Source organism: Candidatus Schekmanbacteria bacterium (assembly GCA_016219965.1).
Taxonomy (GTDB): Bacteria; Schekmanbacteria; GWA2-38-11; order GWA2-38-11; family J061; genus JACRJM01.
Genome location: JACRJM010000007.1, coordinates 115343 through 230685 on the forward strand (window position 1 = coordinate 115343; position 115343 = coordinate 230685).

At 39.2% G+C, this 115343-nt stretch carries 110 protein-coding genes and 1 tRNA gene (1 of these 111 cut by a window edge); 46 read left to right on the forward strand and 65 right to left on the reverse strand.

Annotation, left to right across the window (positions count from 1 at the left end; genetic code table 11):
• Positions 1-82: 82 nt before the first annotated feature.
• Positions 83-1279 (reverse strand): hypothetical protein, encoded by a 1197-nt coding sequence (locus HZA77_08995; GenBank protein ID MBI5375559.1) that lies wholly within the window; start codon positions 1277-1279, stop codon positions 83-85.
• Positions 1280-1734: 455 nt separating this feature from the next.
• Positions 1735-2826 (reverse strand): SGNH/GDSL hydrolase family protein, encoded by a 1092-nt coding sequence (locus HZA77_09000; GenBank protein MBI5375560.1) that lies wholly within the window; start codon positions 2824-2826, stop codon positions 1735-1737.
• Positions 2827-3078: 252 nt separating this feature from the next.
• On the opposite strand from HZA77_09000, the gene HZA77_09005 reads away from it, so the two are divergent.
• The 8 genes from HZA77_09005 (at position 3079) to HZA77_09040 (ending at position 12851) form a co-directional block, all read left to right on the forward strand.
• Positions 3079-4857, forward strand: coding sequence for a YfhO family protein (locus tag HZA77_09005; GenBank protein MBI5375561.1), 1779 nt, complete (start codon positions 3079-3081; stop codon positions 4855-4857).
• Positions 4858-4953: 96 nt separating this feature from the next.
• Positions 4954-6087 carry a glycosyltransferase family 4 protein gene (locus HZA77_09010; GenBank protein ID MBI5375562.1) on the forward strand — a complete coding sequence of 378 codons (1134 nt, stop codon included), beginning with the start codon at positions 4954-4956 and terminating at the stop codon, positions 6085-6087.
• Between the two features lie 188 nt (positions 6088-6275).
• Complete coding sequence (locus HZA77_09015; GenBank protein ID MBI5375563.1) at positions 6276-7256, forward strand: glycosyltransferase family 2 protein; 981 nt, start codon at positions 6276-6278, stop codon at positions 7254-7256.
• On the forward strand, positions 7253-8380 hold the full coding sequence (locus tag HZA77_09020; protein ID MBI5375564.1) for a glycosyltransferase: 1128 nt from the start codon (positions 7253-7255) through the stop codon (positions 8378-8380). The genes HZA77_09015 and HZA77_09020 overlap by 4 nt, the downstream gene beginning before the upstream one ends.
• Before the next feature lie 150 nt (positions 8381-8530).
• Entirely contained in the window at positions 8531-9118 is a 588-nt protein-coding gene (locus tag HZA77_09025; protein MBI5375565.1) for a methyltransferase, read from the forward strand.
• A gap of 137 nt (positions 9119-9255) precedes the next feature.
• The gene (locus HZA77_09030) at positions 9256-10194 is read left to right on the forward strand and encodes a radical SAM protein (GenBank protein ID MBI5375566.1); all 939 of its coding nucleotides are present in this window, start codon (positions 9256-9258) and stop codon (positions 10192-10194) included.
• Positions 10173-11327 carry a radical SAM protein gene (locus HZA77_09035; protein MBI5375567.1) on the forward strand — a complete coding sequence of 385 codons (1155 nt, stop codon included), beginning with the start codon at positions 10173-10175 and terminating at the stop codon, positions 11325-11327. Before HZA77_09030 ends, HZA77_09035 begins: the two co-directional genes overlap by 22 nt.
• Before the next feature lie 75 nt (positions 11328-11402).
• The gene (locus tag HZA77_09040) at positions 11403-12851 is read left to right on the forward strand and encodes an oligosaccharide flippase family protein (GenBank protein ID MBI5375568.1); all 1449 of its coding nucleotides are present in this window, start codon (positions 11403-11405) and stop codon (positions 12849-12851) included.
• A 97-nt stretch (positions 12852-12948) separates the two neighbouring features.
• Here the strand turns inward: HZA77_09040 and HZA77_09045 are convergent, their stop codons facing one another.
• Positions 12949-14922 (reverse strand): hypothetical protein, encoded by a 1974-nt coding sequence (locus HZA77_09045; protein ID MBI5375569.1) that lies wholly within the window; start codon positions 14920-14922, stop codon positions 12949-12951.
• Positions 14923-15032: 110 nt separating this feature from the next.
• Between HZA77_09045 and HZA77_09050 the strand changes: the two genes are divergently transcribed.
• Positions 15033-16139, forward strand: coding sequence for a radical SAM protein (locus HZA77_09050; GenBank protein ID MBI5375570.1), 1107 nt, complete (start codon positions 15033-15035; stop codon positions 16137-16139).
• A 5-nt stretch (positions 16140-16144) separates the two neighbouring features.
• Positions 16145-18349: a glycosyltransferase family 39 protein gene (locus HZA77_09055; protein ID MBI5375571.1), complete on the forward strand. Its 2205-nt coding sequence runs from the start codon at positions 16145-16147 to the stop codon at positions 18347-18349.
• Positions 18350-18358: 9 nt separating this feature from the next.
• On the opposite strand, the gene HZA77_09060 is transcribed toward HZA77_09055, so the two are convergent.
• The 13 genes from HZA77_09060 to HZA77_09120 all read right to left on the reverse strand — a co-directional run bounded on the left by HZA77_09060 (position 18359) and on the right by HZA77_09120 (position 35631).
• Positions 18359-19666, reverse strand: a complete 1308-nt coding sequence (locus HZA77_09060) for an NAD(P)/FAD-dependent oxidoreductase (protein ID MBI5375572.1) — start codon at positions 19664-19666, stop codon at positions 18359-18361.
• A gap of 8 nt (positions 19667-19674) precedes the next feature.
• On the reverse strand, positions 19675-21066 hold the full coding sequence (locus HZA77_09065) for a B12-binding domain-containing radical SAM protein (GenBank protein ID MBI5375573.1): 1392 nt from the start codon (positions 21064-21066) through the stop codon (positions 19675-19677).
• Between the two features lie 75 nt (positions 21067-21141).
• Positions 21142-23046 (reverse strand): hypothetical protein, encoded by a 1905-nt coding sequence (locus HZA77_09070; protein ID MBI5375574.1) that lies wholly within the window; start codon positions 23044-23046, stop codon positions 21142-21144.
• Positions 23046-24545 carry a glycosyltransferase family 39 protein gene (locus tag HZA77_09075; GenBank protein MBI5375575.1) on the reverse strand — a complete coding sequence of 500 codons (1500 nt, stop codon included), beginning with the start codon at positions 24543-24545 and terminating at the stop codon, positions 23046-23048. Before HZA77_09075 ends, HZA77_09070 begins: the two co-directional genes overlap by 1 nt.
• A gap of 6 nt (positions 24546-24551) precedes the next feature.
• Complete coding sequence (locus HZA77_09080; protein ID MBI5375576.1) at positions 24552-26009, reverse strand: radical SAM protein; 1458 nt, start codon at positions 26007-26009, stop codon at positions 24552-24554.
• 10 nt (positions 26010-26019) lie between these two features.
• Entirely contained in the window at positions 26020-27297 is a 1278-nt protein-coding gene (locus tag HZA77_09085; GenBank protein ID MBI5375577.1) for a glycosyltransferase family 4 protein, read from the reverse strand.
• 7 nt (positions 27298-27304) lie between these two features.
• Positions 27305-28576 carry a glycosyltransferase family 4 protein gene (locus HZA77_09090; protein ID MBI5375578.1) on the reverse strand — a complete coding sequence of 424 codons (1272 nt, stop codon included), beginning with the start codon at positions 28574-28576 and terminating at the stop codon, positions 27305-27307.
• A gap of 70 nt (positions 28577-28646) precedes the next feature.
• Positions 28647-30356, reverse strand: coding sequence for a cobalamin B12-binding domain-containing protein (locus HZA77_09095; protein MBI5375579.1), 1710 nt, complete (start codon positions 30354-30356; stop codon positions 28647-28649).
• Positions 30353-31522: a glycosyltransferase family 4 protein gene (locus HZA77_09100; protein ID MBI5375580.1), complete on the reverse strand. Its 1170-nt coding sequence runs from the start codon at positions 31520-31522 to the stop codon at positions 30353-30355. Before HZA77_09100 ends, HZA77_09095 begins: the two co-directional genes overlap by 4 nt.
• Complete coding sequence (locus HZA77_09105; protein MBI5375581.1) at positions 31519-32646, reverse strand: glycosyltransferase family 4 protein; 1128 nt, start codon at positions 32644-32646, stop codon at positions 31519-31521. Before HZA77_09105 ends, HZA77_09100 begins: the two co-directional genes overlap by 4 nt.
• A gap of 2 nt (positions 32647-32648) precedes the next feature.
• Entirely contained in the window at positions 32649-34046 is a 1398-nt protein-coding gene (locus tag HZA77_09110; GenBank protein MBI5375582.1) for an ABC transporter ATP-binding protein, read from the reverse strand.
• 28 nt (positions 34047-34074) lie between these two features.
• On the reverse strand, positions 34075-34869 hold the full coding sequence (locus HZA77_09115; GenBank protein ID MBI5375583.1) for an ABC transporter permease: 795 nt from the start codon (positions 34867-34869) through the stop codon (positions 34075-34077).
• Positions 34870-35004: 135 nt separating this feature from the next.
• Complete coding sequence (locus HZA77_09120; GenBank protein ID MBI5375584.1) at positions 35005-35631, reverse strand: hypothetical protein; 627 nt, start codon at positions 35629-35631, stop codon at positions 35005-35007.
• A 193-nt stretch (positions 35632-35824) separates the two neighbouring features.
• Here HZA77_09120 and HZA77_09125 point away from each other — a divergent pair, with 193 nt between their 5' ends.
• The 4 genes from HZA77_09125 (at position 35825) to HZA77_09140 (ending at position 40855) form a co-directional block, all read left to right on the forward strand.
• The gene (locus HZA77_09125; protein ID MBI5375585.1) at positions 35825-36727 is read left to right on the forward strand and encodes an ABC transporter permease; all 903 of its coding nucleotides are present in this window, start codon (positions 35825-35827) and stop codon (positions 36725-36727) included.
• Complete coding sequence (locus HZA77_09130; GenBank protein MBI5375586.1) at positions 36720-37553, forward strand: ABC transporter permease; 834 nt, start codon at positions 36720-36722, stop codon at positions 37551-37553. Before HZA77_09125 ends, HZA77_09130 begins: the two co-directional genes overlap by 8 nt.
• Positions 37554-37571: 18 nt before the next feature.
• Positions 37572-38672 (forward strand): beta-N-acetylhexosaminidase, encoded by a 1101-nt coding sequence (gene nagZ, locus HZA77_09135; protein MBI5375587.1) that lies wholly within the window; start codon positions 37572-37574, stop codon positions 38670-38672.
• A gap of 77 nt (positions 38673-38749) precedes the next feature.
• Positions 38750-40855, forward strand: a complete 2106-nt coding sequence (locus HZA77_09140; GenBank protein MBI5375588.1) for a tetratricopeptide repeat protein — start codon at positions 38750-38752, stop codon at positions 40853-40855.
• Positions 40856-40912: 57 nt separating this feature from the next.
• Here the strand turns inward: HZA77_09140 and HZA77_09145 are convergent, their stop codons facing one another.
• From HZA77_09145 to pilM, 6 genes are all read right to left on the reverse strand, one after another.
• On the reverse strand, positions 40913-41701 hold the full coding sequence (locus HZA77_09145) for a PEP-CTERM sorting domain-containing protein (GenBank protein MBI5375589.1): 789 nt from the start codon (positions 41699-41701) through the stop codon (positions 40913-40915).
• Between the two features lie 412 nt (positions 41702-42113).
• Positions 42114-42632, reverse strand: a complete 519-nt coding sequence (mreD, locus tag HZA77_09150) for a rod shape-determining protein MreD (protein MBI5375590.1) — start codon at positions 42630-42632, stop codon at positions 42114-42116.
• A complete protein-coding gene (gene mreC, locus HZA77_09155) occupies positions 42629-43450 on the reverse strand; it encodes a rod shape-determining protein MreC (GenBank protein ID MBI5375591.1) in 822 nt (273 codons plus the stop codon). Before mreC ends, mreD begins: the two co-directional genes overlap by 4 nt.
• An 18-nt stretch (positions 43451-43468) precedes the next feature.
• Entirely contained in the window at positions 43469-44497 is a 1029-nt protein-coding gene (locus HZA77_09160) for a rod shape-determining protein (GenBank protein ID MBI5375592.1), read from the reverse strand.
• A gap of 8 nt (positions 44498-44505) precedes the next feature.
• On the reverse strand, positions 44506-45042 hold the full coding sequence (gene pilO, locus HZA77_09165) for a type 4a pilus biogenesis protein PilO (GenBank protein ID MBI5375593.1): 537 nt from the start codon (positions 45040-45042) through the stop codon (positions 44506-44508).
• Positions 45020-46633, reverse strand: coding sequence for a pilus assembly protein PilM (gene pilM / locus HZA77_09170; protein ID MBI5375594.1), 1614 nt, complete (start codon positions 46631-46633; stop codon positions 45020-45022). The genes pilO and pilM overlap by 23 nt, the downstream gene beginning before the upstream one ends.
• Positions 46634-46748: 115 nt before the next feature.
• Here pilM and HZA77_09175 point away from each other — a divergent pair, with 115 nt between their 5' ends.
• The 4 genes from HZA77_09175 to HZA77_09190 all read left to right on the forward strand — a co-directional run bounded on the left by HZA77_09175 (position 46749) and on the right by HZA77_09190 (position 51462).
• Positions 46749-47216: an RrF2 family transcriptional regulator gene (locus HZA77_09175; GenBank protein MBI5375595.1), complete on the forward strand. Its 468-nt coding sequence runs from the start codon at positions 46749-46751 to the stop codon at positions 47214-47216.
• A gap of 29 nt (positions 47217-47245) precedes the next feature.
• Complete coding sequence (gene nifS / locus HZA77_09180) at positions 47246-48412, forward strand: cysteine desulfurase NifS (GenBank protein MBI5375596.1); 1167 nt, start codon at positions 47246-47248, stop codon at positions 48410-48412.
• An 81-nt stretch (positions 48413-48493) separates the two neighbouring features.
• Positions 48494-50806, forward strand: a complete 2313-nt coding sequence (locus HZA77_09185) for a PBP1A family penicillin-binding protein (protein ID MBI5375597.1) — start codon at positions 48494-48496, stop codon at positions 50804-50806.
• A gap of 20 nt (positions 50807-50826) precedes the next feature.
• On the forward strand, positions 50827-51462 hold the full coding sequence (locus HZA77_09190) for a thiamine diphosphokinase (protein MBI5375598.1): 636 nt from the start codon (positions 50827-50829) through the stop codon (positions 51460-51462).
• 36 nt (positions 51463-51498) lie between these two features.
• On the opposite strand, the gene HZA77_09195 is transcribed toward HZA77_09190, so the two are convergent.
• From HZA77_09195 to HZA77_09250, 12 genes are all read right to left on the reverse strand, one after another.
• Complete coding sequence (locus tag HZA77_09195) at positions 51499-51921, reverse strand: hypothetical protein (protein MBI5375599.1); 423 nt, start codon at positions 51919-51921, stop codon at positions 51499-51501.
• A complete protein-coding gene (locus HZA77_09200; GenBank protein MBI5375600.1) occupies positions 51918-52133 on the reverse strand; it encodes a hypothetical protein in 216 nt (71 codons plus the stop codon). Before HZA77_09200 ends, HZA77_09195 begins: the two co-directional genes overlap by 4 nt.
• 177 nt (positions 52134-52310) lie before the next feature.
• Positions 52311-53714, reverse strand: a complete 1404-nt coding sequence (locus HZA77_09205; protein MBI5375601.1) for a DUF1566 domain-containing protein — start codon at positions 53712-53714, stop codon at positions 52311-52313.
• A gap of 151 nt (positions 53715-53865) precedes the next feature.
• On the reverse strand, positions 53866-54252 hold the full coding sequence (locus HZA77_09210; protein MBI5375602.1) for a hypothetical protein: 387 nt from the start codon (positions 54250-54252) through the stop codon (positions 53866-53868).
• Positions 54253-54356: 104 nt separating this feature from the next.
• On the reverse strand, positions 54357-55598 hold the full coding sequence (locus tag HZA77_09215; GenBank protein MBI5375603.1) for a tetratricopeptide repeat protein: 1242 nt from the start codon (positions 55596-55598) through the stop codon (positions 54357-54359).
• Positions 55599-55702: 104 nt separating this feature from the next.
• Positions 55703-57013 carry an MBL fold metallo-hydrolase gene (locus HZA77_09220; protein MBI5375604.1) on the reverse strand — a complete coding sequence of 437 codons (1311 nt, stop codon included), beginning with the start codon at positions 57011-57013 and terminating at the stop codon, positions 55703-55705.
• Between the two features lie 27 nt (positions 57014-57040).
• The gene (locus HZA77_09225) at positions 57041-57232 is read right to left on the reverse strand and encodes a hypothetical protein (protein ID MBI5375605.1); all 192 of its coding nucleotides are present in this window, start codon (positions 57230-57232) and stop codon (positions 57041-57043) included.
• 157 nt (positions 57233-57389) lie between these two features.
• On the reverse strand, positions 57390-58523 hold the full coding sequence (locus tag HZA77_09230; protein MBI5375606.1) for a hypothetical protein: 1134 nt from the start codon (positions 58521-58523) through the stop codon (positions 57390-57392).
• Between the two features lie 13 nt (positions 58524-58536).
• On the reverse strand, positions 58537-60918 hold the full coding sequence (gene dnaE, locus HZA77_09235; GenBank protein MBI5375607.1) for a DNA polymerase III subunit alpha: 2382 nt from the start codon (positions 60916-60918) through the stop codon (positions 58537-58539).
• A gap of 38 nt (positions 60919-60956) precedes the next feature.
• Complete coding sequence (locus HZA77_09240; protein ID MBI5375608.1) at positions 60957-61937, reverse strand: WYL domain-containing protein; 981 nt, start codon at positions 61935-61937, stop codon at positions 60957-60959.
• Complete coding sequence (locus HZA77_09245; GenBank protein ID MBI5375609.1) at positions 61934-62440, reverse strand: DnaJ domain-containing protein; 507 nt, start codon at positions 62438-62440, stop codon at positions 61934-61936. Before HZA77_09245 ends, HZA77_09240 begins: the two co-directional genes overlap by 4 nt.
• Positions 62441-62665: 225 nt before the next feature.
• Positions 62666-62932 (reverse strand): hypothetical protein, encoded by a 267-nt coding sequence (locus HZA77_09250; GenBank protein MBI5375610.1) that lies wholly within the window; start codon positions 62930-62932, stop codon positions 62666-62668.
• Positions 62933-63272: 340 nt separating this feature from the next.
• Between HZA77_09250 and HZA77_09255 the strand changes: the two genes are divergently transcribed.
• From HZA77_09255 to alr, 13 genes are all read left to right on the forward strand, one after another.
• Positions 63273-64049: a hypothetical protein gene (locus tag HZA77_09255; protein MBI5375611.1), complete on the forward strand. Its 777-nt coding sequence runs from the start codon at positions 63273-63275 to the stop codon at positions 64047-64049.
• Positions 64050-64089: 40 nt separating this feature from the next.
• The gene (locus HZA77_09260) at positions 64090-64956 is read left to right on the forward strand and encodes a 4-(cytidine 5'-diphospho)-2-C-methyl-D-erythritol kinase (protein MBI5375612.1); all 867 of its coding nucleotides are present in this window, start codon (positions 64090-64092) and stop codon (positions 64954-64956) included.
• 30 nt (positions 64957-64986) lie between these two features.
• Positions 64987-65262 carry a septation regulator SpoVG gene (gene spoVG / locus HZA77_09265; protein MBI5375613.1) on the forward strand — a complete coding sequence of 92 codons (276 nt, stop codon included), beginning with the start codon at positions 64987-64989 and terminating at the stop codon, positions 65260-65262.
• A gap of 56 nt (positions 65263-65318) precedes the next feature.
• Positions 65319-65390, forward strand: a tRNA-Gln gene (locus HZA77_09270).
• 30 nt (positions 65391-65420) lie between these two features.
• Entirely contained in the window at positions 65421-66359 is a 939-nt protein-coding gene (locus tag HZA77_09275) for a ribose-phosphate pyrophosphokinase (GenBank protein ID MBI5375614.1), read from the forward strand.
• Between the two features lie 11 nt (positions 66360-66370).
• Complete coding sequence (locus HZA77_09280; GenBank protein MBI5375615.1) at positions 66371-67069, forward strand: 50S ribosomal protein L25; 699 nt, start codon at positions 66371-66373, stop codon at positions 67067-67069.
• A gap of 21 nt (positions 67070-67090) precedes the next feature.
• Positions 67091-67696 (forward strand): aminoacyl-tRNA hydrolase, encoded by a 606-nt coding sequence (locus tag HZA77_09285; protein ID MBI5375616.1) that lies wholly within the window; start codon positions 67091-67093, stop codon positions 67694-67696.
• The gene (gene rpsF / locus HZA77_09290; protein ID MBI5375617.1) at positions 67693-68067 is read left to right on the forward strand and encodes a 30S ribosomal protein S6; all 375 of its coding nucleotides are present in this window, start codon (positions 67693-67695) and stop codon (positions 68065-68067) included. The genes HZA77_09285 and rpsF overlap by 4 nt, the downstream gene beginning before the upstream one ends.
• On the forward strand, positions 68064-68468 hold the full coding sequence (ssb, locus tag HZA77_09295) for a single-stranded DNA-binding protein (protein MBI5375618.1): 405 nt from the start codon (positions 68064-68066) through the stop codon (positions 68466-68468). The genes rpsF and ssb overlap by 4 nt, the downstream gene beginning before the upstream one ends.
• 23 nt (positions 68469-68491) lie before the next feature.
• Positions 68492-68740 (forward strand): 30S ribosomal protein S18, encoded by a 249-nt coding sequence (locus tag HZA77_09300; GenBank protein ID MBI5375619.1) that lies wholly within the window; start codon positions 68492-68494, stop codon positions 68738-68740.
• A 25-nt stretch (positions 68741-68765) separates the two neighbouring features.
• Complete coding sequence (locus tag HZA77_09305; protein ID MBI5375620.1) at positions 68766-69224, forward strand: 50S ribosomal protein L9; 459 nt, start codon at positions 68766-68768, stop codon at positions 69222-69224.
• Positions 69225-69240: 16 nt separating this feature from the next.
• Positions 69241-70587, forward strand: a complete 1347-nt coding sequence (gene dnaB / locus HZA77_09310) for a replicative DNA helicase (GenBank protein ID MBI5375621.1) — start codon at positions 69241-69243, stop codon at positions 70585-70587.
• 51 nt (positions 70588-70638) lie between these two features.
• Positions 70639-71757: an alanine racemase gene (gene alr, locus HZA77_09315; protein ID MBI5375622.1), complete on the forward strand. Its 1119-nt coding sequence runs from the start codon at positions 70639-70641 to the stop codon at positions 71755-71757.
• Positions 71758-71786: 29 nt separating this feature from the next.
• Here the strand turns inward: alr and plsX are convergent, their stop codons facing one another.
• From plsX to galU, 6 genes are read right to left on the reverse strand one after another with little or no spacing between them, the layout of a single operon-like run.
• The gene (gene plsX / locus HZA77_09320; protein MBI5375623.1) at positions 71787-72857 is read right to left on the reverse strand and encodes a phosphate acyltransferase PlsX; all 1071 of its coding nucleotides are present in this window, start codon (positions 72855-72857) and stop codon (positions 71787-71789) included.
• Between the two features lie 22 nt (positions 72858-72879).
• Entirely contained in the window at positions 72880-73068 is a 189-nt protein-coding gene (gene rpmF / locus HZA77_09325; GenBank protein MBI5375624.1) for a 50S ribosomal protein L32, read from the reverse strand.
• A 23-nt stretch (positions 73069-73091) separates the two neighbouring features.
• Positions 73092-73628 (reverse strand): DUF177 domain-containing protein, encoded by a 537-nt coding sequence (locus HZA77_09330; GenBank protein ID MBI5375625.1) that lies wholly within the window; start codon positions 73626-73628, stop codon positions 73092-73094.
• Complete coding sequence (gene lon / locus HZA77_09335) at positions 73606-76017, reverse strand: endopeptidase La (GenBank protein MBI5375626.1); 2412 nt, start codon at positions 76015-76017, stop codon at positions 73606-73608. The genes HZA77_09330 and lon overlap by 23 nt, the downstream gene beginning before the upstream one ends.
• A 21-nt stretch (positions 76018-76038) precedes the next feature.
• Positions 76039-76485 carry an Hsp20/alpha crystallin family protein gene (locus HZA77_09340; GenBank protein ID MBI5375627.1) on the reverse strand — a complete coding sequence of 149 codons (447 nt, stop codon included), beginning with the start codon at positions 76483-76485 and terminating at the stop codon, positions 76039-76041.
• A 2-nt stretch (positions 76486-76487) separates the two neighbouring features.
• The gene (gene galU, locus HZA77_09345; protein MBI5375628.1) at positions 76488-77354 is read right to left on the reverse strand and encodes a UTP--glucose-1-phosphate uridylyltransferase GalU; all 867 of its coding nucleotides are present in this window, start codon (positions 77352-77354) and stop codon (positions 76488-76490) included.
• Between the two features lie 185 nt (positions 77355-77539).
• Between galU and HZA77_09350 the strand changes: the two genes are divergently transcribed.
• The 3 genes from HZA77_09350 (at position 77540) to HZA77_09360 (ending at position 79576) form a co-directional block, all read left to right on the forward strand.
• Positions 77540-78112, forward strand: coding sequence for a hypothetical protein (locus HZA77_09350; GenBank protein MBI5375629.1), 573 nt, complete (start codon positions 77540-77542; stop codon positions 78110-78112).
• A 143-nt stretch (positions 78113-78255) separates the two neighbouring features.
• Positions 78256-79338, forward strand: a complete 1083-nt coding sequence (locus HZA77_09355) for a hypothetical protein (GenBank protein ID MBI5375630.1) — start codon at positions 78256-78258, stop codon at positions 79336-79338.
• A 13-nt stretch (positions 79339-79351) separates the two neighbouring features.
• A complete protein-coding gene (locus HZA77_09360; protein ID MBI5375631.1) occupies positions 79352-79576 on the forward strand; it encodes a hypothetical protein in 225 nt (74 codons plus the stop codon).
• Between the two features lie 8 nt (positions 79577-79584).
• Here the strand turns inward: HZA77_09360 and HZA77_09365 are convergent, their stop codons facing one another.
• The 12 genes from HZA77_09365 to dnaK all read right to left on the reverse strand — a co-directional run bounded on the left by HZA77_09365 (position 79585) and on the right by dnaK (position 91423).
• Positions 79585-80241: a 1-acyl-sn-glycerol-3-phosphate acyltransferase gene (locus HZA77_09365; GenBank protein ID MBI5375632.1), complete on the reverse strand. Its 657-nt coding sequence runs from the start codon at positions 80239-80241 to the stop codon at positions 79585-79587.
• 18 nt (positions 80242-80259) lie between these two features.
• Positions 80260-80694, reverse strand: a complete 435-nt coding sequence (locus HZA77_09370) for a DUF1844 domain-containing protein (GenBank protein MBI5375633.1) — start codon at positions 80692-80694, stop codon at positions 80260-80262.
• A 17-nt stretch (positions 80695-80711) separates the two neighbouring features.
• On the reverse strand, positions 80712-82085 hold the full coding sequence (locus HZA77_09375; protein MBI5375634.1) for a DUF4340 domain-containing protein: 1374 nt from the start codon (positions 82083-82085) through the stop codon (positions 80712-80714).
• The gene (locus HZA77_09380) at positions 82082-83629 is read right to left on the reverse strand and encodes a GldG family protein (protein MBI5375635.1); all 1548 of its coding nucleotides are present in this window, start codon (positions 83627-83629) and stop codon (positions 82082-82084) included. Before HZA77_09380 ends, HZA77_09375 begins: the two co-directional genes overlap by 4 nt.
• A 2-nt stretch (positions 83630-83631) precedes the next feature.
• On the reverse strand, positions 83632-84411 hold the full coding sequence (locus HZA77_09385; GenBank protein MBI5375636.1) for an ABC transporter permease subunit: 780 nt from the start codon (positions 84409-84411) through the stop codon (positions 83632-83634).
• A 2-nt stretch (positions 84412-84413) separates the two neighbouring features.
• On the reverse strand, positions 84414-85349 hold the full coding sequence (locus HZA77_09390) for an ATP-binding cassette domain-containing protein (GenBank protein MBI5375637.1): 936 nt from the start codon (positions 85347-85349) through the stop codon (positions 84414-84416).
• A 117-nt stretch (positions 85350-85466) separates the two neighbouring features.
• Positions 85467-86576 carry a molecular chaperone DnaJ gene (dnaJ, locus tag HZA77_09395; protein MBI5375638.1) on the reverse strand — a complete coding sequence of 370 codons (1110 nt, stop codon included), beginning with the start codon at positions 86574-86576 and terminating at the stop codon, positions 85467-85469.
• Between the two features lie 23 nt (positions 86577-86599).
• Entirely contained in the window at positions 86600-87214 is a 615-nt protein-coding gene (locus HZA77_09400; protein MBI5375639.1) for a nucleotide exchange factor GrpE, read from the reverse strand.
• A gap of 70 nt (positions 87215-87284) precedes the next feature.
• Positions 87285-87839, reverse strand: coding sequence for a nucleotide exchange factor GrpE (gene grpE / locus HZA77_09405; protein MBI5375640.1), 555 nt, complete (start codon positions 87837-87839; stop codon positions 87285-87287).
• A gap of 12 nt (positions 87840-87851) precedes the next feature.
• The gene (gene dnaJ / locus HZA77_09410) at positions 87852-88970 is read right to left on the reverse strand and encodes a molecular chaperone DnaJ (protein MBI5375641.1); all 1119 of its coding nucleotides are present in this window, start codon (positions 88968-88970) and stop codon (positions 87852-87854) included.
• 57 nt (positions 88971-89027) lie between these two features.
• On the reverse strand, positions 89028-89477 hold the full coding sequence (locus HZA77_09415; GenBank protein MBI5375642.1) for an Hsp20/alpha crystallin family protein: 450 nt from the start codon (positions 89475-89477) through the stop codon (positions 89028-89030).
• Between the two features lie 26 nt (positions 89478-89503).
• The gene (gene dnaK / locus HZA77_09420) at positions 89504-91423 is read right to left on the reverse strand and encodes a molecular chaperone DnaK (protein MBI5375643.1); all 1920 of its coding nucleotides are present in this window, start codon (positions 91421-91423) and stop codon (positions 89504-89506) included.
• 434 nt (positions 91424-91857) lie between these two features.
• Between dnaK and HZA77_09425 the strand changes: the two genes are divergently transcribed.
• Together HZA77_09425 and HZA77_09430 are read left to right on the forward strand one after the other, a co-directional pair.
• Positions 91858-92526, forward strand: a complete 669-nt coding sequence (locus HZA77_09425; GenBank protein ID MBI5375644.1) for a DUF169 domain-containing protein — start codon at positions 91858-91860, stop codon at positions 92524-92526.
• A gap of 22 nt (positions 92527-92548) precedes the next feature.
• On the forward strand, positions 92549-93355 hold the full coding sequence (locus tag HZA77_09430) for an SDR family oxidoreductase (protein MBI5375645.1): 807 nt from the start codon (positions 92549-92551) through the stop codon (positions 93353-93355).
• 291 nt (positions 93356-93646) lie between these two features.
• On the opposite strand, the gene HZA77_09435 is transcribed toward HZA77_09430, so the two are convergent.
• Together HZA77_09435 and HZA77_09440 are read right to left on the reverse strand one after the other, a co-directional pair.
• The gene (locus HZA77_09435; GenBank protein ID MBI5375646.1) at positions 93647-93853 is read right to left on the reverse strand and encodes a type II toxin-antitoxin system RelE/ParE family toxin; all 207 of its coding nucleotides are present in this window, start codon (positions 93851-93853) and stop codon (positions 93647-93649) included.
• Positions 93854-93945: 92 nt separating this feature from the next.
• Positions 93946-94134 (reverse strand): hypothetical protein, encoded by a 189-nt coding sequence (locus tag HZA77_09440; GenBank protein MBI5375647.1) that lies wholly within the window; start codon positions 94132-94134, stop codon positions 93946-93948.
• Between the two features lie 234 nt (positions 94135-94368).
• Between HZA77_09440 and HZA77_09445 the strand changes: the two genes are divergently transcribed.
• The gene (locus HZA77_09445) at positions 94369-94524 is read left to right on the forward strand and encodes a hypothetical protein (protein MBI5375648.1); all 156 of its coding nucleotides are present in this window, start codon (positions 94369-94371) and stop codon (positions 94522-94524) included.
• Between the two features lie 117 nt (positions 94525-94641).
• Here HZA77_09445 and HZA77_09450 read toward each other — a convergent pair whose 3' ends face one another.
• Complete coding sequence (locus HZA77_09450; GenBank protein ID MBI5375649.1) at positions 94642-95364, reverse strand: hypothetical protein; 723 nt, start codon at positions 95362-95364, stop codon at positions 94642-94644.
• Positions 95365-95531: 167 nt separating this feature from the next.
• Here HZA77_09450 and HZA77_09455 point away from each other — a divergent pair, with 167 nt between their 5' ends.
• Positions 95532-96758 carry a metallophosphoesterase gene (locus HZA77_09455; protein MBI5375650.1) on the forward strand — a complete coding sequence of 409 codons (1227 nt, stop codon included), beginning with the start codon at positions 95532-95534 and terminating at the stop codon, positions 96756-96758.
• 101 nt (positions 96759-96859) lie between these two features.
• Here HZA77_09455 and HZA77_09460 read toward each other — a convergent pair whose 3' ends face one another.
• Together HZA77_09460 and HZA77_09465 are read right to left on the reverse strand one after the other, a co-directional pair.
• The gene (locus HZA77_09460) at positions 96860-97774 is read right to left on the reverse strand and encodes a 4Fe-4S binding protein (GenBank protein MBI5375651.1); all 915 of its coding nucleotides are present in this window, start codon (positions 97772-97774) and stop codon (positions 96860-96862) included.
• 116 nt (positions 97775-97890) lie between these two features.
• On the reverse strand, positions 97891-98547 hold the full coding sequence (locus HZA77_09465; GenBank protein MBI5375652.1) for an MBL fold metallo-hydrolase: 657 nt from the start codon (positions 98545-98547) through the stop codon (positions 97891-97893).
• A gap of 94 nt (positions 98548-98641) precedes the next feature.
• Here HZA77_09465 and HZA77_09470 point away from each other — a divergent pair, with 94 nt between their 5' ends.
• Genes HZA77_09470 through HZA77_09485 form a run of 4 tightly spaced genes read left to right on the forward strand, consistent with a single transcriptional unit; the run spans position 98642 to position 101909 of the window.
• Positions 98642-99691 (forward strand): hypothetical protein, encoded by a 1050-nt coding sequence (locus HZA77_09470; GenBank protein ID MBI5375653.1) that lies wholly within the window; start codon positions 98642-98644, stop codon positions 99689-99691.
• Entirely contained in the window at positions 99688-100401 is a 714-nt protein-coding gene (locus HZA77_09475) for a PHP domain-containing protein (GenBank protein MBI5375654.1), read from the forward strand. Before HZA77_09470 ends, HZA77_09475 begins: the two co-directional genes overlap by 4 nt.
• Positions 100398-101231, forward strand: coding sequence for a site-2 protease family protein (locus tag HZA77_09480; GenBank protein MBI5375655.1), 834 nt, complete (start codon positions 100398-100400; stop codon positions 101229-101231). The genes HZA77_09475 and HZA77_09480 overlap by 4 nt, the downstream gene beginning before the upstream one ends.
• Positions 101232-101234: 3 nt before the next feature.
• Positions 101235-101909, forward strand: coding sequence for a rhomboid family intramembrane serine protease (locus HZA77_09485; GenBank protein MBI5375656.1), 675 nt, complete (start codon positions 101235-101237; stop codon positions 101907-101909).
• Positions 101910-101933: 24 nt separating this feature from the next.
• Here HZA77_09485 and HZA77_09490 read toward each other — a convergent pair whose 3' ends face one another.
• Positions 101934-102614: a hypothetical protein gene (locus tag HZA77_09490; GenBank protein MBI5375657.1), complete on the reverse strand. Its 681-nt coding sequence runs from the start codon at positions 102612-102614 to the stop codon at positions 101934-101936.
• A 135-nt stretch (positions 102615-102749) separates the two neighbouring features.
• On the opposite strand from HZA77_09490, the gene HZA77_09495 reads away from it, so the two are divergent.
• Entirely contained in the window at positions 102750-103742 is a 993-nt protein-coding gene (locus tag HZA77_09495) for a flippase-like domain-containing protein (protein ID MBI5375658.1), read from the forward strand.
• On the opposite strand, the gene HZA77_09500 is transcribed toward HZA77_09495, so the two are convergent.
• Together HZA77_09500 and pgeF are read right to left on the reverse strand one after the other, a co-directional pair.
• The gene (locus HZA77_09500) at positions 103739-105214 is read right to left on the reverse strand and encodes a radical SAM protein (protein MBI5375659.1); all 1476 of its coding nucleotides are present in this window, start codon (positions 105212-105214) and stop codon (positions 103739-103741) included. The two genes, HZA77_09495 and HZA77_09500, sit on opposite strands and share 4 nt — an antisense overlap.
• A gap of 72 nt (positions 105215-105286) precedes the next feature.
• Positions 105287-105958, reverse strand: coding sequence for a peptidoglycan editing factor PgeF (gene pgeF / locus HZA77_09505; GenBank protein MBI5375660.1), 672 nt, complete (start codon positions 105956-105958; stop codon positions 105287-105289).
• A gap of 126 nt (positions 105959-106084) precedes the next feature.
• On the opposite strand from pgeF, the gene HZA77_09510 reads away from it, so the two are divergent.
• From HZA77_09510 to HZA77_09520, 3 genes are all read left to right on the forward strand, one after another.
• The gene (locus HZA77_09510; protein MBI5375661.1) at positions 106085-106552 is read left to right on the forward strand and encodes a cyclic nucleotide-binding domain-containing protein; all 468 of its coding nucleotides are present in this window, start codon (positions 106085-106087) and stop codon (positions 106550-106552) included.
• On the forward strand, positions 106545-107639 hold the full coding sequence (locus tag HZA77_09515) for an AI-2E family transporter (protein ID MBI5375662.1): 1095 nt from the start codon (positions 106545-106547) through the stop codon (positions 107637-107639). The genes HZA77_09510 and HZA77_09515 overlap by 8 nt, the downstream gene beginning before the upstream one ends.
• Positions 107640-108296: 657 nt before the next feature.
• The gene (locus tag HZA77_09520) at positions 108297-109466 is read left to right on the forward strand and encodes a tetratricopeptide repeat protein (protein ID MBI5375663.1); all 1170 of its coding nucleotides are present in this window, start codon (positions 108297-108299) and stop codon (positions 109464-109466) included.
• Positions 109467-109604: 138 nt separating this feature from the next.
• Here the strand turns inward: HZA77_09520 and HZA77_09525 are convergent, their stop codons facing one another.
• The 5 genes from HZA77_09525 to HZA77_09545 form a co-directional block, all read right to left on the reverse strand.
• Complete coding sequence (locus HZA77_09525; protein ID MBI5375664.1) at positions 109605-111011, reverse strand: sigma-54-dependent Fis family transcriptional regulator; 1407 nt, start codon at positions 111009-111011, stop codon at positions 109605-109607.
• Positions 111008-112105, reverse strand: coding sequence for a PAS domain-containing protein (locus tag HZA77_09530; GenBank protein ID MBI5375665.1), 1098 nt, complete (start codon positions 112103-112105; stop codon positions 111008-111010). Before HZA77_09530 ends, HZA77_09525 begins: the two co-directional genes overlap by 4 nt.
• An 11-nt stretch (positions 112106-112116) precedes the next feature.
• Positions 112117-113499 (reverse strand): class II fructose-bisphosphate aldolase, encoded by a 1383-nt coding sequence (locus tag HZA77_09535; GenBank protein MBI5375666.1) that lies wholly within the window; start codon positions 113497-113499, stop codon positions 112117-112119.
• 44 nt (positions 113500-113543) lie between these two features.
• A complete protein-coding gene (locus tag HZA77_09540) occupies positions 113544-115097 on the reverse strand; it encodes a DegQ family serine endoprotease (GenBank protein ID MBI5375667.1) in 1554 nt (517 codons plus the stop codon).
• Between the two features lie 76 nt (positions 115098-115173).
• Positions 115174-115343 carry the final stretch of an OsmC family protein gene (locus HZA77_09545; protein MBI5375668.1) on the reverse strand. The gene runs 223 nt beyond the window's last position, so only the last 170 of its 393 coding nucleotides appear in the window; its start codon lies beyond the right edge, outside the window — the gene reads right to left on this strand; it ends in the stop codon at positions 115174-115176.

A 115343-nucleotide genomic window follows, 5' to 3' on the forward strand; every position in this document is an offset into this window, starting at 1 on the left:
AAGGTGTAAGGCAATCCCCATTCTAAACCATAAAATCTAAGACAAGTCCCAAATAGAATTATTACCAGAAGGGAGTAGTTATTTACCATATTGGAGTTGGCGACACGGTAGTAAAATCTTTAGTCAGTTTTATTATTATGTGGATATTATTGAATATCAGGAATGCAAATATTATAAGAAATATCGACCTTATCCAAAGTCTTGTCCTTGAAACAAATATTAATGTAGCGATAATTAACGGCAATATTATAAGCATCAAGTGCTTTGTTTGCCTCCAGTCAGTAAGAGAGAAAATTATACCGCCAATAATAAACCATAATCCCAAAATTGCTTTTTTTTCATTAATTTTAAAAATGCTATAGATAGTCAAAGGCAAAGCTACAATCAGGAACGGAAAACCGAGATGGTCACCAAACTCTTTCCATAATCCTACGATTGAAGGATATTCTAAATTCTTCGCATCATTAACTATCTGAGAGCTAGTCACCCTGACATCGTTTAGAGAAAATCTTTGGACTAAATGATAGGTGATCTGATCTTCAATGAATGCCTTGGGATTTACAAGGAAACCATATGTCCAAAATATCAATATTCCCAGAATAAAGCCCTGTATCATCCTGTCATATAGAGGTGATGTTAGTTTTGCAAACAAATTGCCTCTTTCATTAAGGATTCTCATTAAAGCAACAGCCAAGATGAATATTACCATTTTTTGATCCATTAACGCTGCAAAACAACCTGATAAAAACAGCAAAACCTCAAATAATTTACCCTGTTTTTCATTTACGTTATTATGCATGTACAGATAGATCATTATTAATAAACAAAAGGTATCTACCGCCATATATCCGCCGTAAGATAACCTTACAAATACTTCTGGAATCGTGAAAAAAATAATTGGTCCAATTACAGAAAAGAAAAATGATTGCGTCAGTGTGTAAAGCAAATAAAATAAAATTATCAGGCTCAAACTGCTAAAGAAGATATTGGGCATCCTCGTTGCGAGCAAATGAGGTTCAGCATAGAATTTATGCAAGTCGTTGCGCCAATTTTTAAAAACCATTTCTTTAGTGTTTTTCTCCTCGAGTTCCTTTTCAGCAGATATGGCTGACTGATAGTAGTAGGATAACCCATCTAATTGATCTAAAAACAAGGAAGTATAACCTATATAAAGATGAAGCATTAAAGGGTGAGCAAAGTAATAAACAGTCCCTCTGTTAGTTACCATATAAGGTTTCATATGGTGCATGATACCGTAAGCAGTACCTTGCGTTTCCATATCCTGATCCTCTAAAGGAGGAACATATCTCGTGGCACCCATGTATAGAATTGAATATATAACAATTGAAATAATTAGAATAAAAACAAGGTGCTTGGATTGGATCTTTCGCTTTAATATATCTTCAGTTCTTTTAGGTAATAAAATCCCTATGTTGCTAACAAGGAATAAATAAATCAGCATGTTGGTTGAAGATATTCTTATTTGAGAAATGTAAAAAAAAACACACCCGGAAATCAATATTAGAGAAGATATGCAAACAGTGAGAAAGATAATAAGTATTAAATCATTCGTTTTTTCCTTAAAGAAAACAGCCCAGCAATATCCCGGAATAATAAAAATCATCAGACCTATTAAAATTGAAAAAGCCGACTTGGGAATGAAGTGGATAAAATAGTGAAGGTAATAGACAAGAAAAATAAGGTTGCAGGCAATAAACAATTTTAATTTCTTTATCATTTTTCCTTAAAGTAATTTTCGATTATACTGTTGGCTATATTCTCTCCAATAAACATTGCACCTATGTCATTGAAATGCACATAATCATCGAAATACTCCAGGGACTGAGGCATAATCTTATCAAAATCTACAAGTGGGATATTCTCTTCCTCTGCTAATTCTTTCGCAGCATTGTTATATTTTGTTCTTGCATCTAAAACACCTTGATAAGTCAGCGTAGGAGTAAAATACAAAAGCGCTTTGAACATTTCAGGATTTTTTTTAAGATTAGTATCGTTTAATGGTATTACAAATGTTGAAAGAATGACCTTTATATTCCTTGATTTAGCGATATCTATCATGCTTTTTAAATTTCTTTCAAAAGCCTTAACTCCTTCAATAGAAACTGTATCAAATCTTTTCAGCTCAGGAAAGGAAGAATCCTGATTCTTTGGAAGATATTTTAAAATAAGGTTTCTTAGCTTAGTATAAAACCTAAAATTGTCTAAAAAAGGACGTCCTATATAAATTGGTTCCCGATATCTCCAGTGAGAATAATCACTTTTAAAATTAGGCATCCTGTTTGGTTTAAAATCATTATATCCATGGTAGATGAATATTAAATCAGGAGATAAATCCAAAAGCCGTAATTCTATATCTATAAGGCTTTCCGCTGTAGTATAACCTGGAACGCCTGCATTAATGACTTCAAACTTCTTACCGGATATTTTTTTGTTTAATACATCCTCCAGTAACTGAGGAAAAGTGGTTTTATCTGAGGATGACCCGATACCAAAAACTGTTGAACCGCCTATACAGACGATACGAAATGTACCCGGAGTTTTTATTATTTTAAAATCCTTACCGCGGTATCCTAATGAATTTATATTTATATTACGCGGTCTAAAAGCTGTATTAGGTTTAAGTATAATAGGAATGTAGGGATGAGTGTCGTATATTACATCAGGGAAATCTGCAACGTAATGCCTGTTCTTAATATAATCAATGATTCTTGCTGCCGATTCTAAAGAAACAAAAAAAAGAATTATTACAACGAATGAGAATAAAACTTTTTTTTCCAGAGAAATATCTTTTTTATTACTTTGCATTTTATTCCCGGGATACAAATCCTATTTTAACGAGATTGCATATCTCCCATAACAAAGCTTTTATTGTAAGTAAATTCAAAATCCATAAGCTGATATTTTCAGATTGTACTTAAATTTATTGCTGTTGCTATCCCATTAATTCATAATCATAAATAAATTGAGAGTATTATAACTCTTGCTACAGTTAATTTTATATGGCTACGATTATCGTAAAGTCGATTAACAAAAAAAATGTTTTAATTTTTTAAACAAATGGAAAATAATAATTTAAACAAAACGAACATATATTATAAAAATTCTTTTATAAAAGTTATTCTATTTATAATTATAATCTTTGCTATTTCACCAATATTTAAAGATTTTTCAAATATCAGTACTAAAGAAGACTACTTAATCTGCTTTTCCTACGAATACTACAGTATTAAGTCTATATTGGAATTTCATGAGTTCCCATTATGGTCACCATACTTTAATGGAGGTTATCCAATATTCGCTCACCCTGAAGCATCTGCTGCTAATCCATGGTTATTCCTTTTTTTATGTTTTGATGAAGTAAAGGGAATCAAAATTTCTATAATATTATCAGCGCTTATTGGGGCTTTCGGAATGTTTTATCTGACAAAATCAGTACTTAAGTTCAATAATGCCAGCGCTTTTTTTTCTTCCCTACTTTTTACTTTAAGCGGCTTCAACATAACCATTTTAACTGAATATTGGTCACAGACTATTTATTTCTATTATTTTTTACCACTAATTCTTGCAACTTTTATAAAATCCAAAGAAGATAAAAAATTTCTAATCATTACCTCGCTTCTAACGCTCCCTATTTTAGTCTGCGGAGCCCTGTCTTTCGTAATATTATGTTTATTTTTATTTCTATTTTCTGTTTTTGATGCTTTTTCAAAAAGTGATAGTAAAGTTCAGTTCAAATTAACCCTTCTAAAAAATCTTTTAATAGTTCTAACGCTGACAAGCGCAATCGGAATGTTCAAGATCCTGCCGATGGTGCAGCTTCTTGCAAGGAATATCAGGGCAATTGATAATTATTCAATGCTTGATAAGTTTTGCATTGATTTTAAAATATTATTTGACCAATTAATTAATCCTCTAAATATTCTCCCTGCTTATCCAAGCATATACTTTGGCTATATACCAATTCTATTCTGCCTCTTATCTCTCGTTTTTTATACCAAACAATTATGGCGAATTTTCTTTGTACTTTTTATTTTTATAATTCTAACGCTTGGCTCCAAAAGTCCAATTAACATATTAAAATTGTTATGGCATCTACCCTTCTATCATTCAATATTGGATATTAAAGAATATTCCTATCCTGTAATATCATTTCTGATAAGCCTTCTATCAGGAAAATTTCTACAGATAACAGATGATAAAAAGAGGCTTAAAGTTTTAAAAGCAGTAGTAATATCAGCAGCTCTTTTGAGCGTAGGAGAACTTCTATTTATCTACCAGTCATCATTCACAGATATTTTTAATGCCAAAAAGCCTGAAGTGACATCAAACAAGTTATTTTATCAGGTCAGAGTTATCCCCCAAAATAATTACAATATGAGGGCATTCCTCCAATACAAAAATTTATTCAATAATGTTGGAACTCTAAATTGGGAATCTGACATTCCTTTACCAATAAATGCAGAACCAAAGTTTATGCAGGATTCAGGTAATAATTTTAACCTGATCCCCAATCCACGTTATAAAGGTGAAGCTTATTTTCTCAATCCTGAAAATAAAGCAGCAATCACCAAAATAACAAGCAATTTAATTACAGTAAAAATCAACGCTAATTCTCCTGATAAACTTATTATCAATCAAAATGCATTTCCGGGATGGAGATGCAGCTCAGGCGAAATAAAGCCTTATAATAATCTGCTATCCGTTGATATTTCAAAAGAAGGAAGTCACGAGGTCATTTTTAAATTCATGCCACGCTCGTTTTATTTAGGGCTATTAATTAGCGCGATTTCTTTTGTAATTTCTATGCTATATCTTTTTTGGTTTTCCCGAGTTTAGTATGGTATATACTTTCACAGTCGATAATTTAAATAAATTAATATGCATTTCCCCAACTTTTCAAAACAAACAACATAACATAGAGCTATAGTCATTATGAAAATCGGAATAAATGCTCTCTATTCCATGAGTGGCGGATATGGCGGAATGCAAGTTTATTTTGAAAATCTTACCAAATCACTATTAGAAATTGATAGAAAAAATACATACATTTTTTTCTGTAATGCTCAAAACTACAGGGAATTAAATTTTGAGGAACATAACGCCAGCAAAGTGTTCTGCCGTGCATCGAGAGGGTTGAGTTTATCAAAAACCTTATGGGAGCAATTTGTCCTTCCGCTTCAGACTATTGCTTATGGGATAGATATCCTTTTTTCACCTGCCTATATTGCACCAGTTTTGATAAGTTGCAAATCTGTCGTAACCATTCACTGCACAAAATACATCAAGCACCCTGAGGATTTCGACTCAACTGGTCTTTTTGTTCTGAAAACATTTATTCCTCTCTCAGCAAGAAAAAGCGACAAGATCATAACTGTTTCTAACTGTACAAAATCCGAAGTTATAGATAGTTATAAAGTTCCCCCGGGAAAGGTGGCTGTAATTCCATATGCTGCGGCAAGCCATTTCAATCCTTCAGGCAATATGGCTGAGTTTCTCAATGAAAAATATGGGATTAGCGGTAAATATATCCTTTCAGTGGCAAGCACCAAACCTCATAAAAATGTTCAGGGGCTTATTGAAGCTTATATAAAGCTGAAAGAAGAAAGAGGAATAGAGCATAAACTTGTTTTAGTTGGCGATAAGAGACCCCTTTTAAAGCATAACTGGTTCAGTAAATATTCTAACTGGCAGGATCATATCCTTTTTACGGGTATTATCCCCAATAATGAGCTCCCTCCGCTTTACAGCAATGCAGATGCCTTTGTTTTCGTCTCAAAATACGAGTCCTTTGGGATACCTATAATTGAGGCCATGTCATGCGGTACCCCGGTGGTTACTTCAACATCGTATGCCATGCCGGAAGTAGCGGCGGGCTGTGCTCTACTTGCAGACCCTGATAATACTAATGACATTGCAGAAAAAATTTATGAACTCTTAACAAAAGAAGACTTAAAAACTAAGCTCGTGGAGACAGGGAAAAAACATGCCGGCACGTTCTCATGGAAGAGAACGGCAGAGATGACATTGAAGGTCTTTGAGGAAATATGCAATGTGAAGCAATATTAAGAACTATTCTCCACTATTCTCATTAATGCTCATAAAATCCAACTGTACAAAGGAGAGAATTAACATTTTCAAATACAAGCCTGAAATTATAAAAGCTATAGTACACAATGAATATTAGCGAAAAGACTGTAAATTTTGTATCTTATGGCTATAATAGATAGATAAATTACGGAACACCTAAATATTCAATGACAAAACTTATTATACAGATCCCCTGCCTCAATGAGGAAGAATCACTTCCTGTAACCCTATCCGCGCTCCCAACAAAAATCGAAGGAATAGATAAAATTGAAATTCTCATTATAGACGACGGCAGTATTGATAAAACAGCAGATGTAGCGAAAAAATATGGAGCCCATCACATTATACGATTCGCAAGGCACAAGGGGCTTTCAGAGGCATTTATGGCAGGAATGGATACTGCGCTGAAACTCGGAGCTGATATAATTGTAAATACCGATGCTGATAACCAGTATTGTGCTGACGACATAGGAAAACTTATCAGACCTATAATGGAAGGGAAAGCTGAAATAGTAGTCGGGGACAGACAAATAACCAAGGTTGAGCATTTCTCAGGAACAAAAAAATTGCTTCAAAAACTTGGAAGCTGGGTCGTGAGGCAGTTATCCGGGACTTCAATTCCTGATACTACAAGCGGGTTCAGGGCATTCTCCCGGGAAGCTGCACTGAAACTAAACGTACTCTCCCGTTTTACTTATACTCTGGAAACCATAATTCAAGCCGGGAAAAAAAATATAGCCATCTGCCATGTCCCGGTAAGAATAAATCCAACAACCAGAAACTCAAGGCTCTTTAGCAGTATATGGAGTTATATTAAGAGGTCACTTTCCACGATATTGAGAATTTATACTATCTATGAACCGCTGAAAATATTCATGTATATAGGCGGTTCAGTGTTCCTGGCAGGTCTTATATTATTAGGGAGATTCCTCTATTTTTATTTCTTTAACATCAGACCATACGGACATATTCAATCAGTCATCATAGCAGGAGTACTTCTGATAATAGGGTTATTAATAGGAGCCATAGGTATTCTCGCAGACCTGATATCAGCTAACAGGAAACTCATAGAAGAATCCCTCTATAGAATCAAGAAAATAGAGCTCCAGCACACCGGAGACAGGGAGCGCCCGGGGAAGGATAAATGAGAATAGCTTTGATAGGTCCATCCTATCCTTTCAGAGGCGGTATATCGTTAAATACTACACTTCTTTACAGGGCTCTTAAGTTAAAAAATGATCTGTTATTCATATCTTTTAAAAGACAGTACCCAAAAATCCTATTCCCGGGGGAATCTGACAGAGAGCCTGATTTTACTTTCATACAGGAAAAAGATGCAAAACCGCTTTTAGATTCAATGAACCCTTTCTCATGGTTTGCGACAGCCTTTAAGTGCAGTCGCTTCAAGCCTGATGTAACTATCATACCCTGGTGGGTTGTCTTCTGGTTCCCGCATTTTATAACTATTATTTATATAATGCGTCTTTTCTCAAAGACAAAAATCATGATAATATGCCACAATCTCTTTGAACATGAAAAAAACTCTATAAAAAAAGCTCTCTCTCTTGCCATCCTCAGGAAGGCTGACTATATTGTCGTCCATTCCTCTGAAGAGAAAAAAAAGATTGAATCGCTGAATATGAAAGCAAAGGTTTCAAGACTCTGGCTCCCGGTTTTTGAATATGAGCCATGGCACATAACAAAAGAGGTTGCCAGAAAAGAACTTGGATTTGAGAGAGAAAAGAAACTATTGCTCTATTTTGGAATCATTCGTCCCTATAAAGGGCTTAATCATCTGTTAAAAGCAATTGCAACAGTCAAAGGAAGATTTGATTTGACTCTTATGATTGTCGGAGAATTCTGGACAGGAAAAGAAGAGTTTGAAAAGGAAGTGGATACACTTGGCATAAAGCAGAACATTCATGTTGTTGACCACTTCATTCCAAGTGATAAGATAGGAGTGTATATGGCAGCAGCGGATGCCGTAGTGTTTCCCTATATATCTGCAACCGGAAGCGGAGCCCTCCAGATAGCTATTTCATGCGGAAAATCCGTAATTACCACAAATGTGGGATGTTTTCCTGATATTGTGAAAAATGGGATAAATGGTTTAATAGTTGAAGCCGGAGACTCTCAAGACCTTGCTGATAAGATAATAAAATTTTATAAAGACGATATGGAAAAGGTCTTTGCCAATAAGATAACAGATCTATCACAAGAGCTTTCCTTAGAAGCGATAGGAAATGCAATTGATAACATCATCAAAGCTTAAGAAAAAATTTTTACACAGGAAAATCATATGAAGGGTGGTAAAAAACTTAGCATTCCGAGACGTTTATACAAGTTTGTTAAATACAGAATTCTTAAACTGCTTTTTTTCAGAAAATCGCAACCAACACTCCATAAAATAAGAGGTAGGTACATGGCCGTTCTTCCTGAGGTATTTCACCCGGGATTATATACCACAAGTCCTCATTTGGCAGACATGATAAATAGCTTGGGTATCAGGGAAAATGACAGGGTGCTCGATCTTGGCACAGGCTCAGGGATAGGTGCAGTTTTTTCTGCGCAGTTCACAAAACATGTTGTAGCAGTTGACATCAATCCCAATGCAGTAAGATGTGCAAAAATCAATGCACTCATTAACGGTTATGAAGAAAGGATTTCTGTTAGGTTGGGAAACCTGTTTGAACCAGTAAGAGATGAGGTATTCGACCTGATTTTTTTCAATCCTCCTTTTTATCTTGGAAAGCCCAAAAACTGGCACGAAACTGCTTTTAAAGGAGGGGATTATCCTGACCATATATGTCATACTTTTTTAAGAGATGCACCCAAACATCTTGCATCTGATGGAAAGATTCATATTTTATGGTCATCTATTGCAGATTACCCCGGACTTGATGAAGAGATAAAAGAGAATGGATTAGAAACTGCAAAAATTACCCTAAAGGACACCATCACTGAGGTAATCCAGATTTATGAGCTCAGACACCAGAAAAAACAAAAATAGTGATTAGATCAACCGCCAAAATTGATTTTACGCGCGTCCAATTATAAAAAAATAATCTTTTCTTGAAATAATTAAAAGGTAAAGATAATGTTAATGTATTGGTTACATAGACTAATTTACTCAGAAAGATGCAAATTATGAGAACACATAATAATCCCATTGAAGATTATATTAAAAAGATATCCCAGAATAAATACTGGGTCTACTTCAATTATAAATTCAGGAAAAAGGTAAATCTTTTAACTCTTCTGATAGAATTCACTCCTATTTGTAATCTAAAATGCAGGATGTGTACATTAGACCATTCTCAAAAAGGATTTATGGATCCTTTGCTTTTAGAAGAAATAGTAAAACAGATTTCTGATGATTCTAAATATAATATCGACAATATTTCTTTATGGCAGGGAGGAGAGACACTACTACACCCCAAATTTGGTTTAATGCTTGATATTTTAGCAAAGGCAAAAAAAAGAAGTAAAGTATTTCCAAAAATAGCTTTGCTTACAAATGCAACAGTTTTAGATGAAAAGAAAACTGATATAATTTTAACAAGTGATGCAGTTGATTTAATGCTTTTCAGCGTTGATGGAGGAACCAAAGAATCATTTGAAGATTTAAGAGTCGGAGCAAAATGGGATGAAGTCTTAAATAATATAAATCATTTTTTAAAACAAAATAGGGATTTGAAGAAAAATATCCGTACAGGAATAATAAGCATAATAAAGCCCGGATTACAATTATCAGAAGAATTTAAAAAGTTAGTAAACAGTGTTGATGAATATATGCCCAGGAGTATGCACAGTTGGGATGGGTCAGAAGAGCTTGGGATAGAAACAGATGCCTGCAAGGAAGAAAAATATGGTCTCTGCTATTTTGTTTTAAGAGAGCTGGTTGTCCATTGGGATGGTAACGTAAGTCCATGCTGTATAGACTTAAATAAACGAGGTATTTTAGGTAATCTAAATAACAATTCACTCTATGAGATCTATCATTCAGCTAATAGAAAATTTATGATTGATAAGATGCAAAAAAAATTACGGAAAGAGATTGAGCTGTGCAAAAAATGCAATCTTTAATTGATCCCCTCTTTATAGAACTAACAAATCATTGTAATTTCAAATGTACTTTTTGTCCCGACGACGTCATGAAACGTAAGAGAGGATACATGGATTTTGGCCTCATTGAAAAAATCTTCCATGATATTAAAAAAACCAATTTAGTTAGCTATGTAATACCATCTTTAATGGGAGAGCCATTACTTCATCCACAATTTTTCGACTTCCTGGATTTAGCAAAAAAAAATAACATAAAAGTCCATTTAATTACTAACGGTAGTTTAATTACTTCTAATGAAAAGATTGAGAAGCTTTTTTCTTCAACTATTTTTGAATTAGTTTTGAGCTATCAAACGCCCTGGGAAGATATGTTTTATTTGAGAAAAGCCGGAAATCTTAAATTGGATACTTATAGGGAAACATTGATTAATATTATCTGTAAAAAGTTTGAGATGAAGGCAAGTACAGCTATAGAGTTACATTTTCTTGATACTGCTGAGAGGTCAGTCAGGGGAATTGACTTTGTAAACAGTCCTGAAGAAATGCTGAAAGTGATACAAGGCTGGAAACCGATTTTTGAAGAGATAGCAAATAAATTCCATCTTAAAAACAGAATTAATGAATATACACTTAGAGAAATAAAGAAGAGAATAAGAAATAATATTTTATATATGACAAAATTTGAGATTCTGCCGGACGTGTATATGGTTCTGAAAAAAACAGTCCTTTATGGAAACTACTTGCTGCCCGAAGGAATTAGTGTAAAGGAAAAACCAAAAGGGAAATGTTCTGCTTCTTTTAAATCATTGGCAGTTCTATGGAACGGTGATTGCACTTTTTGCTGTGAAGATTTTAATGGAGAATTAATTGTAGGTAATATAAAAGATAATTCCCTGGAAGAAATCTGGTATGGGGAGAGATTAAATAATGCAAGAAAGGAGATGCATAATCTTATCCTTTCAAACAAATTCTGCCAGAGATGCAAAGGAGAGCTTTATGATTGTAATGGTAATAGAATTGATCTTGTGAAGAAATATTCTTTTCCCCTGCAACTAAACCATTCTTATTTGAGACTCCTGAAAGCTTATAAAGATTATGGAATTACAGGTACATTTTCAAAAAAAATAAAAAAGTTTTTTAAGCACACCACTTAATGATAATGATACTTTTAAGATGAATTATTTTTTGTGTCCGATATCCCGGAGATTATTTATTTCCATTGAAATTCAATGACTAATACTTCAAAAAAAACTTCCAGTGTTATGGGGAAAGGAATTCTTTATCTTACTTCCAGTAAGATTATATTTGCCGTGAGTGCTTTTCTTATGCACATCGGACTTGCAAGGATTTTAGGGGTTGAGGATTATGGTGTTTACGGCGTCATAATGGCATTTCTTGGTATAACATATACCTTATTTCAGCCTGGAGTACAGACTTCAGTCATCAAATTTGCGGCTGAGGACATTAGCAGAGTATCTTTAGTGCTTAAGGCAGGGGTCAAGTTGCAATTGATACTCTCAGTGACTCTCACATTGTTAATATTTGCGGCAGCACCGCTTATAGCCTTTTTTCTTAAAGATGATTCACTGATTTCTTACATTCGTTTAGCTTCACTTGTTATAATTCCAGCTGCTCTCGATACAGTTTATCTTGCATCTCTCAACGGCATACGTTTTTTTGGTCAGCAGGCGATTTCAGTAATATTTCATTCATTAACAAAATTATTTTTGGTATTCATAATAATATTTCTCGGCTTTAGGGTTAAAGGGGTCTTGGCTGGGATGATAGCTTCAACCATTATAGGAATGATTATTTCCAGAAGTTTTTGTAAATTTAAAAATGAAGGCGGAGAATTTGGAATAAAAAAACTTTTAATATTCACTACGCCTGTATTACTTTATGTTTTCTGCGTAACTTCAATAGCAAGCTTGGATTTACTTTTTGTAAAATCACTTCTAAATAGCAACAAAGAAGCCGGATTATATACTTCTGCAGCTAACATTTCCAAACTGCCATTTATTCTGTTCTCAAGTTTCCAAGCAGTTTTACTTCCTTCAGTATCAAGGGCTTTTTCTATGAACAATATGGAATTGTTCAAAAAATATATAAATCAGACCTTGAGATATCTCTTGTTACTGATGCTCCCTATCGTAACAATCCTAAGTGCTACTGCTGGTACAGTGCTGGAGATATTTTATTCAAGCAAATATTCTGGAGCAGAGTCAGCTTTAAGTATTTTACTTTTTGGAGGGGCTTTTTCAATTATATTATCAGTTCTTGCCTCGGTTATAATAGGATGTGGAAGACCAAAGGTTAGCCTGTTTTTTGCATTGATTTTATTTCCTATGGATATAATTTTGAACCTTATATTAATACCCATATACGGATTGAGTGGCGCAGCAATTTCCACTACAATAACTTTCATCTCAGGAAGTATAATGGCAGGAGCTTATATCTATTATAATTTTGGCGCATTGATGGAGGTTTTATCTTTTTTGAAAATAAGCTTAGCATCAGCAATTGTGTATATAATCTCAATAAAATATTCTATTACAGGAATTCTTATATTTGGAGAATATCTTATTTTATTTATTGTATATTTTTTATTGCTTCTCCTTTTTAGAGAGATCAAGAAGGAAGATATACAGATGCTCAGGGATACAGTCAGGACTGCATAGAATTTCTTATCCCACTTATTTTGCACACAGCAGAACATGCCGGAAACAATATCTTTTGATTTACCAGAAATTAGATAAATAGACATTTCAGGTTATTTCATGACTCTTCTGGCAATAATGGAGTTTTGGAAGACTGATATTGATAAAGTGAAGGCGCTGTTACCACTTTATCCTCTGGTTTTTTACTTAAAATCTCATAAAGCAGGATATCACCATTTGCTATTTTTTTAAGAACATATTTTTTGCCAAAACTATTCTTTATAGCCTTTTCATCACCAGAGTAGGATAAAACATAACTATGGATATTTCTCACAAGGAATGAATTAATAACTGTCTCATACATCAACAAATCATTTACAGGAATATAGGCAATCCTGACATTTTTCAATGCCTTTATAGGTAATATTTCCACAGTTTTATCTGAAGTCATACATATTAAAGAGTTATCTTCAATGTGGGTATTGAGCGAATTATAGATTGAATAATTGTTAAGCCTTATTCTCCGCGAAGCCTGAACATCTCCAGCCCAAGCTGCACAAACACTATAAAAAATAGAAATAAGCAGCAATAGCTTATAGGAAAACCGCACAGAGATTTTATCAGAAACTGATCGTTTCGAATAAACAAAAAGAAGCAGGAGCACGGCTGAAAGGAAAAGAGGTATATATAAAATTAGATTTTCAAAAAATATATTCCCCACCTTCTGGTAATAGAAAAGAATAAGAAAAAAAGAAGATATCAATCCTGCAGCCGTTATCTCCCATTTCCCAAACCTCATATCTCTGATTAACCAGCAAAAAGATATTATTCCGAACGGGATAAGCTCTAATGCGTACCTGATATTAAAGGCAAAACCTCCATGGAAAAAAAATGAAGACATAAAAAGTATGGGGATTATGAATAAAAAATATGTATATAAAGTTCTTTTTTTAGTGACTCCTTCCTTCAACATAAAAATAAAACCTAAAAAACTCAAAATCAGATAAGGACAGGATTGGATCAATGCTTTTTTTACTATTCCGCTAAAAAGCATGCCTCCGCTTTCATCTTTTGCCAGGTCATAATGGAAACTCGAAATGTCAAATATGTTGCAATAACAAGTATAGAGCCAGAAAAAAGTTATATTTCTGAACTCAGTGTTAACAACCAGTAAAAAAACAAGTGCAACAGAGAATACACCACTCATATAAAGAAGTTTTTTACCGGAAAATAATTCTTCCTTTTTTATGACAAGAAAAATAACAAATGCCATAAAAATAAAAATAATGGACAATTCTGGATGTAACAAATAATAGGAAAAATTTCTGTTCTTGTAATGCCCATAACTGAAAGGGTCAAAGATGCCAAATCTCGAACTATTTATTGCTCCCTGCAATAGAAGAGATGGGACAGCGCTTAAAATAAATATGATAGCAGGTATTATTTTCCGCTGTACAAACAAGATAAGCATCGCAGCAACAACCAGAAACTCAAGATTAAGCAGACGTATCCCTATGGAAAATGAAAGAAGAGCAGAACTTGCAATAAGTACAGAAAAACTGCCTTTGTCCGGTAAAAAATATGAAAGGAAAAGATACATTCCTGCCATAACGAGAAAAACCGAGAGCATGTGGGGCCATAAGCCAATTGCATATTCCATGGCAAAAGTTGACAGGGCATACAAATAAACTGACCTTGCAGCAACCAGCCTGTCATCAAAAAGTTTCATGGCAATCAGATATATAAAATAAAGTGCACCGGCAAAAGAGATGATATTAAGCAAAAACAGTCCCTGAAAACCCAAAACCCTGTAAAATGGAAAAGCTACGATCGGATAATATGGAGGATATTTTGCATACATAGCATTTCTATAGTAAACAGGTTGAAATACCCCAAAAACCGTAGATTTATATTCCTCGTAACCATTCGAGATCCTGTAAGAAAAGGAATCATTGAATGATTTTGCCATCAGGAAATAACTGGCATCATCAATGCTGAAAAGACTCGGAATATAAAGAAACAATGCAATAAAAATGATTACCGCTATGAAAAGAAAAACGATATATTTGTTTGAAAATTCCATCTTTACCATTGAGATTTTATATTCATTGTTAGTTAAACATTTTTATGAAAGCCCATATTTATCGGTAGTCTAACGTAAAATAGTTTATAATGTAAATTAAAGGAAATAACATTAATTTTATGACTTTTTATAAATCTACCCAGATACAAAGCGCCTTAAAAAATCCACTGTATGCATCTTCTACAATCCTGTCTAAAATAAAAAACCTTGCCATGCTGGACTTCAGATTTTTGAATGGTTACAGTTTCCTTCCTGACACAATAAGGATTGACCTCACATACAATTGTAATCTGAGATGCAAACTTTGTTTTGAATTCGGGAAAAGCGCTGAAGAACTTTCTTCAATTCCTCGCAACGAAGAGATAAATTTTGGACAGCTTAAACATTTTTTGCTTGATGTAAAATCTTTTTATCCCACTATTTATCTGTCAGGAGGGGAGCCACTTCTTTATTCTCACATATTAGACCTTCTCGACTTTCTCCGGCAAAACAGGCTTTATACTCTTGTAAATACCAACGGAGTCCTTCTGGAAGGCTTTGCTGACCAACTGGTTGATACTGGTGTTGATAAACTTGTTATATCTATTGATGGACCGGAAGAAATTCATGACAAGAACAGGGGGAAGACGTTCAAAAAAATAGTAAAAGGTATTGAGAAACTTAATGCAAAGAAAAAAGATGAGAGAAAGCCCTTCCCTCTTATCAGGATAAACTGCCTTATTACACCGTTTAATTTTAAAGTCCTCGAAGAAGTTGTAAATATCGCCAGGCAACTTGAGGTTGAATCTCTTTCATTTCAACATCCCATGTTCGCCACAGACGAAAGAAAGAATGAAAAGAGCAGTGAGGGTTCAATAGATATACTCGGTTATGTTTATGAGGGAGAGATAAATCCTGATATACTTCTACAGCAGATGAATAAAATAGCTGCAATAAGAGTACCATTTAAAAAATATTTCTATCCATCAGTCCCAAGGGAACACATTCGAGAATATTATAATGATATAAACTATCCATTTAAAAAGGCATGCCTCACTCCATGGAGAAAGCTTATGTTAACTCCGTCTGGAGATATTGGGCCTTGTGTGCATTACCCGATTGCTAATTTGTCCAGTAAAAGTTTCAATGATATTTGGAACAGCAAAGATTACCGCAAATTCAGAAACTCTATCAGAAAGGCAGGACTTTTTAAAAACTGCGTTCGCTGCTGCCTGAGAGAATACTAAGAAAGATGGATAAAAAAACAGCCCTCCCCTCAAGTGTTATAAAAACAGTATTGTTCGTCCTGATAAATTGCATCATTGTGTTATCTTCAGTTCTCATTGCTAAGAAAATAAGAGTTAATCCTTCATACCATGCAGATGAATTCATCATTATCACTCTTTCAGTTTATTATCCGGTAATCTGGAGTTTATTAGTTAAAAACTTCAAATCCGATATCAACGGATTTTTTCGCTGGACTGTTTTTTTACCCACTGCACTTTCTTTGTCGCTTTCAACTTCATTTCTTTCTCTTTTTAAAATATTCATTCCCCTTTCAGTTTGCCTGTCCTATTTTCTGATATTAATTTCTATTTTGTTCCTGATTTCAGTATTCATTACAGTTAAACCCAAGCACATGACAGAAACGGAGAGAACTTTCTTTTTCCAGTCCCTCATCCTGCTGGCTTCAGGTATATGCTTCATAATATCTGATAAAATAATCAATAAGCTCTCATCTGCTTTCACTATAAACAGAATAAATGAGATTATAATGCTCTCAGGGATGTTTTTCTTTTCATTATTTATAGCCAATTCAATACCCGCCTTATTAAAAGATATCTTCACCTCTGGGAAGAGAACTTTGTCAAAACCATGGATAATTCCGGTCTTCCTGAGTATTTATGTGATAATTCCTGTTGCAATATTCTTCAAAGTTTTAGGTGGAATCCCCCATGTCCAGGATGAAATAGCTTACCTTTTCCAGGCAAAAATATTTGCTTCAGGAAGACTTTTCACTGATGCACCGCCTGTGCAGAAGTTTTTTGATTACGAATTCATAATAATAGACGGCGTCAAATGGTATGGAAAATATTTCTTTGGTTTTCCGCTCCTTCTTGCCATCGGGTTGCTGCTTAAAACTCCGTGGATTGTAAATCCTCTCTTAGGGGCAGGGGCAGTATTTCTTTTTTATCAGATATTAAAAAAGTTTTTGGGAGAAGAATGTCTCTCATCATATATGCTTGTACTTCCTCTTTTTTCACCTTTCATTTTATTTATCAATGCATCATATCTTTCACATACAAGTTCTCTTTTCTTTTTGACCCTCTTCATCTATCTTTTCTTTAAAGCCATTGAAAAACATTCAATTGTTCTTTCAATGCTTTGCGGACTGAGTCTCGGATTTGCCTACAACATAAGACCACTTACTGCCGTAACATTCACATCTCCTTTTCTTGTCTATGGTACTTATTTGCTGTTCAGAAAGAAAATTAAGATCACACAGGTAATTATCTTCTCAATTGCAGTAATTCTCTTAATGGTTGGATATTTCTCATACAACTACATGCTTACAGATGACATCTTCCTTACACCTTTCAACAAATACTGTCCCACAGACCACCTTGGCTTCGGCAAAGACATCGGGCTCCCATATCTATCAGAATATGGCCATGATTTTGCCGATGGCTGGCAGAACACAAGAGATAACCTAAGAGAACTTTCAAGCGACCTCCTGGGGTTCCCAAAAATATCTTTTTTACTCGTAATAGTCCCCTTCCTAATTGGCGGAACAACACTCTTTGAGAAATTCTTTCTGGGAGCTTTTGTAATAAATATTGCAGGTTATTTCTGCTACTACTTTAACGGGATTGCCTACGGGCCAAGGTATTACTTTGAAACTGTATTTTTTCTGCTGTTCCTTTTTCTGAAAGGATTAATAAGAGTAAAAGAATTTGTCACAAAAAAACTTTCAGGAAAAAACATCATGGCATCTCAGGAAAGTGCTCAGTTTATAATACCATTAATATTTATTTTGCTGTTACTCCGGACATGTATAGTATCCATTCCCGAAAAAGTTCAAATCTACGGAAACCGCTTCTGGAACCTCGACAATACCTTGGAACATACTATGGCAAATTCAGGATTACATAATGCAGTTGTATTCATAAGGTCAGGATATTTCAGAGAGCGCGAAGCAGCACCAAACTACTATGGCGCCGGTTTTATAAAGAATAGCCTAAAGCTAGACAACGACATCGTTTATGCAAGAGATTTTGGCGATGAAGAGGATCTGAATCTTATGAAGCACTTTCCGGGAAGAAGGCCATACAGGTTTGTATTCAACGAATCACTTATAACAGCAAACCGTTACTATGCGGATAACCTCAGCCCTTATCTTTATCCTATACCAAAACCTGAGGTTGCTTACAGCAGCAACATAAACATTATTCCCTGAACTTATCAATTACTTTGAAATCATCTTTGCGGCAGTTCTTCCAAGGTTGATGCTGTTGGCGATAGTCCTGTCATCAGGATGAAGCTGGCAGGAATCTGTTATGTAAAGTCCGTCCATTGAAGTTTTTATTCCGGGAATAAGTTGCCTAAAACCAATATCGCATATTGGCTGTGCAAATCGATCCCTGAAAACAAAGCTCTTCAATATCCAGTCATCCGAAAATTCTGGTTTTATCAGTTTCAGATAAGAGGAATATTCTTTCACTATATCCTCTGAAGACTTCTTGAATATTGGACTGTCTGAAGATATATACTGCGGCATATAAATTACTCTTGCTCCCTTAAGGAAGCCGCAGGGATTAAGGTTGGAATATTCAATTATTCCGGCAAGTTTTATTCTACTATCATTTATGTTCAGCCAGAAATTCTCTGAAATAGAGTCTTTAATAAGGAGCAAAGCACATACCACGCCAATCGATTCAATCTTCCTGATTTTTTCCCAATAGTCGCCATTCACATCCGGGAGAATCTCAAGGAGTTCCGGAGAAGGAACTGTGGATATCACTGCATCGCTTTCAATCTCTTCTCCGTTAGCCTCAACCGCACAAACCGTATTATTTTTATGGACAATTCTTTCAACCTTGGTGCTCGTTACTATTTTTCCGCCATTCGCTGTTATCCTTCGGCTGATCTCATCTACAAGTGTTTTTGTCCCGCCTTCTATAAAACCAAGTATCTCTCTTTGCAAAATCTTTGTCCGAGATTTTCCAATCCTATGTATCCTTGCCCACATCCATGCAGCTGAAAGTTTATCAGCATAATCACCAAACTTATGCCTTATGAGAGGTTCATGAAGTATTTTATAAACATTTTCTCCGAATTCTTTCTTAAGCCATTCATCAGCACGCACATTTTCTATATCTAACCACCCCTTTTCACTCTGACTTTTTACTGCCATTAGCCCTAAACCAAATTTCATTTTTTCAGCAAAGCTTAAATATGGAAACTTCAAAAGGTCAACAGCCCTGCCGAATGGCAATAGACTACTGTCATAAAAAATCCCCATTTTAGTCTTCACCCAATGAAGCTTATCAGCCATATCAAACTCATTAAGCATTTCAAATAGGGGATAATCATTGAGACAAACAAAGTGATAATACCGCTCTATAAATCCTTCTTCTAAAGGAAAGGAGCTTGCAAGTCCTCCAAGAGCCGGAGACTTTTCGATAAGGGTAACATCATAATCTTTTTTAGAGAGGTCATATGCAGCCGCAAGTCCTGCCACTCCCCCTCCTATGATTGTAACTTTCAACTTCAAGCTCCTCCCTACGTTGTAAAAAGATAATCCCACATTCTTTTTACCAAAGACTGTATGTGTCTTAAAGATTTTATTTCAGATAGCATACCAATTATTATACGCCATCTCAGATGAAAAGAAATAAATGCTTTTCTCTGCAGCGCCTTAAGTCTTTCTTTTGAAATCCCGGGAGGGCTATAGGGAACTCTGGAATAAAAAAGCTCTCCCCATTTTATTTCTCCAACTTCACCTGTACTTTGAAGCACTCTTGTAGCCTCAGTCCCGGGAAGTGGAAGAAAATTACTGAAGTGCGCCCTCTTTATCTTGAGCTTCTTTGCAAACTTTATTGTTTCTTTTATATCATCTTCTGTCTCTGCCGGGTAGCCGATAATAAAAAAACCGCTCGGGTGCAAACCTGCCTCATTTATAAGGTTAACTTTATCCTCAATCTCTTCGAGAGTGAGGCTTTTTTTCATATGGTTAAGTATCCTCTGCGATCCTGACTCTATTCCAACAGTAAAAGAATAAACTCCAGTCTCTTTCATTGCCTGAAGCACCTCTCTATCAAGAGTATTAAGCCGTATACCGTTCGGGAAAGTATAGCTTATGTCCCAATTCCTCTCTCTTAACGCCTGACAAAATTCATAGACCCGTTCCTTATAAAGGTTGAAAACATCATCGATTATATGAAATTCCCTTACATTGTAATCATAGTAGAGCTGATCCATTTCTTTCATAACATTTTCAATGGATCTGAACCTCACCATTCGCCCCATATTGGTATGTGAAGCACAGAATGTACAAAGATAAGGGCATCCCCTTGAAGTTGAAATAGGCGCTATGGGGAAATTCTTAAAAAACGCACCCTGCGGATTTTCAGGATAGGTCCTCGGATCCATTAAATCCCATGCAGGAAATTCAATGGCATTTAAATCTTCAATATAAAGACGCTGATTCACTATTGTCTTCCCATTTTCCTTTCTCACAAGTCCTTCGATTGAATCAAATGGTATATCCTCTTTTCCTGATATCTTATTCATAAACTTGGGAAGACTTACTTCGCTTTCCCCGCAAAAACCGTAATCAGCAAATTTTGCATCATCAAGTACCCGTTCGCTTGTTGTGGAAACGTGCACTCCGCCAATGATCACAATGGTTTCAGGGCGGTTTTTCTTAACGATCTCCATCTGTTTTATTGTAGTTGCGAAATCGCATGAGAATATCTGGAAGCCAACAACATCATGAGAATTTTTCTCAATGAACTCTTCAAATCTCCTCAAGTTCATCTTTTCCTTTATGCAATCGAGAATTCTTACTTCATTAAAGCCGTTCCTGCGTAGAGCTGAAGCAAGGTAACCCAGACCGATAGGAGGAACAACGTAATGTGTATCACTTATAGGAGTTACAAGCAGTATCTTCATGGCCCCTGTTTTTTTTTGAACTAATTCTTTAAGACTTAAAAAAGATTATGTCAATTCCTTAACAATAAGCCTGCGTTATCGGGCATCAATCTTATACACTTTATATGTCGTATTGAGCGAAGTTATATTCCCGTAGAAAGGGTCATCCCTTGGAGGTTTCTTTCCTTTCAGGAACTCAGCATATTCATCAAATGCCATTTTTATAGCTGGTCTTGTACTTTTATCATTCTGATAAACAAGCTGGAGTTTAAAAATTCTGTTAAGATAACCGTCTATGTTCTCAAGCTTTTCAGGCGTCATGTGGGTGAAAACCCTCTCATACACCTCATCAAGGACTATATATTTCACATTAAAATGTTTAATAAATTCGGCAGAATACACCATATCACTTTCAATAGACTTTTCGTCCGGCACTTCTCCATACTCTATTTTCACAAGTGTACTGATGATGGGAGTCTTTGCAAAATAATCGGTGTTACGCTGCAAAGTCCTCGCAAGCATTCCATCCAAAATTCGCTTGCCGTGATAAGTCTGATAATACTGGAACCTTGTAAAATTATATCCTAGGTGATAAGTCCCCTTGGCACGCCACCCTAATGGTACGTGAAGGATTGCAAAGTCGCCACTTTCGTTTTTTATTTGAGTATATACAGGAGGGACCTGCATATCAGAAATAAAAGTAAACGGAGCTGTCCATAATTCGAAGACAAGAACTGCCATTACCGGATACACGACAACATTTCTTTTTTTTATTTTATCACAAATATATTTTATCCCAAATCCGGCAAGAATTGAGATAAAAAGCATCACCATGACACCATATCTCCCAGGAATCCGCACTGCGCTGAAAAAGGGGAGATAATAGGAAAGAATGTATGGCATTGGTATTCTCAAATGGCTTTCAAAGAAGCTTGCTTTGCCTCCTATATGCAAATAGGGACCCAGGCTCATGACCGCTGAAAAAGCAAAAAGAGAGAAATAAAATATTATTTCCTTGTCTCTCCATTTATAAATCATGAGAAGCAAAACTATCATAAGAGTCAAATATCCCGGGAATATTACTGTCTCCTGGAATACCCCGGAAAAACGGCTCATCATCATTGCCGACCTATCACCCCAGACAGGATGGAGAGGGTTGGGAATAAAATAGGCCAGAAGATCAATAGACTCACTTTCAGCATTTTCGAGCGTTGAAGAAAGTATCCCGCTCCCTTCAGATGCAATGAAATCAATCATCCTGTAAATTACCGGAGAAAACATGATAAGAAAAAGGATAAATACTGCACTGACCTTAATTATATTTTTTTTAAAACCGTCACCTTCTGCTTTAAAGCTGAAGAATATCAGGAATGGAATGGTATAGAGTATAGCGTAGAAACCATAAATCTCGCAGGAAAGCGCATTAAACAACAAAAATAATGCGCACCAGAATATATTACTTTTCTTCAATCCCTTTTCATTCAGGATTTTTAAAATAAAAAAGAAATATAGAGGCATCCATTGAGTAGACAGATAGTTTATAAACGATACCCTGAACATCCTGAACGGTGAAAAGGCATATATGATACCGCCAATCAACGCTGCCCACCGGCTGCCGGTAAGATACTCTATTAGAATAAATGCACCGTATCCTGATAAAATAAAAGTAAGAAATGTAATTATGTTAAAGGCAACCAGTGTGTCAGCGACAGGTGAAATTATAAGGGCAAAAATGCCGTTTATAATTGTAAGAGTGTGGAAAACAAGGGTTGTTCCAATTGGATAAAATATATACTTTGTAAAAAAGATACTCTCCCCATAAGAAAGCAGAGCTTTTTTAACCCACCATACATTCCAGACAAGCATGGACCCGTCAATATCATCACCAAGCTTGTGGGTCGTAAATTTAAAAATCCATGGGTAGGTTAAGACAACAGTAAGGATTGAATAGAAAAGGAGAACAGGGATGTCTTTTATTATCTTCCTGCAAAAGTCCTTCATCAGGCAATATTTCTCCTGCTATATTGGAATATGAAAATCCCCTTAAATCTTTTTTCCCCCTCAAGATAAAAATGACCGTCCATCCAATCTTTTAATTCTTTTGAAATTGGATCAAGATGGTCAAGAGGATCCCACCATGAAAGGACAAGCCAGATTCGCCCTTTCCCCCTAACAGAATCAGGAACAACATCGGGAAGGAGATTAGAATGTTTCCAATCAGAGGGCTGCGGGTATCTTTCAAACATGGAAGTAGCCAGAAGTTTTTGTTCCGGAGAATCTTTCCAATAATACTCAAAACTCAGGAGGGTTGACCTGCAGGAGTGACCCACTATATCTCCGGATTCCCATTTAGATTGAAGGTACTCAACTGGCTCTCTCATTTGGATCCTTGCATGTTCCCCAGGGGCCTGCTGTATATATGGGATTTCTTCATACATATTCTTATAGCCAAAATAGGAAAAGATAGTTACCGCCATCAATATAACGACAACTCCACCTTTTTTGATTTTTTTTACTTCCCCTGCGACAATGAGAAGAAATAATGGAAGAATAAATGATATATATCTATCAAGATAAACAGGATGATACAGGGAAACAACAAAGAGAATAAGCGGAGTTAAAATGACAAAAAAAGGAAGTAAAAAGTATTCTTTTGATCTTTCCTTTATGATTCCATACAAACCTGTTACAAACATTATCCCATAAACGAATGATGCAATAAAGTAGTTAATCCGCGGAGAGCTGAACCCTACAGAGAAATTCTTAAGTGTATTAAATAAGCTTTTTATTCCAGGCCTTGGTATCCACGTTGAAACAAAACCTGAGGTATTAAAAAAATGTTCTTTAAGCATGACCGGAATCCATGGAAGATATGCAATCCCCACAGTTATAAGAGAGATTGCTAAACTCGTCAGCACTTTCCTTTTTTCTTTCATGAGGAAAGTGCAAAACGCCAGAGAGATGACCTCGATGGATACAACATACATCCCAAAATAATGTGTATACAGTAACAAAGCAGTAGAAAGAAAATAAAAGAAACAATACCTTCTTTCACCTGTTTTTATTGCAAGCAGCAGCGATGAAAAGGATAAGAATGATAGGAGGATAAAAAGGGAATACATTTTAACCTCCTGACTGTAATAGATGTGAAATGGTGAAATTGCAAGCAGGAATGATGCGGCTTGTGCTGTCTGCTCATCAAATAACTTTTTTGCTACTGCATAGAGTGCATAAATATTGAAGACCCCAAAAATAACAGATGGCAGTCTAAGCCAGAATTCTCCGCTCCCAAACTTTCCCCATAGATTCAATAACAGAAAATATAAAGGTGGATTGCTATCAAGCACCCTTCCATTGAGAATCCCGCCAAGTTCTTCTTTCTGGAAAACGCACAAAACCTCATCAAACCAGAAGTCATAAGTCCCAAGCCTGTAGATTCTGAGGATTATACTTAATGTTATTATAAAAAAAATGGTTAGCCGGGAAGGGAGGCTTGTCATAAGTATTTATTTTTTGGCGAAAAGCTCCCAGAATCTTTTCGCTCCATGAAATGGACTGACAATTCCTCTTATAATATATTTCCATGGATGAACTTTCATATCTTTTTTCATATGATGTTCTATCCATGATTTATTAGCATATCTCAAACCAGATTCAAGGTCACAACTGTCAAGCATTTCAGTTCTTATAACTGCCCTGTTATAGCCGTCATATTCCTCCCAGTTTTTGCTGAGGATAAAACCTTTCCTGTCTAGATCCTCAAAATACCTGCTCCCCGGAAAAGGAGTAATTATTGAGAACTGCAGGGAATCAGGATCCTGTTCTATTGCAAAATCGACTGTCCGTTTAATCGTATCCATTGTCTCCCCGGGAAGTCCAAATGCAAAGGTAAGATGAATCTTTATCCCAAGTTCTTTGGTTATCCTGATATTTTCTTTTGCTTTGGCAAGATCAAGATCTTTGCCGCAAACCTTTACAATGTCTTGAACGCCAGACTCAATCCCATATTTTAGAGCATAAAGTCCGGCATCAACCATCGCTTCCAGCATTTCGCGGTCTGAAGTATCAGCCCTTGCCATTATGGCCCATGGAACTTTCAAACCCTTTTTCTTTATTTCATCACAAATACTGATAATTCTTTTTTTCCCAATGTTAAATGTATCATCATCGAAGTAGATTGATTTAAAACCCTTCTCATTAACCAACCAGGCCATTTCATTTACAACATCCACCGGGTTCCTTGTGCGGTAAGAGTTCCCGCCGTACATTATCTGAGGCCATGAACAGAAGATACACTTGAAGGGACATCCTCTGCTTGCCCACATCTGGACACTCGGTTTTGGGATATTGCCGGGGGTATCATTATATTTCCCCATCTGGAGTTGATGTCTGGCCGGCCATGGGAAAAGATCAAGGTCAGTTACCAGCTTGCGCTCACCAGTAAAAATCACTTTACCATTTCTGTCTCTGAAGAAAAGCCCTTCTACGCTATTAAGATCTTTCTTCTCATCAAGGTGTTGAACCATTTCAAGAAGGGTAAATTCATACTCGCCTTTTAGTACGATATCCACACATTTAATGTTCTCGAGAAAACTGGCTTTGTACATGTTCATATCAGGACCGCAAAATACCACCGGAACATTTTCTCCCAGCATCTTTTTGGTCATTTCGGCAAATTTCAGGTCAATATCTATGCTGTTGGTCGAAACCTCAAAGACTACGATGTCAGGTGCGTAGTCTGTCAGCTTTTTAAAGAATTTTTTATCATCGTCACGGTTAGCAATGCCGTCAACAAGCCTGACGTCAATTGAGTTCTTTTCCAGAAGGGCAGCAGCATAAGCAAGGAAAAACGGAAACGGCATATATTCCGACTCTTCTTTCTCAAAGTGAGGCCAGCGGCTTCCAGCTCTCACTCCATAGAAACCCTCTTTTGTCCATGGGGCATTTCCAAGAAATACTTTCATCTAACTTTCCTTACGAAAATAATGGAACATAATATTTATCTATAATCTTATCCCAACTGTAAAGAGATTCAGCAAGTTTTCTTCCTTTTTTCCCCATGCTTTCCCTGAGATCAGGTGAATCAAGAAGAAGCTCGATCTTGTCCATAAGCGCTTTTTCATCACCAGGAGTGACTAAAAAACCTGTTTCGCCATCAACAACTATATTCTGTAATCCACCGACAGCGGAGGCAATAACCGGCAATCCGCATGCCATAGCCTCTACGGCAACAATCCCAAAAGGCTCCATCCACAGAGATGGAACAACCACTATATCTGCCTCATTATAAATCGCAGGAAGATTATCCTGATCTACCCATTTTATCAATTTGAAATATTCCCCCTGAAAACGGTTCTCATAAGGCTTGAAATAATCATCCACTGTCAACATAAGCATAATATCATTACGTTTTGAAAGAAGTAACTTAAATGCATTCTCAAGGATTGTAAGCCCCTTTGCATATTCTGCAACCCTTCCTGCCATAAGTATCTTTTTAATACCATTATCTCTTTTTTTCTCAAGGGGAACAAATTTTTCAGTATTAACCCCAGATGGTATCATTTCTACCTGCTTGTTTAATTTTGTGACAACATCTTTAACGTAATCATTATACACTACAATTCGCGAGACCCCTTTAATGCTCTCAGACACAACATATTTATAATAATTCAAAAAAACCACGGAGAAAAGATATTCCTGGGTAAAATGGAACATAATTCTGCTAAAAGGATATGCATTAATTTTCCAATTAAGTATTATCTTCGCACACTCTTTTAATAAACTTATATTCCCGAACCGGCATTTTTTACATTTTACTGAATCATCAAAAATATTATTTGAGCAAATTTCACTGTCGGCAAAAAAGAGCTTGTTGTTAGAACATATAATTTCGTAGGAATAAAATCTGAAAATCTGAGGATAGTCCTTTAAAGCTTTTGAAACATAAGGCTTTAGAAAATATCCATCACCTAAAAAGACATAGTCTGGCTTAAACTTATCTATTGCTTCCTTAAACTTCCTGGGGACATTTACAAAATTAAAAGTGAGCTTGTTAAAAGGGATATGGCATACTTCAAAAGGAAGCTCTGATTTTATTACACCGCGGGGAAAATAGAGGTCAAAATCAGGGACAAAGAGTTTTACTTCAAACCCTCTCTTTTTCATTCCGGAAGCAATCTGAAAAAGGTCATTCCACGATCCTCCTCCCGCAGGCCAGTGGAAAAGAAGATCTACAAAAGCTATTTTTTTCATACTGAAATCAAAGTGCCTCTATAAGTGGAAAATAATATTTTTTCATTACTATATCCCAATCGTAAAATTCCGTAGCTCTTTTTCTCCCCTCATTCCCCATATTTATCATTAATCCTCTGTCATCCAAAAGTTGTTTCAATGCATTGCAAACCCCTTCAACATCATTTGGTTTTACAAGAAATCCGGTCTTCCCATTTTCCACAATACCGCTTAATCCGCCAACGCTTGATGCAATTACCGGCTTCCCGCAGGCCATTGCCTCGACAGCAGTGATGCCAAAAGGCTCATGCCATGTTGAAGGGACCACGCATATATCTGCCATTTCATAAAGCATTGGAAGTTTTTCCTGATTCATCCAGTTTAAAAAGACAATGTGGTCACAAAAAGGTTTAGGTATCGCATCCATTGTCATATCAACGTCAGCAGTACAAAAAAGCATAAAATCATCTCTTGTTTCAAGAAGCTTCCTGCATGCCGCCTCTATTATTTTAAAACCTTTAGGCGGATAGGAAATTCTTCCCGTCATAAGTATCGCTGTCTTTTCCCCTTTCTTTTTATTCCCCGGCATAAAACGCAATGTGTCAACACCAGAAGGGAATACATTCACATTTGAGCTGATTCCATTTAGCAGGTCTTTTGTGAAAGGATTATAAACGATAATTTCAGATGCACCTCCAAGAAGTTTTTTTGCAGTCTTCTGATATGAACCGGAATAAGCACCGCTTGAAAATATTTCCTGAGTATTTAACAGGTAAAACAGGTCATTTACATTGTAATTTAAATATACCCCGGCAAGCGCTTTAAAGAAGCTTCCTCCAGGGTATTTGCAATCTTTACATTGTTCAATATTCAAAAACAAATTGTTAGTGCAATTTTCACCCCTGTTGTTGATGAGATTAAAGGTATAACAGAAAACTTCATATGCATAGAATCTGACAATAGTTTTATAATCTTCAAAAGCACTGAGAAGCATCGGCTTCATATTATACCCATCCCCTATGAAAACAATATCAGGACTAAAGCCTTCAACAGCTCTTCTAAACCTTGAAGGAAGAGTATATTTATTAAAAGAATATTTGTTGAAATTTATTTTTTCAACAGGGAACGGAAGAGATTCATCGATGACTCCCCGCGGTAAATAGTCAGGGAAATCAGGAACAAAAAGCTTTACTTCATATCCGCATTCACTAAATCTTGTAATGACTTCTTTGAGGTCAGTTGTCGCCCCTCCTGAAGGAGGCCACATAAACATAAGATCAATAAAAGCTATCCGTTTCATAAAATTACAAAAATAGTTAAATGGAAAAATGACTTTAAAATGAGGAAGATTTTTTTTTGGAGCAGGAATATCACCGTTTTATAAGGAAACAGTATATTTTAAGAAATGCTGTTGCAAGAATTCTCTTTATTGTTTTATTTACACCCTTCTCCCATGGAATAGTTACCTTCTTTTTTCCCATTTCAAGGTCCTGCTGGTAAAGTGCAGACCTTAACAATCCCATCTGCGCTAAGACAAGACAAGAAAAAGCTGCAAACTTAAAGCTTTTTTTAGAACTTATGTTAAGAAATCCTGCAACTTCTGTAGCAATCATTCTTAGCGTCCTGTTGCCGTCGCATCTTATATAAAATGACTGGAGAAAACGTATATATTGATACTGTTCAGTAAATCTTTCAAGCCTGGGCAGTGAAAATGACGCAAAATCCCATATGCCAGCCCATGCAGCATAAACCGCGATAAGCAGGTCATTGGGATCAAGTCTCTCCTGCGTGCGCATTGGAACGTCGTCAAGAAGAGAGTTAGGGACAAAATTTATGTTATGATGGAAACAGTCATCCCATGTATCTACAAGAACCATACCGAGACTGCGTGCATCCTCCATCAGCTGAGTTTTCGGATAAGCAGTTGAAAACTGCCCAATATAAATCGGGAAAGGCAGAGGATGAAAATGTTCAAGCCAGGGAAGGTCGTTAAGGAGTTTATCTATGAACTTAGATTGCATATAATAACCATTTATTGTTTCACCAGGATTAAATGCCATATAAGTAAAAAGAGGGAACATCCCGTACTTCTTCTGGAGCGCAGCAATCTCTTCTATAACAGCAAGACTTTCTTCTTTATGTATCTGGATGAAAGTTTCAGGATTTGCACTCTCAATGCCAACTTCAAGCCCTATGCACCCTGATTTAGCCAAAAGCTCTATTAAATCTTTATTTTTCTGGACATGAGAAGCTCTTGTAAGCCCGGTCCATTTGACCTTCAAGCCTTCTCTCAGGATACCCTCGCAAAGTCCTATAACGTACTTCCTGTTTAGAAGGAAGTTGTCATCCCAGAAATGAAACTGGCATATGTTAAGGTCGGTTATCGATTTCTTCATTTCCTCAATAACATTCTCCGGGTTTCTCCAGCGTACCTTTCCCATCCACATCAAAGGTGAAACGCAATATGTGCAGTTGTAGGGACATCCCCGTGAACCTACTATGGGCAGTCTTCTGCCGCCTACTACATGAAGCGGCGTTGAATAACAATCCATTGAAAGAAGATCCCATGCTGGGAACGGGATAGTATCGAGATTATCTATAAGCGGTCTTGCAGGGGTCTGTATAAATTTCCCATCTTCTCTGAAAGCTACTCCGCTTATGTCATCAAACTTTCTGCTATCCTGTAATCTTTTAAGAACTTCAGTGAATGTAATTTCTCCCTCATGAAGAACGCATAAGTCTGAATACTCCGTAGCTTCCTCGGGACAAAGTGACGTATGAACTCCGCCAAACACAATAAGAGCTTCAGGAATATGCACTTTTACTGCGCTGGCAATATTATATACAAATGGTGCCTGTGCAGTCCAAAATGAAAATCCAACTACATCCCATTTTTCCTTGATTATTTCGCAAATCGTTTGAGAATAGTTCATATTCATTACATGAGCATCAAGGATCCTTACATCAATATCAGGAAGTTCTTGCCTTATATAGGAGGCAAGATACCCGATACCTAATGGCAAAATCCTTTTGTGACGCTCATTGCACGGTAAAGGCGGTTGAATTAAAAGTACTTTCATGCTAATTCCTTTAGCTCTGATATGACGCTATATAGTTTTTTCCCTAAAACATTTAAAGAGTAATTATTCACTATCTTTTCCCGCGCTTTTTCCCCCATATCTTTGCGCAGTTTCTCGTCAGTTATAAGCATTTCCATTTTCTTCAGAAACTCATCTTTGCCTGAAGCTAAAAAACCATCTTTCCCGTCATCAATGACGTAAACATTCTCACCTGTCCTGCTTGCAATAACAGGCTTTCCTGAAGACATAAATTCAAACAGTTTTGTAGGACTCTTGGAATTGACCCACAGATCGTTTGACTGAATCATGGGTACCACTCCTATGTCTATCCCTGAAAGAAATTGAGGAACTTCATCCGGCTTTATAGTTCCAAGAACTTCTATCCCATCATTGTTATATACTGATTCAACAACTTTTTTTACTCTTCCCATATATTGTCCACCACCCAGTATTTTAAGCCTGATATTAGGATATTTGCTTCTTAGTGCTGAAAAGCAGTGAAGAAGAAATAACATATTATCAAAAATAACATCGCCCCATACAATCCCTGTCCAGGAGAACGTTATCGTATTTCCATCTTTTTTAGTAGAGTTATTATTAAACTTCTCGTCATCAACACCTGTTGGAACGTAAAAAGTCCTGTCATTGACCTTAGACATTATATCAAGCAAACTGTGGCTCGCAACAACACAACCGAGAGCTTCTCCCGCATATTTCATGAGCACTTTATTATAATCCTCTGGGGCAATGTTCCCATAAGAATCTGACCTTGCAGGGATATCAAAGAAAAACCTGTTGAGCTCCCTGCTCTTATAAAGCGTTCCGTACTGGGCATCCCAGTCATCACAATCAAGTATATACCGGTTTCTTCCCAAACGTGAAAGCAGGAAAGGTATAGCTGCATGGAAAAGAAGTTTCTGGACGTAAAATATATTTCCCTTTTCACCCAAAAGTCTCAAAAAAGCTTTTAAGGTCAACTGAATCTTTCTCCTGTCCCTTAGAGCATACATTGTCTCCTCGCTGTATTGAGGCGGGAGAAGGTGGTCTTTAAATGACAGAACTTCAGTTTCCATCCCCATTTTTTTTAAGACCGATGCAAAGTGATAACATCTTATTCTTACATGGGGATATTGGTATCCGCTATGTCCTATAAAAATAATCTTCATGGTTTTATTGTCTTTAATATCTGTGATAGTTTTTTTCCAAGAACATCAAGGGAATAATTCTCAGCCACATCTTTTTTGGCTTGTTCTCCAATTTTTACCCTCAAGCTATCATCTTTTATAAGAAGATTAATTTTCTCAACGAACTCATCCTCGCTGTTTCCAAGAAAACCGTTTTCTCCGTTTTTTATAATATGCGGTACCTCTCCAAAATCAGAAGATACTGTAGAAAGCTCCATAGCCATGTATTCAAAAAGCTTTGTAGGACTTTTACTGCGCATCCATGTATCATTTTCATTATCCGGAATAAGAGGAAGCAGGCCTATATCCATGTTATTTAAAAGGTCATTCATTTTATCGGGTGAAATCCAGTCGTAAAATTGTATAGCACCGGGAAATCTCATTTTCATGGAATCAGATTTCACTTTATCGTAAAAATATCCTGATGCCGCAATACAAAGAGTAACTTTTTTTCCTGCCGGATTTATTTTTGAAAAACATCTCAACAGGAACATAACATTCTCATACATTACTTCACCCCAAATATTACCAGTCCAGATGAGATTCACTTCATTACCTGTTCTCCGGGTATTACGTGAAAATTTTTCTATATCAACACCTGTCGGGATATAATGGACGTTCCTGTTCCACACTGACAAGTAATCAGCCAGATAATGGCTCGAAGCTACGCAGGCTGCCGCATCTTCAGCAACCCTTTTAGTAACATTCTCAACCCCATCAGTTCCGAAAAAAAACCTGTTAATATATCCCCTGTTGAAAAGAGGAGATCTGTCTATGTCCCAGTCATCATAGTCAAGAACAAAACTTCCTCCTGAAAGCTTTGTAAGAAAATATGGAGCTGCTGAATGATAATGCACTTTCTGTATATAAAATATTGCCCCGCTGTCTTTTAAAAGCCTGAGAAAGGCTCTGAAATTAAGGTAAAGCTTTTTCCTGTCTCTAATGCCCAGCATGTCTATACCTGAAAGGTTTGGAGCAAAGTCGTCTCTGAGAGATATTACCGATGATTCAATCCCGTATTTTTTGACTTCCCGGGCAAAATGATAACATCGGACCCTTACATAAGGATAATCATAGCCGTTGATCCCGATGAATACTGTCTTCATACTCAACCTATCTTTATTCGTCCCTTGAAATATTTATAACGGCCTGTTAAATATTTCTTGGCAGATTCATTGTTATCGCGCAGATGCTGAAGTACCCTTCCACGATAAAAGGGATTGGAATTAATAACATTAATCCTTTCTCCTTCAACAAGAGCCTCAGCCGAAAAACTCACAGGAGGAAGAATATCATTGTTTTCGTTTTTACTCCCTGCCCCAATACACCCTGTGCCTGCATCACCTGACCAGATACAGTCCCAGTCGTCATCTACACTATCCCTGAATTTCGGGAAATTACCAATGTTCCCGTCTGAGCCTGACCATTCATCGTAATCATCAGAAAGCATTACATTAGCCTGTTGTTTTAATATATCAACAGGCGACCTCACTTCCATCTCAATCTCCCATTCTATACAACTGCCTTCAAGAGTTATCTTCCATTCCTGTGCAATAGGCAATCCCATCCATTCTCCCCTTGCGAGAATCATGGAATTCTTATTCTCAAGGATTTTCCACTCAGCCACGGAAGAATCATACCATTTCACAAATGACCGCATAGAAGTATAGCCGGAAAGCCCTTTTGTAAGCTCCCTTTCATTCCATAAAAGGATAAGTCTGCCGTTATTAACAATTACTTTCAGTTTGCCGCTTTCAATCTTCCCAATCCCCTTCTTGTCTCCAACTGACACCCAGTATCTGGAAATCACCTTTGAAGGCTCACCCTGAAGCACTGTCTTTCCTTTTTCAAGGAGGATTACTTTTGTGCATATATGCCTTATGATGTTTAGGTCATGGGAAACAAATATGAGAGTGTTTCCCTTTTGCAGAAAATCTTCTATTGTGCGCAGGCATTTTGCCTGAAAAGACTGGTCACCTACTGCAAGCACTTCATCAACGAGAAGTATTTCCGGATCTACATGTACGGCAACAGCAAAACCAAGCCTGACAAACATTCCGGAAGAATAATTTCTAAGAGGCGTATCTATAAAATCAGCAATCCCCGCATATTCAACTATGGAGTCAAAACGTTCCCTGATCTGTTTACCGGTTAACCCAAGTATTATCCCGTTAAGAAAAACATTCTCTCTTCCTGTCAAATCAGGATGGAAACCCGCTCCAAGCTCAAGAAGGCCTGCTATCTTTCCTTTTACCTTCAGGCTACCCTCAGTGGGAATAGTAACACCGCTCAAAATCTTTAATAACGTGCTTTTCCCTGCACCGTTATCACCGATTATCCCCACGGCATCACCCTTCTCAATTGTGAAATCAATATTCCTCAGCGCCCAGAACTCCTCCCCCTTATTTCTGCGGAATAATCCGATAAAAAGGCTTTTTAGCAGCATCTGCCGTTCATGATATATTTTATAGTGTTTCCCGACATTTCTTGCTTCTACAACATTCATTGAAATTCCCGTGTATGCTGAATCAAATTTAAATCAAATCTGCAAAGGCTGGCTCACATCGTTTAAAGACAATAAATCCTGCAAAAAAAATTATCAGGCAGGAAATTAAGGTTGATACTACAAGAGATAAATCCGGCAGTTTACCGTCAAGAAGGATATTCCTGTAAAAAGTTATTATACCGGCCATAGGATTAAGCATATATATTCCCATGAACCTTTCTGGCACCATACTGACAGGATAGAATACCGGTGAAAGGTAGAAAAGTATGAGAAGTGTTGCCTCAACTATATATTTAACATCCCTGAAATAAACATTGAGTCCTGAAGTCAAAAGCACCATGCCGCTTAAAAATATCATCTGAAGTATCACAACAAGCGGAGAAAGAAGGACAAGAGCTGTAATCTTGATTTGAAATATCAGCAGAAAAATAAAAAGAAAAAGAAGTGAAAGACAGAAATTAACAAGATTTGCAATTATGACTGATATGGGAATTATCTCCCTTGGGAAGTAGACCTTCTTTATAAGAGATGCATTATCAATAATGGAATTCGTTGCACCTGCGAGGGAAAGATTAAAAAACGTCCAGGGAATCAAACCGCAGAGTACAAAAACTGAATAAGGAGAATCTGTTTTTACCCTGAAAACAAGAGAAAAAATAACACTCAGTACAACCATCATGAGAAGCGGATTCAGAAGTGCCCATAGAAAGCCAAGTGTTGCGCTCTTATATCTTACTTTCAGGTCTTTTTTAGCAAGTGATAAAACAAGCTCAAAATAGTGGATCGCATTTAACCGCTGGCTTGATATATTGGTTTTATCCATTAATTTAAATTGTTGGTATTAGCAATTTCCTATCCAAATATCAGAAATTAATTATGATTAAATTATATTAGCTACAATCTTTAAAGTAAATCTATGTTTGATTTGAAATAAGGTAAATATTGGTGGATATGCCGGTCACTCGGACTCAAGCTGTTTTATAAATGCATCGTTCATGAAATTATCCATCCATAACCTGTAGGGGATGTCGGTATCTTTCAGTCTTATACCGAGGAAATACCAGTTTTTCTTCTTATCATTGTACATCGCTTCTTTAACCTTAATTTCCTTTTCAGCATTATCAATTGCAGTTCTTCTGCCTGCCAAAAACGCCGGTTTCCAATTATTATAATAATTCCAACCGGTATTATGAGAAGGAAAATACGGGACCACTGAATAATAGCGCATAACCTCATCTTTCCGTTTCTTTGAAGATTCAAAGTCCTGCTTTGCGCTTATAAGTTCATTCTTATAGGATTCTATTTTGTTATTCCAATAATTCCACAGATCAAAAGCACTTTGTTTTATTTTAGTGTGTTTCTCAGATAATTGTTCACTGTAATCTTCACCTTTATATTCATTTTCGAGTATCAGATTATTTTTTTCAGTCCCGGCTCTCTCTTTTATTATAATCACACCAGACATGTTTTCAGGAGGCATACTGGTAAAATTCCATACACCATTTTTGTCCTGCCATTGGTATATATCAGCAGATGTAATGTATGCGAACATTATAAAAAGCACACCCATCATCAAAGTTTTCATAAATTACAATCCTTGCCATTCCTATTATTTATTATAATTAATCAAAGCATTTATTTCCAGCATGACAATCTATCATTATTTTTTTTATTTTAATGGCCACTGCTCACAATTTGATTTTACAACCTGTACCCATATGAATTATTCTTATCACTGAAAAGATAATTAAAAATTCAATCAGGTAAATAAATAACTAATGGGAATGTATTGTATAAGGAGGGTTCTTCTTGCGATCCCGGTAATTGCCGGCGTTACGATTCTGGTGTTTTTTGTAATACATCTGGTACCCGGCGACCCGGTGCAGATGATGTTAGGGGATAATGCTTCAACTGCGGATATTGAAGAACTGCGAACTGCTCTTGGGCTCAATGATCCTTTGCCCTTACAATTCAAGAATTTCATAGTCAGCATTTTCGATGGAAATCTCGGCAGGTCAATAATGACGAGACGCCCGGTAATGGAATCAATAAGGGAAAGAATCCCGTCCACAATCATGCTTGCCTTGGGTGCCCTTGCAGTGGCTTTAACAATTGCTGTTCCCATAGGGACGATTTCCGCATGGAAACGAAACAGCGCAATAGACGGGATATCGAGAATCATTTCTCTGCTCGGTATCTCTGTCCCAAATTTCTGGCTTGGGCCAATGCTCATAATCATCTTTTATATAAAACTGAGCCTTTTTTCTATTTCAGGAATTATGCTGCCGGCAATTACTCTCGGCGCAGGAATGGCAGCCATCACTACACGTATGATACGTTCAACCCTTATTGATGTTATGGCTGAAAATTACGTGACTACCGCAAAATCAAAGGGTCTCTCGAATGCCATCATAATGATCAAGCATGCACTGAAAAATGCTCTTTTGCCTGTTGTGACAATCGTGGGGCTGCAATTCGGTGCCCTTCTTTCAGGCGCAATAATAGTGGAAACCATATTCTCCTGGCCCGGCATCGGAATGCTCACCATAGAGGCAATAACAAGGCGTGACTATCCTATGGTCCAGGGATGCATCCTTGTAATCTCATGTTGTTATGTATTGATAAATCTGCTGACTGATATTGCTTACGGAATTCTTGACCCGAGAATAAGATATGACTAAGAACTGGGTAAAACTGCTTTTCCGCAATAGGCTTACTGCAGCAGGATTTATAATAGTTGTATTATTTTTTATACTTTCCCTGCTTGCTCCGCTTCTTGCTCCATATAATCTTTATTCACAGAACCTTGATATTCGTCTTGAATCACCAAGCAGATTTCACCTTCTGGGAGTTGATGATCTTGGCAGGGATATCATGAGCAGGATTATTGCAGGTTCCCTCATTTCTTTTAAAGTAGGATTAATAACCGTCAGTATCTCATCCATCACAGGGCTTATAATCGGGTCTGTATCAGGATATAAGGGAGGCTGGATTGATGAATTGATAATGAGGTTCATTGACATACTCCTTGCATTTCCGGGGATGCTTCTTGCTATTTCGATAATAGCAATACTCGGACCTGGGCTTGACAACGTCATAATTGCCCTCTGTCTTGTCGGTTGGGTTGGTTATGCACGGCTTGTAAGGGGACAGATACTTTCATTAAAGGAAAGGGAATATGTTTTGGCATCCCATGCCATTGGTGCTTCTGGAGCAAGAACTGTCATAATGCACATTATCCCAAACCTTCTGTCCCCGCTTATTGTGCAGGCAACACTCGGAATCGCAGGTGCAATAGTAGCTGAAGCATCATTGAGTTTTCTGGGGCTAGGCACTCAGGCACCTCAGCCAAGCTGGGGAAGCATGCTAAACGATGGACAGAAATATCTTTACATGGCTCCCCATATGACAGCATTTCCCGGGCTTGCCATAATGATAGTGGTAATGGGTTTCAATTTTCTCGGGGATGGACTCCGCGACATCCTTGATCCCAAAAATGAAGAATAACAAAAAGGAACAAAAATCATGCCTACTGATATAGACATCCTGAAGCAGAAAACAAGCAGACTCCTTTATATAGGATTTCAGGGAAAAAGTTTTGAAGACATAAAGGACACACTGACACAATATCCATTTGGCGGAGTAATCTTCTTTTCACGAAACATAGAAGACTTAAATTCTCTTAAGAAGTTAATTACAGAAATTCAATCCTTTTCCATATCGCGATGGGGAGAGCCTTTGCTTATCGGCATTGACCAGGAAGGAGGACGTGTAAACAGGATTCACAGGCCTTTTACAATGCTTCCCCCTGATTCGGTTGTCGGACATACTAAATCAGCACATCTTGCATATCTTAAGGGGAAATTATTGGGGCTTGAATTAAAGCTTGTCGGATTCAACCTTGATTTTTATCCTGTCCTCGATATCTTAACAAACCCTGCAAACAGAGTAATCGGAGACCGGTCTTTCGGGACAGACCAGGAGATTGTTGCAGAATTTGGTGTTGAAGCAATAAGGGGACTAAAATCAGCTAACATCGCATCTGTAGGAAAGCATTTCCCGGGACATGGAGATACAAGAGAGGACTCCCACGAAGAACTACCGGTATTAAATTACGGCCTTAAAGATCTTTTAAAGCGGGAAACAATTCCCTTTGAAAAGGCAATCAAGGAAGGCGTTGATTTCATAATGCCTGCACACATAGCTTTCCCATCAATCGACAGAGAAAAAATACCAGCCACTTTCTCATCAAACATTATAAACGGTTTGCTTAAGAAAAGGCTTGGATTTAAAGGAGCAGTGATCTCCGATGACCTTGAGATGAAGGCCATATCAAATAACCACGAAATTCGTGAAGCTTCGTCAAAAGCATTAAATGCAGGGTGCGATATGATACTTGTATGCCATACAAAACAATACCAGATGGAAACTGTAGAGCACCTGGCAATGGAAATACAAAATGGGAATTTTAGCGAACTGGAAATAGATAATTCAATCGGGAAAATAGCTGAAATAAAATCCAGAGTAACTTCCAGCATTGCATTTGATGATTCAGATATTGAGGAGGAGCTTAAATCAAGAGAGCTTCAGGAACTGAGGAATGAGATAGAGTCGATCCTCAAATGACTCTATAATTACCCACACAACGATATTGGTATCCTGATCCTGGAGCACAAAGTAAATAATGAAGGAGAAGATGTATTTTGACAGGATGGCATATTGACAACCGGATGATGTGCGCAGTACTGATGGCAAGTTGCGGAATCCTGCTTGCACTACGAATAAAGCCGCGATTGGCAAGGCTGTTATGGATTTTACTACTCGCTGCAGGAATCAACAATACCATAAAGCTTAACCTTGTCGAGAATAACCTCGTCAACACCAACCTCGTTCAATATTACCTGGGGGCAAAGTATTCTTTTCCCTATAACAGCTTTTACAAACTGATCAATGCAGCTGTCGGGCGTCCACAGGTTTCCATGATGGATTTAGATTCTCCGCCTGAAATACTGCGACATAACCCCCGGGAACAGCGGGCATACTATATCGATAGTATGCGCATTGAAGGCGTGGAGTTCGATCCGCTGGCACCGCTAGATCAACTTCAAAAGAGGGTGGAAGAGACAGGAACAATCAGAAGTGAATCAGAACGTATTTTGCGCAAGTACCTTCCGGCAGACCAGGTGGAAGATTTCAGAAACGACACCCGTCTTGCACTTTTAAAGGGGAATGCAGAACAGAACATGCTGAAGAAGGGGCGCGATATCTCATGGGACTACGGGTTCAATGGTTCACCCCTTTACGTATTGTTGCGGCATATAGACCCGACCCTTTATAAACCATTTAGCAGAGAGACTGCACAGCTTAACCTTGCCTGGCAAATCCTCTCAGTGCTTCTTATAGCATGGATTACAGGAATAGCCCTTGAGCTTGATATTAATGGAAGACTGGCAATAGCCGCGCTTATTTTTTCATCATGGGATTTTATTGGCTGGGCACTGGGAGGGTTAATCTTTTCTGGCTTATGGCTTCCTGTTTCTTTTGCACTGCTCGCAATGAGGAAACTAAAATATTTTCCAGCCGGATTTGCCATCGCATGGGCTGGGCTTATAAAGATTTTCCCTTTTATCCTGCTTCTGCCTGCAATCGCTCAGAGCGCCCGCATATTTGTTAATCGCCTAACAGGAAAAAATCAGATGAAAGCTTCGTCCTGGTCTTTCTATATTCTTGCATGGTGCACTTTATCGGCGGCGGTGCTTGCTTACCTTTCAATGTTAAGCGGGCATTCATGGATAGACTTTCTGAGAAAAATAACGGTGCAATTCCACTCTGAAGGATATCTCGCAAACAGTGTAAGCCTGAGTCAGGCATTATGGACAATCGGAATTTATGATTCTCCTTTGCCACGAATTTTATCCTTTGCCGCACTGGCAGCCATTGGTGGAATGTTCTTTTCCTTTTACGGGAAAAGCGAAGATTTCATGGATTCATTGCCGCGCCGTTCGCTCCTCCTGCTCGCAGTAACAGGCTTTTTTGTGCAGACTTGGTTTAGCTATTATGCCATGGCACCATTGTTTCTCCTGCCTCTTATTGCAAAAAAAAACAGAATAGGAGCAGGCTTCTCTGCAGCAGGAATGTCCATGACGTTCATACTCCCGGATTTCGGTAATCCTTTGATTTATGCCGGACCTGAAATTCATATTCTCAAAGTAGCACCTTATGTGATTATCCCTGCATGGCTTATAATCCTTGAATGTCGGCAATTGGAATTTACAAAAAAGGCAAAGAGAATTGTATCGTTCGTTATTCTAACCTGCATATTATTGACAGCATCAGAAGCATTGCGCCAATGGGAAATACGACGACTCTATGACAAAGGGGAGCAATATCTTGATATTGGCGATTATAACAGTGCGCTTCAACAATACAAAAAACTTGTTATATTCGCCCCGTTAAATCCAATGGCACAGATGAACAAAGGCATTGCATTAGCAAAGCTAAATAAAAATGAAGAAGCATCGGCTGCATTTGAGATCGCAATTTCATTATCACCTGAAAACACTGACATTCTCAGAAACTACGGTCACTTGTTTTTTTCTGTCGGCAGGTTAGATGAAGCTGCAAGAAAACTGGAAGCTGCAAGAAATATAAGTCCCTTCGAGGAATTGATTCTCCTAGAATTGGCAAGTGTAAGACTTGCACAGGGTAAAAAAGCAGAAGCAAAGGGACTTCTTCTAAGGGCACGAGAACTTCAGCCTGATAACGATGCTGTAATCACACTACTCTTAGAAGCAGAGCATCATAAATAAAAAATCCCCCATCACTATCAAGTGATGAGGGATTGTGATTTGCTTTTTCAATAACTATTAGCTGAGTTTCTTTCTTGCGAAAAATATTCCTACAAGACCACCGCCAAGAAGAAGTAATGTTGATGGTTCTGGAACAGGGTTCTCGGCTTGTCCACCTTCCGGACGAGGAACATTACCATTCGGATTGAAAGCACCATATGAAGGATAAGACATATCTGTATTTGGATTTCTTGAGGTATCAAGCACTAGAGAAAGATAATAGTCACTTGTTAAACCTGTAAGTGTTATTGAACCGCTCCCTATAAACTGTTCAAAGCCACCATTTGAATAATCAAGTCCGCCAAATGCCCAAGTTATTCCCGGAAAAAGTGTATTATCAACTACTGCTCCACCTGCGGGATCCGGTGTTACTATTGGATCATTTCCTCCAATATTCCAATAAAAATTAGTCCCATTCAGGTTCACTGCAAAAACATCCCAATATCCGAGAGAACCGTTGTTTGAAGGCACAGTCACATTATAGGAATCCCATGTATAAAGCTGTGCTGTAAAATCTACCTTATAGCCATATGCTCCGGGAAGTATAACTCCTGCTCCACGGATAATATTTGCTTGACTGCCACCTTCGGGTGATGCCCAATTATTAGTCCCAACCTTAACCTCGTAGTCGCTGCCAAATTGAGTAACAGCTGAGTCACCAACAATTGTCCAGCCATCCAAGCCTGGATCATAGACAGTCTGATTCCCTTGTCCGTCAAGCTGATAGATAACCACAGCATTGGCAACTGATGTAGCCATAAACAATACAGCTACCACCATTAATATTTGACCTAATATTTTCTTCATTTTCTTCCTCCTTACTAAATTTACCAGTTATTATACATTGTGAAAATAGTATTTTACTTTTTCTTACCTAGCACAATGCAAATTGGATGCCAAACTCTAGCACATATGTATCTATATGATTATTAAGATGTTTTTTCTAAATTTATAAAAAATACCATAAAGGGAAACTTAAAAGTGTCCATAATACCGACAGGGGAAAAAACATGAAAAATTGCTTATAGACATGCATTGCCAATATTTTCAAATAATTACAGAATAAACCAAGGGGGAGAAAATGTTCAATTTTCCGACACTACTTCTAATAAATGACTATTAGATGTAATGCACTTTATAAATTACTAGAATTAATAACTCATTCAATTTTCAAAATCTATGATTCTTTTTTTCCATTTAACATGGAATAAACAACAGTCTAAAAAACCAGACTATTCTTTCTTTTAGTTCTCATTGGAAACCAATTATTAATGAAAGAGATAAATGTTTTTGATACTAAAAAAACCAATAAGTTTAATATAATCTGAAATGGAATAACTTTTAACATAAGAATCTCAACAGAAGGTTTCAACTGTTTAAAAAAACCTGAATAATAGAACTCTGAGCTGACTGTGATACTCGTAAAAATCAGTACAAATACAAGCTGGAAAAAAAACCCTTCAATCTGCATTGATCTTCTAAGTAATTGGATTATGAAGCAGACAGAAAGAAAGATCATGGTATGAATTCCTATATTACCATAGGAGAAAAGGTCTACAACTAATCCGCAGAAAAACCCATAGACAAAGCCTTCAGTCCAGTCTAAATCCCTTTGAATCATGACACAAACGACTAGAAAAACATCTGGCACAATTTCAAAACCAATAAACTTCGGGAATACCCCACCCTGTAAAACAAAGGCCACGAGAAGAAGAATTATCATTCTGAAATAATTCATTCCTGAGCCATATCCTTTATCTCAGAAAGACCGGGAGATTTTACAATGAAAACAAAATCAAGTTTTCTGGGGTCAATGACAGGTGTTGCTGTAACTTTCTGAAAAACTCCGGTTTTTTGTGAGGCCACTGAATCTACGATGCCGACTCTGAATCTTTGCGGGAAGACTCCTCCCTTTCCAGAAGAGTAAAGTTCGTCTCCGGATACTATCTCCTGCTCGCTGTCAACATATTTTACTTTGCAAACAGCGCCTCCGGTAAAGACACCTCTTGTCCCTGTCCTTGCCACGATAACATCCACGGATATTTCAGGATGGTTAACAAGATAAACAAGACTTACGTGACGCCCTGCTTTAATTATTTTCCCTGCAACCTTATCCTCAAATAAGACAGGAGAACCAGCTTCAACCCCGTCAGCTGTTCCACGATTAACGAATATACTCCTCGAAAATGAAGAAATACCGCCCATCAATACCTTGGCACCGATAGGTTTTAATTCCTCCTCAAGCGGAATATCAAGAAGTTCCTTCAGCCGGTCGTTTTCTTTTCTGATATTGAAACATTCAAGCTCAGTGATTTTGAGTCTTGATGCTTCAATTCTAAGTGAATCTTTCCCGGCAGAAGATTGTCCTAAACCAAAAATTTGAGAAGGGGCTGAAATAATCCAGTCAGTAAAATCTCCTGCAACTCCGGCAATTTTAACCGGAAATGCCGGAAATGAAAAAAATGAGAAAAAACCGGAAAAGCGCAACAAAGCTGTCAGGAGAATAAGCAGAATAAAAAAAGCCAGCCTCCTGTGTCTTAAGAAAAAATCTATCATTGATGTATGAAGAGTAAACTAATATTGAACTGCAACCTTCTTTAACAAATCAAGAGAATCAAGGACCTTCCCTGTACCAAGAGCAACGGCAGACAATGGATCTGGTGCCATATGGATAGGTAATCCTGTCTCTTCTTTAAGAAGCACATCCAGACCGGATAAAAGAGCTCCTCCTCCGGCAAGGGTTATTCCTCTGTCAACAATATCTGCTGCAAGCTCAGGAGGGGTTCTCTCAAGAGCAACTCTTGCTGTGTCTACAATCGCATATATTGGTTCAGCCAAAGAATTTCTGATCTCCTCATCGCTTATGTTAATCAGTTTTGGAGTCCCAGATATGAGATCTCTTCCTTTCACTTCCATTGTTTTTCTTTCAACGCTTGGGTGAGCTGACCCAATCTTTATCTTGATTGCTTCAGCCGTCCTCTCACCGATAAGCAGGTTATATTTCCGTTTTATAAACGAAACTATAGCCTCATCCATTTCATCTCCGCCAACCCGCACAGAACGACTGTAAACTATGCCGGAAAGTGATATGACAGCAACTTCGGTCGTACCGCCGCCTACATCTATAATCATATTTCCGTAAGGTTCCTGTATCGGAAGCTCTGCACCTATAGCTGCAGCCATGGGCTCTTCTATGAGATATACCTCCCTTGCTCCAGCTTGCGTAGCAGAGTCCTTCACTGCTCTTTTTTCAACCTGAGTGATGCCTGATGGGACACCTATAACAATCCTCGGTCTCACAAGAGTATTACGATTATGAACTCTTCTTATGAAATATTTCAGCATTGCTTCTGTAAGGTCAAAATTAGCGATTACTCCATCTTTCATAGGCCTTACAGCAACAATGTTTCCGGGAGTCCTTCCGAGCATTTCCTTCGCTTCTCTTCCAACTGCAAGAACCTTGTTAGTATCCTTATTTACAGCTACTACTGAAGGCTCACTTAAAACTATTCCTCTCCCGCGCACATAGACAAGCGTATTGGCAGTGCCCAGATCTATGGCAAGGTCTGTTGAAATTTTCCCAATGATATAACTGAAAACCATGTGCCTTCCTATTCTCCCTCGGTATAAGTTAGTATTTTGAATTGTACATCTAAAAAGCTTGATTCTTCAGCAGTCTGCGGAGTGATATTCATCTCGCTTATGTGAAGGAATTTTGGATTATTCCTTATCTGGAAGAGAAAATCAACCAGTTCTTTTGTGTTGATAGAAGTAAGGGAAAATTTTATTGTTACTTCCTTGAAATCATCAATCTTTCGTGTAACAGGCTTTACATTTTCAACCTTTTTATCTAACCCTGCCCTTCTTGCAACATCCATGACCAGAGCATTCATATCTGCCCGAGGCTGCGGAAGTTTTGATCTGAACTCGCCAAACCTTTTATTTTCTACCAGAAATTCATTTTTTATTTTGTCAAGCTCCCTTAACTTTACCGTGTTCTTTTCATAAGTAAGCAATTCCATTTTAAGAGGAGAAAAAAGGAAATGGGAAAGCACGGAATAGAGAACAATTACCCCTACCAGGGCAGTTCCACCTACAACTGCTATATAATCTCTTTCCGAAAGCTCACTGAGCTTTAGTTTTTTCAACAGTTCCATTTTGGCGCGGAAGTTTAAGTTCGATCGTAAATTCTGCCACTTTTTTCACCTCATTCATTTTGGAATCACTAAGCACTACATTCTCAAAAAGACCTGAATCAAGCAGTTTTTTCTCAAGCTTCTTGATATCATCAATGCTTTTCCCTTCTCCGTTGATATCAATCTTGTCCTCCCTGAACGCACAATTCTGAGTCTTTATATTCCATCCGCTCTCAACATCAGAACTAATCTCTTTGATTATATCAAGGGGATTTATCTTTGAATCCATTACATTCTTAAATTTGGCAGACTTATCCTTTAGTTCCTTAAGGCTTTGCTGAGATTGTACAACAACATTCACAACTTTCCCCTCCGGTATCATCGCCCTGTATGTTTCAAGCATTTTATTGTTCAGCACAGTATTTTCTTTTTTAACCTGCACAAAGGAAAAGATTGAATTCACGATATATAAAAATACTATTGCGCCTGCAAAGACTGCAGCATATTTCAGATTGTTCTTAAAAGTCGTATCAACCCACTTGTAAGTAAACTCCTCTTTCCTGAAATTAACCCTTCTTCCGGTAACTGGAAGCTCAACCAAAGCAAGGCTTAAAGCTGCATTGTAGCAAGGTTGCAAAGGGTCATCCAATGGAGCATCAAAAGTGAAACCTGGAATAGGTTTTAAAACAGATGTCTGAACACCTATATATTTCTGGAATAAACTGCTTATCCCATTAACCTGTGCCCCTCCTCCAGTAAGATATAAGGAATGCACGGGGCCATCAGAGTGTTTTGAATTGTACGAGGCAATGGCAAGAGCCAGGTCCTGCACAATTTTTTTAATCATTTTTTTTATCGTTTCTATTATTGCATCCTGTTCAGAATTGCCTGTTTCTCCATCGTCATGGATTACTGCTCCACACTTCAGTTCTTCCGCCTCTTCAAATCCTTTCCCAAGTTTTACAGCAATGGCTTCTGTAATCGCTCGGCTTCCCCTGCCAATAAATTTTATGAACCTCAGTTTCCCGTTGAAGTAAATCGAAAGCGAAACAGATGCAGCACCGATGTCAACAAGCGCAACTGCACCTTCCTTTTCAGCTAAACCCCCTGATTCCACAAGCATCCCGGCACAACAGGAACTGCAGCTTACAACCCTTGGTTCAATCCCGGAAAGAGCCAAAAGGTCAAGAGACTTTTTTATCTCTTCCTTTTTTACAACAATGGCAGTAATTTTTGATCCTTCACCAGTTACTGCATCAATGATAAAATCAGCGATTACATCTTCCGGTTGAAAGGGAATAGTCTGCTCTATGTTGAACTTAAGCACATGGTCTATTTTTGAACGGTCTTTGAAAGGAAGTTCTGTTTCTCTCAAGAGGATATTCCTGGGCGGTATCGAAACCGCATAATCATCGGAAGAGAGACCTGACTCCGCAACAGTGTTCTTTATCAGCTCCGCAATAGCAGTTGAATCGCCAATAGATTCAACAGATATTTTTTTCCTCACAGCTCTGATCACTGCTTTGCCGCGTAAAGGTTTTTCAATCTGAACAAATTTTACAGAATCAGAGCCGATATCTATGCCTAATACTTTTCTTGCCATTATAAACCTTATCACTCCTGTAAAGTTTTTCTTTTATCATTAAAAAATGCCATGTTCAACTTCTTTCAACCTTCATACTTGACAAAACTGATAATATATATTTACTACAGTTTTCATGAAAATATCATCAAAAGGTTATTATGCAGTAAAGGCTCTCCTTGACATGGCTCAACAGGGACGGGGAATTTCTATCCCTCTTTCAGTAATTTCCAAAAGGCAGAGTATCCCCTTAAACTATCTTGAGCAATTATTTGGCAAAATGAGAAAAGCAGGAATCGTAAAGAGCATACGCGGCCCCAGAGGTGGGTATATTCTTGCAAAAAATCCTGAAGAAATTACTATAAAACAGATAATTGAATCCCTTGGCATATCGCTTGCTCCTGTATTTTGCCTTGAAACAGAATTCAAACAAAGCAAAAGCTGCCTGATGATGGAGGAGTGTCTTTCGAGAGTTTTATGGGAAAAGCTCGGTCTCGCCGTAAACAGTCTGTTAAATTCCATAAGCATAGCTGACCTGCTTAAAGAAGCGGGAAAAGAAAAGAAAAAAACCAAACTTGACCATGATTATACATTTAACATTTAGTAATAATTACTAATTTAGGAGACCAATTAGTGAAGCAGATTTATCTTGATTACAATGCTACGACCCCGCTGCTCGAAGAAGTTGTTGACGCAATGCTCCCATTTCTTGAATCCTCTTTCGGGAATCCATCAAGTGTTCACTCCTTTGGCCGTCCTGCAAGAGAAGCGATAGAGAACGCAAGGGAACTTTTTGCAAAAATGATAAATGCAGATACATCAGAAATTGTATTTACAAGCTGCGGCTCCGAATCAAACAACCTTGCATTAAAAGGAATATTATATTTAACGGATGAAAAAACAAAGAAAGGCCATGTAATAACATCCACCATAGAACACCCGTCAATCCTTGAAACATGCAGTCATCTGGAATCAATTGGATATCCCGTCACATGGCTAAAGGTCGACGGAAACGGAAGAATCAGCATAGAAGAACTTGAAAAAAGCATAACCGACAGAACATCCCTTATATCCATAATGTACGGCAACAATGAAATCGGAGCAATTCAGGATATCCCTGCTATTGGAGCTGCGGCAAAAAAGAAAGGGGTGGTATTCCACACCGATGCCGTACAGGTGTTAGGAAAAGTCCCGGTTGATGTGAAGAAAAACAACATTGATTTACTCTCTGTGTCAGCCCACAAGCTATATGCACCAAAGGGGATAGGAGCAATATACATCAGGAAAGGACTAAAAATGGAAGCGCTTATCCACGGAGGACACCAGGAACTAAGCAGGCGCGCAGGAACAGAAAATGTTGCAGGGATAGTCGCTTTCGGAAAAGCCTGCGAGATCGCTATGCGTGACATGGAAGCTGAAAACAGGCATCTTTCCAAAGTCAAAGAAAAACTCAAAAATGGCCTCATCACAAAGATCCCTAAAATACGTTTCAACAGTCCTGAATCGAACTGTCTGCCAACCACTCTTAATGTGGGCTTTCTTGGAGTAGAGGGAGAGTCTATACTGATAAATCTTGACCTTAAAGGAGTTGCAGTTTCAACCGGCTCAGCATGTTCATCCGGATCTGTGGAGCCTTCACATGTCCTCGTCGCAATAGGTACCCCTGTAGAATATTCACAAAGCTCATTGAGATTCAGCTTCGGAAGGTTCACAAAAGAAGAAGACATTGATTATGTCCTCGAAATCCTGCCTCCCATAGTAGAAAAACTCCGCAGTATGTCTCCTATCTGGAATGGATAATGGAGCATCACCGCTTTTTGCGGTAACCATACAGATTTATTTGTGATATAATTATAGTTTAATTCTTTATCAAAGTATCCTATGGCAGATGAAAAAAACAGCGGGGCGGGATTTGAACGCTTCATTAAATGGACGTTCATCAGTATATGCACGATTATCACCGTAGCAGTCGGCATAGTGTGCGGAATAATTGCCGCCAATGTCCGGGACCTCCCTGCAATAGACAAGCTCCACCAGTACGAACCAGACAAGGTTGCAAGGCTCTATTCCTCCGATGACAGGCTCTTTGCAGAGTTTTTCATAAAGCGCCGCATAATCGTTCCCCTTGACCAGATACCTAAACCACTTATAGATGCTTTCATCTCAGTAGAAGACAACAGATTCTATAAGCATTTCGGCATTGATATTAATGGAATAGCAAGAGCTTTGTTTTCTAATTTATTTGCCGGAAAGATAAAAGAAGGGGGAAGCACCATTACCCAGCAGCTTGCAAAGGTGCTATTCCTATCTCCCGAGAAGACTTTCAATAGAAAGGTTAAGGAAGCTTTGATAGCATTCCAGATCGAAAGGGAATTTACCAAAGATGAAATACTCCATCTCTATTTAAACCAGCTATATTTTGGAAGCGGAGCATACGGCGTTGAGGCAGCATCGCTTGTCTATTTCAATAAACATGTAAAAGATCTTTCCCTAGAGGAATGTGCCATGCTGGCAGGGCTTCCTAAAGCCCCCACCCTTTATTCTCCATACAACAACATGGGTTATGCAGTGAAAAGAAGAAACCTCGTTCTCGACAGAATGTACGACGAGCGCTTCATAACAAAAGAAATGAAGGAAAAGCTTAAGGACACGCCTATAAAGTTAAAATCAGGTGTTCCTGAAAACAGCGAAGCTCCTTATTTGTCGGAGTATATAAGAAGCTATGTTGAAAAAACTTACGGTACCAAGCTTCTATTCAAAGGCGGGTTCAAAATTAAAACAACTCTTGACCTTGATATGCAGGAAACCGCAGTCAAGGCCCTTAACCGCGGATTAATGGATTACGCAAGAAACAAGTATTTTAAAAAAGTCCCTCCAGAGAAGGTCGAATCCTTGCTTCCCGTATTTGCAGATGTGACAAGCCTTCAGCCAGATACTCTTTATTACGGGAAAGTGAAAGAACTAAGAGGACAAAATGTAATTGTCTCCATAGGTAAGACAGAGGGAATAATACCTCCCGATGAATGCAAGTGGGCGCACATAGATACACCTTCATTTGTCTTTAGGGTGGGAGATACTATCGCGGTAAGTTTTAAGGAAGTGTCGAAAGACGGGCAGAATATATTCAGTCTTGAGAATTACAGCGAGGTTGACGGCGCTGTAATAGCCATAGAGCCGTCTACCGGACAGATAAAGGCAATGGTAGGCGGAAAGAATTTTCGCATAAACCAGTTCAACAGGGCTGTGCAGGCAAAAAGACAGCCTGGTTCATCCTTTAAACCGTTTATTTATGCAACAGCCATAGAATCAAGAAAATACAATCCACTCACAAGAATACTGGATGCGCCATTCTCGGTAAGACTTCCAAACGGAGAGATGTGGAACCCCCAGAATTATGACGGAAAATTCAAGGGTCCTATTACGCTCCAGCATGCACTTGAAGAATCAAGAAACCTTGTAACCATAAGGCTGTTAAAACAGATGGGACCAGATGCTGTAATCGAGCAGGCAAAAAAAATGGGAATAAAAAGTCCCCTCGATGCCAATCTCTCGCTTGCTCTCGGCTCATCAGCATTGAGCCTTATAGAGATAACTTCAGCGTATACGGTTTTCCCGAATGAAGGGATACGGATAGAGCCTAATGCGATTACATCCATAGAAGATGACAACGGGTCAATATTGGAGCAGCCTGTACCGCGAAAAGAAGTTTCATTAAGCCCTGAAACTGCCTACACAATGGCAAATCTCCTTCAATATGTTGTTAAACGAGGAACAGGAACAAAAGCTGCAATGCCAAATATTCCGGTGGCAGGCAAAACCGGGACTACCAATGATTTTAAAGATGCCTGGTTCATAGGCTTTACGCCTGATATTGCCATTGGCGTATTTGTCGGTTATGATGACAACAGTAAATCTCTGGGAAATAAACAGACAGGAGGATTGATTGCCGCACCGATTTGGAAATACGTAGCTGAAAATTATTACAAGAACAGGACTCCGACCGGGGATTACAAAAAACCTGATGATGTAGTGCTTATAAATGTCATCCCTGAATCAGGTCCGGTCGTGGCTGAGGCGAGTGACAAGACTATCCCTGTTGCCTTCATCAAGGGAACTGAACCGGGGAAAACCTATTTTCCGGCAGATAAAAAAAATACTTCGCTTCGCGAGCATCTCCGCGACGAGGGATTATAAAACCAATTAAATAATAAATTATGAAAGCCATTATCATCTGTTCCGGAGATATTAAGGATAGCTCTTTAATTCAAAAGAGCATCACTACCGGCGATATTGTAATCTGTGCAGACGGTGGCTACAGGCATGCCGAGAAAGCCGGCATATTGCCAAACTACCTTATAGGCGACTTTGATTCAATAAAAGTTGAAGCTCTAAACAGCGCCGTTGCCAAAGGAACGAAAGTAATAAAGCATCCACCTGAAAAGGACCAAACTGATACAGAGCTTGCCGTTCTACTTGCTATCTCACTTCACGCTGATGAGATATTGCTTCTTGGAGCAACAGGCTCAAGGCTTGATCATGTGCTTGCCAACATTCATCTATTAGTAAAAGGAATCCAGGCAGGTAAAAAAATAACCATTGCAGACAGCAACAATGAAATCACACTCATATCCGAAAGCGGAAACTTCCATTCTTCGCCGGGCGAGATATTCTCGCTTCTCCCAATGACCGAGGTTGTCACAGGGATAACCATATCAGGGCTGAAATATCCTCTCAAAGACGGCACAATGGAGCTCGGAGCACCTTACGGGGTAAGCAACGAGGCAACATCTGATAAGGTCACTATCGAGATAAACTCAGGCTTACTACTTGTAATAAGAGCTAAAGATTGATCCCTGCTTTTTATCACAAAATTCTTATGGGATTGATTATATCCCTGATAAAAATTCCTTTGCAGTTTTAACTTTTATAATGCTCTTTATCTTTTCTGTAAAAAAGTGAGCGTCTCCACTTAGAAAGTAGTCAGGTATTACCGCAAGAACAGCAGCTAATATTGGTATGTCTTTCTTGTGATTTATTAAATGCTTTGCTATCTCAATTTTTCTGGAGTACTTAGACTTTGGTACAATTTCAATATCACTTAACGCCCTTTCCAGTTCTAAAATAGCTATTTCAAGAGATCGCTCTCCAAGATATTTAAGCTTCTTTACAGTTACTTTCCTGAGTTCTTCAACAGCATCTTCGCAGGTGATCAAATCTATTTCAGTCATATCGAGAATTATAGATTCGTTACCTTCAAAAAATATTCCTGAAACAAGAATGTTAGTATCAAGAAAAACCTTGTATCTCATTTACGAAGGGTTTCAATTTCTTTCAGCATAGCAGGTTCTGCAATATTTTCTTTTTTCATAAGCCATTTAAGATATGTCCTGCTTTTCTTTGCATATGCTTTTTTTAGGGCAGCATTTATGGCAGATGAGATATCTGGGAATATTCCTGACTTAACTTCTTCATCTAATTTCTTATAAATATCATCAGATATTTTGGCAGCAATTTTTTGCATTTTAAACCTCTTTATTTTTCTATTTTAAAAGAATTTCTTGGGAACATCAACGGTTAAATTGTTTTCAAGGCAAATTAACCAACAATTCTTTTCCATCCCCACTCTAAAAGCGTAATCCCTGTATAGCAGGCAAGTGTCCAGTAAGTATTTCCCAAAAAGAGGCTCCCGGTAAAATTATTATTTTTTTTGTTTTAGATTTTTCCCTGTAATCTGAATCTCTACAGGATTGTGAGAAGTGATAGTTCCATGTGTATTTATATCCTCAATCTTGTAATAGTATTTTTTTCCTGCTTTTATATTGTTATCCTTAAACTGGTATTCTCTGCCATTTAGTGAATTCCCCTTTGCTCTTATCATCTCATCATTTATTTTCACATACTTCCCATCAACAGAGCTAGCACGCAGAATATTAAAACCTTCATTGTCAATCTCTAAGGCAGTTTCCCAATTAACAATTACTTTCTTGCCTTTTTGTCTCGCTTTAAAAGTAGTTAATGACACGATGGTGGGAGCTGAAATGACAGAACGCACAGGCCACACATCGCCGGGGTACCCCACAGACCATATGTCCTCATTGCCAATCGAAAAATTGACACTCCATATGTTGCACCAATAGTCAGGATAAGTTGAAGAAGACAAATAATAATCATACGACCCAGACTGCACATTTGTAAACGGATGACCTGCTATTATGGCAGTACCCCATTTTGAATAGTCAACCAGGCTTCGAAGTTCTTTTCTATTTGGAAGCCTCCAGTCTGTGTGGCCTGCCAATGTCAGGCTGTCACAATATGCTATAGCATCAGAACGTGAACGCTCAGTACTGTCAGGAGATTTCACCCACATGAGTCCTGTTAGATTGTCTGTAACTGTCCCATTTTCGTTATCAGAAAACCGTGGATTTGGCCATGCAACACCTTTTTCTAAATCCCCATCATCGCCTGCCGCATAGATCATGGTCTGTCCTGTCATTGGCAGTTGGATAATGCCTGACTGACCAGCACGGACAGGCCATACATAAAACAATGCATCCTTACCAAAGTAGGACATTTTGCCATCTTGAATGCCTAGCCCCCATGCACAGCTGCCGCAATCAGCACTGGTAGTGGAAGTCCAGTACCTATCCCACTGTACATTCATAAAAAACTGATTTTTAAGCCATATTGCTGAGTTTGGTTCGTCAGCATTTATAAGGCTTTCAAGCTCGTTGATATTTGGCAGCCTCCAGTCGCTAAACCCAAGATAATTGCTGCTATTAAGCGATGCTACATAATCGAGTGCCTGCTGCCATGTTTTCCCCAATCCCAAGTTTGGAAGATTTGCGTTTTTTGTCCACATTAACCCTGTAAGGTTATCTGTAACAGTTCCATCACCATTGTTAATAAAACGAGGACTGGGCCATGCTACACCAGCTTTGATATCTCCATCCTGCCCCGTGCCCTCACAGGCAATTTGATTCCCAGATGAATCATAACATTTCGTCTGCCCTGTCTGGGGAAGCTGAATTGTTCCCGCACCTGATATATAGGAAATAGAGAAACAAAGAAGAAAAATCAGATAAAACAACTTTTTCTTTAACATAAATACCCCCATCTTGGTTATTCACAATCCGAATTACTATCTATGAAGTGCTGACCTTTTTATTTTTCTTCTGTCTCTAATCCAGAATTAAGCGTAATATTGTATAGGTTTGCTCATGGGGTTTGTATCAGCTCATCTGGCATCTCATCTTTCAAATTAAAACAAGTCTCTTCTTTCCGAACTTTTCATAATATTTGATAGTGTTCTCGGTACCGCCTTTCCTGTCAGGCGCTACGACAGCAATAAGAATGTCAGAATCATCAGCAATAAGTTTGTTCCTGGCATAGTTCGCTTTTGTAGATGACCACCTATCACTTTTGTCAATTTTAGATTTGTCAGGATAATGAATGATGATCTTAAGATTAAGCTCTAAGGCCAGTTCTTCAGCAAACTTGTCTGCTCCATCAGGACAGCCGCCGGAAACAAGCACAAGCTTGCTTTCCTTGTAGACCTGAAGAAAATAAAAAAGTTTTTCACGAATAAGGTGTTTATCTTCCGGCGAGTTACGTCTCCTGCTTCCCACAATACCGATTTTCAAGATTTCTGTTCTTTGATTTTCCATAGTGGAGTTAATATAGAAGGGTGTACTGACAACTCTATGGCAGTGTGATTAAATGAAAAAGATTTTATTCAGTGGTATAATTATGATGCGGATTTTAACTTCTCTATTTCCTGTTTCAATTCTGTTTTATATTTTTTAGAATCTAATTTAATAGCACTCTTAAAGTCCTTGATAGCTAAAGAACGCTCCCCTTTAAGACTATAAATCAATCCTCTATTATAAAAAAACCGGGCAAGTTCTCTTCTGCGTGATTTATAATCAGATCTATCAAATTTATATATAAACTTAACTCTAAGCTGTTCCAGGTCTATCGCATAACTAAAGTCATTAATGGCTGAATCGTAATCTCCTTTCTTGCTATATGCAATCGCACGAAAATATTTTGATTCAGTCTTATCAAAATCATCATCGTTGATAATCTTTGTGAAATCCTTAATTGCTGAATCGTAGTCACCTTTATCAGAATAAGCCTTCCCACGATCCATGAAAATAGATGTATTTGCCGGCTCAAACTTTAGCGCCCTTGTAAAATCCTTGATTGCTGAATCATAGTCACCTTTGCAGGCATAACCTTCTCCACGACTCTGAAAAATGCTATGAAGAGTCCTATCTTTTTTGAAAGTCAGTATTATTGCCCTTGTGAAATCCCTGATTGCTGGATCGTAGTTACCCTTGCGGGAATAAGCGCATCCTCGCCAATAAAATGGATCAGCGTTTTTCGGAATCATCTTTATCGCTGTTGTAAAATCCTTAATTGCTAAATCATAGTCACCTTTACTAACATACGCATGGCCTCGGGAATAAATAGCATAATATCTGGGAGTAAATTTTATTGCCTTAGTAAAGTCCTTGGTTGCTAAATCATAGTCGAATTGAAAAGGGGAGTTATACGCTTGCCCTCTAAAATAAAATGCATAAGAATTTTTTGGATTCAGTTTTATAGACTTGGTAAGATAGATTATGGGCATATCTATATTGCCGCTCACAAATTTGGCAATCCCCAGCAAATAGAAGGCATAAGAATTTTGCTGGTCCAGATTTATCGCCTTTGTGAAGTCCCTGATGGCCAAGCTTATGGAGTCATCATCTCCTTTTTGAAAATAGGATTTCCCACGATTTATTAATTTTTCAACAGTCTTAACACTTCTCAAATTAACCGCTTTGCTATCTCTATTTGAATATCCTTCCGGCAAGATCATTGAAGAAATATCAGACCCGCAGTTTATACAGGACTTCTCTCTAATGGGAGTATTTTTACCACAATCTGGGCATATCCATTTAAGGTAAATCTTTTTCTTAGAATTCTTAATAATGTTTTTCATGAAATCCTATAAATAAAAATAATATATGAGAGCGTCCTGACAACACTCTGGCAATGTGATTTAATAGAAAGATTTTAATTTAGCGAGGAAATGCAAAATGAATGTTAAATCGTTATTCCTGTTCCGTCAGATGCTTCGAAAACATTTACACCCGGGAAAATCTCACTATATTTCTCCGGACTGAATGTGTGTATGGGAATAATCATTTTCGGCTTGATCTTGTTCACTACCTTTTGTAATGTTTTAATATCGGCATGACCGCTGGTGTGTAATTTAATGAAGCTTATTTCTTTTTCTTCCACAAACTCAAGAAACTTTTTTGATGATTTTTCTTTGAGATAACCATCCCACATGGAGTAAATGACAGTCGATTTTTCAATACCTTTAATCCTCTTAAGGTCAGAGACCATTGACATCCTTATCATCATCAGGACTTTTCCCAAATTATCTGAAATTTCTTCTTTCGTTATCTTAAAATCAGTGAACTTATACATCAGGTCCTTCCTGTCTGACTTTTCAAGCCTGTTACATATAGAGTGGGGAAAATAGACTCTTATGTTTGGATATTCCTTAGAAGGATGAGGAATTTTAGGGCTCGCTATTTCTGAAAGTACATTGGCAGTATATACATCAATGACAAAAAGCCTTTTAGTCCTGAGAGCCGCTTTGAAGAATGACACGAGCCTGTCAATGTTCTGGGAAGTTGAAATGCCAGATACTAATGTGGTTGTCCTGTTCAGGACTTTTACTATTTCTTTCTCTATATCCTCTTCCGTTTTAGTTGCTTTGCTTTCATGACCAATCATAGTTCCTTCCAGCAGAAGGGCATCAATATCTTTAGGCACATTCTTAAGAAAGTAATGGAATGCTTTAACTTTCCTGCCATGTTCTCTGAAATCTCCGGAATAGATGACTTTTTTCCCCTCAATCTCAATGAGAAAAGCATAGGCATCAAATGCAGAATGATCCATAAGGAAGGGAGTCACTGTGAAATTCCCTATCTTGATTTTTGATCCGCTTTTAAGATATCTGCAACTCTTTATGCTTCCGCTTAACCCAAGTAAGATACCTGTCAAATCAATGATCTTTCTTGTCCCTTCGCCAAGATAATATGGGATGTCGTCGTGCAGATAGCGGAAGAACCCGTAATGATCAATATGAGGATGAGAAATAAGCATGCCATCAACAGGTTTGTCATTTCCATCAAATTTGTAGATTCCCTTTATATCAGGGAGAATCTTTTCTTTTACCAGCTCCTGTGCTGTCAGCTTCTCGTAATCTCTGAACTCAAATCTCTCTCCCGACTTTTGAACGAGAGGCATGCCTATATCAATGACAATCCTGCTCTCCCCGCTTGAGATCTCAACACAGGAGCCGCCTATTTCATGTGTGCCACGGTGAATTGTAATATTCATAAATAAGATTGATTATAACAGAAAACTTTAAAGAAGCATTGTTAACAGATTTCCGGTTCCTATAAGCTTCCCTCTGGAATCGCGTGTTGTGTTCTTATCAATTTCATACCAGCCCTTAATTGTCCAATGAGCATCCCGTATAATGAGCCTTGTTGGAGATTGCTGTTCAATTTTCCCAATTACCCTACCAATTCTGTCTTTCAATAACTTGCTCTCCATAGCTCTCTCCTTTTTTTAAGAAATGTATCTTATTATTTGCGCTAAATCTAATATAGGAGAGACCACGGACAGCAGTATGGCAGTGGGTAATTAAAATCCCAGATGTCAAAGAATTATGCTTTTTTTATAAGCTCTACTCAGAGTTTTTAGTATACCACTAAAGATCTAATTCTTGAGGCTCTAAAAGTTTTAGATGTCCATTATTGGAACTATCAATCTTATAGTAAGAAACATAAAACTTAATTGAATCATTTTTCAGCAAACTAACTTTATTAAATTTACATGGCAATTCATTCTTATCTATACTTTTTATAGCTTCTTCCAATTGCTTCTTGTCATTTTCACATATTGTGAGAACTGCTTTTATTTGATTTTTTTTTGGCAATTGAACACTAAAGTTATAACCTAAAAACTTGTATAAACTCTCCCCATGCGATGAACGAAGCCAGAAAAGCAACGTAACTGCATAAATATAAAGCTGCTTAATTGCTTCCTTTGTTTGTGTCAGATTTAGATCAGGCTTCTTAAGTTCAAGAATTGCAATCTTAGGTTTTCCTGAGTGCCCCCAACGTGCAAGAATATCAATATGCCCATCAGCTTTCTTCGGTCGCCCCTTACTGGCGGAAATAGGTAAAGGCATCTGGAATGGGAAATCTAATAGTTTTACTAACCTAATATTAGGAAAACGTTCCACACCTATCTTAATATTTTTTTTTCTCTCTATTGCTTCTATTAATCTTGATTCAATTACGTGTTCAGGTTTCCCTGTTTTAATATTGTGCCATCCTTTCTCGTCTATATACGTCTTGTAATATTTTCTAATTTTTTTGATGTCAACGTGATCCATGTTGTAATCAGATTTGGGTTTATCTATTTCTTTAAATCCAAAGTTATTATTATGTTTTATATGTTCTTTAGTAATTTCTAGTTGAGGAGGATTACTTTGAAGATTTAATTTTGCAATTTCTCTTCCACAAAACCTAAGAGAAAAAGTTAAATCTTTCGCGCCACTAACTGATGAGTAAAGTCTCAATGGATACGAGTTTCTATATTCTTTCCTCCCTCTGCCCTTTAAGAGATCTGATGCATTTTTAATACGTTTCAGCCAATCATTTAATCTCTCATCAAAATTAGATTCCCAATTAGATTCCCATATACTTTCAACTTCTTTATACAAATTCATTCTATAATCTCCTTGAAATACTATTATAGTTATTTTTACATTATAACCTGTTTCATTAAATTGATAAACAGTTATTACAATCTCTTTGCATTCGTCAATATATTTCACAAGCTTGTCGGTGTTACTTATCTTGTCGCGTAAGGGACTCCATGAACTCCTGAGGATAATGAACCTTAAGATAAGCAGTGCGGTAGGTTAACATTGCATAGGCAACGCTGTGTGACCTGTTAAAACTGTAACCTGACGCCTTCTCTAACAAGTTGAATATACTCTGGGCAACTTCTTTCCTGATTCCTTTTGCGACAGCACCATCAACAAATTTATTAGCCTGCGCAGATATAGGAGCCGGATCCTTTTTTGCCAATGTCTTTCTGAATATATTAGCTTCGGCAAGTGAAAATCCGCTCAGCACATTGGCTATCTTCATTATCTGTTCCTGATAAAGTATTACCCCATAGGTTTCTTTAAGTATGTCAGCAAGGAGAGGATGCTCGTACTTTGGCTGCTTCCTGCCATGTTTAACTTCAATGAAGTCGTCAACGATTCCGCTTTCCAGAGGGCCAGGACGATAAATGGCTATCAATGCAGCAATGTCTTCAAAGACTGAAGGCTTAATCTTCCTCAGCAAATCCCGCATCCCGAAACTTTCAAGCTGGAATATCCCGGTAGTATTCCCCTCAGAAAGAAAAATATAAACATCAGCATCATCAAGTGGAATCAGGACGAGCTGAAGGTCGATTCCCCTTGTCTTTTTAATAAGCGTTACCGCCTTGTGGAGTACCGTTAAGACCTTAAGACCTAAAAAATCAAGATTGAGGAGCCCAATGGATTCTATATCTTTTATTCCATACTGAGTCAGGGATTCGATGTTATTCTTTTCATCATTTTTCTGATTTCCCTGTTCCTGATCAATGCAAAGTGCAAGGGGAATAACATTCACAAGCGGCTCTGGAGATATAACTATGCCTGAAGCATGAGATGATATCTGCCTGTTCAAACCTTCGAGCTTCATGGCAATTTCAAAAAGGTCTTTTATATTCTCTTTCGCTTTAATGAGAATCTTAAGTCGCGGCTCAATCTCTAACGCCCTTTTAAGTGTTATATTGAGCTCATTGGGAATAAGCTTTGCAATGGTATCAACCTCATCATAAGACATTCCCAATACCCTTCCCACATCCCTTACAACACCTTTTGCCTTCATGGTAATGAAGGTGCTTATATGCCCCACGTTTTCAGAGCCGTATTTATTTTTCAGATAGGCAAACATCTCTTCTCTTCGAGTCTCGCAGAAATCAATATCTATATCTGGCATGCTATTCTCGTTGGGATTAAGAAATCTTTCAAAAATCAGACCATACCGGATTGGATCAATATCGGAAATTCCAAGGCAATAAGATGTAAGGCTCCCTGTAGTCGAACCTCTGCCGGGTCCTGCTGGAATGCGATTCTTTTTTGCATGATTTATGATGTCCCAGATTAAAAGAAAGTAACCGGTAGCCCCATGTTTCTCAATTACATCAAGCTCCATCCTGACTCTGTCAGAATATTCCTGCTTTTTTGCAGAAAGTTCCTCTTTCACTTCTGAAACCTCAGTAAGTGCAGCGAATCTTTTTTCAAAACCTTCCATGACAAGTTTTTCAAGATATTGTTTTTGAGGTAAAGCCTCCAGCGGTTCAAAAATAGGAAGAAATGATTTCCCAAACTCAATTTGAAGATTGCACTTTTCAGCGATCTCAACGGTGTTGCGCAAGGCATCATCATAATCTCTGAATGACTTTGCCATTTCGCGTGGAGATTTAAAATAGAGTTCCCCAGTCTGGAGATTCAACCTATCCTTATTTTTCATGATGCTCTTTGTGTTAATGCACTTCAGAACTTCACGTGAACGGGCATCTTCGGGTTTTATATAATGACTGTTATTAGTCGCAACTATGGGAATTGAAAGCCTTTTCCCAAACTTCACAAGAAGTCTATTTGCATCAGCCTGACTTTCCGTTCCGTTGTCCATAATCTCTATGTAGAAGTCCCCATCTTCAAAAACATTATTATAGAATTGAGCTGCCTCTTCCACTGCGTAGATCTTCCCTGCCAGAAGAAGCGAAGGAATCTCACCCTTTAAACATGCCGACATTCCAATAAGTCCGTCAGTATGACTTGCAAGCAGTTCCTTGTCTATCCGCGGATTGCAACAGAAGCCCTCCGTATATCCGGCAGAGACAAGTTTCATAAGATTCTGATAGCCGACCGTGTTCTTTGCAAGAAGCAGGAGATGATGCTCGCTCACACCTTCATCAGCAATATAAACCTCGCATCCGATGATGGGCTTAATTCCTTTCTCCCTGCATTTTTTATAAAACTTTAACGCACCAAACATATTTCCATGGTCAGTTATGGCAACGGCAGGCATCTTATAGAAAATTGCCGTATCAATCAGATTATCAAGCTTTATCATCCCGTCAAAAAGACTGTAATCTGTATGGTTATGAAGGTGTACAAAATCCATTATGGTTATTTAGTTCTCCTCTATTCTAAAGTTACTATTTACAGATTCTTTTTAAGCGCTTCCTTAAGTTCACAGGTTACTTCCTTTTTAAGTTCCTTTGGTTCTATAACCTCAACATGGGGTATCCAGCCATAGATCCACTTTTTGATTTCCCGGATTCCATTAACTGTAAGTCTCATCTCAACCCTGCCATCCTTTAACTCTTTCGTCATTTGAGTATCATGCCACTTTTTCCTGAGCAGGCGTGTCTTACACTCAGGATTAAACCACAGGACAATGTTTACAGATTTCTCGTCGATTACGTTGCCGAATGAAAATGCAAGTTCATCCTCGGGGAAAACTTTTTGGGGAAGGAAACGGTCTTCAAGAATTTCGAGCAATGACATCCTGTCAAGAGCAAAAGATCTCCGATCTTTGTCCATTTCGCAGTAACCCCTGACATTCCAGAAACCGTCGTAATATAAAAGATAGTCGGGCTCAATTGTCCTTATGCTTTCCTCGTCAGTTGAAACAGCACGGTAAATGAACTTTATTTTCTGGTAATTCAGTATTGCCTGGCTGATAGCCTGCGAATATGAAGCCACAGTTGGAGAAATTTTATCTTGTTTTAAAACAATATGTGATGTGAGCCCGGAATTTTTAACAGACAATCTTGTTTCAAGTTTGCTGAGGCTTTGTTCAAGACCTTCATCAAAATTTTTAACCACATTCCTTGCAAGAGATAAGGCAAGCGTTTCCTCAACAGAAAGATTTGGCTTTTTCAGACTGTAACCATCGTCAAAGGTATAGCATTTTTTTTCTCTCTCATAGGATATTGGAAATCCGGCAGTCTGAAGAGTCTGGAGATAGCGGTGTACTGTTCTTTCGCCGATTTCGAGATCTTCCACTATGGAGTTCACAGTTACCTTTTCTCCGCTGTCAATTTTGTTTAAAATAATCAAGAGAGAGGTAAATTTAAACCCCTGTCTTGAGCCGGCATTCTTTGAAGTTCCCTTGAACTTTTCTTTAATATCTTTCATGCGGTTCTCCTTTTAAAACGCGAATAAAGCCAAACAACAATCAGAACAATACTCAAAAGTATTGTTGAACTCCCAATAATAGATGAGCAAAAGAAATAAAATAATATTGTAAATAGCTTTTGTAAGAGAAGTAATATAAATAACATAATTGAACCACTATACTGGGGATATTCATTCCAGGAATTTTGTTTCTCTGTTGGCTCATCTTCAGCAACGTCTTCCTTATATTCAGATTCATCTTCAGAAAAATCAGTGTCATCTCCAGAAGACTCTTCTTCATATACAGGTTCAGTTTCAGAAGCATGTTCCTCATATCTGTAACAAGATATTTTTTCATAAGCCTCGTTTATTTTTTTTGTCTTCTCTTCAGCCTTTAGCCTTAATCTTTTATCATTTTCAAAACGATCTGGATGCCAGACTCTAATTAGGTCCCGGTAAGAAAGTTTTATCTCTTCCTTTGTAGCACCCCACTCAACCTCAAGAATTTGATAATATTTATCCATTAAACAATCAGTTAAGAAAATATTTGTAGCAACTTTTTCTTATAATACGACACCTTACTGACAGGAGTATGGCAGTGTAATTATATCGTTATTATTTTAATGATATTGTTCATCAACTCTAAATACATTGCATAAATCTCCTGAAAAGAAGTGACTACACCTTATTTCATTAATCTGAACTCTCTCTTCCAAGAGAGCCGGGGCAGATCAGATTGAAATAATACATCACTTAAGATTATGTTTTGCCTGAAAGAACTCCCCCCAAAATACAAGATTATCAAGTGACTCTCTTGGAGCTTTTTGAATAACTTTAATTCTGGATTTTAATACATCATATTTTTCTTTGTCTGAGCAACCCCTGTCCAGTTCAACAAATACTCCATTTTGAAAATATCTTATTGCATAGGAATATCCTCTGCTTGAAAAGTGGCAACGTTTTCCACTGTATTCAATTATGTATCTCCCACTGATAAACAAATCTTTATTTGCCATCTTTCAGTTTTCTGCCATCTTCAATAATATATATTGACCTGCCTCACGTTATTTAGCCGTAGTTAAAATAGTTTTATCTCTTCCTTTGTAGCGCCCCGCTCAACCTCAAGAACTTGATAATATTTATCCATAAAACAATCAGTTAATAAAATAATTGTAATAACTTTTTCTTATAGTACGGCATGGCACTGACAGGAGTATGGCAGGGTAATTATAATTTTGCTATTTTATTCAGATGGCAACCTTTACTTCTAAGATAGTAGCGAGTATCCCCTCATTATCTTGACACCTTGACCATCTGATTGTACATTCCCAATTTCATTCCAACAGAAAGTGCGGCGTGTTTAATTTAAATAAATTATTGATTGTTGTAGTGGTCCTCTTTACCTCAACATTCATAATATCAGGGTGTGCGGCAAAAAAGGTGGTGATAAGAGAAGCGATACCGGTTAGCTCTGAAGCGGAACTGCTTGGCAGGATTTCTGAAAAAAACAGCCCGGCAATTAATAGCTTAAAAATATATGGTAAGGGGGAGGCATTAGTAAAAGAGAAGAGAGTCAAATTCAGGATTGCCATGCTTCTTAAACGCCCTGCTTTCCATCACATAGAGATTATGTCCTCTTTTGGCAAACCAATCATAATTGTATCAGGTGACAGCGAAGCTTCATATCTCACAGATTTTAAAGCCTCAAGAATTCTTAAAAGCGCACCTCCTGAAAAAATCCTTTCACGGGTGACAGGAATAACGGTGAAAAGTAATGACCTGGTTGATATAGTTTCAGGAAGACACATTGCTAATGTGGAAAATATAAAATCTGCTGATATCTCCGGTAATAGCGGATTTTATAAAATTACCGAGAGCACAACCGGAGAAAATGAAACAACCTACTTTTTCAGCACCGCCACATTAGATTTAGAAAAGACAATGTTTCACAATAAAGAAACCGGAGAGGAAGAATCTATTTTATATAATGGAAAAGATATCTCATTTATCAATCATGAAGGGATAAAATCATTTGAGATAACGATTGAAGAACTAACCGTAAATCCTGAAATCCCTGATGAAACGTTTACCCTTGCAAACCCATTAAACCTTGAGATTGAAGAGATTCAATAAATGTCTTCAATAAATATAAATGAGCATCAATGAAGATTAAATGAAAACAACAATTGAAAAAGTAAAATCCCCGGCAAAGGTCAATCTCTGCCTTTACATTAATTTCAAAAGAGAAGACGGTTATCACGACATCTCGTCAATAATGGTACCTGTAAACATCTATGACGAGTTAAGCTTTAGAGTGACAGAAAACCCCAGAATCGAGGTATCTGCCGACAGCGCAGAGATCCCGTCAGGAAAAGATAATTTAGTCTATAAAGCAGCAGAACTGATTCAAAAAACTTATTCTGTAACAGCCGGAATAACAATAAAAATAAATAAACAGATACCCTCTGGCGCAGGGCTTGGCGGAGGAAGCAGTGATGCCGCAACTGCCTTTATTACCCTAAACAGATTATGGGATCTGGGGCTGTCAAAAAATGAACTAAAAGGACTGGGAAAAACAATCGGAGCGGACATTCCTTTTTTTATAGAGGAGTCGCCATCACTGATAGGCGGCATAGGAGATATTGTAAAACCTGTACAAATTTGCTCCGAAATCTGGCTTGTTATTATTAACCCTAACCTTCATGTCAGTACCAAGTATGTGTACGAACATTTAAATTTAGCATTGACAAAAAAGGACAAAGATATTAATAACTTCCTTCGTTTGCTTGCCTCCGAAAAAGTATCCCCGAAGTGGACGGAGCATATGCATAATGATCTTGAAGCTGTGACATTTGAAAGGCACCCGGAACTTAAACGGATTAAGAGTTACCTTGCCGAGAATGGCGCCGTAGCATCCCTTATGGCTGGAAGCGGGTCGTCTGTTTTTGGTGTTTTCAGTTCAAGAGAAGAAGGTGAAAAAGTTTATAGGAGCGCTGCAGGCAGATATAATAAGGTTTATTTGGCAAAGGCGTTAACATAATAACTTTTTTAAAAAACAGAGGAGTCACCAATGGACGTAACCGAGGTAAAAATATTCCCTGTTGAAGAGGAAAAGCTTAAGGCTTATGTGACAATTATTTTTGATGACTGTTTTATAGTGCGGGATCTTAAAATCATAAATGGAAAAACAGGGCTCTTCGTTGCAATGCCGAGCCGTAAGAAAAAAGATGGAACATTCAAAGACCTTGCACATCCGCTTAACAGCGATACAAGGAAAAAAATTGAAGACAGGATACTTGAAGAATATAACAGAGAAGTTCTTAAAAAGGAGGTCCAGACAGCTTAGTCCCGGATAAGGTTTTCCAAATTATTAAAATTATCCGGATAAATTGAATTTTCTGCTGGGGCGTCGTCAAGCGGTAAGACTCAGGAATTTGGATCCTGCATTCGGAGGTTCGAATCCTCCCGCCCCAAAAAACACATAAATGGAATTTATATAAAACTATGAATGAAAAAATTAAAATATTCTGTGGAAACTCAAACCGCTCACTTTCAGAGGAGATTTGCAAATCCGTAGGTGTTCCCCTTGGAGATGCTTTCGTAGGAGTATTCAGCGATGGCGAGATACATGTCCAGATAAATGAGAATGTAAGGGGAAAGGATGTATTCCTCATACAATCAGGCTCTAATCCGGCCAACACTCATTTAATGGAACTTCTGATAATGATAGATGCTTTGAAGAGGGCATCAGCAGACAGGATAACCGCAGTTATCCCCTATTTCTGTTATGCAAGACAGGACAGGAAGGTAATGCCAAGAGTCCCGATCACAGCCAAGCTCGTGGCAGACCTTATTCACGCCGCTGGCGCACATAGGGTGCTGGCAATGGATCTTCACGCAGGTCAGATACAGGGGTTTTTCAACATACCTGTTGACCATCTGTTCTCGGCACCTGTCATAGTTGACTATTTGAAAACCAAGACGTTCAATTCACTTGTGGTTATTTCGCCGGATGCAGGCGGCGTGGAAAGGGCAAGGTCTATAGCAAAAAAGATAAATGCCTCGCTTGCCATAATAGACAAAAGGCGGGATGCTCCCAATGTGTCAAAAGCAATGAACATAATAGGCGATGTAGCAAACCGCGATGTCATAATCGTGGATGATATAATAGACACCGCAGGAACGCTTATTCAGGCAGTAGAGGCATTGAAGAAAAATAATGCCAGCCGGGTCTTTGCCTGTTGTACTCATCCGGTACTCTCAGGTCCTGCAATAGAAAGGATACAGAATTCAGCGCTTGAAGAGTTAATAGCAACCAACACTATCGAGCTTTCTCCGGAAAAGAGACTTGAAAAGATAAAGGTGCTTTCAGTCGCAAGTCTTCTGGGACAAGCAATTAAGAATATTCATGTAGGAGATTCAGTCAGTTCACTATTCATTTAAAGGGAAACAGCATGCAGATAGCAACATTAAAAGCCGCAATAAGAGAAAAAACAGGAAAAGAATTTTCAAAAAAACTTAGAAGCAATGGTCTTATTCCTGCAAATATGCATGGGGGTGAAAAATCTCTCCCATTGCAGGTTAACACAAAGTTATTGCTTCAGATTATATCAAAAAGCCATTCAGAGCACCCTATCGTAGAGATCGAGTTTGACGGGACAAACCCAAATTCACATGCCATATTGAAAGAGCTTCAAAGAGACCCTGTCTTGGATACAATAGTCCATGCTGATTTCCTGAAAATCGACATGACCAAGAAGATAAAAGTAAAAGTTCCGGTTGAGATAATTGGTAAAAGCAAAGGAATTATTGAGGACGGCGGCTTACTTAACCTGATTCACAGGGAGCTTGAGATTGAATCATTGCCCGGAGCAATACCGGAAAAGATATCAATTGATGTAACTGGTCTCGGATTGAATGAAACTATCCATGTGGCAGATATTCCGACCGGAGAAGATTATAAGATAGTAGAAGAAGGAACTACCGCCATAGTTTCCATTGTTCTGCCGCGTGAGGAAGTCACAGCAGCACCAGCTGAGGCTGCTGCGGAAGAAGTTGCAGCGGGTGCTGAAGCTGCTGAAGGAAAAGCTGCTCCTGCCGCTGACGAAAAAGCTCCAAAGGAAAAAGATTCAAAAGATAAAGATAAAAAATAAATACCTTTTGGCTGACGGCCTTTGAAACTTATAGTGGGCATAGGGAATCCCGGGGAAGAGTACAGGGATACAAGACATAACATAGGCTGGAAGGTCATTGACCTTTTGAAAGACAGATGCAAAAGCAGTTTTAAAAGAAGCACTCTTGCGGTTTGGAGCAAGGCAAGGTTAGCAGGGGAAGACGTAATTCTTATCAAGCCCCTGACTTTTGTAAACGCAAGCGGAAAAGCTGTAAACTTTTTCTTCTCAAATTACAGTGCAGGCATAGAAGATATTATAGTAATACATGATGATCTTGATTTAGAGCTCGGAACCGTCAGAATAAAAAAAGGAGGGGGAGACGGAGGACATAATGGGCTTAAATCAATAATTAGCTCTTTACATTCAAGAGATTTTTTGAGAATAAGAGTCGGCATTGGAAAACCTTCTCAGAAGACTTCTCAGAAGACTTCTCAGAATAATAGCGTGGTTGACCATGTCCTTTCCTCTTTTGATGATGAAGAAAAAGAATGTGCAGAAAATGCATCGAAACGGGCAAGTGAAGCTGTTTGTTCTATACTGGCAGAAGGAGAAGTAAAAGCAATGAATCATTATAACAAAAGAAAAACGGAGGAAAACATTAGGTGAAAGTCTATGAAACAACCATAATCTTAAAACAGACCGCTGATTTACTAACGGTAGAAAAAGAAATCCTTGATAAGATAGAACAGCTTGTTCAGAAATTTAATGGCACTATGATAAGTGTTGATAAATGGGGTGTAAGGAAGCTTTCCTACATGATACAAAAGCAGGAAGAAGGTTATTACATCCTCCTGAATTTCAATGCTGACCAGACTCTTGTAAAAGAACTGGACAGGATATTAAGGATAAATGAATCAGTGTTGCGCGCAATGACAATCAGGATAGACCCCAAACCTTTCAGAAAACCAAGGATACTTCCGGACGCATCACGGTCAAATGAAAGCGGAGGCAACCATCAAGAGGGATTCACAGCATGAAAGGTTTTAACAAGGTAACTATAGCAGGCAACCTCACGAAGGACCCTGAATTGACCTACACACCGTCAGGGGTAGCCAAAGTACGCTTCAGTGTTGCGATAAACAGGACATACAACACGAAGGAAGGCGAAAAAAAAGAAGAGGTTTTGTTCCTCGAGGTAAATGCATGGAGGAAGCTTGCTGAGATATGCAATCAGTACGTGAAGAAAGGTTCCCCGATCCTTGTCGATGGAAGATTAAGGGAAAACCGCTGGACCGACAATGAAGGAAAAGAAAGAATTAAGATATACGTAGAGGCTTCAGACATATTGCTTCTGCCGCGCGGCGGAGAACGTCAGACAGATGCGGCGGAGAACGCTGATGAGCCTTTTGATGCATCTGATGAAGATGTACCGTTTTAACTGAAAAAACTTAGGGAGAAGGAATGGCTATAACTGCAAAGAAAAAAGGGAAAAGAAAATTAGTCCAACAGAAAAGATTCTGCAGCTTTTGTGCAAACAACCTGGATATTGACTATAAAGATTTTAAAAAGCTCAAAAACTTTTTAACTGAACGAGGCAAAGTGATTCCACGCAGGATCTCAGGAAACTGCGCTGCACACCAGAGGACGCTCACTGTGGCAATAAAACGTGCACGTTTCATAGCATTACTGCCTTTTACTGTGAGCAAATAGATAAAGAAAGAAGGGGTATCAGAAAATGAAAATTCTTTTAAAGCAGGATGTAGATAAACTCGGGAAAAAAGGACAACTTTTAACCGTACGTAATGGATACGGAAGAAACTATCTCATTCCCAATAACTATGCAGTTCTCGCTACAGCTAATAATCTTAAAATCTCTGAAGAAGAAAATAAGATAGGATTAAAGAGGGAAGAGAAAAAGAAAAAACAGGCCATGGACATAGCCGACAAACTGAAAAAAATATCAGTTACTGTCGTAAGGCATGCCGGTGAAGGTGACAAGCTTTACGGCTCGGTTACAAATATAGATATTGCAGAGGTTTTGAATGCAGAGGGACACAATTTCGACAGGAAAGACATAATCCTCGAAGAACCGATAAAGGCCCTTGGCGTTTACATGGTACCGGTAAAGCTTCACTCCGAAGTAACGGCAGAGATCAAGGTCTGGGTAGTAAAAGACAAAGATAAAGAAATTTAATCTTTCTCCCCCGCTTATGGAAGCAGTTGAAAAGTCAGCACTGAAAATACCGCCGCACAGCATAGATGCGGAAAAATCAGTGCTGGGGGGAATATTGCTTGATAATGCCAAGATATATAACTGCCTGGAACTGATCTCAGACGCCGATTTTTATAAAAAATCCCACCAGATAATATTTCAGGCAATGACAGAACTCGAGAGGACAGGTGTTCCCATCGATCTTGTCACCGTAAAAGATTCGCTGGAAAGAAAAAATCAGCTGGAAAGCGCAGGGGGGATAACCTATCTATCATCTCTGCTCGATACAGTCCCTACAAGCGCCAACATTGAATATTATGCAAAGATTGTAAAAGAAAAATCCATCCTAAGACAGCTCTTAAGTTCATCCATAGAATTGCAGTCCTCATGTTATGAAGGTGAGAAAGATGTAACTGATATACTTAATTCCGCAGAGAGAAACATTTTAGATATAACTCAAAAAAGTATATCCCAGGGTCCTGTCCCTATAGATAAAATAATACCCGCTACTTTCAAAGCCATCGAGAACCTTCACAAAAATAAAGGACGCATTACCGGGATTGAGACAGGTTTCAAAGAGTTTGATGAGAAAACAGCAGGACTTCACCCTTCAGACCTTGTCATTATAGCCGGAAGACCGGGAATGGGAAAAACAGCTTTTGCAATGAATATTGCCCAGTACTCAGCCGTTAATAATGGAACCAAGGTGCTTGTATTCAGCCTTGAGATGTCGGCAGAGCAGCTTGCCATAAGGATGCTCTGCTCTCATGCAAAGGTTGACAGCCATAAACTCAGGAGCGGCTATCTTGGCAATGAACACTGGGCTAAACTGACTACTTCCGGAGGCATACTTTTACACACCAAAATCTACATTGACGATACACCCGGAATATCGATAGTTGAGCTCAGGGCAAAAGCCCAGAGGCTCAGAAATCTTTCCGGCGTAGATCTCATAATAGTGGATTATCTCCAGCTAATGAGGGGAAGCAGGCGCTATGAGAACCGTCAGCAGGAGATATCAGACATATCACGCTCTTTAAAAGGTCTGGCAAAAGAACTTTCAGTCCCTGTTATAGCGTTATCGCAGTTAAACCGTGCCCCCGAAGGCAGGACCGACAAGCGTCCGATACTTGCGGACTTAAGGGAATCAGGGGCAATAGAGCAGGATGCTGATGTAGTAGCTTTTATTTACAGGGAAGACCCCCTGAATGAGAAAAATGAAAACCTGAATGTGGCAGAAATACTCATCAGGAAACAGAGACACGGCCCTACTGGCGAAGTCAATTTAGCTTTTCTAGGTTATTGTACGAGCTTTGAAAACTTAGGAAGGGATGAATATCACTGACCTTCGTTTACCCCTGCTTTTCACCTCAATACTTAAAAGGATATCAGTCTCATGGAATCTGTTAAAAGCCCTACAATCGCTGAGATAGACTTAAAGGCACTTGGGAATAATTTAAAACAGGTTCAAGGGCTCATCCCTCAAGGCGGTGAAGTTCTCGCTGTCGTAAAAGCTAATGCCTATGGACATGGTGCAGTTCAAGTGTCCAGACATCTTGAAAAAAAAGATATCGATATTTTCGGTGTAGCCTATCTTAAAGAAGCTCAGGAGTTGAGGGAAGCAGGAATCTCCAAAGAGGTTCTCATATTCGGAGGGATAACAGAAGAGGAAGTGGAATCTGCCGTCCAATATAATGTGACTCCGGTACTTCTCACAAAGAAGATTGCTGTAAAATTAGATAAAGAGGGAAAGAGACAAAAGAAGATAATCCCTGTTCATATTGAAATTGAAACCGGCATGGGAAGGCTCGGTATATCTCCGGATGAGGCGCAGACCTTCGTTAGCTTTATAAAAACTTTGCCCAATATCAGGCTTGAAGGAATAATGACGCATTTTGCAGAATCTGAATCATCTGATAAGCTTTATACGTCAATGCAGATTGAGCTTTTTCGGAAGACAGTTGATGCAATAATGCCTGATTTCAAAAAATCAAAAGCTCATTCGACAAACAGCGGAGCCCTCATCCAGCATCCCAAATCTTTTTCAGATTTATCAAGAATAGGGTTAATGCTCTATGGATACCAGCCCGGAAAAATAAATGACAGCAGGCTAAACCTTAAGCCGGTCATGACGCTTAAGACAAGGGTGATCTTCGTAAAAGAAGTTAAGAGAGGCACATCGATAAGCTATGGCAGGACATTCACTGCTCCCAAAAAAATGAAAATAGCGACGATTGCATGCGGCTATGCTGACGGACTAAACCGCGGACTTTCAAACTGCGGGGAAGTGCTGATACGGGGAAAACGCGCCCCAATAACTGGAAGAATCTGCATGGACCAGACCATGGTGGATGTAACACATATTAATGGCGCGGCAGAAGGGGATGAAGCTGTAATCATAGGAACACAGGGGAAAGAAACTATAACAGCAGACGACATTGCGGCAAAACTTGGAACTATCCCCTATGAGGTACTTTGTGGAGTCTCAAAAAGAGTGGACAGGGTATTTGTGTAAAGAGTGCCTCTCGTAGAAAATGTTGTATCTTATTTCTCCCTTCCCTTGCGGAAAGCTCTTACTATATTTGCCCATAAGCCTTTTTTCCCGGAAGGGGCCTCTGTCTGCTCTTCCTGAATCCTTGTAATCTCGTCAACAAGCAGCTTATTGAAGTTTTTTGAGGAAAAATCATTTGCTGCGCGAATCGCATTCTTTATAGCTGTTGCAGAAGACCTTCCGTGACAGACAACGCAGATCCCATTGAGTCCGAGAAGTGGGGAGCCGCCATAGTTGGCAAAATCCAGCCTGTCTACTGTATTCCCGACAGCAGACTTTACAAAGTAAGAACCTATTTTATTTAAAACCCCGTGAGAAGACTCATTCCTGAACATGTTTATGCAGGTGTTCCCAAAGCCTTCCAATGATTTTAAAAAAATATTTCCCACAAATCCGTCGGCAACAACGATATCAGCTTTGCCGGCAAAAACATCAGAAGGTTCGATATTCCCGATAAAGTTTAAACTCGTCCCTGCAATAAGCTCATACGTTTCCTGCACAAGCCTGTTCCCCTTGGTTTTCTCGGTGCCGTTGCTTAAAAGTCCTATGGACGGGTTTCCCTTGCCGAGAATCTGCGCAGAGTAGATATGTCCCATAATGGCAAACTGCAAAAGCCACTGCGGTTTGCAGTCCACATTGGCTCCGCTGTCTAAAAGCAGGCAGTAACCTTTTGAGGTCGGAATGCGTGTTGTTATGGAAGGTCTTATTATCCCCGGGATGAGCTTTATTGTGTTTATTGCTGAATACATAAGCGCACCGGTGTTGCCTGCGCTCACAAAGGCATCGGCTTTGTTGTCGCGCACCATTGATAAACCGACGCTAAGCGAAGAATCCGGTTTTTTGTAATAAGACTCGGATGGGATATCATCCATCGTTACGACATCATTCGAATGGACTATCTCGATAAGAGATTTGGGTACTCCACGCTCAGGGATGTGCCCAAGTATTTTTTCTCTTCTGCCCACAAGAGCGACTTTAATGCCAAAATCCCTTGCTGCTTCACATGCTCCTGCGACGACTGCATGGGGTGCAAAATCCCCCCCCATTGCGTCAACGGCAATCATATTAAAATGCCAGCATTAAGGTTTAAGAAGCTGTCTCTTCGATCTTTACTACTTCTTTGCCTTTATAGAAGCCGCAATGCCTGCATACCCTGTGAGGAAGTTTTGGTTCCTGACACTGGGGGCACGTAGTATATTGAGGAACTGTCAAAGCATCGTGGCTTCTTCTTTTACCTCTTCTTGACCTTGAAGTTTTTCTGCTTGGAACTGCCATTTCATTCTCCTGTTTTTCAGCGTTTAGTTAATATTCTTTTTTAATTCTGCAAGCACGGAAAGGCGGGGGTCGATCTTTTTCTCAATACAACCGCAATCGTTTTCATTCCTGTCTGCACCGCATACCGCACAGAGTCCTTTGCAGTCAGCGGAACAGAGCGGCTTCATCGGTATGGAAAGGATGATCTGTTGTGAAGCAAGATCCTGAAGATCTATAAAATCCTCTTTTAAATAGTCCACCTCAAGCTCCTCTGACTCAAGCTCAACGTCCGATGACTCATTCCGTAGCTCATATCGTTTATACTCCACTTTAAATGGAGACGTTATTTTTGAGCAGATCCTTTTCAAACATCTGCTGCAGTCAAGTTCTGCGGAGAAAACCACGCTTCCCGTGACAACGACTATACTCCCTGACATGTAAACATCTGCATCCAGTTCTACCGGGGTTTTGAGATTAACATCTATATCCTCAAAACATCCGGCGTCCATCTCTTCATGGATGTGAAGTCCTTCGTCAGGAATATTATCTAATACAATCTTAAGCCTGTTTGCGATGCTCATAATAATTATTCTTTTTTACTGTACCTGTGGTCTTTTTTCTTTTGTCAACAAAGACATGCTTAAGAACCTCATCCATTGTCTCAACAAAAATGTAATTCAAATTCTTTTTGATGTTCTCAGGAATCTCATAAAGGTCTTTTTCATTTTCCTTCGGTACTATTATTGTCTCAATCCCCGCTCTTTTTGCAGCCAGGGATTTTTCCTTCAATCCGCCTATAGGTAAAACCCTTCCCCTCAGGGTTATTTCTCCTGTCATTGCGAGATCATTATTGACCGGCTTTTTAGTCAAAGCAGAAATAAGAGAGGTAGCCATTGTTATACCTGCCGAAGGGCCATCTTTGGGAATTGCACCGGCAGGAACATGAATATGAATATCTATCTTTGAAAAAAGATCATCCTTCAACCCTAATTCCTTTGATTTGGCACGGGCATAGCTTAACGCTGCCTTGGCTGATTCCTGCATGACTTCTCCAAGCTGCCCTGTCAATATAAGAGCGCCCTTCCCTTTCATCACAGTTGATTCAATATGTATCAGCTCTCCGCCTGAAGGCGTCCATGCAAGCCCGGTGGAAACTCCGATTTCATTCTTAACCTTTTCTGACTCACGGAGATATTTACGTACACCTAAAAAAGTATGGATGTTTTCCACGGTTATCTGTTTAAGTTTTTTATCACCTGCGGCTACTTTCTTTGCAACCTTCCTGCATATGGTAGCCACTTCACGTTCAAGGTTCCTGAGTCCGGCCTCCCTCGTATAATCTGATACTATTGTTGCGATTACAGAATCAGTAAACCGGATATATTTATCAGTTATACCATGGTCAGTAAGCTGACGGGGAAGTATGAACTTCTTGGCAATCATCACCTTTTCTTCTTCAGTGTACCCAGGGATTTCAATTATCTCCATTCTGTCCTTCAGCGCAGCCGGAATGGGATCAGTCATATTTGCAGTTGTTATGAACATCACCTTTGAAAGATCAAAGGGAAGGCCCAGGTAATGGTCGGTAAAACTGTCATTCTGCTCGGGGTCTAAGACTTCAAGAAGCGCTGATGACGGATCACCTCTGAAATCCATTCCAAGCTTATCAATTTCATCCATCATGAAAACAGGGTTATTCACACCTGCCTGCTTTATCCCCTGTATGATCTTTCCAGGCATTGCTCCGACATAAGTACGGCGGTGTCCTCTTATCTCAGCCTCATCCTTTACTCCGCCAAGTGAAATCCTGATAAACTTTCTGCCCAGCGCCCTTGCTATGGATTTGCCAAGCGATGTTTTGCCGACTCCGGGAGGTCCCACAAAACAGAGGATTGGCCCCTTCATCTGTTTTTTGAGTTTGCATACACCGAGATATTCCAATATCCTCTCTTTTACCTTCTCAAGGTCATAATGGTCCTCGTTAAGGACCTCTTCTGCCTTTTTTATATTAAGATTATCAGTTGTTGTCTTGCTCCATGGAAGCTCTACAAGGGATTCAAGATAAGTCCTTACGACTGCTGATTCTGCAGCATCAGGATGCATCCTTTCCAGGCGCGTTAACTGTTTCTCTGCTTCAGATTTTACTTTCTCCGGCATCTTTGCCTTTTTTATCTTATCCTTAAATTCGCTTATCTCCTCAGCTTTCTCATCAACCTCCCCAAGTTCCTTCTGGATTGCCTTTAGCTGTTCCCTCAGGTAGTACTCCCTCTGGGTCTTGTTCATCTCATCTTTTGCTTCGCTCTGGATTTTGTTCTTCACCATGAGAACCTCAAGCTCATTGGCAAGGAACTCCCCGACTTTCTTCAGTCTCTTCATGGAGTCGGCAATCTCAAGAACTTCCTGCGCCTCATCAACCTTTATATTAAGGTTTGAAGCCACCAGATCTGCAAGCCTCCCCGGATCATCCAAATTGTCAGCAAGGACAAGGATATCAGGCGGAATAGTCTGCCCTAAAGAAATCACTTTCTGAAGCTGTTCCCTCACGCTCCTCATCTGAGCTTCTACTTCCGGAACCCTATGTTCAGTCTTATGTTCTTTTATAATCTCAATCTTGACCTTGAAGAAAGGCTCCTTTGCCGAATAATCAACTATTTTCGCTTTTGCAATTCCCTGTACAAGAATTTTAACTCTTCCATCAGGGAGTTTCAGCATCCTCATTATCATCCCTACTGTCCCTATGCGGCTTATTTCGTCGGTAGTCGGATTTTCGTTGGCACCATCCTTCTGGGAGCTCAGGAAAATCATCCTGTCTGCTGCAAGTGCACCATCCACCGAGCGGATAGATTTCTCTCTGCCTACAAAAAGAGGAACGATCATGAACGGGAATATAACTATATCGCGAAGCGGGAGCAAAGGAAGCTCACGCGGTATCTGAATATCTTCTATATTCAATGCATCAAACATTTCCATTAAAAATGCCTTTCATGTAAATCATTTAATGTTTATCTTTTTAACTATTCCCCGTTTGTCCGCTACTTTGTTAAAACTTATATGCAGTACTCCTTTTGAACATACTGCCCGGGCACTTCCTGTATCACATGGCACCGGGAGCCTCACTGTCCGTTTGAAACCACCGAACTTCCTTTCCATGCGGAGAAAGCTTACCTCCTCCTGCTCCATTATTTCATCTTTTTTGAAAATTTTAAGCGTCAGCTCATCCCCCTGGATAGCAATGTCCATATCTTCAGTCCTGACGCCTGGAACTTCAAACTGTATGCAAAGTTCTTTCTCATTTTCAAATATATCAAGAAGCGGAAAGGGTTGCCCATGTTCCAAATCTCTAATATCCTCAAGCTGATTGTCAGTTATGTAAAATATCGTCCTTTCAAGATCAGACGAATCAATCACCCTGAAGTCCTTTATATTCCCTTTACCCATGGTTAATTAATATTTAGACTTTTAAGATATTCCCTGAACTGACTTCCTAATAAAGGCCTGTTAAGGGCAAACTCAACTGTGGCTTTTAAAAAGCCAAGCTTATCTCCTGTATCATATCTTTTGCCTTCAAACTCATAACCATACATACTCTGTTTTTCGAGAAGCTTTTTTAATGCGTCTGTAAGTTGTATTTCCCCATTTTTTCCGGGTGGAGTCTCCCTCAATATATCAAAAATCTCTGGTACGAGTATGTACCGTCCTATTATGGCAAGTCGTGACGGTGCATTTTCCGGATCAGGTTTTTCAACCATATTTGCTATCTTGTGAAGCCTCCCATTGCTGCTCTCAGGCTCAATTATACCATAGCTCTTCGTTTCCTCTTTGGCTACCTCCTGAATAGCTATGACAGTAGAACCTACCTCATCATAAACATCCATCATCTGCTTCATACAAGGCTTTTTGGCACTAATAATGTCATCTGCAAGGAACACGGCAAAAGGTTCATCTCCAACTATCTGGGCAGCACATAATATTGCGTGACCAAGTCCCAATGGCTTTTTCTGCCTTGTATAGTTAAAAGAAACCATGTTTGATATTTTCTGTATCTCTGAAAGCATGTCATTGGCATTTTTTTCCTCCAATGCCGATTCAAGCTCGACTGAAATATCGAAATGGTCTTCAATAGCCCTTTTGCCTCGCCCTGTTACCATCGTAATATGCTCAATCCCGCTTGCTATAGCCTCCTCAACCACATATTGTATAATCGGTTTGTCAACAAGTGGAAGCATCTCTTTTGGAGAAGCTTTGGTTGCAGGCAAAAATCTTGTTCCCAAACCTGCAACTGGAATAACAGCTTTCTTGATTTTCATAAAAATTCTCTCTTTTTATTATCTTGGGATTTTTCCTTATGATTCAAAGTGCGTGATATTATAGAAATGACCTTAAAAGTCAAGGAATAACACAGTGTTGGGCATAATCTTTATTTTATCCAATATTGCTCGTTTATTGCACCTTCAGGCATAATGTTTTATCTGCTTCAGGCGATAAAAAGCATATGAAAAACCTGAAAAAAAGTGCATTAACGCTTCTTCTTATTTCAGCATTCTGCACTATACCCCATTACTGCAGCGCTGACACCCAATTATATCTACCAGTTAGATCTGATGAAATTAAACAAAATTGTAAAACATTAGACGGAAAGCTGATAGCATTTGTTGATTTTTTCCAAAGGCTTTCTGAAAACAGAAACATAAACGCAGAAGCAAAAGGGTTTTCAAGCGAAAGATATAGCATTTTTATCGGGAAAATCAACTCAGAGATATCTTGTTACGTTGAAAAAGGCTCGGATATTGAAAAAGCTCTTTCCAATACCAGAGAAAATGAGAAGATCACTGTTAGCGGCGAGTTTAAAAATGTTGGAAAAGGTATTATATTAGTTCACGAAATTGATAAAGGCTGGAAAATAGAGAACTATGATTCATCTCCGCAGTGGAAAACAGAAGGAACTTCGGGCAACAATAACTCAGACTATAAATATTGGTATGAGGGAGGAAAAGTAAAAGTTCCCTATAAATATGACAAAAAGAAATATAAAATATTTCTTCCATACCCCTCACAAAATCAATAAATCTCCTCTAAATTTATTATCTTAACTAAAATTTAACGCTCGGTTTTGTAATACTAAAATAGCTTGACTCTCTTATTATATTATTCTAATTTAAACGGGGTAAACGGTAGGGGGAAAAGAGAATAATAAAAGGGGAAATTTTTATGAGAATAAAAAATATTTTTATTAGTTTGTTAACTTTTTGTGCCTTTATCTTCGTTATAAGCGCGTGCAGTGCGCTGGCAGATTCTGCAACCGATCAAAGCACAGAAAATAAAACTTCTACCGAGTCAGTCCAGCCCACAGATAATACAAATACAAACGAGAGTGCACCTCCCAGTGAAGGAACTCCAGTTAAAGTAACAAAAAAAATCAAGGATAAAGAGACCAGAAAGGCTGACAGGAATAAAGACGGGAAAACCGATTTTTGGGATTACTATGAAAAAGGCGTTAGAATCTGGTATGGAGAAGACAAGGATGCTGATGGGAAACCGGACATATGGACTTATGTAACAAAAGAGGGAGACAAATACATAGTAACAAGAGTTGAAATGGACAGGAATAAGGATGAAAAAGCTGATATATTCTTATACGGCAAAGACGGAGCAGTAGACAAAACTGAATTTGACGACAATTTTGATGGGAAGATCGAGAGAATCCAATATCTGGAAAATACGAAAGTAGTGAAAGAAGAGCTGGATACCAATAACAACGCCAAGATGGATACAACACGTTATTTTACAACAGATGGCAAGGTAACAAAGGTTGAATACGACAATGATGAAAATGGAGCAATGGAGAAGGTCGAGCTTTATGACAATACCGGCAAGCTTACGGAAGTACAGACAGACAAGAACCAGGATGGTAAAATGGATTCCTATGCGTACTTCGAGAATGGAACACTTGTAAGGCGCGATATAGATTCCAATATGGACGGCAAGATAGATTTATGGGAAACATATACAGGTGGAAAGCTTACACAGAGAGTTTTCGCTGAAAGAGGTACAAAAAACAGGTGGGAATATTATCAGAATGGCGTTTGCACAGAGGTTAAGATTGATAAGAATTTTGACGGGAAGATTGACACCTGGCAGGAATTCAGGGATGGCAAGCTTGTAAAAATAATGTTGGACGAAGACAATAACGGAAAAATTGATACATGGCAGGAAATACAGAACAATAAGATCGTAAGCGTTGAACAAGATACAGACGGCGACGGGAAGCCTGATGTAACATCCTATTATTGATACTCCAGCTACTGTGACAAGATTTTTTTACAGCATTGGCAGGACTTTTGAGTTCATAGGAATAATATTCACCAGCATATCAGTTCTGCTCTTCGGCAAAGGTGGATCAATGGCTGCCCCCATGTTTTTTGTAATGTTGGGAGGAGTGTGGTTTGTTGTGGGCTGGCTGATAGTAAAAAACAGTATTGCCAAATTAACACTCCAGGAAAAAGAAAAAAAATCAGACAAGAGTTTTTAAACCAGTATTTATTCCAGGGACATTTCAGGAGCAAGCTTCCTCATTTCATGAATTAGTTTTTCAACCATCTCAGCGTAAAGCTCATTGGAAGGCTCTCTTTTTTTGTATTCTGAAAAATCAACCGGCTTTCCTATGACTATACGAAGATCATTGAAAAATCCGGGAATGACCTTCCCTTTAGGCAAAAACTTCAACATCCCATCTGCGACTAGCGGAACAACAACAGCATTGCTGTCATAAATTATCTTTCCCACCCCTCTCATTCCTTTGCCTATCTTCCCATCCAAGGAACGGGTCCCTTCAGGATGCATGACAACTATATGATTGTGTGAAAGCTCGCATATTTTTTGCATTGCCCTTTCATTATACCTGCCTCTGAAAACAGGAAAGGCTCCATTGGCGCTTATAAATAAACGCATAAAAAAATTTTTAAAAAGCTCTGCTTTAGCAGGGAATAATACTTTGCGAGGAAAAAAAATGTGACCGATAAGCCATGAATCCAATGCTGATACATGATTTGCCATAACCAGCATCCCTTCCCCCCTTGGGAGCAGTTCTTTTCCCCTTACCTTCAGGCGATTTAATACTCTGAACAAAAGGAATGTTACGACAACCATTGGAAGGTAAACTAATATATATAGGATAAAATCCCTGATTTTAGACATGTCGCGTTATTATTTAATTTACAAGCCCTCTTTGAGCTTGGCAACATATTTCATCTTCAGGTCGGCAGCAGCTTCTTCAAGCAACTGAGCCTCCTGTTCAATGAGATTCCCCTGGGTTTTAGCCTTTAACATGTCCATAGTATCAATCATCATCTTAGCTACCGGGAGATTGACTTGCGGATTTTGTATTTCCGGGTTACGGCTGTATCCTAAATAAAAGCTCCCCTGCTCGTACAGGGTAATTATATGCATGGAAAAACTTACTTCGGGCAATGATGGTTCAGGCTCACTATTATCTTTTTCTGCAATAGTTCCACTATCTTTTTTTCTCTCTGCATCCCTTTTCTTGCTGGCCTCTTCCTTCTTTATTTCCTTTTCATCCATGAAAGCGGCGCGCTTGTCCTTTACCTTAAATTGACTCTCCTGCTCCTCTTCTCTGTCATCCTTTCCCATATTACCATCCTGCCATATTAATTGTTTGCTAAAAAATAAAACTCCGGTTCTCTGCCGAGGTAATCCCGAAGGAGAATACTGTCAATCAGCGCCACATCGCTTGAATCTCCATTTTTACAATAAACCAGCAACCCTTCCGTATCATGTTTTCCTATAATGAACCGTCCAAGTTTCTTTTCCTGTACTCCAAAAAGCGTAACCTCTGCCTGAGGATTATTGAAACCATAGAGAGCAAGGTCTGATACTGGTCCTTCAACGAATTTCTTCGCAGATACATTTGTGACTATATTTTCGAGCACTTTTACCTTGAGGATATCCACGTTCATACTTTTTCCTGAAACAGATCCCGTCCATATTCCACTCGGATCTTTTTTGAAGAAAATTTCCCCTCTTTTATTTTTTAACTGCATTGCTTCAATATCAGCAGTGCCGAAAGGCATAATCTTGAGAGGACGCAGATTAATCAGCTTCAATGGAAGCTTTTGAATAAAATTTTCTTCTATAAAAAATATACCGTCACGCATATTAGATACTGCATACATACCTGAACCAATTTTTTCTTTGCTTAACGAAGCCTCAAATACCTTTCCCCCATTATTATAAAAAGCAAGCTTAATTTCAGGAACGTCCAGTCCATATTTTTTCAAATCCTCTTTCGTAGCTTTTTCAAGAACAAATTGTTTTATGACCGCATTGTTCAGCAAACTCATGTATTCATAGATATTCTTATCATCAGCTTTGCATTTGACAGGAGATACTATTTCCCACAAATCTTTATACTTCTTCAGGGAATAGTTCTCTTTTCCTCCAACTGTTATTTCTATCCTGGAAATTTCATCTCCTGGTATTTGCAGGAGGTGTTTCGCACGCATCTCATACGCTGAGTGCATAATAGCCCTTTTAATAGCCGGCGACACCATGAATATATCTTCTTCATTGTTAATTCTTACATAAACAACATCCGTTACAACACTCTGTTCTCCGATCTCTACAGATACAACAGGTTTCAAATCGCTATTGTAAAAAACAAACCCTGATGAAGGTGTCTTAAGGCCGTATACAGAAAGGTCTCCCCCTTCAGGGTTAATCTTTTTTGTCGCTTCTATCTCTAAAACTTTATCCAGTATGCCGGATATTGTTTGTTCGTCAGCTCTATCTTCAAAAGGCTTCTTCAGCAACCACTGGCCATTCCTATCCTTTTCTGCATAGAACTCATCTTTACCGGTATTCATCCTTAAAGCAGAAATATCATCAGGATTATAATTAAATATTACCTTATCCTCTTTCTCAATATTCTCCTTTTCAGCCTTCCGGCTCTTATCAAAATCATAAAAAAAATAAAATACAGCCAAGACGGCTAAAAGCAGGACTATTTTATAAATCGTCTTCATAGTTTTTTTCTTCTAATCCAAATAAAAGTACCCGTCACTAAAATAATGCACGGAAGAGCTATTACTGAAACAATAAAAATTATATTTCCTTCCGTCCTCGTAATACTAACAGAAGAAAATTCCTTATGCTTTGTCTTTATAAAGATCAGTTCTCCTTCATCAGCAAGCCAGTTGACACAATTCATGAAAAGATCCATATTCCCTGAAAGGCCTATATAGGCATTGGAAGCAAAATCAGAGTCGCCAATGGCTATTACACTGTACCCATAATCCTTCCCTGTCATGGTCCCATAGAAAACACCACCTATACATGCTGGGCCCTTTTTATCTTTTGACGGGTCAAAAGACGGTCTAAGACTGCCTCCCTCTTCAATCCAGCTAGAAGACGAAGTATATAGCAATCCTTCAAAGCGGTTTTCAGCTCCACCTTCTTTTCTGCCGGATTCGGCAGGCTGCGAAAAATCAACAGACCTTGCAAGCGGGAAGAATGTCAAAGGCTGGAATCCGGCAGTTGCAGGATGTTTGCCATAACGGTTTACTGCAGAAGTAAAAACATCTCCTCCTATGATTCTGGCTGCATTTTCATCCGCTATGACATCATTTTTAAATATAAGCCCTATATTCTCTGCAAGCTGGAGAACTCTCCCTGAATAGAAAGGATCAATCATGATTAAAAGTTTTCCGCCAGTTCCGAGGAATTTTTTTATCATATCTACTTCCTGTTGAGTGTAATCCATTGTAGGTCCGGCTATAACGAGTATCGTGCAATTATCAGGAACCTTATCACTGGAGTAAAGACTGAAGGGCTCAACTTTGTAGTTTGTTTTCACCAGACTATTCTTTACGATCGAATATCCATCTCTCGTACTGTCAGAGGAGTTTATATTTTTCTCTCCATGGCCGGTAACAAAGTAAATAGACTTATCCAGCTGTCGCGTTACCTTGACAATGGCATTGGTAAATGATTCCTCTGTTATGTTGTTGATCTTTGTTTCAACCCCGGCAGATTCAACAACTATTGTGTTGTACTGGGAAATGCCATAACGCTTTGCTTCAGCCGGTTGTTTATCAGGATCAATCAATCTAAAAGTTATCATCTTTGAACAATAAGAATATTCCTTTAGCAGAGCCTGGAAGCCATTTTTCGATTCTGCTCCTTCCTGGAAGAATCCTGTAATAATCACACTTTTGTTAAGCCCGGTAAGTATTTTTTTTGTCTCGTCTGAGAGGCTGTGTTCACCACTGCGGGTCACATCGATACGGAACCCATTATTAAAACTTAAAAAATTCAAAACTACCAGAATAGCGCCAACAAGGATAATGGATATTATTGAGCCTGTTCCTCTTTTAAACTTCTTGAATCCTTCACCTTTTCTGATGAGCGATATGTTAATCGCTGCCCATACAGCAAACCCTATAAGTCCTGCAAAAACGGCAAGGTCTCTGTAGAAAAAATTTAAAACAAAAAAACGTTCCCACACCTGAGATGCAATAATTACTGCAATACTCAAATAAAAAAGTATGCTTATCTTTCCTTTAAACAATTTTATCTCCACCTCTCGGAATCAAGCGCTTCATATGTCACATAAAGACCAAAAAAAATAAAACTCAGATAGAAAACCACATCCCTTGTATCTAATACTCCCTGCAATGAATCGCCGAGATGTATAAATAGGGAAAAAAACGAAATGACCTCTCCAGCCTTGCCGCCGATATTTTCACCAAGCCATCCCACGAGCCAGAATATCAGGAGCACGCCAAAACTTGTTATAGCGGCAATTATCTGATTCTCAGTCAGACTTGAAGCTACCATTCCGACCGCAATGAATGCAGCCCCCAGAAGAAAGAGCATAAGATAGGATATAAGAACTGGCTTTATATCAGGGTTTCCGAAGCTGAAAAGTATAAGTGGATACTGGATGGTTGTAAGAAGCATTACAGCATAAAAAAATAGACACGAAAAAAACTTTCCAAGCATTATCTGCAGAGTTGTTACAGGCGAAGTCATGAGAAGCTCAAATGTACCGGAACGTTTCTCCTCGGCAAAAAGTCTCATGGAAACTGTCGGCATAAGCAGAAGCAGCAGCATGCTGAGGTTGCTGAAAAGAGGAGTCAATACCCAGTCATTTATGCTTAACTCTGCCGACAGTTCAGGATATTTAATTTTAATCTGTAAGAACTGTATAACCTTCATATTGAACTCAGAAAGGTAATTAAAAAAAACAAAACCATTCATCACTGAAAACACCGCAATCACCACATAGGCAATTGGAGAGGTAAAATAAGATTTTATTTCTTTTTTTACTATGGATGCTGTTACACCCATTTTCAAATCTCCTTCTCGTCAGTAACAAGACCCAGGAATACATCCTCCAGACTTAAAGAAACCTTCTTTATTTCTTTAAGTCCATATCCTTTATTAACACAGGCTATAACCAGATTTTCCCTTATGTCAGATTCTGGGGCAACCTCAATCAGGAAACGCCCTTCTTCGCTGGTGAGGCGGGAAACCAAAACCACACCTTCTATTTTTTCAAGCTCTTTTTCCGCATCCTGAGGGGGAGAGGAAAGAAGCAATTCTATTTTTTCAGATTTTCTCAAATGTTTTGAAATATCTTCATAGCTATCTGTGGCAATAATCTTACCCTTGTTTATAATTATAACCTTGTTGCACGTCATTGTAACCTCGGGAAGAATATGCGTACTCAGTATGACTGTTCTTTCTCCTGCAAGTTCTTTTATAAGCATACGGATATCTGTTATCTGTTTTGGATCAAGCCCGACTGTAGGCTCATCAAGGATAAGAACTTCAGGGTCATGTATGAGAGCCTGGGCAAGGCCAACCCTCTGCCTGAATCCCTTTGAGAGGTTCCCTATAAGCCTTCTTCTTACATCTTTAAGCCCGCATTTCGAAACTACATATTCAATACCATCTTCCAATTTTTTATTCACAAGTCCGCGCAGGCTTCCCGTATACCTGAGGTAAGACTCAACAGTCATATCTCTATAAAGAGGAGGTGTTTCAGGAAGATATCCGATCCTTTTTTTCACCTCCATGGGATCCTTCAAAATATCAAATCCGGCTATAGTGGCAGTTCCCGAAGTAGGCGGAATAAAGCAGGTGAGCATCCTCATGGTAGTGGTTTTCCCTGCACCATTAGGGCCAAGGAACCCCACAATATCTCCCTTCCCTATGGAAAATGAAATATTGTCAACTCCCATGATAGTTCGATAAAACTTAGTAAGTCCTCTTACCTCTATCATCCCGCAACCTTAAAAAAATGTTCTAAGAATATTTTATATCAACAACTGATAGTTTTAATTGAACACCAGATATATCTAAATCAAAAATAAAAACAGCGAAATTTAAACAACTCAAAATCACTTGAACTCTTTCAGTCTGTCAATAAATCCTTTTTTCTGTTTTGTCTCTTTGCTATTTTCAAACTGAGAAAGTTCCCTTATAAGTTCCTCTTCCCTTTTTGAAATGCTGGTGGGAATTTTAACGAATAATTCAATAATCTGATCCCCTTTACCCATTCCTCTTATTACAGGCATCCCTTTACCACGGAGAGTTATCCTGTCGCCATTCTGCGTCCCCTTTGGCACTTTAACAGAAGTTGTACCTTCGAGAGTAGGGGCATTTATTTCCCCCCCCAGCACTGCCTGCGGAAATGAAATCCCTACCCTGCAATAAAGATCATTTTCATAACGTTTAAACAATTCATCTTCCTGAACAAAAATAACCACATAAAGATCTCCGGCCGGTCCTCCGCGCTCTCCTGCTTCTCCTTCCCCTCGCAGTCTAAGCTTAGATCCGGTATCGACACCAGCAGGTATTTTTACGGAAAGTTTCTTTTTGTCCTCAACCTTTCCTCTGCCCGAGCATTTTTGGCAGGGATTTTGTATAATCACTCCCTGTCCCCGGCAGTGCGGACATGTAGTGCTTATGCTGAAAAAACCCTGCGAACGGCTTACCTGCCCTCTTCCGTTGCATGTAGGGCATCTTGCCGGTTTAGTACCGGGTTTGGCTCCTGTCCCATCGCAAGTATGGCATGTCTCAGCTCTTTCTATTTCTATTTCTTTTTCTAACCCAAAAGCTGCTTCATGCAGCGAAATCTGAATATCATATCTAAGATCAGATCCTCTCTGAGGGCCTGTACGACTTCTCGAACCTGATGCTGAAAAACCAAAGAAATCGCCGAATATATCGCCTAAGTTTGAAAAAATATCACCAGCATCTGAAAACCCCTGAAAGCCGGCACCTTTTAAGCCTTCATGTCCGTACATATCATAGGTACGCCTTTTTTCCGGGTCATTCAGAACTTCATATGCTTCTGCTGCTTCCTTGAATTTTTCTTCTGCCTCTTTGTTCTCCGGATTTCTGTCCGGATGATATTGCATTGCAAGTTTCCGGTACGTTTTCTTTATCTCCTCCTGGGAGGCCTCTTTTTTTACGCCAAGTATCTGGTAATAATCATTTTTAACCAAGGCAGGATCCCTTTCTTAATCTTCTATTTCTGTTTCTCAAATTTCCCCACAATAACCTTTGACGGGCGTAAAACCTGATCTTCCAGGATATACCCTTTCTGAGCCTCTTCTATTACTTTTCCGTCAATTTCCTCTTTATCAACATTGGCAGTACTTATTGCATCATGATATTTTGGATCAAAATCCTCTCCAATGCTTTCAATCTCCATTACTCCGCTGTTTTTTAGTTTTTGCTGGAACTGTTTTTTTACCATTTCAATTCCATCAAAAAACGAATCAAAATCTTTTTTCTCTTTTGCTATATTAAGACCGCGTTCCAGGTTGTCTAAAAGCTCAAGCATATCTTCTAAAAATTTTATTTTACCATTTAAAACTCTTCTTTCAATATCCTTTGTAAGCCTGAGCCTGAAATCTTCATTTTCTTTCTGAGACTTTCGCACAAGTTGTGAAAGTTCAATCATCTTCTGTTTGTTTTCGTCAAGCTCTTTTTGAAGGCTTTCAACATATGTGGGAAGTTTTGGAAATGCGGATTCAGTACTCTGAGTTTTATCAGTCTCATCCGAAGTTGACGACCTTTTATCAACAACTTTGACCTTTATTTCATCAGCTTCATCAACTTTATTTTTTCTGCTTTCCACTGAATCACTCCTCATACCGGAAACGTTTCCTTCAATATTGTACACAGTAAATTAAAAGGAGGCACTTACATCAAACATGAACGGAAACTATGACCTTAGATGGTCTCAACAACCTGCTGTTTAGCATATATCCCGCCTGTAGTTCCTCGATAACAGTTCCATCTTCAACATTTTCATTCTTCTCTGTAGCAACCGCTTCATGCATCTCAGGATCAAACTGTTTTCCTACTGTCTCGATCTTCTTAATACCTTCTTTTGCGAGGAAATCAAGCACCTGTTTATAGATTAAATCCAGACCTTCTTTCATTGAACTTCCGGTATCCTCTGTCCCGCTAAGGTGATATAGCGCCTTGCTCATGTTGTCAACAACCCCAAGCATTGGTATAAGCATCTGTATTTTACCTTCTTCAAAAAAAGTCCTTTTTTCCTTTTCAGTCCTTTTTTTATAGTTATCAAATTCAGCACGCATTCTTTGAAGCATATCAAGGTACTGTTCCGATTTTTTTTCGCATTCAGCAATACGAGCTTTTAAATCATCAGCTGATTTATCACCGGTCTCAATATTTTCTTTTTCACATTCATTAGAGTCTTCTTCATCAACTGATATTTCAATTCTCTTATTCATTAATATTTCTCCCTAAATAATACTATCTCTGGGGTTAAATCTTGTGTGCTCTGAAAATTCCTTAAGAATGTCCTTTGACTTCTCATCAAGGTTCTGAGGAATAACAATCTTAACTTCCACGAACTGGTCCCCTCTTTGTCCGCTTTTGAGGCTTGGTACACCTTTCCCGGAAAGTCTGAATTTCTGCCCGCTTTGCGTGCTTTGAGGTATTTTCATCTCCGCCTTGCCGTCCACTGTGGGAACGGTAATCTTAGCACCAAGCGCAGCCTCAGACACGGTTATGGGGACAATACAGTAAATGTTATCCCCTTTTCTTTCAAAAAATTTATGAGGCCTTACTTTTGTAATAATATAAATATCACCATTGGGGCCGCCCATAAGCCCGGGTTCACCTTTTCCTGTAAGCCTGATTTTGGAACCATTGTCAACGCCAGGGGGTATCTTCACTGATATTCTTTCAGTCTTTTGAACCATTCCGGTTCCTGAACAATGATGGCACATAGCAGTATTATATTTACCGACCCCTCCGCATCGTCTACAGGTCTGGGTGACCGTAAACAAACCTCTGCCTGTCCTTATCTTTCCGCTCCCTCCGCATTCAGAACAAACTGATGGAGAAGTTCCGGGTTGGGCACCTGAACCCCCGCAATCCGAACACCTGTCATTTTTCCTTATCTCCAGAGTAGTGGTAAGTCCCCTGATGGTATCTTCAAAACTTATTTCCATTGGATATTGGATATCATTTCCCCTTACAGGGCCTCTTCCTCTTTGCTGCTCAGGGCGTGTACCGCCAAACATCTCGGAAAAAATATCTGAAACAAAACCTTCACCAAAATCAAAATCCATGGGATTTACATTCCCCGGGCCACCTCTCCCCTGCCTCGCAGAAAAAGGATCAAAACCGCCGCCAAAAGCCTGATGACCCAGCATGTCGTACTTTTTCTTTTTTTCAGGGTCATTCAGCACCTCATAGGCCTCAGAAATCTCTTTAAACTTATCCTCTGAAGCTTTACTTCCGGGATTAACATCAGGATGGTGTTTTCTCGCAAGCTTCCTGTATGCTTTCTTTATGTCACTGTTTGAAGCACCCTTTTTGACCCCCAAAACTTCATAGTAATCTTTTTTTGCCATTATTAATTTTCTGCTAAATGAAAAAATTTGCGGGGGCTTTTTTACCCCCGCATTCTTTTATTTGGAACTGATTTCAATTTTTTTCTCTTGTGCTTCTTTTTTCTTGGACATTGTTATTTTCAGAACTCCATCTTTGAAATTTGCAGTCACATTTTCCTGGTCAACCCTTGAAGGGATGCTGAAGGCTCTGGAAAATGCCCCATATGCCCTTTCCATGCGATAATAATTTTCTTTCTTAGCTTCCTTTTCAAGCTTCCTCTCACCTTTCAATGTAAGCACATTGTCCTCAAGCTTTATCTCTATATCTTTTTCTTCCACTTCCGGAAGCTCAGCCTTCAATACAACACTTTCATCAGTTTCATAAATATCAACAGATGGACTCCAAAGTCCGTCAAGATCATGCTCTTTCGTTAAATCAGACTTTGAGAAAACATCATCAAAAAGTTTATTCATTCTGTCCCTTATTGTAACCATATCCCTGAAGGGATCCCATCTTACAATCGCCATGTTTTAGCACCTCCTTCTATCTAACTTTAGTTCTTGTCCTCAAATTCAGCGTCAACCACATCATCTCCCTGCGAAGCTCCTGTTCCCTGCGAAGCAGATTCAGATCCTTCTGCGGAGCTCCCAGAACCTTCCGGTGAAGCTGAAGACTGCTGAGCCTGCTGATACATAAACTCAGCAAGTTTATGCGCTGACTTCGTAATGTTTTCTATGGCTTTCTTCATTGTGTCAACATCCTCTGTCGCAAGAGCATCTTTTCCTTCCTTTAGCGCTGCTTCAATATTTGAAACATCACTGGCAGGCACCTTGCTCTTGTTTTCATTCAATGTCTTCTCAGTGGAATATACAAGGGAATCAAGCTGATTCCTCACATCTACCTGTTCCCTCTTTTTCTTATCATCAGAAGCGTGGATATCAGCATCCTTTACCATCTTCTCAATCTCATCTTTAGAGAGTCCAGACGAGGAGGTAACTGTTATTTTCTGCTCCTTATTGGTTGCTCGATCTTTCGCTGTTACGTGGATAATACCATTTGCATCTATATCAAAAGTAACCTCGATCTGCGGTACACCGCGCGGGGCGGCAGGTATTCCTACAAGCTGGAACTTGCCAAGCGTTCTGTTGTCACGGGCCATTTCTCTTTCTCCCTGGAGGACGTGTATCTCAACACTTGTCTGGTTGTCAGCAGCAGTAGAAAAGACTTCTGACTTTCTTGTTGGAATCGTCGTATTCCTTTCTATAAGCCTTGTCAGTACTCCGCCGAGAGTTTCAATTCCAAGCGAAAGAGGAGTTACATCAAGTAGAAGAACATCCTTTACGTCTCCTGCAAGAACACCACCCTGTATGGCAGCACCTATTGCCACTACCTCATCAGGATTAACCCCTTTATGAGGCTCTTTGCCGAAAAAGTTTTTAACAAGTTCCTGTACTTTTGGTATTCTGGTTGAACCTCCGACAAGAACGACTTCATCTATCTTCTCAGGGGGAATACCTGCATCATCAAGAGCTCTTCTGCATGGACCGAGGGTCCTCTTTAGCAGGTCATCTACCATTTTTTCAAATTCAGATCTTGAAAGCTTGATATTAAGGTGCTTTGGCCCTGATGCATCTGCTGTAATAAATGGAAGATTTATTTCACTTTCTGAAACGCCGGAAAGCTCAATCTTTGCCTTTTCACCAGCTTCCTTGAGCCTCTGCATTGCCATTGGGTCACGGCTTAAATCTATACCCTGGTCTTTCTTAAACTCCGCAACAAGCCATTCAATAATCCTCTGATCTAAATCATCGCCTCCCAGGTGTGTGTCGCCATTGGTAGATTTAACTTCTACTACTCCGTCCCCAACCTCCAGAACCGATATATCAAAAGTGCCGCCGCCGAAGTCAAATACAGCTATTGTTTCATCCTTTTTCTTATCAAGACCATATGCAAGCGCAGCAGCAGTAGGTTCGTTTATAATCCTCTTTACATCGAGACCTGCAATGATTCCTGCATCTTTGGTTGCCTGCCTCTGACTGTCATTAAAATACGCAGGTACCGTGATAACTGCCTCTGTGACCTTTTGTCCCAGATAATCTTCTGCTGCGGATTTAAGCTTTTGAAGAATCATGGCAGATATTTCAGGCGGGGAATAAAGCTTTCCGCTTATATTCACCTTTACCTCGCCGCCGGTATCTTCAACCTTGTAAGGAATATTTTTTATCTCGCTCGGCACTTCCCCATATCTTCTTCCCATGAACCTTTTTATGGAATAAACCGTATTGGTAGGATTAGTAACAGCTTGTCTCTTTGCTATCTGCCCTACAAGTCTCTCTGCATCCTTTGCAAAACCAACCACAGAAGGAGTAGTTCTGCTCCCCTCAGCATTGGGAATAACAGTAACATCGCCGCCTTCCATTACAGCCACAACTGAGTTTGTTGTACCAAGATCTATACCAACTATCTTTCCCATTTTATTAACCTCCGGTTTTTATGATTGCATTTTTCTAACCTCAATATAGAATGTGAGTGTTGTACTGTCAAGTATTTTTAATAAAAATTTATCATATTTATAATTGTAATTCCCATTGCATTATACATAACTTTTTGAAATATAATAATATATAATGTGATTTGGCCAAAGAAAGAAATACTGCTCAAGATAAGTTAGATATAAATTGACGAGGAGATAGATTTGAAGAAAAGGTCAGAAACATTAAAGCAGATAAGCACCATTACTAATTCGTAAAAAAACAACATTTCGTGATTAAAACAAAAAGATATAACATCTAAAGAATAAAAACCTTTCCTCTTGAAAATTTTTCTGAAAGCTAATAAGACAGGTTTGAACGTTTTTAGAATTTTTTCAGAAAATCAACAATCTTACTTTCGTAGGAGAACATAGTTATGAGTCTTAACAAGGAACTTAATGATCAGTTAATGGCAAAAGAAAACTATGAGCGTAAAATTCTGGCATTTAAAATTTATGATGATATTCCCCAGGGGATAGAATTCTACGGCAATGACATGAGCATGCTATGCGCTATTGCGGCCGAGGCATGGGAAAAACCCAGCCCATTTTATGTTACCAAGGAAAACTGCGTATGCGGCGGTTCTTTATATGCCGGGATAGGCTCAAGAAAAGTTTCAAAGGAAGAGCGGGAAGTGGGCATGAGCGTTCTTTTCGGAGAAGGAGCACCTTATGGCTCAAAAGCGGTTTTCAGGAAGGTCGGCCAACAAATTCCAAAACATCATAAACATCACAAATACCTTGTAATTGGCGGACTTGACAAGGTAGAAAATCCTGACATTGTCCACATAACAGGGAATGCAAACCAGATTTACAAGCTTACAAAATCCTACACTTGGGAGACAGGCGAACTTGTACACGGACTTTCAGGAACATCATGGTGCGCCCAGTCGCTTCCCGGCTCATACAGGGACCAGAAGATCACCTTCACCCTCGGCGACCATGGAGGAAGGAGCCTCATGGGTGTTAAAGATTATGAACTATTCTGCACTATCCCATACAAGCTGCTTCCAATGGTTGTAAAAAACCTAGACAAAGCATTATAGCCCTGTGAGGAGGAAAACTTATATGGATACAAGATGCAGAAGATTAGCTGGGAAAAATGCCATTGTGATCGGAGGGGGAAGCGGAATCGGCAGAGCAGGTGCCATAAGGATGGCTCAGGAAGGGGCGAACATAATCATCGCCGACATCGTAAAAGAAAGAGTTGATAAAACAGTACCTGAAATAGAAAAACTCGGGAGAAAATCTCTTGGCTTTGTCGTTGATGCGGCAAAGCTCAATGAACTTGACGAGCTTGCAAAAAAATCAATCGATGCATTCAGACAGATTGACATACTTGTTTACAGCGCAGGTGTAGGAGATAAAAACGATCCAATACTTGAAGTATCATTGGAAAAATGGGAATGGATCTTTGCCGTAAACCTGAAGGGGCTTCTTTATATTACACAAAAGATTGCAGCCCATATGATTGAAAAGGAGCTAAAAGGAAAAATCATAACATTTTCTTCAACAATGGCAAAAACACCGCAGGGTGGAGGCGGCGGAGCATACGTTGCGTCAAAAGCAGGCGTAATTGGTCTTACAAAAGCACTTGCCTGTGAGCTTGGAATCTATAACATAAATGTGAACTGCATATGCCCCGGACTTATTGACACACCAATATGGCACACCGGAGACAGGGCAGCCGATATGCCGCCGGGGAGCATGGTGAAGATGGTTGCAGAACAGGCGATTATTAACGGGCAGCTAAAAATCCAGCGGGTAGGGGCGCCTGAAGACCTTGCCGGTGGGATTGCATTTCTGGCATCAAGTGATTCGGATTATGTGACGGGACAGGCTTTCAACTTATGCGGAGGCCTCGAATTCCACTGATGGGAATGTAAGATTTGGCCTTATACTTTGGCATCCGCCAGCTTACAAATACTCACATACCAAAAAGTATGCTCCGTTTTGTTCGCTGACAGCTTTCGCGTCTAAGTCTCAAATCTTACATTCCCAAGTAAATAGCTTTATTAAGTACACTCCGCTTTACTCAACGTCCGCTTTCGCGTCTTCCACGCAAATATTCCACTCAAGTAAAAATGGTTTACCTATTCACAAACACTATGCTCCGCGTTTCTCACCGGTCATTGCCTCGTCTTCCATCCAAATCTTGCACCCCAATTATTTTTCTCTATCTTCCTTTTCCCAAAGCTTTTTCAAGTCCCGCCTCCCATGGATTATTCCCAATATCTCAATTCGTAGCCGGGAAATTTTATATACTAAGCGGTAATCTTGAACAAAAAGTTCGCGAATTTTTGAATTGCTGATTTCGGGAACTACACGTCCTCTTTCTGCAAATTCATTGAGAGTTTTACTCGCAAAAATAATTTCCTGAACAAAACCTGCTGCATAAAAGACTGAATCTTTTTATATAAATTCTGCAATATCGCTTAAATCAGTAACCGCTTCCTGCGACCAAATTACTTTGCGAGCCATTTTGCCATCTTCTTCTCAACTTCTTCCTGCGTATAAAACCGACCTTCTTCTATATCTTTCAATCCACGCTCAATTTTTTGAAGGACATATAGATGATACTGTATATCTTCCAGTGTGCTGTTTTCCGGTAAGCTACTAAGAAGATTTCTTACTTCCTGTTTTGCTTTCCCCATAACAATCCCTTTTAGCTAAAATATTTTTATATTTGTTCAATGTTGAAAAAAACCAAACTACTTTCATAGTATTTAGGTCCAACTGTTTAGATAGTATCTTATTTGATTCCAATTTGAAAACATTTTTTCACACAAGATGAGAACAAGCGTTGATGGATTATAATATTATGGCGTGATATTGATGTTGCCATAGTTTCGCCTGATTTTTCAGGAACGCCATTTTATGACAGAGGAATGTTTATACCATATCAGTTAAATACTGATTTCAGAATCGAAGTGCATCTTTTCAGACCGGAAGATTTTACCAACGACAACTTCTTTGGCAAAGAAATTATAAGATGCGAAATTGAAGGGGTAAAAAAATATTATTTTGAGGAATGCAAGATTTGAGTGGAAGACGAGGCAGTGACTGGTGAGAAACGCGGAGCATACTCAGTTGTATGTGAGCAGTTGCGAACCAGGCACTAACGAAGTATTACCTCAAATATTGCATTCCCTCCGCGAAACTTAGAACAGGGCTTCTAAGGAAAGCTCCGCCATCTCTTCCCCCACAGCCTTTACCACCATAATCCCGCCCGGATCCTTCTCCCTGAAGTTAATCCTGATCGCTTCCCTGCGTTCAATGAGACGCTTCATGTAATTTTTATCTTTCGGCTCTGCTTTCTTCCAGAGATCAACGAATATCTTGAAATAATCCATTGTCAGTTCCATTATCTTGTTCTGCGAATCCTTTGTGCTTGGCGCAATATTCCCTGTAATGCAGTAAGGAGAGCTCAATGCCCTGAACCAGTTAGTGCTCATGCCGCTAAGTCCGGGAAAGTATGTTCTTGTTCCCTTGTCATAGGCATCTTCGAGAGGGTCAAGATTCTTCTCCATGTAAGGGATATCAACAATGCAGTCTGCCGTTGGATAAAGATCAATAATGAAAAAGCTCCCCTTCTTGTTTTCCGCCCAATAAGAAGAAAAAACAGGAAGATCATGTTCATCATCAGGCCAGATCATCATGGCATAGGACATAAGCATTTCTTTAAAGCTCTGAAAACCGACTACAATCTTTTGAAGTTTGGGAGCCTTGTAAAGATACTTGTAGCTTTTAAAGCCCTCTCCATTTAAATCCCAGAGGGGCTTTATGTCCTTACCATTGTAAGACTCCATTCTCGTTCCGCCGAAAACCTTGACGGCATCTTCCATCACCTCCATGTATGGAGGAAAACTATATTCTTCAGACATTTTTATCTCCCAGATTTAAAAGTTTTATAATCACAGAACAAAACATTTATTTGTTCGATACATTAAGTAATTCAATTTTCAAAGTTTCATTCTTTTGTCAATCTAAAATTAGTCTGACAATCTTCAGGCTGTTGCTTTTTGAAGTTAAAGTTTGTATATAAACTGCCATGCGAAACACGAGTTTACTTTATCTTGTACTTTCTCTTTTATTGTTCTCGACTATCATTGTAACAACACAGTGGTATCTCGGCAAAAGGACGCTTAGATGGGTTGGGAGGCTTGACCTTCCAGATAAGAAGAAAAGACTTTTAAAGGGACTAACAATCTGCGCCCTGGTTTTTCTTAATATGCCTTTGGTTTACACCTTTATCGCAGGCGTTCCGAAGAACCCGGTTCCCCCGCTAATCATGTATCCCATAGTTTATCCATATGCTATATGGGGAAGCTCTTATGTGTTTATCTTAATAATCCTGAAGCTAAAAGATCTCATCTCTTTTGCTTTGAGAAAAACAAAAACTCTTGCAGGCAGAAGTTCCTCACAACCAGCGGAAAATGAAATTTATACTGACCCTTCACGGAGAAATTTTTTAAGCATTGCAGGGAAAAGTATAGTGGCTGCACCTGTTGCTCTTTCATGTTACGGAGTATTTATAGGCAAACAAAATTATATAACACGGGAAGTGAATATCAATATCCCCGGTTTACCGATGGAACTTCAAAGACTAAAAATAGTCCAGATAAGCGATATCCATTGCGGCATATTCATGGGCGAAGCTGAAATCAGGAAATGGATAAACATCCTGGAATCTCTTAAGCCTGACATACTTCTTGTAACTGGAGATTTTGTAGGCACTTCCAATGACTCGGTCGAATATTGCGCCGCAGGACTAAAATATCTCCGCTCTATGATGCCTATATACGCATGCCTCGGAAATCACGATTATTACGGCAATGAAAAAGATTTAATCGGCGCTATCAGCAATAGTGGTGTAAACATACTCCGAAACAGCTCTGATACAATTGCATTTAAGGGTGCAGACTTAAATATTTGCGGTGTAGAGGACATGATGAATTCAGATCCTGATCTTGCAATCGCAGTAAAAAAGATTGATGACACTAAAGCCACAATCCTTATGTCCCATAATCCAAACTATTTCAAAGAAGCAAAAAAACATGGAATAGACCTCACCATATCAGGGCATACGCATGGAGGACAGGTAGATATAAATCTTGCAGGCCTTTACTTAAGCCCGGCTCAGCTCATAACCAAATATGTAAAAGGGCATTTCATAGAAAACGGATGCAACCTTTATGTTAATGCAGGAATCGGCACTATAGGATTTCCTCTCCGTCTCAATGTCCCGCCTGAAATAACAGTTTTCAAGCTCATTTAATTAATTTTACCTTTGAATCATCAAATAAAAAAGCTGCGGCAATAACGTCCAAAGTACATACTGCCGCAGCTTAAAGTAAATTTAACCTTTTATTTTAAAAACTAATTTGCTGATTTGAAAATCTTCTCGAAAATTGGCGCAATGCCTGTTCTCGTGAGGATTGAAGTAATGCTCTCTTCTCCGATTGCCTTTTCTTTTATAAACTGTATTGATTTTTCAAGCGCGCTGAAAAGCTCCGCCTCAGTTGCCACACGATATATCTCGTATCCTACCTTGTGGTGGCGTCCAAATGCGCCTCCCACAGTCAATGCATATCCTCTTTTTTCTACACCGAGAGTCCCTGTGGGGCATACTTTAACGCAGGCTTCGCATATCTTGCACTTGCCGTAATCTATCTTAGGTTTCCCGTTTATCAGAAGAACAGCATTATCAGGGCATCTGTTCACGCAGGCATAACACTGGGAACATTCAACATCTGTGACTATCGGAATAGCTGTACCATGAATCCCAAATTCCTTGTGTGCCGTACCTGTGCATGAGTTGGGGCAGGCAGAAATGGAAAATGATATTCTGTTATGAGGGAGTATCCTCTCGTCATCATGAAGCATGTCAGCCACCATTTCTGAAACCTTCAATTCCTGGAGCCTTTTCTTCAATTTAGCGGCTAACTGCCTTACCTCGGCAATCTGTGATGTACAGCGGAAGTACTGAGCATGGCAAAGATCGATATCGAACATATCTATTTCCTTTGCCAGGATGTCGCGTGCTTCCTTTTCCATCTTCTCCATTAAATCTGCTTCGCCTTCTTTAATCCTCTTATCCCATTCTTTGAGCCTTGATTCTTCAGAAACAACGCCAAAATAAACTCTTTTTGTTGCCTCAATCTCCTTCATTGTTACTTTGCTGCTTTTGTTAAAGCGTGCTTTCTTTTCAGCAAACACCTTTGCCATTGCCTTCGCCATGTCTGACAAGGGCATTTTTATAAATGCCTGTTCCGCCTCTGGTTCCCACTGCATATTGCAATCCTCCAAAAATTGTTAAAGTTGATAAAAAAATAGTCATTTTAAATAAAAATGCAAAGGGTTTTTTTTAGTTTGGCGCAAATGTAAAAGTTATGAACAGAGGAAAATTATTAAAGAGCATGGTCAAGGAGCATAATCATGGGCCTCTTAGGAAGTGTTCCCTTTGTTATGGTTATCTCGCTTGTTGCCATGAGAGATATGTTTCTTTTCCGATCTACAAACTCATCAATGCGGGCAAGAGGGAAGCCGCACTTATCGGTCTTGTAATGCATAGGGATTGTAATCCGGGGCAAAATTGATTGGATCACCTTGTCAGCTTCCTGGGAGTCGATCGTAAAAATACCGCCAATCGGTATTAGAAGAACATCAACAGGCTTTATCTTTCCTGCCAGTTCTTCATCTATTTCATGTCCAAGGTCTCCAAGATGGCACACCGTAACATCATCAACCGTCATCTTGAATATGATAATTTTCCCGCGCTCAGCTCCGCCCTGTTTGTCATGGTGTGCTTCAATTCCCTCAATATTTATCCCATTAACAGAAAACTTGTCTGCACTGTCAATAAGCTTGAATTCTCCAGGGACTCCTTCCGAATGGCCGTGGTCTCTATGGTTATGAGAGCAAAGCACAGCATCAGCGGTATCGTTTATCGGATGATATCCAATCGCTCCGTCGTAACCTCCGGCTTCGTAAGGATCAGTTATTATCTTTGTTCCGTTGTCACCGGTTATAAGAAATGATGAATGTCCATACCATTTTATTTTCAATCCATTCCTCCTTCAGATAAATCTGGCTGATAAATCCATTCTGTTCTATATATCTCTACTTGTAATCCTACATAGATTTTTTGATAATAGCAATATGACGAAGAAAAAAAGAGTTATTACTAATAATTTCATAAATTCTAAGGTCAGCAAGGACCCTATATGGGAAATGGCAATGGCTTTTCAGGTGAGCAAAGCCCTTTTCCTGGCAAATAACCTTGATATATTCACGATTCTTTCCCGGAAACCGGACACCGCTGAAGCAACCGCAAAAAAGCTGAAACTTCAATCCAGACCTGTAGAGAGGCTTTTAAACGCCATGTCAGCTTTCGGGCTGCTGAAGAAAAAAGACGGGAAATATTATAATACCGATATGTCTGAGACTTTTCTGGTCAAGGGAAGGCCTGAGTACTTCGGGAATTATCTCAATGCCATCAACGAGGTTTACCGCGCGTGGTCGGATTATGAAAAAGTCGTAGAAAACAACAGTTCAATCCCTCTTTTTCGCAAAGATTATGCGGAAGGACAGGAGGTCATTCACAGGATGATGCTCGCACAGGAGGGATTCAGCTTCAGGCAGGCCGCCTATCTTCCGGAAGTATACGATTTTTCCGGGCACAGACTTCTTCTCGATGTCGGCGGAGGCACAGGAATCTTTTCTGTAATGGCAGTTAATGCTAACCCGAATCTCATGTCCATTATATTTGATGTGCCTCCCGTATGTGCCGTTGCCCGCGAACGGATAAAACTTTACAAGGCAGAGAAAAAGATCAAAATCATGGAAGGTAATTTCATCACAGACAATCTGCCGCAGGGTGCGGATGCGGCGTTACTCTCAACAATCCTTGATGCCTATGATGATAATGATTGCAGACATCTCATAAAAAAGGTATTTGATAGTTTAAAGCCAGGGGGCACCATTATCGCAAATGAGATGATGCTCAATAAAGAAGGGACTGGCCCGCTTTTTCCTGCGATTTTTTCCCTTGAACTCATGATTGAAAGAAACCGCGGCAACTCGAGAAAAATCGATGAAATAAAAGGGTGGATGAAAGACGCAGGATTTACGAAAATAAAATGCAGACCGCTTTGGCTAAAAGGAGAGACTTATCTTAACTGCTGGATTGTAACCGGAAAGAAACGATGAAAGAAAAATATGCTCTAGACCTTCATGTTCATACAAGTAATTTCAGCCTCTGTAGCAGGCTTTCCCCACATGCGCTTGTTGCAAGGGCGATGGAACTCCAACTTGACGGTATAGTCATTACCGAACATGGCAAGGTATGGTCAGGAACTCAGATTGAAGACCTTAAAGAAAGCACCGGAGCCGATGATCTGTTAATACTTTCAGGACAGGAAATACGCGCCATTAGCAATAAAGGAACGGAAGGGGATGTTCTCGTTTATGGAGTTGATGAAAACCTTCCAGAGTATTTGTCCATAGAAGAGCTCCTTGCGATAGTGGAAAGCTCCGGAGGAGCTGCCGTTGCGGCCCACCCCAGAAGAAATATACTAAGCTTCGGGGAAGAGATATTTAATTATTCTTTTGACGGCATAGAGTCTTTAAACTCAAACTATGGATATAATGACATCATGTTGTCTCTAAATGACATGAAGAGGTTAGACTGTGCATTCACCGGCGGAAGCGATGCGCACACTGTGTCCAGAGTAGGCAATTATCTTACTTTTTTTGAGCAAGCCGTAGAAAGCATTGCAGACATCGTGTCAGCTATCAGGAACAAAAAATGCAGGCCTGCTTGCGGTATCATGAATGAAAGGGAAATGAAGGAACTTCTTCAGAAAAATAACATTGAAATGTTCTTACAGAATGACAACCTAAGGGAATGCACCGGGTGACCAAGGGAAGATTACTTCATATATCTCTTTTCATTGCCACTGTATGTACTACCCTGTTCATGGGCTCATATTTTGAGGGGGGAGATCCGCTCAAACATTTTAATGATATACTAAGAGGCATCCCTTATTCATTCACGCTTCTTACCATACTGGGCGCCCATGAGTACGGTCATTACAGGATGTGCAGGCGCTACGGAGTTCCGGCAACCCTTCCATACTTCATTCCTGCACCGCCGCCGTTTATTCTGGGTACATTTGGCGCCGTAATAAAAATCAAGGCGCGTCTTCCTGACAGGAACGCACTCTTTGACGTCGGCTGCGCAGGCCCGCTTTCAGGGATTGCCGTAGCAATACCTGCCTGCATATACGGGATAGCGACTTCAGATATAACTCCACTAACCGGCAAGGAAGGAATAATATTAGGCGACTCACTCCTCTTTTCACTGATAAGCTTCATGATAAAGGGACCTATACCGCAGGGGCATGACCTTGTTTTGAATTCCGTGGCATTCGCCGGCTGGTTCGGATTTCTTGTGACAGCTTTTAACCTCCTCCCCATAGGACAGCTTGACGGGGGGCATATACTTTATTCTGTCATAGGCAACAAAGCCGAACAATACAGCAGGCTTCTCGTCTTTGTCCTTATACCAATGGGTTTTTTCTGGCCCGGATGGTTCTTCTGGGCAATATTGCTCTTTATAATGGGTTTTAAACATCCGCCCACAATATATGATTTTGTACCACTTGACTCAAAAAGGAGGCTTCTAAGCTTTCTCATACTTATAATATTCGTACTCACCTTCATCCCCGTGCCTATTGAGGTTAAATAGAGATTGCTTATCCCTATTAAAGACGACAATCCCACAACGACATTCCCTTTCATTACTATTCTTTTAATCGCTGCAAATGCGGCAGTTTTCTTTTATCAGATGTCGCTCGGAAAATATGTGGAAGTATTCATATTCAAAGCAGCCCTCATCCCTCATGAATTTACTTTATCATTGAAGCCAAGCCTGTTCTACGGCCTTCCTTTAATAAAGAAATTCATAGCATCCATGTTTCTCCACGGTGGGTTTGTGCACATCAGCGGCAACATGCTTTTCCTCTGGATATTCGGAAACAACGTGGAAGACACACTGGGACATATGCGGTTTCTTTTATTCTATCTTCTCTGCGGAATCATAGCCTCGTCGGTACACATATTCATGAACCCGAGCTCTACAGTCCCCATTATAGGAGCGAGCGGCGCTATAGCAGGGGTCCTTGGCGCATATTTTCTTCTCTTCCCGCGCGCAAGGGTCTGGGTGCTTTTTTTCTTCATCATCTTCATCAGGCTTATCCCTGTGCCTGCCGTGATCGTCCTCGGCATGTGGTTTATACTACAGATTTTAAGCGCACCGGCAGGAGGCGATGTAGCATGGTATGCACATATTGGAGGCTTCATAACAGGGATGACGCTGATAATGGCATTCCAGAGAAGTAAAAGAAAGTACCGGAGATTTCTTTAAAAAAGATAATACCAAAAACGGTCGCTAATTAAGAAACGTCACAACTCCGGCAATAACAGCAATAGCACCTAAACCCATTCCCGTATATTGGGCAGCTCGTTTTCGTCCCTCCCATGTATCTGTACCATGGAATGGGAATTCAGTTGAAAAATCCTCATCATTGACTTTTATGGAAGAAAGCTGGATTGTTGCCATATGCTCTTCATTTAAACGGTATGGGAAAATTATATAAATATCTTTGGGACCTTCACCGGTTATATTTATTTTTGATTTGGCAAGAATATCTCTGTCTACAACCTCATCTACACCTTGAATGGGCGAACTTTCTTTCTCTTCATACTCTGCAAGCACAAGTGCCTTGATCCCGGCAGGGTCTATCTGGACAACATCATCATTCTTTTTCTCAACCACCAGCTTGAAGATTGTGTATTTCTCGCTCTTTAAAGTCTTCAGTTTCTGCGAAGCCGCTTTCGATGAGCCGGCAATCTTCGCTATATCATCTCTCAAATCTGCAATGTTTGACTTGTAAAGCTTAAATGCCACTGAGCCCTTTTTTACGGTTTCAAAGGCTTCAGTTGCCTGCCTTACATCCTGTTTTACAGGCGCAAGAGTCCTGTACTGGTAGCGGGGTGCACAGGCAAATAATATACATGCCGCCAGACAGTTGATTGAAATAGTTAAAAAAACTCTTTTAGAACCGAACATATTCCTGTTATTATTTTAAATGCCGGAGTGCGATTCTATTTATAGAATACATTGTTCAAGGTCAAGATATATTGATATAACGTTATATTAATAAACGAGCAGGCATTAAATCCTGTTTTTTTTATTGGGAGATATATGAGCAGGGAAAGAAGATTCAGAAAACGTTTCACCATTTCCATGATAATGTCTGCCGGCGTGTTTGCAGTGCTCAGCATATACAGTGACCTTCCGGAGCTAAAAAAATCGTTTCTTTCTTTCTCATGGAGATATCTTCCTCTTGTCACTGTCCTTGTATTTCTTAATTACGTCATACGTTTCTTTAAATGGGACCATTATTTAAAACTTCTCAACATAAAGCTCTCACGCAGTGAGAGCTTTTCCATATTCATGAGCGGAATGATTATGACCGTGACTCCGGGCAAATTCGGAGAAGTGTTGAAATCCTATCTTCTGAAAAAGATAAACCACACTTCCATATCAAAATCATCCCCCATAATCCTGGCAGAAAGGATAACCGACCTCCTTGCATTTTGTCTGCTAGCAGGCATAGGAAGCTATTCCCTCCACAAAGGCGAAAAGGTCATAACAGCAGGGCTTGTCGTGATAGGCCTGATAATTTTCATCATCGGAAGAAAGCCTACCTTTATAGCCATACTGAATTTCTTCAAGCGAATCCCTTTCGTTGCAAAACATTCCTCAAAGCTGGAAAGAGCATACGATAGTGCCGCGAATCTTCTGGCTTTGAAAAATATTCTTTTCCCCACAATAATCAGCATACCTTCATGGTTTTCCGAGTGCCTTGCATTTTATTTCATCCTTAGCGGGCTTGGCTGTGAAGTGACGCTTTTCAAGGCAACATTCATTTACTGCATATCAACAATAATCGGGGCATTGAGCATGCTGCCGGGAGGCCTGGGCGCCATGGAAACAAGCATGACAGGGATGCTTATTCTCGCAGGGGTAAAAAAATCATCAGCAGTGGCTGGAACAATCCTCATAAGGTGTTTCACATTGTGGTTTGCCGTAATTACAGGAGCATTCTTCTTCTATCTGAACCACAAACGATTCGGAGACATCGACGACGCAATAGAGGAAAGTTCAAAATCTGAAACAGCAGAACAGGGTTAAGAACGGGAAGATTCTTTTTTCGTAAAAAAAGACCTGAAGAAAATAAAGAACATCTCTCTGAACATTATCTCGCCCCACGTAGAATATACAAATGGTCCTGTAAACACATAAAGCATTTTGCTTAATTTCACCCATTTTTTCCTGATCACAAGGTCAAAGAGCGGACGCAGAAACGGAAATTTGTTATATGCAGGAGTAATGTTGCGTATAGTCTCGGAGAAATCCTTATTCTTTATATTAATGATAGACGAGCCGTGGGTAGAGCTTTTCCCTTCCCTTATGTTTTCCATTATTTCTTCATCTATGTAACCATTCTTAATCCCGAATTCACATGCCTCGGTTTCAGGATAGGGATAAAATATTGATGCATTTACTCCGTCACATCTGCTTTGTTTCAGGAAATTCAGTGTATCCTGCATATGGGAAATATCTTCTCCCACCATGCCATAGATGACATTCATGAAAAGTTTAATGCCGCTTCCTCTTATCATATTCACTGTTTCAAGGATCTTTTCTCTCGACACATTCTTCTTCATTATTTTGTTTCTCACATAGTCATTCCCTGAATCGAGCCCATAGATTACACACTCGCAGGATGCTTCTTTCATTATCTTAACAACCTCCGGGGTAAGAGTTGACGGATGAACCTGGCAGAGAAATGGAACATTTACCTTTCTTTTGTATTCCTCGCAGAATTCCCCTACCCATTTGCTGTTAAGGGTAAAGATGTCGTCGGCAAAAAAAACTTTTCTTACCTTGTACTTCTTCTTGAAATAGACAAGCTCCTCCATGACATTCGCAATGCTCCTCCGGCGAAGGTGCTTTTCATCTATGCCATAGATTCTCTCCATCTGGTTGTTAAAGCAGAACGTGCACCTGTAAGGGCATCCCCTTCCTGTTATGACAGTGAGTATTCCTGCAAATGTATGATGGTAAAAAAGATCTCTGTCAGGAAATGGAATCGGGTCAAGGTCGGCGATTAAAGGCCTTAAGGGGTTCTTTATAATGACGCCGTCTTTTTTTAGCCATAAATTACGGACATTTGAAATGTCTTCCTTTCTCGCCATCCTGTCTATAAGCTCGGGGACTCCTTCTTCACCTTCCCCTATATAGACCATATCAATGTCGGGGTGCTTCAATACATGTTCGGGAACGCTGGTCGGGTGAATACCTCCCGCGATGACAGGGATATCAAAATGCTTTTTGACAAGAGACGATGTCTCCTTGACATAGGAATAAAGAGGAGTGACGCAGGAAAAGGCAAAGAGGTCAGGGTTTATCTCTTTTATTTTTGAGATTAACTTCCCTTCCTTCTTTTTTCCCTTGAGGGCTTTGATGTCATAAAAGCCCATGTAGCTGTCAAAACCAGTATCAAAGATAAGGCTGACCTCATGGCCAGCTTTCTTCAAAATGCTCGAAAGATACTGGATTCCGAGGTTTTCCTGTTCTTTGTAGAAAAAAAGTATTTTCATAAGGGCTTTCTTTATCGCCTTTGATATATAAAGCTTGATTTGAACTTACTTTATTGCTCTCCTATTTTCAAGTTAAAGCATGAGAATCGCTGACATCCTGCCGGCACTCTTTCCGTCTCTTCTGTAAGAATAAAAAAGTTCTTCATCACAGAAAGTACAATAATCTAAAACATCAATATTGCTCCGGCTTATTCCTTCCCTTTGAAGCTCTAAGGCAACGGCATCTCTAAGTGAAACAAAAAACTTCTCATTCCTTTTTTCAACTACATCCAATCGCCCATCAAACTCCTGCTTAAACTTCAAAGCTACATCTTCGCCCACCTCATAACAACAACTCCCGATAGATGGACCTACGGCAGCGAAAAGTTCAGATGCCTTGGCTCCTGAGATTTCCACTATCTTCCTGATTGTCTTCCCTGCAATGTTCTGTACAGTACCTTTCCACCCTGAATGGATGACTGCTCCAACGCGGTTCAATCTATCTGTAACAATTACAGGAACACAATCGGCCGTCAATATTCCTATTGGGATTTTAGGCTCTCTGGTTATAACTGCATCTGCATCTTCTTTGGCGGTGTTTTGACCATCTGCAATAATTATCCTGTCCCCATGAACCTGTTTTGGGAACACTATATTACCAATGCCTGTTCCTGTCGTATCTCCATTCCGGGTTGAGAAACAGTGAAATGCCGGGCAGTTTTTTTCTAAAAGTTTCGATTTTATTAGCAGCGGCTTATTATTCATGCTATTAACATATCAGAGATAGTTTAAAGCTATCAACAAATTTAAATTGAAAAAGAAAGTCTGTTGCATTTAATATTGTTTATATAAAAATATTATTATGTTTTAGCAAATTGGGAACAGCTGAATATGGGAATGACAAAATATCTTGCCTCGCTTCCGTTATTTGAAGGGCTCTCAAAAAGGGAACTTCGGGAAATAGAAGCAATAATTCATCAGCGGAACTTTAAGGATATGGAAGTCATATCGCAGGCTGGTGAACTTCCTCTTGCAATCTATGTCATAAAAAAGGGGCAGGTGAATCTTGTTATTGGAAAACCCGGAGAAGTGGGGGACATCATCGAAACGCTCGTAAGCGGTGATGTTGTAGGCGAGATATGCCTCTTTGACGATGAGCCCAGATTCACTTCAATCATATCTATAGGCGATACCGAGACCTATGGGATGTTCAAGTACGATATAGAAGAACTTATGAGAAGAAACGAAAAGCTCGGTTTTAAAATAGTAAGAAATATCGGGAAAAAACTTGCAAGCAGAGTCAGGAAGCTTAGCCATCTTGTTTATGAAAGAACAGGAGGTTCAGGAGCTGATGAATGACAGACTTATAGTCCCAATAAAATATCCTCAAAAATTCCTCCTTCGTGATTTAAGCCTTATAATTGCTTTTTTTATCTTAGTAATCACGGGGATCTATTATTTAAGAAAGCCTCTGATACCATTTTTCGTGGCATCAGTTTTTTCTTACATAGTTCTTCCGCTCGTTGACGGCATTGAAAGGCTGGGGATAAACCGTATTATCGCAACTGCATTAGTCTTTGCAATACTGGGAAGTATTATCATAGGCTCGATGCTAAATTTCGGACCACTTCTTCTAAACCAGATAGAAGACATAAAGATCAAACTGCCTGACTATAAAGTTGAGCTCCAGCAGGAAGAAAAGAAAATAGAGGACAGGGTGCAAAGCCTTCAATACTACATCCAGCGGCAACTTCCATTCCTTGGGAACCTTCATTTGCTTGAAAACGTAATACCTACAGTTTTATCATATCTCAGCAGTTCCATTATGGATCTGCCGGCAGTTTCTACAATGTTTGGGCTGATTTCCATTATAGTTTTTGTGCCATTCATATCTTTCTTTCTTGTCCTTGAGAGCAGATCAATCAAAAAATATCTGATAAGCCTTGTGCCTAACCGCTATTTCGAGGTCTCTGTCAACTTCCTCTACAGAATAAACAAACAGACAGAGGCATATCTTGGAGGCGTAATAACAGAAGCAATAATTGTAGGGATTCTTTCAGCCATAGGACTCTATGTCTTAGGGATAAATTATTTTCTCTTCATAGCCTTTATTGCAGCCATCTTCAATGTGGTACCTTATTTAGGCCCTCTTTCAGGAGCATTGCTTGCAATCGTCATCACGCTGCTTGACAAAGGCTCATTCTCTACTGCACTCAGGGTCATAGCTCTTTTTATATTAATAAGGCTCATAGATGATCTTATCGTAATACCTACTGTAATGTCGCGCACAGTAAAGACGCATCCCGTAACGGTCCTTCTTGTCATACTTATAGGGGAATATCTTCTCGGTATAGTAGGAATGGTAATTGCCGTTCCGTTCTTCCAGGTATTAAAGCTTATTGTAAAAGAGATACAGGGGATAGTAAACAGATACGCTTTAGCTTAAATGGAAAGATATTTTGATCTTCTATGGTAAGAAATTTTCTAAAATATTTCGTGAACAAATCCAATGGACATGCCTGCTTCAAATTTCAAGACCTATAGCAAAATACTCCCTCTAATTATAATAGCTGCATCATTTTTTGCATACGCCAATACGTTAACTAATGACTTTGTATTTGATGATGTTATTAATATAACCGGCAACAAATGGATAACAGATACGAAATACCTTAAAGAGATATTTACTAATAATGTAGCCGGCTTTAATAGCAGATATAGTACGAGCTACTACCGGCCAGCAATGCATGTCATACAAATTGGAATCTACTATTTCTTCAAATTAACTCACTGGGCATGGCATTTAATCAATATTTTTTTTCATGCAGCGGTATCACTTATTTTATACTTCATTTGCATCAAATTATTCTCTAAACAAGAATTTTCTTGTGAATTTCCCTGCCGTTATCTCTCATTTATAGCTTCTTTAACATTCTCATTGCATCCAATCCACACTGAGGCGGTTGCCTGGACGTCAGGACTGCCGGACATATCATGCTCACTATTTTTTTTATTATCCTTTTACCTGTACATAAACTCCTGTGAAAAAAGAAATCTCTTTAATCTGAGCTACATACTATCAATAACAGCTTATTTTATTGCCATGCTTTGCAAGGAACCGGCAATTACCTTACTGATTCTAATAATCGCATACGACTATTCTCAAACATTAAAATTTAAAAAAATATTTTCAGATATAAATAAATATATGCCGTATTTTATATTAGCTCTTCTTTATCTTGCATTAAGATATAATGCCTTAGGAGGATTTGCTCCTTCAAAACAATATTCCAAACTAACCAATTATGAGCTGGTAATAAATGCATTTGCATTATTTCAGGAATTCCTGACAAAGTTAATTATTCCCATAAATTTAAACGTATTTCACGATTTCAAGCCACTAAATTCAATATTTAGCACCTCGGGAATAATTTCATTTGCAGCCATTACAGCTTTTATTATTGCCATTTATTTTGCACGAAAAAATAAAATCTTATTTCTCAGCCTCATCATGATACTGGTTCCACTATTGCCTGCGCTTTATATACCCGGAATCGGGAAAAATCCATTTGCGGAAAGATACCTTTATCTTCCATCAGCCGGATTCGCAATTCTAATATCTTTATTAATTGGTTACTCATTTAGTAAAAAACATTATGTTAATATTTTAAATGTCTTATTACTGGTAGTAGCTCTTACTTTTTTTGGAGGGACTTTCAGCAGAAATTATGTATGGAAAAGTGACTTAACCCTCTGGACAGATACGGTCAAAAAATCTCCTTATAATGCCTGGGTGCATGAATATTATGGATATGCACTGTATGTGAATGGACAAGTTGACGAGGCTGTAAAAGAGTACCATGATTCAATAAAAACAGACAATAGCATTCCTGATGCTCATATCAATCTTGGAGTTGCATACTTCACCAAAGGATTAATTGATGAAGCAATTAAAGAATTTCTAAAGACTATTGAAATAAAGCCTGATTTTGTCGAAGCCCATGATTATTTAGGTAGAGCTTATGAACAAAAGGGATTGACAGAAAAAGCCTTTATTGAATACAAAAAATCAATTGAAATAGATAATAATTATTCTGAAGGACACTATCAGGTTGGAAGAATATATTTTATAAACAGAGATCCTGAACGGGCTCTGAATGAATTTAATATAGCTTTAAAAATAAACCCTCTTAATAAATTATATCAGGATACAGTGAATGAATTAATGCAAGTCTATCCGGCAATAGCTGAGAAAAATCCTTTTCCTGAATAACTTACCCTACTGTAACAGAATCAGCGTGATTCTTCATATGAGATGATTCGCGCCATCTCCATTTTTCCCAGGTATTAAAGCTGATTGTAAAAGAGATACAGGGAATAGTGCACCGCTACGCCCTGGCGTGAAATAATTTTATTCCTTCTCCTCAAGTTTCTTGCGCAATGTGTTCCTGCTTATGCCGAGGATTTCTGCTGCTTTGCTCTGGTTAAGGCCTGTCTTTGTCATTACTGCCTGAATAAGGGATGATTCAAAGCGTTCAGTAAGCTTCATAAAGACATCATTATTCCCCTCTTCAACGAACTGTAAAGCAACTTCCCTGACAGCATCTTCAAAAGATACCACTCCCCCGGCCCCCTCTTTTACTTCAACCGCCAAGTCAACATCTTCTTCGCTTAAAAACTCGCTTCTTTTAAGGAGCATACCGCGCAGTATGACATTCTCAAGTTCCCTCACATTGCCGGGCCAGGAATTTCTCATAAGCACTTTCATGGCACCGTCAGTGATATGTCTTGTAGCAAGGTCCATCTCTTCCCTGAATTTATTTACAAAGTGGTTTGCAAGGATCGGGATATCCTCTTTTCTCTCGCGCAGAGGAGGTATAAGTATGGGAAAAATATTCAGCCTGTAGTAAAGGTCATCCCTGAATCTCTTGCTTGCAACTTCCTCTTTAAGGTCCTTGTTCGTAGCAGTAATGATGCGTACATCTATGCGCCGTGCCCTGCTTTCCCCGACCGTCTCTATCTCCTTTTCCTGAAGGGCGCGAAGAAGTTTCCCCTGCAACGAATACTCAAGCTCCCCAATCTCATCGAGGAATATGGTGCCTCCTTCAGCGCTCTGAAATTTTCCGGGACTTGTACCATAAGCACCGCTGAAAGAGCCTCTCTTATGACCGAAGAGCTCGCTTTCTAGGATTCCCGATGGTATTGCTGCGCAGTTCACTTTGATAAAAGGTTTCCCAACACGGGAGCTGTAATAATGTATGGACTTTGCAACAAGCTCCTTCCCAGTTCCGCTCTCACCAAGAAGAAGCACAGTGGTGTCGCTTGCCGCGACCCTTCCAATGGTTTTGAAAAGCTCGCGCATCTTAGCGCTTTTCCCGACAATAAGATTCTCTTTGGAGTCACCAACGATCTCAGTTCTGAGTTCCTCCACCCGTTCCTTAAGATCAAGAAGTTTCATGACCTTTTCAATAAGGAACTTCACCTCTTCGATATCAAAGGGTTTTGAAAGATAATCATATGCGCCTTTTTTCATCGCCTCGATTGTGTTTTCCATGCTGTCCTGAGCGGTCATTAATATGAAATAACAGTCAGGCCTTATTGCAAGACCCTTCTCAAGGACTTCAAAACCTGAATATCCGGGCATATTGAGGTCTAAGAATGCGATATGGCAGGGATACTCCTCAAGGATGCCAATCGCCTCTTTCCCGGAGTTTGCGATATGTACTGCATAGCCTTCTCTCTCACAGAACTTTCTCATTATCTTTGTGAGATTCTTCTCGTCGTCAGCTATCAGTATAGTTGGGATCTTCGGAGTCATATCTTTATCTTTTTATAGGGGAGTATCACTCTGAAAAGTGCGCCGCCGTCCGGCTTGTTTTCAGCCTCGATAAATCCATTGTGCTCTGTTATTATTTTAAGTGAAATTGCAAGTCCCAACCCTGTCCCCTCCTTCTTTGTTGTAAAAAAAGGAGTAAACAATTTCTCTTTCAGGTCATCATCTATACCGGAGCCATTGTCTGTTACCTCCACGCCGATATAGCCGTAGTCTTCCCTGTTCTGCGTAGCCAGCACAGGTCTGCGGATGTATCTTGTGCGCACATTGATGATCCCGCCGGAATTTTGTGACTGAACTGCATTTTTAATTATATTCTGAAAAACCTGTATAAGCTCATCAAAATTCCCAGAAATCTCAGGAAGACTCGGATCATATTCCTTGGTAAGGGTAGCACTCTCCGCTGCACGGTCAAGGGATATTATTTTTATTACATGGTCAAGCACAGCATGGATGTTTATATTTTCAAGTTGTTTTTCCTTTTTTGATAGAAGAAGCGAAAGCTCTTTTGTGAGATCATTGAGCCTTGTGACTTCGGAAAGGATTATTTCAAGAAATTCCTCTGAATCCCCTTTTATGTCATTGTCACGCATCAACATCTGCGCAGCCCCCTTTATTGAACCGAGAGGATTTCTTACCTCATGGATTATCCAGTGAGAGAGCGACTCAATGTTCTTGATTCTCTCTATATTATCTTCCCTTGATTCTATCTCCCGTGTCACGGAGTTGTCTTTTATAAGAAGAACAAGGGAAAGCCCGGGAACGCCTGCGGAGGGAGATACAGGAGATGACGAGACCTCGACAGGGAGAACGGGTTTTCCCCTCCTGTAAAAAAACGAGCGCGTGTTGGAACAGACCTCCCCCTTTGAGAGGGACGTGTCTATGATCTTTATTATATCAGGACTTGTAGAGAAAAGTTCCCTGTAGGGGAGCGACTTCAATATGGCTGACGAAGTTCCCGCTATTTCCTCAAAAAGATTGTTTGCAGAGAAAATTTTCCCATCAGTTCCTATCAGAGCCACTGCAATCGGAAGCAGCGATATGAACCGTTCAATATTTCCAGCAGGATTTTCATTCATTCCTGAACGGGTTATACGGGCCGGTTTGTTTTAACTGGTACCGGTTTAACTGACTCATTCACAATGCCAGTTGTATTCACGGAATTGAGCTTTTTGAAAATAAGATCAAACTTGGATTCAAGCTCACCCAATATTTTCGCCTTTGTATCCTGAGACAGGTCCCATATCTCTTTCTTATACTGGCCGAACCCCTTTTTCCTTGTCTTATAGATGAACTGTTCTTCCGTCTCAGAATCCTTCTTTTCAGAGATAAACTTTTCCTTGATAGCAGCATATATCTTCTGCTTCAGTTCAGACGGGAAATACCTGCTGTCGTAAATCATGTTCTGGAATGCAGTGGCAAGGTGCACCTCGACCGCTTCCCTCTGGGGAAAATGACCGAAAGCCTCTTCGGGCAGAGTTGAAGCCCCATGCTGAACAGCGCCGCCAAGTTTGAATTCTGCCTGCGATATCTTTGAAAGGTTCCCAAGCGTCTCAAGGTCAAGCTTTACTTCTGCAATGCGTCCGTCCGGAAGCGGAATCCCTCCGTGGCTTGTCCCTGTCTGGACACTTATCTTTATGATCCCTGCAAGGTCTTTCCCGTATTTTGGAAGGCATCTGTAATAGCCTTTAAGATATGCCCGCAGTTCTTCCGGCGTGCTGTTCTTTTTTCCGACCTCTCCAATCTCTCCGCCTACCGCTACTGTGATACCTTTCGGTTCAAGGCTTCTTATATAACCTGTAAGCTCTGCTGCGATTTCGTAGTTTAACTCCTGCTGTTCATCTATAGTTGCTTTTGACAGGTCAACAAGTGTGGAAGAATCTATATCAATGTTATAGAATCCGGCTTCAATTGAATCCTTGATGAGTTTCTTAAGCCCTGATATCTCCGCACCCCTGTCCTTTGCAAATTTCGAAGCATTGACCTGATAATGGTCGCCAAGTATGAACACCGGGCCTTTTACATTTTCCTTAATGGCTGCCGCAAGCACACAGGCTGAATATTCTGAGGGCTCCTGAAAGGTATATCCTATCTCGCTCTTTGCTATCTCGAAGAGGAATGCTCCAGTGTTGTTTGCCCGGCCGGTTTTAAAGATTGACCTTGCAACATCGTAGGTGAGAACCCTTATGTTTATTGCAGGTGTCGTAATACCGGAGTATTTCCCAGCCGCTCTTGCCGCATAAAGCCCCTGTATGGAGGAGGGATATATGCCAACTGACTGTGCTGCCTCACGTATTATCCATTTAGAAAGCTTCACAGCGTTCTCGTCAGGGTTGAACACAGCGTTATAAATCAGCAGATCAACGCCGCTTTCACGAAGCGTTTTCTCATCAGTTACCCTGAGTTCGCTCCCCTCAAGGTTTATGAATGGTTTTATCTCATTTTTAAGTTCATTCAGGGACACTACTTTCATACATCCCTCCGCAAATGTTAAGGTTTCTTGATTTTGGTTATTTACTATTCCACCCCTATAGTCACGTAATGCGTCATCCCATTGCTTTGTACAAGAAAAAGTATTCCTTCCGGAAGTTTCGCCTTCGACATCGCATCTGCGAAGTCTTTAGTGTCCTTTATCTCTTTCTTGTTAATTTCCTTTATTACATCGCCGCGCCTCAATCCTGCCTGCTCCGCAGGGCTTCCCTGTGCCACCTGGGATATGACAACGCCTTTTGTATCAGGAAGGTCAAGCTCCCTTGCTATATCAGGAGTGATCGCCTCAACTGCTATCCCGATCTTCTCCTCAGCATCTTCGCGGGATGCACTTTTCTTCATCTGCCCCATATCCTCCGGGAATTCTCCAAGCGTAACACTTACATTCTTCTCACTGCCATCCCTTATGATTGTGAGGCTCACTGTTTTGCCGGGTCTCATAGTGGCAATCTTTATTGGAAGGTCCTTCTCGCTTTTTACTGATTCACCATCCACCTTGACTATGACATCCCCTCTTTTTATGCCTGCTTTTTCTGCTGGTCCTCCGGCTGTTACGTCACCAACCAATGCACCGTCTTTTGTCTTAAGCCCGAACTGTTTCATTATGTTTTCATCAATACCCTGTATTGCAACACCGATCCACCCTCTGGTAACCTTCCCCTTATCCTTGAGCTGGACAAGGATGTTCTTGGCGAGGTTTACAGGAATTGAAAAACCTATACCGATATTTCCCGGAGTCCCCTGCGAATATATCATGGAATTTATGCCTACCACATTCCCCCGCAAATCTATAAGCGGTCCTCCGCTGTTCCCCGGATTAATCGGAGCATCTGTCTGTATGAAATCATCATAAGGGCCTGCTCCAATGGTACGGCGGTCTTTCCCGCTTACTATCCCTGCTGTCACGGTTTGATCAAGGCCGAAAGGATTTCCTATGGCTATAACCCAGTCGCCTGTTCTCAGCTTGTCAGAATCACCAAGCTTGATCACAGGGAGGCTTCCGCTGTCTTTTATCTTTATTAAGGCAATATCAGTCTTGGGGTCAGTACCGATCACCTCGGCTTTATATTCTTTTCCGGTTGCGAGCTTTACGGTTATGGTGTCAGCTTTATCAACCACATGATTGTTTGTGACTATGTAACCTTCGCTGCTGATTATAAAACCAGAGCCCTGTCCCTGCTGCCTGTATTCGCGGGGCATGTCCGGCATAAAGTGCCTGAAAAAATCATCTCCGCCGGGAAAATCACCAAAAGGATTTTGTCCGCCAAATGGGGACATCCCCCTTCCACCGCCTGTTTTTATTTTCCTGTCGGTTTTAATGTTCACTACAGCGTCTTTTACCTTATCCACAACATCAGCAAAAGACGGATATCCCTGAACTGATGGTGCAACATTGGCAGGCGCCGAAGGCTTATTGTTTTCTCCTTCAATCCAGAACTGGTCGCCTGTTGAGGCTGATTTCAATCCCAGCATTGACGTAAAGTTGAATTTGTCTGTTTTAAACTTTTGTCCGGCTGAAAAATAAATCACCGCTACTGCAGCCACAAAAAGTACAACCACTAATTTTTTTCTAAACGACATTTTCACTCCTCCTTCGGATAGCCCCCTCATTGGATTATTAATCGAATCATTAATCCGTCAACCGGCAATATCTCTTTTATTTTTTTGGTTTTATACTGAGTTTTATATCAGGTAAAGTATGCAATGTATTGTGAATCAGACAGTGCCCGGCAGTTTTAAGTATCGCCTTTTCTCTTTCTTTATAATCCTCATCAGGCATTGTCATTTCAATTTCTATTTTATCTATCCTTTCTTGCTCATCTGAGA

What these genes read in the sequence shown, in the direction of transcription:
- HZA77_09215 (MBI5375603.1), bottom strand. Translation starts at nt 55,598, where the DNA reads ATGAAAAACATTATTAAGAATTCTAAGAAAAAGATTTACCTTAAATGG.
- HZA77_09365 (MBI5375632.1), bottom strand. Translation starts at nt 80,241, where the DNA reads ATGTCTAAAATCAGGGATTTTATCCTATATATATTAGTTTACCTTCCA.
- pilM (MBI5375594.1), bottom strand. Translation starts at nt 46,633, where the DNA reads ATGGCAAGAAAAGTATTAGGCATAGATATCGGCTCTGATTCTGTAAAA.
- HZA77_09030 (MBI5375566.1), top strand. Translation starts at nt 9,256, where the DNA reads ATGAGAACACATAATAATCCCATTGAAGATTATATTAAAAAGATATCC.
- HZA77_09205 (MBI5375601.1), bottom strand. Translation starts at nt 53,714, where the DNA reads ATGTTAAAGAAAAAGTTGTTTTATCTGATTTTTCTTCTTTGTTTCTCT.
- HZA77_09080 (MBI5375576.1), bottom strand. Translation starts at nt 26,009, where the DNA reads ATGAAAGTATTTCTTGGAAATGCCCCATGGACAAAAGAGGGTTTCTAT.
- HZA77_09095 (MBI5375579.1), bottom strand. Translation starts at nt 30,356, where the DNA reads ATGAAAGTACTTTTAATTCAACCGCCTTTACCGTGCAATGAGCGTCAC.
- HZA77_09280 (MBI5375615.1), top strand. Translation starts at nt 66,371, where the DNA reads ATGCAGATAGCAACATTAAAAGCCGCAATAAGAGAAAAAACAGGAAAA.
- HZA77_09145 (MBI5375589.1), bottom strand. Translation starts at nt 41,701, where the DNA reads ATGAAGAAAATATTAGGTCAAATATTAATGGTGGTAGCTGTATTGTTT.
- HZA77_08995 (MBI5375559.1), bottom strand. Translation starts at nt 1,279, where the DNA reads ATGGAAACGCAAGGTACTGCTTACGGTATCATGCACCATATGAAACCT.
- HZA77_09020 (MBI5375564.1), top strand. Translation starts at nt 7,253, where the DNA reads ATGAGAATAGCTTTGATAGGTCCATCCTATCCTTTCAGAGGCGGTATA.
- plsX (MBI5375623.1), bottom strand. Translation starts at nt 72,857, where the DNA reads ATGATTGCCGTTGACGCAATGGGGGGGGATTTTGCACCCCATGCAGTC.
- HZA77_09330 (MBI5375625.1), bottom strand. Translation starts at nt 73,628, where the DNA reads ATGAGCATCGCAAACAGGCTTAAGATTGTATTAGATAATATTCCTGAC.
- HZA77_09240 (MBI5375608.1), bottom strand. Translation starts at nt 61,937, where the DNA reads ATGAAAGATATTAAAGAAAAGTTCAAGGGAACTTCAAAGAATGCCGGC.
- alr (MBI5375622.1), top strand. Translation starts at nt 70,639, where the DNA reads ATGGAATCTGTTAAAAGCCCTACAATCGCTGAGATAGACTTAAAGGCA.
- HZA77_09045 (MBI5375569.1), bottom strand. Translation starts at nt 14,922, where the DNA reads ATGGTAAAGATGGAATTTTCAAACAAATATATCGTTTTTCTTTTCATA.
- HZA77_09055 (MBI5375571.1), top strand. Translation starts at nt 16,145, where the DNA reads ATGGATAAAAAAACAGCCCTCCCCTCAAGTGTTATAAAAACAGTATTG.
- dnaJ (MBI5375641.1), bottom strand. Translation starts at nt 88,970, where the DNA reads ATGGCAAAAAAAGATTACTATGAAGTTTTGGGGGTCAAAAAGGGTGCT.
- HZA77_09250 (MBI5375610.1), bottom strand. Translation starts at nt 62,932, where the DNA reads ATGGCAAATAAAGATTTGTTTATCAGTGGGAGATACATAATTGAATAC.
- HZA77_09115 (MBI5375583.1), bottom strand. Translation starts at nt 34,869, where the DNA reads ATGGATAAAACCAATATATCAAGCCAGCGGTTAAATGCGATCCACTAT.
- HZA77_09190 (MBI5375598.1), top strand. Translation starts at nt 50,827, where the DNA reads ATGAAAGCCATTATCATCTGTTCCGGAGATATTAAGGATAGCTCTTTA.
- HZA77_09475 (MBI5375654.1), top strand. Translation starts at nt 99,688, where the DNA reads ATGAAAGAAAAATATGCTCTAGACCTTCATGTTCATACAAGTAATTTC.
- HZA77_09100 (MBI5375580.1), bottom strand. Translation starts at nt 31,522, where the DNA reads ATGAAGATTATTTTTATAGGACATAGCGGATACCAATATCCCCATGTA.
- HZA77_09370 (MBI5375633.1), bottom strand. Translation starts at nt 80,694, where the DNA reads ATGGGAAAGGATGACAGAGAAGAGGAGCAGGAGAGTCAATTTAAGGTA.
- HZA77_09260 (MBI5375612.1), top strand. Translation starts at nt 64,090, where the DNA reads ATGAAAACAACAATTGAAAAAGTAAAATCCCCGGCAAAGGTCAATCTC.
- galU (MBI5375628.1), bottom strand. Translation starts at nt 77,354, where the DNA reads ATGAAAATCAAGAAAGCTGTTATTCCAGTTGCAGGTTTGGGAACAAGA.
- HZA77_09185 (MBI5375597.1), top strand. Translation starts at nt 48,494, where the DNA reads ATGGCAGATGAAAAAAACAGCGGGGCGGGATTTGAACGCTTCATTAAA.
- HZA77_09515 (MBI5375662.1), top strand. Translation starts at nt 106,545, where the DNA reads ATGAATGACAGACTTATAGTCCCAATAAAATATCCTCAAAAATTCCTC.
- dnaE (MBI5375607.1), bottom strand. Translation starts at nt 60,918, where the DNA reads ATGGATTTTGTACACCTTCATAACCATACAGATTACAGTCTTTTTGAC.
- HZA77_09535 (MBI5375666.1), bottom strand. Translation starts at nt 113,499, where the DNA reads ATGAAAGTAGTGTCCCTGAATGAACTTAAAAATGAGATAAAACCATTC.
- HZA77_09125 (MBI5375585.1), top strand. Translation starts at nt 35,825, where the DNA reads ATGGGAATGTATTGTATAAGGAGGGTTCTTCTTGCGATCCCGGTAATT.
- HZA77_09355 (MBI5375630.1), top strand. Translation starts at nt 78,256, where the DNA reads ATGAGAATAAAAAATATTTTTATTAGTTTGTTAACTTTTTGTGCCTTT.
- HZA77_09470 (MBI5375653.1), top strand. Translation starts at nt 98,642, where the DNA reads ATGACGAAGAAAAAAAGAGTTATTACTAATAATTTCATAAATTCTAAG.
- HZA77_09525 (MBI5375664.1), bottom strand. Translation starts at nt 111,011, where the DNA reads ATGACTCCGAAGATCCCAACTATACTGATAGCTGACGACGAGAAGAAT.
- dnaB (MBI5375621.1), top strand. Translation starts at nt 69,241, where the DNA reads ATGGAAGCAGTTGAAAAGTCAGCACTGAAAATACCGCCGCACAGCATA.
- dnaK (MBI5375643.1), bottom strand. Translation starts at nt 91,423, where the DNA reads ATGGGAAAGATAGTTGGTATAGATCTTGGTACAACAAACTCAGTTGTG.
- spoVG (MBI5375613.1), top strand. Translation starts at nt 64,987, where the DNA reads ATGGACGTAACCGAGGTAAAAATATTCCCTGTTGAAGAGGAAAAGCTT.
- HZA77_09025 (MBI5375565.1), top strand. Translation starts at nt 8,531, where the DNA reads ATGGCCGTTCTTCCTGAGGTATTTCACCCGGGATTATATACCACAAGT.
- HZA77_09065 (MBI5375573.1), bottom strand. Translation starts at nt 21,066, where the DNA reads ATGAAGATACTGCTTGTAACTCCTATAAGTGATACACATTACGTTGTT.
- HZA77_09245 (MBI5375609.1), bottom strand. Translation starts at nt 62,440, where the DNA reads ATGGATAAATATTATCAAATTCTTGAGGTTGAGTGGGGTGCTACAAAG.
- HZA77_09450 (MBI5375649.1), bottom strand. Translation starts at nt 95,364, where the DNA reads ATGTCTGAAGAATATAGTTTTCCTCCATACATGGAGGTGATGGAAGAT.
- HZA77_09510 (MBI5375661.1), top strand. Translation starts at nt 106,085, where the DNA reads ATGGGAATGACAAAATATCTTGCCTCGCTTCCGTTATTTGAAGGGCTC.
- HZA77_09015 (MBI5375563.1), top strand. Translation starts at nt 6,276, where the DNA reads ATGACAAAACTTATTATACAGATCCCCTGCCTCAATGAGGAAGAATCA.
- HZA77_09430 (MBI5375645.1), top strand. Translation starts at nt 92,549, where the DNA reads ATGGATACAAGATGCAGAAGATTAGCTGGGAAAAATGCCATTGTGATC.
- HZA77_09455 (MBI5375650.1), top strand. Translation starts at nt 95,532, where the DNA reads ATGCGAAACACGAGTTTACTTTATCTTGTACTTTCTCTTTTATTGTTC.
- HZA77_09375 (MBI5375634.1), bottom strand. Translation starts at nt 82,085, where the DNA reads ATGAAGACGATTTATAAAATAGTCCTGCTTTTAGCCGTCTTGGCTGTA.
- HZA77_09490 (MBI5375657.1), bottom strand. Translation starts at nt 102,614, where the DNA reads ATGTTCGGTTCTAAAAGAGTTTTTTTAACTATTTCAATCAACTGTCTG.
- HZA77_09350 (MBI5375629.1), top strand. Translation starts at nt 77,540, where the DNA reads ATGAAAAACCTGAAAAAAAGTGCATTAACGCTTCTTCTTATTTCAGCA.
- HZA77_09110 (MBI5375582.1), bottom strand. Translation starts at nt 34,046, where the DNA reads ATGAATGTTGTAGAAGCAAGAAATGTCGGGAAACACTATAAAATATAT.
- HZA77_09105 (MBI5375581.1), bottom strand. Translation starts at nt 32,646, where the DNA reads ATGAAGACAGTATTCATCGGGATCAACGGCTATGATTATCCTTATGTA.
- HZA77_09120 (MBI5375584.1), bottom strand. Translation starts at nt 35,631, where the DNA reads ATGAAAACTTTGATGATGGGTGTGCTTTTTATAATGTTCGCATACATT.
- HZA77_09440 (MBI5375647.1), bottom strand. Translation starts at nt 94,134, where the DNA reads ATGGGGAAAGCAAAACAGGAAGTAAGAAATCTTCTTAGTAGCTTACCG.
- HZA77_09445 (MBI5375648.1), top strand. Translation starts at nt 94,369, where the DNA reads ATGTTTATACCATATCAGTTAAATACTGATTTCAGAATCGAAGTGCAT.
- HZA77_09040 (MBI5375568.1), top strand. Translation starts at nt 11,403, where the DNA reads ATGACTAATACTTCAAAAAAAACTTCCAGTGTTATGGGGAAAGGAATT.
- grpE (MBI5375640.1), bottom strand. Translation starts at nt 87,839, where the DNA reads ATGAATAAGAGAATTGAAATATCAGTTGATGAAGAAGACTCTAATGAA.
- HZA77_09460 (MBI5375651.1), bottom strand. Translation starts at nt 97,774, where the DNA reads ATGCAGTGGGAACCAGAGGCGGAACAGGCATTTATAAAAATGCCCTTG.
- lon (MBI5375626.1), bottom strand. Translation starts at nt 76,017, where the DNA reads ATGGAAATGTTTGATGCATTGAATATAGAAGATATTCAGATACCGCGT.
- HZA77_09085 (MBI5375577.1), bottom strand. Translation starts at nt 27,297, where the DNA reads ATGAAAAAAATAGCTTTTGTAGATCTTCTTTTCCACTGGCCTGCGGGA.
- HZA77_09195 (MBI5375599.1), bottom strand. Translation starts at nt 51,921, where the DNA reads ATGAGATACAAGGTTTTTCTTGATACTAACATTCTTGTTTCAGGAATA.
- HZA77_09070 (MBI5375574.1), bottom strand. Translation starts at nt 23,046, where the DNA reads ATGAAGGACTTTTGCAGGAAGATAATAAAAGACATCCCTGTTCTCCTT.
- HZA77_09415 (MBI5375642.1), bottom strand. Translation starts at nt 89,477, where the DNA reads ATGGCGATTGTAAGATGGGATCCCTTCAGGGATATGGTTACAATAAGG.
- HZA77_09130 (MBI5375586.1), top strand. Translation starts at nt 36,720, where the DNA reads ATGACTAAGAACTGGGTAAAACTGCTTTTCCGCAATAGGCTTACTGCA.
- HZA77_09495 (MBI5375658.1), top strand. Translation starts at nt 102,750, where the DNA reads ATGAGCAGGGAAAGAAGATTCAGAAAACGTTTCACCATTTCCATGATA.
- HZA77_09275 (MBI5375614.1), top strand. Translation starts at nt 65,421, where the DNA reads ATGAATGAAAAAATTAAAATATTCTGTGGAAACTCAAACCGCTCACTT.
- HZA77_09075 (MBI5375575.1), bottom strand. Translation starts at nt 24,545, where the DNA reads ATGACAAGCCTCCCTTCCCGGCTAACCATTTTTTTTATAATAACATTA.
- HZA77_09340 (MBI5375627.1), bottom strand. Translation starts at nt 76,485, where the DNA reads ATGGGTAAAGGGAATATAAAGGACTTCAGGGTGATTGATTCGTCTGAT.
- HZA77_09385 (MBI5375636.1), bottom strand. Translation starts at nt 84,411, where the DNA reads ATGGGTGTAACAGCATCCATAGTAAAAAAAGAAATAAAATCTTATTTT.
- HZA77_09090 (MBI5375578.1), bottom strand. Translation starts at nt 28,576, where the DNA reads ATGAAACGGATAGCTTTTATTGATCTTATGTTTATGTGGCCTCCTTCA.
- HZA77_09200 (MBI5375600.1), bottom strand. Translation starts at nt 52,133, where the DNA reads ATGCAAAAAATTGCTGCCAAAATATCTGATGATATTTATAAGAAATTA.
- HZA77_09425 (MBI5375644.1), top strand. Translation starts at nt 91,858, where the DNA reads ATGAGTCTTAACAAGGAACTTAATGATCAGTTAATGGCAAAAGAAAAC.
- HZA77_09300 (MBI5375619.1), top strand. Translation starts at nt 68,492, where the DNA reads ATGGCTATAACTGCAAAGAAAAAAGGGAAAAGAAAATTAGTCCAACAG.
- HZA77_09500 (MBI5375659.1), bottom strand. Translation starts at nt 105,214, where the DNA reads ATGAAAATACTTTTTTTCTACAAAGAACAGGAAAACCTCGGAATCCAG.
- HZA77_09520 (MBI5375663.1), top strand. Translation starts at nt 108,297, where the DNA reads ATGCTTTGCAAGGAACCGGCAATTACCTTACTGATTCTAATAATCGCA.
- HZA77_09225 (MBI5375605.1), bottom strand. Translation starts at nt 57,232, where the DNA reads ATGGAGAGCAAGTTATTGAAAGACAGAATTGGTAGGGTAATTGGGAAA.
- HZA77_09220 (MBI5375604.1), bottom strand. Translation starts at nt 57,013, where the DNA reads ATGAATATTACAATTCACCGTGGCACACATGAAATAGGCGGCTCCTGT.
- nagZ (MBI5375587.1), top strand. Translation starts at nt 37,572, where the DNA reads ATGCCTACTGATATAGACATCCTGAAGCAGAAAACAAGCAGACTCCTT.
- mreD (MBI5375590.1), bottom strand. Translation starts at nt 42,632, where the DNA reads ATGAATTATTTCAGAATGATAATTCTTCTTCTCGTGGCCTTTGTTTTA.
- HZA77_09530 (MBI5375665.1), bottom strand. Translation starts at nt 112,105, where the DNA reads ATGAATGAAAATCCTGCTGGAAATATTGAACGGTTCATATCGCTGCTT.
- HZA77_09010 (MBI5375562.1), top strand. Translation starts at nt 4,954, where the DNA reads ATGAAAATCGGAATAAATGCTCTCTATTCCATGAGTGGCGGATATGGC.
- HZA77_09390 (MBI5375637.1), bottom strand. Translation starts at nt 85,349, where the DNA reads ATGATAGAGGTAAGAGGACTTACTAAGTTTTATCGAACTATCATGGGA.
- HZA77_09160 (MBI5375592.1), bottom strand. Translation starts at nt 44,497, where the DNA reads ATGGTTTTCAGTTATATCATTGGGAAAATTTCAACAGACCTTGCCATA.
- HZA77_09005 (MBI5375561.1), top strand. Translation starts at nt 3,079, where the DNA reads ATGGAAAATAATAATTTAAACAAAACGAACATATATTATAAAAATTCT.
- HZA77_09540 (MBI5375667.1), bottom strand. Translation starts at nt 115,097, where the DNA reads ATGTCGTTTAGAAAAAAATTAGTGGTTGTACTTTTTGTGGCTGCAGTA.
- ssb (MBI5375618.1), top strand. Translation starts at nt 68,064, where the DNA reads ATGAAAGGTTTTAACAAGGTAACTATAGCAGGCAACCTCACGAAGGAC.
- HZA77_09000 (MBI5375560.1), bottom strand. Translation starts at nt 2,826, where the DNA reads ATGCAAAGTAATAAAAAAGATATTTCTCTGGAAAAAAAAGTTTTATTC.
- HZA77_09175 (MBI5375595.1), top strand. Translation starts at nt 46,749, where the DNA reads ATGAAAATATCATCAAAAGGTTATTATGCAGTAAAGGCTCTCCTTGAC.
- HZA77_09050 (MBI5375570.1), top strand. Translation starts at nt 15,033, where the DNA reads ATGACTTTTTATAAATCTACCCAGATACAAAGCGCCTTAAAAAATCCA.
- mreC (MBI5375591.1), bottom strand. Translation starts at nt 43,450, where the DNA reads ATGATAGATTTTTTCTTAAGACACAGGAGGCTGGCTTTTTTTATTCTG.
- HZA77_09305 (MBI5375620.1), top strand. Translation starts at nt 68,766, where the DNA reads ATGAAAATTCTTTTAAAGCAGGATGTAGATAAACTCGGGAAAAAAGGA.
- pgeF (MBI5375660.1), bottom strand. Translation starts at nt 105,958, where the DNA reads ATGAATAATAAGCCGCTGCTAATAAAATCGAAACTTTTAGAAAAAAAC.
- rpmF (MBI5375624.1), bottom strand. Translation starts at nt 73,068, where the DNA reads ATGGCAGTTCCAAGCAGAAAAACTTCAAGGTCAAGAAGAGGTAAAAGA.